This window comes from Saccharothrix sp. ALI-22-I (assembly GCF_001984175.1).
Taxonomy (GTDB): domain Bacteria; phylum Actinomycetota; class Actinomycetes; order Mycobacteriales; family Pseudonocardiaceae; genus Actinosynnema.
This window is the reverse complement of record NZ_MTQP01000068.1, coordinates 227197-339878: the sequence shown is the minus strand read 5'-3', so window position 1 is coordinate 339878 and position 112682 is coordinate 227197. Positions and strand designations below refer to the sequence as shown.

At 69.4% G+C, this 112682-nt stretch carries 114 protein-coding genes, 5 tRNA genes, 1 other RNA gene and 1 pseudogene (2 of these 121 only partly in view); 74 read left to right on the top strand and 47 right to left on the bottom strand.

What is annotated here, in order from left to right; all coding sequences use genetic code 11:
* A protein-coding gene (gene wzm / locus ALI22I_RS38285; RefSeq protein ID WP_077010476.1) for a galactan export ABC transporter permease subunit Wzm/RfbD crosses the window boundary here: on the bottom strand, window positions 1-498 show its 5' portion. The gene continues 414 nt to the left of window position 1, outside the view; the window shows 498 of its 912 coding nt (coding positions 1-498); its start codon is at window positions 496-498; its stop codon lies beyond the left edge, outside the window.
* A gap of 296 nt (window positions 499-794) precedes the next feature.
* Window positions 795-1346, bottom strand: coding sequence for a bacterial proteasome activator family protein (locus ALI22I_RS38280; protein ID WP_077010475.1), 552 nt, complete (start codon window positions 1344-1346; stop codon window positions 795-797).
* A gap of 111 nt (window positions 1347-1457) precedes the next feature.
* Between ALI22I_RS38280 and ALI22I_RS38275 the strand changes: the two genes are divergently transcribed.
* Both ALI22I_RS38275 and ALI22I_RS38270 read left to right on the top strand, forming a co-directional pair.
* Window positions 1458-2657, top strand: coding sequence for a cysteine desulfurase-like protein (locus ALI22I_RS38275; protein ID WP_077010474.1), 1200 nt, complete (start codon window positions 1458-1460; stop codon window positions 2655-2657).
* 12 nt (window positions 2658-2669) lie between these two features.
* Window positions 2670-3311 carry a class I SAM-dependent methyltransferase gene (locus ALI22I_RS38270; RefSeq protein ID WP_077010473.1) on the top strand — a complete coding sequence of 214 codons (642 nt, stop codon included), beginning with the start codon at window positions 2670-2672 and terminating at the stop codon, window positions 3309-3311.
* Window positions 3312-3396: 85 nt separating this feature from the next.
* On the opposite strand, the gene ALI22I_RS38265 is transcribed toward ALI22I_RS38270, so the two are convergent.
* On the bottom strand, window positions 3397-4365 hold the full coding sequence (locus ALI22I_RS38265) for an NAD(P)H-quinone oxidoreductase (protein ID WP_077011137.1): 969 nt from the start codon (window positions 4363-4365) through the stop codon (window positions 3397-3399).
* Window positions 4366-4421: 56 nt separating this feature from the next.
* Between ALI22I_RS38265 and ALI22I_RS38260 the strand changes: the two genes are divergently transcribed.
* The 3 genes and pseudogenes from ALI22I_RS38260 to ALI22I_RS38250 all read left to right on the top strand — a co-directional run bounded on the left by ALI22I_RS38260 (window position 4422) and on the right by ALI22I_RS38250 (window position 6306).
* Window positions 4422-5069, top strand: a complete 648-nt coding sequence (locus ALI22I_RS38260; RefSeq protein ID WP_077010472.1) for a GNAT family N-acetyltransferase — start codon at window positions 4422-4424, stop codon at window positions 5067-5069.
* A 165-nt stretch (window positions 5070-5234) separates the two neighbouring features.
* Window positions 5235-5849 (top strand): annotated as a pseudogene (locus tag ALI22I_RS38255) (M28 family peptidase); the annotation flags it as partial.
* Window positions 5850-6027: 178 nt separating this feature from the next.
* A complete protein-coding gene (locus ALI22I_RS38250; protein WP_238598767.1) occupies window positions 6028-6306 on the top strand; it encodes a tyrosine-type recombinase/integrase in 279 nt (92 codons plus the stop codon).
* A gap of 76 nt (window positions 6307-6382) precedes the next feature.
* On the opposite strand, the gene ALI22I_RS38245 is transcribed toward ALI22I_RS38250, so the two are convergent.
* Together ALI22I_RS38245 and ALI22I_RS38240 are read right to left on the bottom strand one after the other, a co-directional pair.
* Window positions 6383-6467: transfer RNA gene (locus ALI22I_RS38245), tRNA-Ser, on the bottom strand.
* 17 nt (window positions 6468-6484) lie between these two features.
* On the bottom strand, window positions 6485-6955 hold the full coding sequence (locus tag ALI22I_RS38240; RefSeq protein WP_238598766.1) for a MarR family winged helix-turn-helix transcriptional regulator: 471 nt from the start codon (window positions 6953-6955) through the stop codon (window positions 6485-6487).
* Between the two features lie 129 nt (window positions 6956-7084).
* Here ALI22I_RS38240 and ALI22I_RS38235 point away from each other — a divergent pair, with 129 nt between their 5' ends.
* The 3 genes from ALI22I_RS38235 (at window position 7085) to ALI22I_RS38225 (ending at window position 10729) form a co-directional block, all read left to right on the top strand.
* Window positions 7085-8812 carry a bifunctional metallophosphatase/5'-nucleotidase gene (locus tag ALI22I_RS38235; protein WP_077010470.1) on the top strand — a complete coding sequence of 576 codons (1728 nt, stop codon included), beginning with the start codon at window positions 7085-7087 and terminating at the stop codon, window positions 8810-8812.
* A gap of 557 nt (window positions 8813-9369) precedes the next feature.
* Window positions 9370-10272 carry a KPN_02809 family neutral zinc metallopeptidase gene (gene ypfJ, locus ALI22I_RS38230; RefSeq protein WP_077010469.1) on the top strand — a complete coding sequence of 301 codons (903 nt, stop codon included), beginning with the start codon at window positions 9370-9372 and terminating at the stop codon, window positions 10270-10272.
* Between the two features lie 55 nt (window positions 10273-10327).
* Window positions 10328-10729, top strand: coding sequence for an HIT family protein (locus tag ALI22I_RS38225; RefSeq protein ID WP_077010468.1), 402 nt, complete (start codon window positions 10328-10330; stop codon window positions 10727-10729).
* On the opposite strand, the gene ALI22I_RS38220 is transcribed toward ALI22I_RS38225, so the two are convergent.
* A complete protein-coding gene (locus tag ALI22I_RS38220; RefSeq protein WP_077010467.1) occupies window positions 10656-11030 on the bottom strand; it encodes a MarR family winged helix-turn-helix transcriptional regulator in 375 nt (124 codons plus the stop codon). The genes ALI22I_RS38225 and ALI22I_RS38220 overlap by 74 nt on opposite strands.
* Before the next feature lie 6 nt (window positions 11031-11036).
* Between ALI22I_RS38220 and ALI22I_RS38215 the strand changes: the two genes are divergently transcribed.
* Window positions 11037-11414 carry a hypothetical protein gene (locus tag ALI22I_RS38215; RefSeq protein WP_077010466.1) on the top strand — a complete coding sequence of 126 codons (378 nt, stop codon included), beginning with the start codon at window positions 11037-11039 and terminating at the stop codon, window positions 11412-11414.
* 267 nt (window positions 11415-11681) lie between these two features.
* Window positions 11682-12431 (top strand): sulfite exporter TauE/SafE family protein, encoded by a 750-nt coding sequence (locus ALI22I_RS38210; RefSeq protein ID WP_077011135.1) that lies wholly within the window; start codon window positions 11682-11684, stop codon window positions 12429-12431.
* Window positions 12432-12452: 21 nt separating this feature from the next.
* Here ALI22I_RS38210 and hisC read toward each other — a convergent pair whose 3' ends face one another.
* Window positions 12453-13520, bottom strand: coding sequence for a histidinol-phosphate transaminase (gene hisC / locus ALI22I_RS38205; protein WP_077010465.1), 1068 nt, complete (start codon window positions 13518-13520; stop codon window positions 12453-12455).
* 121 nt (window positions 13521-13641) lie between these two features.
* Between hisC and ALI22I_RS38200 the strand changes: the two genes are divergently transcribed.
* The 7 genes from ALI22I_RS38200 (at window position 13642) to ALI22I_RS38170 (ending at window position 19673) form a co-directional block, all read left to right on the top strand.
* Entirely contained in the window at window positions 13642-14319 is a 678-nt protein-coding gene (locus ALI22I_RS38200; RefSeq protein ID WP_077010464.1) for a dienelactone hydrolase family protein, read from the top strand.
* A 177-nt stretch (window positions 14320-14496) separates the two neighbouring features.
* Window positions 14497-15087, top strand: coding sequence for a hypothetical protein (locus tag ALI22I_RS38195; RefSeq protein ID WP_077010463.1), 591 nt, complete (start codon window positions 14497-14499; stop codon window positions 15085-15087).
* Entirely contained in the window at window positions 15087-16523 is a 1437-nt protein-coding gene (locus ALI22I_RS51490; protein WP_077010462.1) for a PPE domain-containing protein, read from the top strand. Before ALI22I_RS38195 ends, ALI22I_RS51490 begins: the two co-directional genes overlap by 1 nt.
* The gene (locus ALI22I_RS38185; RefSeq protein WP_077010461.1) at window positions 16520-17284 is read left to right on the top strand and encodes an ESX secretion-associated protein EspG; all 765 of its coding nucleotides are present in this window, start codon (window positions 16520-16522) and stop codon (window positions 17282-17284) included. Before ALI22I_RS51490 ends, ALI22I_RS38185 begins: the two co-directional genes overlap by 4 nt.
* A gap of 59 nt (window positions 17285-17343) precedes the next feature.
* Window positions 17344-19341 (top strand): acetoacetate--CoA ligase, encoded by a 1998-nt coding sequence (locus tag ALI22I_RS38180; RefSeq protein ID WP_077010460.1) that lies wholly within the window; start codon window positions 17344-17346, stop codon window positions 19339-19341.
* 127 nt (window positions 19342-19468) lie between these two features.
* Window positions 19469-19558, top strand: a tRNA-Ser gene (locus ALI22I_RS38175).
* A 39-nt stretch (window positions 19559-19597) separates the two neighbouring features.
* A tRNA-Arg gene (locus tag ALI22I_RS38170) sits at window positions 19598-19673 on the top strand.
* Window positions 19674-19779: 106 nt separating this feature from the next.
* Here ALI22I_RS38170 and ALI22I_RS38165 read toward each other — a convergent pair.
* A complete protein-coding gene (locus ALI22I_RS38165) occupies window positions 19780-20994 on the bottom strand; it encodes a site-specific integrase (RefSeq protein WP_077010459.1) in 1215 nt (404 codons plus the stop codon).
* On the bottom strand, window positions 20991-21668 hold the full coding sequence (locus ALI22I_RS38160; RefSeq protein ID WP_077010458.1) for a helix-turn-helix transcriptional regulator: 678 nt from the start codon (window positions 21666-21668) through the stop codon (window positions 20991-20993). The genes ALI22I_RS38165 and ALI22I_RS38160 overlap by 4 nt, the downstream gene beginning before the upstream one ends.
* Before the next feature lie 103 nt (window positions 21669-21771).
* Here ALI22I_RS38160 and ALI22I_RS38155 point away from each other — a divergent pair, with 103 nt between their 5' ends.
* Window positions 21772-21999 (top strand): AlpA family phage regulatory protein, encoded by a 228-nt coding sequence (locus tag ALI22I_RS38155; RefSeq protein WP_077010457.1) that lies wholly within the window; start codon window positions 21772-21774, stop codon window positions 21997-21999.
* Between the two features lie 72 nt (window positions 22000-22071).
* On the opposite strand, the gene ALI22I_RS38150 is transcribed toward ALI22I_RS38155, so the two are convergent.
* The 3 genes from ALI22I_RS38150 to ALI22I_RS38140 form a co-directional block, all read right to left on the bottom strand.
* Window positions 22072-23019, bottom strand: coding sequence for an HNH endonuclease (locus ALI22I_RS38150; RefSeq protein ID WP_083752310.1), 948 nt, complete (start codon window positions 23017-23019; stop codon window positions 22072-22074).
* A 386-nt stretch (window positions 23020-23405) separates the two neighbouring features.
* Entirely contained in the window at window positions 23406-23663 is a 258-nt protein-coding gene (locus ALI22I_RS38145) for a zinc finger protein (RefSeq protein ID WP_077011133.1), read from the bottom strand.
* Entirely contained in the window at window positions 23663-24517 is an 855-nt protein-coding gene (locus ALI22I_RS38140) for a helix-turn-helix domain-containing protein (protein WP_077010456.1), read from the bottom strand. Before ALI22I_RS38140 ends, ALI22I_RS38145 begins: the two co-directional genes overlap by 1 nt.
* A 102-nt stretch (window positions 24518-24619) precedes the next feature.
* On the opposite strand from ALI22I_RS38140, the gene ALI22I_RS38135 reads away from it, so the two are divergent.
* Entirely contained in the window at window positions 24620-25075 is a 456-nt protein-coding gene (locus tag ALI22I_RS38135; protein WP_202971158.1) for a DNA-processing protein DprA, read from the top strand.
* 29 nt (window positions 25076-25104) lie between these two features.
* Window positions 25105-26382: a hypothetical protein gene (locus tag ALI22I_RS38130; protein WP_083752309.1), complete on the top strand. Its 1278-nt coding sequence runs from the start codon at window positions 25105-25107 to the stop codon at window positions 26380-26382.
* Window positions 26383-26393: 11 nt separating this feature from the next.
* On the opposite strand, the gene ALI22I_RS38125 is transcribed toward ALI22I_RS38130, so the two are convergent.
* The 7 genes from ALI22I_RS38125 to ALI22I_RS38100 all read right to left on the bottom strand — a co-directional run bounded on the left by ALI22I_RS38125 (window position 26394) and on the right by ALI22I_RS38100 (window position 34204).
* Window positions 26394-28022 carry a relaxase/mobilization nuclease domain-containing protein gene (locus tag ALI22I_RS38125; RefSeq protein ID WP_143532650.1) on the bottom strand — a complete coding sequence of 543 codons (1629 nt, stop codon included), beginning with the start codon at window positions 28020-28022 and terminating at the stop codon, window positions 26394-26396.
* Window positions 28023-28674: 652 nt separating this feature from the next.
* A complete protein-coding gene (locus tag ALI22I_RS49950) occupies window positions 28675-30156 on the bottom strand; it encodes a hypothetical protein (RefSeq protein ID WP_143532649.1) in 1482 nt (493 codons plus the stop codon).
* Window positions 30157-30677: 521 nt separating this feature from the next.
* Window positions 30678-31259, bottom strand: a complete 582-nt coding sequence (locus ALI22I_RS49945) for a hypothetical protein (RefSeq protein WP_143532648.1) — start codon at window positions 31257-31259, stop codon at window positions 30678-30680.
* The gene (locus ALI22I_RS38115; protein WP_083752308.1) at window positions 31249-32355 is read right to left on the bottom strand and encodes a dsDNA nuclease domain-containing protein; all 1107 of its coding nucleotides are present in this window, start codon (window positions 32353-32355) and stop codon (window positions 31249-31251) included. Before ALI22I_RS38115 ends, ALI22I_RS49945 begins: the two co-directional genes overlap by 11 nt.
* Window positions 32356-32481: 126 nt before the next feature.
* A complete protein-coding gene (locus tag ALI22I_RS38110) occupies window positions 32482-33057 on the bottom strand; it encodes a DUF2637 domain-containing protein (RefSeq protein WP_238598765.1) in 576 nt (191 codons plus the stop codon).
* 92 nt (window positions 33058-33149) lie between these two features.
* On the bottom strand, window positions 33150-33791 hold the full coding sequence (locus ALI22I_RS38105; protein ID WP_077010450.1) for a helix-turn-helix domain-containing protein: 642 nt from the start codon (window positions 33789-33791) through the stop codon (window positions 33150-33152).
* Window positions 33788-34204 (bottom strand): hypothetical protein, encoded by a 417-nt coding sequence (locus ALI22I_RS38100; RefSeq protein ID WP_077010449.1) that lies wholly within the window; start codon window positions 34202-34204, stop codon window positions 33788-33790. Before ALI22I_RS38100 ends, ALI22I_RS38105 begins: the two co-directional genes overlap by 4 nt.
* Before the next feature lie 420 nt (window positions 34205-34624).
* Between ALI22I_RS38100 and ALI22I_RS38095 the strand changes: the two genes are divergently transcribed.
* From ALI22I_RS38095 to ALI22I_RS38080, 4 genes are all read left to right on the top strand, one after another.
* Window positions 34625-34936 carry an HIT family protein gene (locus ALI22I_RS38095; protein WP_238598764.1) on the top strand — a complete coding sequence of 104 codons (312 nt, stop codon included), beginning with the start codon at window positions 34625-34627 and terminating at the stop codon, window positions 34934-34936.
* 107 nt (window positions 34937-35043) lie between these two features.
* Window positions 35044-35463, top strand: a complete 420-nt coding sequence (locus ALI22I_RS38090; protein ID WP_077010448.1) for a hypothetical protein — start codon at window positions 35044-35046, stop codon at window positions 35461-35463.
* Window positions 35463-35687, top strand: a complete 225-nt coding sequence (locus ALI22I_RS38085; protein WP_077010447.1) for a helix-turn-helix transcriptional regulator — start codon at window positions 35463-35465, stop codon at window positions 35685-35687. The genes ALI22I_RS38090 and ALI22I_RS38085 overlap by 1 nt, the downstream gene beginning before the upstream one ends.
* Entirely contained in the window at window positions 35684-36646 is a 963-nt protein-coding gene (locus ALI22I_RS38080) for an NAD(P)-dependent alcohol dehydrogenase (protein WP_077010446.1), read from the top strand. Before ALI22I_RS38085 ends, ALI22I_RS38080 begins: the two co-directional genes overlap by 4 nt.
* A 57-nt stretch (window positions 36647-36703) precedes the next feature.
* On the opposite strand, the gene ALI22I_RS38075 is transcribed toward ALI22I_RS38080, so the two are convergent.
* Window positions 36704-37528: a serine hydrolase domain-containing protein gene (locus tag ALI22I_RS38075; RefSeq protein WP_077010445.1), complete on the bottom strand. Its 825-nt coding sequence runs from the start codon at window positions 37526-37528 to the stop codon at window positions 36704-36706.
* Window positions 37529-37545: 17 nt separating this feature from the next.
* Between ALI22I_RS38075 and ALI22I_RS38070 the strand changes: the two genes are divergently transcribed.
* Window positions 37546-38433 carry a ribonuclease Z gene (locus ALI22I_RS38070; protein WP_077010444.1) on the top strand — a complete coding sequence of 296 codons (888 nt, stop codon included), beginning with the start codon at window positions 37546-37548 and terminating at the stop codon, window positions 38431-38433.
* Between the two features lie 31 nt (window positions 38434-38464).
* On the opposite strand, the gene ALI22I_RS38065 is transcribed toward ALI22I_RS38070, so the two are convergent.
* Entirely contained in the window at window positions 38465-39412 is a 948-nt protein-coding gene (locus ALI22I_RS38065; RefSeq protein ID WP_238598763.1) for an NAD-dependent epimerase/dehydratase family protein, read from the bottom strand.
* A 76-nt stretch (window positions 39413-39488) separates the two neighbouring features.
* On the opposite strand from ALI22I_RS38065, the gene ALI22I_RS38060 reads away from it, so the two are divergent.
* On the top strand, window positions 39489-39701 hold the full coding sequence (locus tag ALI22I_RS38060; protein ID WP_077010442.1) for a hypothetical protein: 213 nt from the start codon (window positions 39489-39491) through the stop codon (window positions 39699-39701).
* 150 nt (window positions 39702-39851) lie between these two features.
* Window positions 39852-41282 (top strand): hypothetical protein, encoded by a 1431-nt coding sequence (locus tag ALI22I_RS38055; protein WP_077010441.1) that lies wholly within the window; start codon window positions 39852-39854, stop codon window positions 41280-41282.
* Between the two features lie 6 nt (window positions 41283-41288).
* Here ALI22I_RS38055 and ALI22I_RS38050 read toward each other — a convergent pair whose 3' ends face one another.
* Window positions 41289-42068 carry a hypothetical protein gene (locus ALI22I_RS38050; protein WP_077010440.1) on the bottom strand — a complete coding sequence of 260 codons (780 nt, stop codon included), beginning with the start codon at window positions 42066-42068 and terminating at the stop codon, window positions 41289-41291.
* A 77-nt stretch (window positions 42069-42145) separates the two neighbouring features.
* Here ALI22I_RS38050 and ALI22I_RS38045 point away from each other — a divergent pair, with 77 nt between their 5' ends.
* From ALI22I_RS38045 to ALI22I_RS38030, 4 genes are all read left to right on the top strand, one after another.
* On the top strand, window positions 42146-43357 hold the full coding sequence (locus ALI22I_RS38045) for a DNA cytosine methyltransferase (RefSeq protein ID WP_077010439.1): 1212 nt from the start codon (window positions 42146-42148) through the stop codon (window positions 43355-43357).
* Between the two features lie 393 nt (window positions 43358-43750).
* The gene (locus ALI22I_RS38040) at window positions 43751-44998 is read left to right on the top strand and encodes a thioester domain-containing protein (RefSeq protein ID WP_077010438.1); all 1248 of its coding nucleotides are present in this window, start codon (window positions 43751-43753) and stop codon (window positions 44996-44998) included.
* A gap of 183 nt (window positions 44999-45181) precedes the next feature.
* Complete coding sequence (locus ALI22I_RS38035) at window positions 45182-45355, top strand: antitoxin (protein ID WP_077010437.1); 174 nt, start codon at window positions 45182-45184, stop codon at window positions 45353-45355.
* Window positions 45352-45975: a putative glycolipid-binding domain-containing protein gene (locus ALI22I_RS38030; RefSeq protein ID WP_083752307.1), complete on the top strand. Its 624-nt coding sequence runs from the start codon at window positions 45352-45354 to the stop codon at window positions 45973-45975. Before ALI22I_RS38035 ends, ALI22I_RS38030 begins: the two co-directional genes overlap by 4 nt.
* Window positions 45976-46123: 148 nt before the next feature.
* On the opposite strand, the gene ALI22I_RS38025 is transcribed toward ALI22I_RS38030, so the two are convergent.
* The 5 genes from ALI22I_RS38025 to ALI22I_RS38005 form a co-directional block, all read right to left on the bottom strand.
* Window positions 46124-47308, bottom strand: coding sequence for a thiolase family protein (locus tag ALI22I_RS38025; RefSeq protein WP_077010436.1), 1185 nt, complete (start codon window positions 47306-47308; stop codon window positions 46124-46126).
* 12 nt (window positions 47309-47320) lie between these two features.
* Window positions 47321-49126, bottom strand: coding sequence for a fibronectin type III domain-containing protein (locus ALI22I_RS38020; RefSeq protein ID WP_077010435.1), 1806 nt, complete (start codon window positions 49124-49126; stop codon window positions 47321-47323).
* Between the two features lie 66 nt (window positions 49127-49192).
* Entirely contained in the window at window positions 49193-50953 is a 1761-nt protein-coding gene (locus ALI22I_RS38015) for a fibronectin type III domain-containing protein (RefSeq protein ID WP_077010434.1), read from the bottom strand.
* Window positions 50954-50962: 9 nt separating this feature from the next.
* Entirely contained in the window at window positions 50963-51913 is a 951-nt protein-coding gene (locus ALI22I_RS38010) for a prephenate dehydrogenase (protein WP_077011129.1), read from the bottom strand.
* Window positions 51914-52076: 163 nt separating this feature from the next.
* Complete coding sequence (locus ALI22I_RS38005; protein ID WP_077010433.1) at window positions 52077-53312, bottom strand: M20 metallopeptidase family protein; 1236 nt, start codon at window positions 53310-53312, stop codon at window positions 52077-52079.
* A gap of 89 nt (window positions 53313-53401) precedes the next feature.
* Between ALI22I_RS38005 and ALI22I_RS38000 the strand changes: the two genes are divergently transcribed.
* From ALI22I_RS38000 to ALI22I_RS37990, 3 genes are all read left to right on the top strand, one after another.
* Entirely contained in the window at window positions 53402-53890 is a 489-nt protein-coding gene (locus ALI22I_RS38000) for a tRNA adenosine deaminase-associated protein (RefSeq protein WP_077011128.1), read from the top strand.
* Window positions 53890-54348, top strand: a complete 459-nt coding sequence (locus ALI22I_RS37995; RefSeq protein ID WP_077010432.1) for a nucleoside deaminase — start codon at window positions 53890-53892, stop codon at window positions 54346-54348. The genes ALI22I_RS38000 and ALI22I_RS37995 overlap by 1 nt, the downstream gene beginning before the upstream one ends.
* Before the next feature lie 83 nt (window positions 54349-54431).
* Window positions 54432-54516: transfer RNA gene (locus ALI22I_RS37990), tRNA-Ser, on the top strand.
* A 77-nt stretch (window positions 54517-54593) separates the two neighbouring features.
* On the opposite strand, the gene ALI22I_RS37985 is transcribed toward ALI22I_RS37990, so the two are convergent.
* Both ALI22I_RS37985 and ALI22I_RS37980 read right to left on the bottom strand, forming a co-directional pair.
* Window positions 54594-55094 carry a tyrosine-type recombinase/integrase gene (locus ALI22I_RS37985; RefSeq protein ID WP_077010431.1) on the bottom strand — a complete coding sequence of 167 codons (501 nt, stop codon included), beginning with the start codon at window positions 55092-55094 and terminating at the stop codon, window positions 54594-54596.
* 2323 nt (window positions 55095-57417) lie between these two features.
* Window positions 57418-58443, bottom strand: coding sequence for a hypothetical protein (locus tag ALI22I_RS37980; protein ID WP_077010430.1), 1026 nt, complete (start codon window positions 58441-58443; stop codon window positions 57418-57420).
* Window positions 58444-58849: 406 nt separating this feature from the next.
* Here ALI22I_RS37980 and ALI22I_RS37975 point away from each other — a divergent pair, with 406 nt between their 5' ends.
* Both ALI22I_RS37975 and ALI22I_RS37970 read left to right on the top strand, forming a co-directional pair.
* Complete coding sequence (locus ALI22I_RS37975) at window positions 58850-59470, top strand: DUF4304 domain-containing protein (protein ID WP_077010429.1); 621 nt, start codon at window positions 58850-58852, stop codon at window positions 59468-59470.
* A 235-nt stretch (window positions 59471-59705) separates the two neighbouring features.
* Complete coding sequence (locus ALI22I_RS37970) at window positions 59706-62156, top strand: endonuclease/exonuclease/phosphatase family protein (RefSeq protein ID WP_083752306.1); 2451 nt, start codon at window positions 59706-59708, stop codon at window positions 62154-62156.
* Window positions 62157-62214: 58 nt separating this feature from the next.
* Here the strand turns inward: ALI22I_RS37970 and ALI22I_RS37965 are convergent.
* Window positions 62215-62302: transfer RNA gene (locus ALI22I_RS37965), tRNA-Ser, on the bottom strand.
* Between the two features lie 99 nt (window positions 62303-62401).
* Between ALI22I_RS37965 and ALI22I_RS37960 the strand changes: the two genes are divergently transcribed.
* The 6 genes from ALI22I_RS37960 to ALI22I_RS37935 all read left to right on the top strand — a co-directional run bounded on the left by ALI22I_RS37960 (window position 62402) and on the right by ALI22I_RS37935 (window position 66538).
* Complete coding sequence (locus ALI22I_RS37960; RefSeq protein WP_143532647.1) at window positions 62402-62608, top strand: hypothetical protein; 207 nt, start codon at window positions 62402-62404, stop codon at window positions 62606-62608.
* 51 nt (window positions 62609-62659) lie between these two features.
* Window positions 62660-62754: signal recognition particle sRNA small type (ffs, locus tag ALI22I_RS37955), an RNA gene on the top strand.
* Window positions 62755-62785: 31 nt separating this feature from the next.
* Window positions 62786-65062, top strand: coding sequence for a DNA polymerase III subunit gamma and tau (locus tag ALI22I_RS37950; protein WP_077010426.1), 2277 nt, complete (start codon window positions 62786-62788; stop codon window positions 65060-65062).
* A 53-nt stretch (window positions 65063-65115) separates the two neighbouring features.
* Entirely contained in the window at window positions 65116-65463 is a 348-nt protein-coding gene (locus ALI22I_RS37945; protein WP_077010425.1) for a YbaB/EbfC family nucleoid-associated protein, read from the top strand.
* Window positions 65463-66056, top strand: coding sequence for a recombination mediator RecR (gene recR / locus ALI22I_RS37940; RefSeq protein WP_077010424.1), 594 nt, complete (start codon window positions 65463-65465; stop codon window positions 66054-66056). The genes ALI22I_RS37945 and recR overlap by 1 nt, the downstream gene beginning before the upstream one ends.
* Window positions 66053-66538, top strand: a complete 486-nt coding sequence (locus tag ALI22I_RS37935) for a uridine kinase family protein (protein ID WP_077010423.1) — start codon at window positions 66053-66055, stop codon at window positions 66536-66538. Before recR ends, ALI22I_RS37935 begins: the two co-directional genes overlap by 4 nt.
* Before the next feature lie 45 nt (window positions 66539-66583).
* Here the strand turns inward: ALI22I_RS37935 and ALI22I_RS37930 are convergent, their stop codons facing one another.
* Complete coding sequence (locus tag ALI22I_RS37930) at window positions 66584-69865, bottom strand: AfsR/SARP family transcriptional regulator (RefSeq protein ID WP_077010422.1); 3282 nt, start codon at window positions 69863-69865, stop codon at window positions 66584-66586.
* Between the two features lie 242 nt (window positions 69866-70107).
* On the opposite strand from ALI22I_RS37930, the gene ALI22I_RS37925 reads away from it, so the two are divergent.
* From ALI22I_RS37925 to ALI22I_RS37905, 5 genes are all read left to right on the top strand, one after another.
* Window positions 70108-71787, top strand: coding sequence for an ABC transporter substrate-binding protein (locus ALI22I_RS37925; RefSeq protein ID WP_077010421.1), 1680 nt, complete (start codon window positions 70108-70110; stop codon window positions 71785-71787).
* 75 nt (window positions 71788-71862) lie between these two features.
* Window positions 71863-72867, top strand: coding sequence for an ABC transporter permease (locus tag ALI22I_RS37920; RefSeq protein ID WP_077010420.1), 1005 nt, complete (start codon window positions 71863-71865; stop codon window positions 72865-72867).
* Window positions 72864-73790, top strand: coding sequence for an ABC transporter permease (locus ALI22I_RS37915; RefSeq protein ID WP_077010419.1), 927 nt, complete (start codon window positions 72864-72866; stop codon window positions 73788-73790). Before ALI22I_RS37920 ends, ALI22I_RS37915 begins: the two co-directional genes overlap by 4 nt.
* A 5-nt stretch (window positions 73791-73795) precedes the next feature.
* Complete coding sequence (locus ALI22I_RS37910) at window positions 73796-74791, top strand: ABC transporter ATP-binding protein (RefSeq protein ID WP_077010418.1); 996 nt, start codon at window positions 73796-73798, stop codon at window positions 74789-74791.
* 56 nt (window positions 74792-74847) lie between these two features.
* On the top strand, window positions 74848-75939 hold the full coding sequence (locus ALI22I_RS37905; protein ID WP_143532710.1) for an ABC transporter ATP-binding protein: 1092 nt from the start codon (window positions 74848-74850) through the stop codon (window positions 75937-75939).
* A gap of 49 nt (window positions 75940-75988) precedes the next feature.
* On the opposite strand, the gene ALI22I_RS37900 is transcribed toward ALI22I_RS37905, so the two are convergent.
* A complete protein-coding gene (locus ALI22I_RS37900; RefSeq protein ID WP_077010416.1) occupies window positions 75989-76690 on the bottom strand; it encodes an SDR family oxidoreductase in 702 nt (233 codons plus the stop codon).
* 80 nt (window positions 76691-76770) lie between these two features.
* Here ALI22I_RS37900 and ALI22I_RS37895 point away from each other — a divergent pair, with 80 nt between their 5' ends.
* Window positions 76771-77208, top strand: coding sequence for a winged helix-turn-helix transcriptional regulator (locus ALI22I_RS37895; RefSeq protein ID WP_238598762.1), 438 nt, complete (start codon window positions 76771-76773; stop codon window positions 77206-77208).
* 57 nt (window positions 77209-77265) lie between these two features.
* Here the strand turns inward: ALI22I_RS37895 and ALI22I_RS37890 are convergent, their stop codons facing one another.
* On the bottom strand, window positions 77266-77841 hold the full coding sequence (locus tag ALI22I_RS37890; protein WP_083752304.1) for a TIGR03086 family metal-binding protein: 576 nt from the start codon (window positions 77839-77841) through the stop codon (window positions 77266-77268).
* 82 nt (window positions 77842-77923) lie between these two features.
* Here ALI22I_RS37890 and ALI22I_RS37885 point away from each other — a divergent pair, with 82 nt between their 5' ends.
* A complete protein-coding gene (locus ALI22I_RS37885; RefSeq protein ID WP_202971172.1) occupies window positions 77924-78544 on the top strand; it encodes a TetR/AcrR family transcriptional regulator in 621 nt (206 codons plus the stop codon).
* Here ALI22I_RS37885 and ALI22I_RS37880 read toward each other — a convergent pair.
* Together ALI22I_RS37880 and leuA are read right to left on the bottom strand one after the other, a co-directional pair.
* On the bottom strand, window positions 78499-79068 hold the full coding sequence (locus tag ALI22I_RS37880) for a DedA family protein (protein WP_077010413.1): 570 nt from the start codon (window positions 79066-79068) through the stop codon (window positions 78499-78501). The two genes, ALI22I_RS37885 and ALI22I_RS37880, sit on opposite strands and share 46 nt — an antisense overlap.
* A 291-nt stretch (window positions 79069-79359) precedes the next feature.
* Window positions 79360-81150: a 2-isopropylmalate synthase gene (gene leuA / locus ALI22I_RS37875; RefSeq protein ID WP_077010412.1), complete on the bottom strand. Its 1791-nt coding sequence runs from the start codon at window positions 81148-81150 to the stop codon at window positions 79360-79362.
* Window positions 81151-81397: 247 nt separating this feature from the next.
* Between leuA and ALI22I_RS37870 the strand changes: the two genes are divergently transcribed.
* Window positions 81398-81697 (top strand): hypothetical protein, encoded by a 300-nt coding sequence (locus tag ALI22I_RS37870; RefSeq protein ID WP_077010411.1) that lies wholly within the window; start codon window positions 81398-81400, stop codon window positions 81695-81697.
* Here the strand turns inward: ALI22I_RS37870 and ALI22I_RS37865 are convergent.
* Together ALI22I_RS37865 and ALI22I_RS37860 are read right to left on the bottom strand one after the other, a co-directional pair.
* A complete protein-coding gene (locus ALI22I_RS37865) occupies window positions 81694-82335 on the bottom strand; it encodes a nitroreductase family protein (protein WP_338013533.1) in 642 nt (213 codons plus the stop codon). The genes ALI22I_RS37870 and ALI22I_RS37865 overlap by 4 nt on opposite strands.
* A complete protein-coding gene (locus ALI22I_RS37860; protein WP_077010409.1) occupies window positions 82317-83540 on the bottom strand; it encodes a hypothetical protein in 1224 nt (407 codons plus the stop codon). The genes ALI22I_RS37865 and ALI22I_RS37860 overlap by 19 nt, the downstream gene beginning before the upstream one ends.
* 79 nt (window positions 83541-83619) lie before the next feature.
* On the opposite strand from ALI22I_RS37860, the gene ALI22I_RS37855 reads away from it, so the two are divergent.
* The 6 genes from ALI22I_RS37855 (at window position 83620) to ALI22I_RS37830 (ending at window position 89857) form a co-directional block, all read left to right on the top strand.
* Window positions 83620-84885, top strand: a complete 1266-nt coding sequence (locus tag ALI22I_RS37855) for an aspartate kinase (RefSeq protein WP_077010408.1) — start codon at window positions 83620-83622, stop codon at window positions 84883-84885.
* A complete protein-coding gene (locus tag ALI22I_RS37850) occupies window positions 84882-85943 on the top strand; it encodes an aspartate-semialdehyde dehydrogenase (RefSeq protein WP_077010407.1) in 1062 nt (353 codons plus the stop codon). The genes ALI22I_RS37855 and ALI22I_RS37850 overlap by 4 nt, the downstream gene beginning before the upstream one ends.
* Window positions 85944-86394: 451 nt before the next feature.
* Window positions 86395-86811 (top strand): helix-turn-helix domain-containing protein, encoded by a 417-nt coding sequence (locus ALI22I_RS37845; RefSeq protein WP_077010406.1) that lies wholly within the window; start codon window positions 86395-86397, stop codon window positions 86809-86811.
* A gap of 28 nt (window positions 86812-86839) precedes the next feature.
* Entirely contained in the window at window positions 86840-87334 is a 495-nt protein-coding gene (locus tag ALI22I_RS37840; protein WP_143532645.1) for a hypothetical protein, read from the top strand.
* Window positions 87331-88419: an MAB_1171c family putative transporter gene (locus tag ALI22I_RS37835; protein ID WP_077010405.1), complete on the top strand. Its 1089-nt coding sequence runs from the start codon at window positions 87331-87333 to the stop codon at window positions 88417-88419. Before ALI22I_RS37840 ends, ALI22I_RS37835 begins: the two co-directional genes overlap by 4 nt.
* 10 nt (window positions 88420-88429) lie before the next feature.
* Window positions 88430-89857: a gluconokinase gene (locus ALI22I_RS37830; protein ID WP_077011125.1), complete on the top strand. Its 1428-nt coding sequence runs from the start codon at window positions 88430-88432 to the stop codon at window positions 89855-89857.
* On the opposite strand, the gene ALI22I_RS37825 is transcribed toward ALI22I_RS37830, so the two are convergent.
* Complete coding sequence (locus tag ALI22I_RS37825) at window positions 89840-91021, bottom strand: MFS transporter (RefSeq protein ID WP_077010404.1); 1182 nt, start codon at window positions 91019-91021, stop codon at window positions 89840-89842. The genes ALI22I_RS37830 and ALI22I_RS37825 overlap by 18 nt on opposite strands.
* 85 nt (window positions 91022-91106) lie before the next feature.
* Here ALI22I_RS37825 and ALI22I_RS37820 point away from each other — a divergent pair, with 85 nt between their 5' ends.
* From ALI22I_RS37820 to ALI22I_RS37790, 8 genes are all read left to right on the top strand, one after another.
* On the top strand, window positions 91107-91523 hold the full coding sequence (locus tag ALI22I_RS37820; protein ID WP_077010403.1) for a Fur family transcriptional regulator: 417 nt from the start codon (window positions 91107-91109) through the stop codon (window positions 91521-91523).
* A gap of 136 nt (window positions 91524-91659) precedes the next feature.
* On the top strand, window positions 91660-91833 hold the full coding sequence (locus ALI22I_RS49935; RefSeq protein ID WP_179118494.1) for a hypothetical protein: 174 nt from the start codon (window positions 91660-91662) through the stop codon (window positions 91831-91833).
* Between the two features lie 258 nt (window positions 91834-92091).
* Window positions 92092-93249, top strand: a complete 1158-nt coding sequence (locus ALI22I_RS37815) for an inositol-3-phosphate synthase (RefSeq protein ID WP_077010402.1) — start codon at window positions 92092-92094, stop codon at window positions 93247-93249.
* Window positions 93246-94100 (top strand): SCO3242 family prenyltransferase, encoded by an 855-nt coding sequence (locus tag ALI22I_RS37810; RefSeq protein WP_077010401.1) that lies wholly within the window; start codon window positions 93246-93248, stop codon window positions 94098-94100. The genes ALI22I_RS37815 and ALI22I_RS37810 overlap by 4 nt, the downstream gene beginning before the upstream one ends.
* Window positions 94097-95512 (top strand): EboA domain-containing protein, encoded by a 1416-nt coding sequence (locus tag ALI22I_RS37805; RefSeq protein ID WP_077010400.1) that lies wholly within the window; start codon window positions 94097-94099, stop codon window positions 95510-95512. The genes ALI22I_RS37810 and ALI22I_RS37805 overlap by 4 nt, the downstream gene beginning before the upstream one ends.
* Window positions 95512-96366 carry a TatD family hydrolase gene (locus ALI22I_RS37800; protein ID WP_077010399.1) on the top strand — a complete coding sequence of 285 codons (855 nt, stop codon included), beginning with the start codon at window positions 95512-95514 and terminating at the stop codon, window positions 96364-96366. Before ALI22I_RS37805 ends, ALI22I_RS37800 begins: the two co-directional genes overlap by 1 nt.
* Window positions 96363-97487, top strand: coding sequence for a metabolite traffic protein EboE (gene eboE / locus ALI22I_RS37795; protein ID WP_077010398.1), 1125 nt, complete (start codon window positions 96363-96365; stop codon window positions 97485-97487). The genes ALI22I_RS37800 and eboE overlap by 4 nt, the downstream gene beginning before the upstream one ends.
* Window positions 97484-98887 (top strand): alkaline phosphatase family protein, encoded by a 1404-nt coding sequence (locus ALI22I_RS37790; protein WP_077010397.1) that lies wholly within the window; start codon window positions 97484-97486, stop codon window positions 98885-98887. Before eboE ends, ALI22I_RS37790 begins: the two co-directional genes overlap by 4 nt.
* A gap of 132 nt (window positions 98888-99019) precedes the next feature.
* Here ALI22I_RS37790 and ALI22I_RS37785 read toward each other — a convergent pair whose 3' ends face one another.
* Both ALI22I_RS37785 and ALI22I_RS37780 read right to left on the bottom strand, forming a co-directional pair.
* On the bottom strand, window positions 99020-100219 hold the full coding sequence (locus ALI22I_RS37785) for a methyltransferase domain-containing protein (protein WP_077010396.1): 1200 nt from the start codon (window positions 100217-100219) through the stop codon (window positions 99020-99022).
* A 229-nt stretch (window positions 100220-100448) separates the two neighbouring features.
* On the bottom strand, window positions 100449-100718 hold the full coding sequence (locus ALI22I_RS37780; RefSeq protein WP_143532644.1) for a hypothetical protein: 270 nt from the start codon (window positions 100716-100718) through the stop codon (window positions 100449-100451).
* Between the two features lie 91 nt (window positions 100719-100809).
* Here ALI22I_RS37780 and ALI22I_RS37775 point away from each other — a divergent pair, with 91 nt between their 5' ends.
* From ALI22I_RS37775 to ALI22I_RS37765, 3 genes are read left to right on the top strand one after another with little or no spacing between them, the layout of a single operon-like run.
* A complete protein-coding gene (locus ALI22I_RS37775) occupies window positions 100810-101112 on the top strand; it encodes a YbaB/EbfC family nucleoid-associated protein (RefSeq protein ID WP_077010394.1) in 303 nt (100 codons plus the stop codon).
* A gap of 36 nt (window positions 101113-101148) precedes the next feature.
* Window positions 101149-101469: a DUF2563 family protein gene (locus ALI22I_RS37770; RefSeq protein WP_077010393.1), complete on the top strand. Its 321-nt coding sequence runs from the start codon at window positions 101149-101151 to the stop codon at window positions 101467-101469.
* Entirely contained in the window at window positions 101466-102137 is a 672-nt protein-coding gene (locus ALI22I_RS37765; RefSeq protein ID WP_077010392.1) for a hypothetical protein, read from the top strand. The genes ALI22I_RS37770 and ALI22I_RS37765 overlap by 4 nt, the downstream gene beginning before the upstream one ends.
* 73 nt (window positions 102138-102210) lie before the next feature.
* On the opposite strand, the gene ALI22I_RS37760 is transcribed toward ALI22I_RS37765, so the two are convergent.
* Window positions 102211-103278, bottom strand: coding sequence for an alpha/beta hydrolase (locus ALI22I_RS37760; protein WP_077010391.1), 1068 nt, complete (start codon window positions 103276-103278; stop codon window positions 102211-102213).
* An 80-nt stretch (window positions 103279-103358) separates the two neighbouring features.
* Between ALI22I_RS37760 and ALI22I_RS37755 the strand changes: the two genes are divergently transcribed.
* From ALI22I_RS37755 to ALI22I_RS37745, 3 genes are all read left to right on the top strand, one after another.
* Window positions 103359-103919: an NADPH-dependent FMN reductase gene (locus tag ALI22I_RS37755; RefSeq protein ID WP_077010390.1), complete on the top strand. Its 561-nt coding sequence runs from the start codon at window positions 103359-103361 to the stop codon at window positions 103917-103919.
* 114 nt (window positions 103920-104033) lie between these two features.
* Window positions 104034-104456 carry an organic hydroperoxide resistance protein gene (locus tag ALI22I_RS37750; RefSeq protein ID WP_077010389.1) on the top strand — a complete coding sequence of 141 codons (423 nt, stop codon included), beginning with the start codon at window positions 104034-104036 and terminating at the stop codon, window positions 104454-104456.
* A gap of 15 nt (window positions 104457-104471) precedes the next feature.
* Window positions 104472-104960 carry a Dps family protein gene (locus ALI22I_RS37745; protein ID WP_077010388.1) on the top strand — a complete coding sequence of 163 codons (489 nt, stop codon included), beginning with the start codon at window positions 104472-104474 and terminating at the stop codon, window positions 104958-104960.
* A 142-nt stretch (window positions 104961-105102) separates the two neighbouring features.
* Here the strand turns inward: ALI22I_RS37745 and ALI22I_RS37740 are convergent, their stop codons facing one another.
* Window positions 105103-106911 (bottom strand): prolyl oligopeptidase family serine peptidase, encoded by a 1809-nt coding sequence (locus ALI22I_RS37740; RefSeq protein WP_077010387.1) that lies wholly within the window; start codon window positions 106909-106911, stop codon window positions 105103-105105.
* On the bottom strand, window positions 106908-107702 hold the full coding sequence (locus ALI22I_RS37735) for a class I SAM-dependent methyltransferase (protein ID WP_077010386.1): 795 nt from the start codon (window positions 107700-107702) through the stop codon (window positions 106908-106910). Before ALI22I_RS37735 ends, ALI22I_RS37740 begins: the two co-directional genes overlap by 4 nt.
* Before the next feature lie 30 nt (window positions 107703-107732).
* On the opposite strand from ALI22I_RS37735, the gene ALI22I_RS37730 reads away from it, so the two are divergent.
* Window positions 107733-108239 carry a DUF3291 domain-containing protein gene (locus ALI22I_RS37730; RefSeq protein WP_077010385.1) on the top strand — a complete coding sequence of 169 codons (507 nt, stop codon included), beginning with the start codon at window positions 107733-107735 and terminating at the stop codon, window positions 108237-108239.
* Here ALI22I_RS37730 and ALI22I_RS37725 read toward each other — a convergent pair.
* Entirely contained in the window at window positions 108236-108448 is a 213-nt protein-coding gene (locus ALI22I_RS37725) for a hypothetical protein (RefSeq protein ID WP_077010384.1), read from the bottom strand. The two genes, ALI22I_RS37730 and ALI22I_RS37725, sit on opposite strands and share 4 nt — an antisense overlap.
* A gap of 254 nt (window positions 108449-108702) precedes the next feature.
* On the opposite strand from ALI22I_RS37725, the gene ALI22I_RS37720 reads away from it, so the two are divergent.
* Window positions 108703-108903: a hypothetical protein gene (locus tag ALI22I_RS37720; RefSeq protein ID WP_077010383.1), complete on the top strand. Its 201-nt coding sequence runs from the start codon at window positions 108703-108705 to the stop codon at window positions 108901-108903.
* Between the two features lie 26 nt (window positions 108904-108929).
* Here ALI22I_RS37720 and ALI22I_RS37715 read toward each other — a convergent pair whose 3' ends face one another.
* On the bottom strand, window positions 108930-109532 hold the full coding sequence (locus ALI22I_RS37715) for a TetR/AcrR family transcriptional regulator (RefSeq protein WP_077010382.1): 603 nt from the start codon (window positions 109530-109532) through the stop codon (window positions 108930-108932).
* A 103-nt stretch (window positions 109533-109635) separates the two neighbouring features.
* Between ALI22I_RS37715 and ALI22I_RS37710 the strand changes: the two genes are divergently transcribed.
* A complete protein-coding gene (locus ALI22I_RS37710; RefSeq protein WP_077010381.1) occupies window positions 109636-110628 on the top strand; it encodes a hypothetical protein in 993 nt (330 codons plus the stop codon).
* 639 nt (window positions 110629-111267) lie between these two features.
* On the top strand, window positions 111268-111621 hold the full coding sequence (locus tag ALI22I_RS37705; RefSeq protein ID WP_077010380.1) for a helix-turn-helix domain-containing protein: 354 nt from the start codon (window positions 111268-111270) through the stop codon (window positions 111619-111621).
* A 105-nt stretch (window positions 111622-111726) separates the two neighbouring features.
* Here ALI22I_RS37705 and ALI22I_RS37700 read toward each other — a convergent pair whose 3' ends face one another.
* Both ALI22I_RS37700 and ALI22I_RS37695 read right to left on the bottom strand, forming a co-directional pair.
* Window positions 111727-112035, bottom strand: a complete 309-nt coding sequence (locus ALI22I_RS37700; RefSeq protein ID WP_143532643.1) for a hypothetical protein — start codon at window positions 112033-112035, stop codon at window positions 111727-111729.
* A 323-nt stretch (window positions 112036-112358) separates the two neighbouring features.
* On the bottom strand, window positions 112359-112682 hold the final stretch of the coding sequence (locus ALI22I_RS37695) for a hypothetical protein (protein ID WP_077010378.1). Its footprint extends 681 nt past the window's final position; only the last 324 of its 1005 coding nucleotides appear in the window; the start codon falls outside the window, past its right edge — the gene reads right to left on this strand; its stop codon occupies window positions 112359-112361.

The following is a 112682-nucleotide window of genomic DNA, read 5'->3' as shown; positions in this document are numbered from 1 at the left end:
GCCTTCCATCTTGTAAGGCTGCGTGAGCGCCGGGAAGTAGATGATGAGGACGACGAAGTAGACGACGAGGTTGTGCGCGAAGAACAGCACTTGGCGCCACACCATGCGCAGCACGTGCACGGTGATCGGCGACGGCAGGTGCTTGATCAGCCCCTCGTTGTCGATGAACACCCCGGTGCCCTCGGTGACCACGCCGAGGATGAAGTTCCAGATGATGAACCCGGCCGTCACGTACGGCAGGAACGTGCCCAGCTTCTGGTCGAACAGCTGCGAGTACAGCAGACCGAGCGCGAGCGCCGTGGTGCCCATGGAGATCGTGATCCAGAGCGGGCCGATCACCGAACGGCGGTAGCGCTGCTTGATGTCCTGCCAGCCCAGGTGCGCCCAGAGCTCACGCTGGCGCCACGCGCCGCGCACGTCGGCGAACGCGCGCGCGAACGTGCGCGAGTTGGGTGCGAGGGGAGCCGCTGGTCGGTCGACCGTACTCGTGGGTTGCACGAGGGTTGAGACTACCGGCGTCGGGGTGGTGCGGCTGTCGCCGGGCTGTCACGGTGAGGTCAACGCCTTCCCGGCGGGCTGCGGCCCTGGTCACCGCTGTGATCACCCGTTGGTTGTCGGGTGTCCACGCACCGTAGTCGAGCCTGGTCGGCAGGGGTCCGCGGTTGTCCACAGGCCGGATCCGCCGGCCCCGGATTGTCGGTCCGTTCTGGCAGGATCAAATCAAGGGTTCCCCTTGTCGAGGACCCCTGCGAAGCGCACCCGGGACGCCTGGTCACCGTTCAGCGGCTACCCGTTCACAGGTACTGGCCGGTGCCCCGGATGTGCGGCGTCTCCGAACCGTCACCCGAGCCGGTGCCGGCGGGCAGGGCGCGGCCGCGCATCTGCTCCAGCTGCACCCGCGCCGCCATCTGCTGGGCGAACAGCGCGGTCTGGATGCCGTGGAACAGGCCCTCCAGCCAGCCGACGAGCTGGGCCTGGGCGATGCGCAGCTCCGCGTCCGAGGGGGTGCCCTCCTCGGTGAACGGCAGCGACAGCCGCTCCAGCTCGTCGCGCAGCTCCGGCGCCAACCCGTCCTCCAGCTCGTCGATGGACCGCTTGTGGATCTCCTTGAGCCGGTTCCGGCTGGCCTCGTCCAGAGGTGCCGCGCGCACCTCCTCCAGCAGCTGCTTGATCATCGTGCCGATGCGCATGACCTTCGCCGGCTGCTCGACCAGGTCCGTCACGTCCTGGCCGCCCGCGTCGTCACCGGACGGCACCCGTGCCGACCCCACCGGCGTGCCGTCCGGGCCTACCACCACCACGTGCCGCTCGTTCTCCACCTGATCACCTCGGGCTGCCTCACTCATACCCCCATCCTGGCCCGATCGGGTGGTGCACGCCTCACCGGGTCACGGATCGGGTGGAAACCCCCGGCCCCTGCTGTCGCCGGTGTCGGCGTCCTCCGTACGGTGTGAGGCATGGCGTTCGACGTCGCCCGGGTCCGTGGGCTGTTCCCCGCGCTCGGCGACGGCTGGGTTCATCTGGACGCTCCTGCGGGGATGCAAGTACCCGAACAGGTGGCCACGGCCGTCTCCACCGCGCTGCGCGCACCCGTCTCCGGACCGGGTGGCATATTCCCGGCTTCGCAACGCGCCGAGGCCATCGTCGACGCGGCCCGGCGGGCCGTGGCGGACCTGGTCGGCGCCGATCCGGCCGGTGTCGTGCTCGGACCCAGCTCGGCGGTGCTGCTGCAACGGCTGGCCGACGCGCTGTCCGAGGGCTGGTTCCTGGGTGATGAGATCGTGGTGTCGCGGCTGGACCACCCGGCGAACATCGCGCCGTGGCAGCGGGCGGCGCAGCGCACCGGCAGCGTGGTGCGGTGGGCCGAAGTCGACATCGAGACCTGCGAGCTGCCCGCGTGGCAGTACGACGACCTGGTCACGTCCAAGTGCAAGCTGGTGGCCGTGACGGCCGCGTCCGGCTCCGTGGGCACCCGCCCCGACCTGCGCAAGATCGCCGAAGCCGCGCGCCGCACGGACGCGCTGGTCGTGGTGGACGCCTCCTCCGCCGCGCCGTTCGTGCCGCTCGACATCACGTCGATGGACGCCGACGTGGTGGCGGTGTCGGCGAACAACTGGGGCGGGCCGCCGGTCGGCGCGCTGGTGTTCCGGGACCCGTCGATGCTGGACCTGATGCCGTCGGTGGCCGTCGAGCCCGGCGCGCGCGGCCCGGAGCGGCTGGAACTGGGCCCGCACGCCTACCCGCTGCTGGCCGGTCTGGTGGCGTCGGTGGAGTACCTGGCCGGGTTGGACGACGCCGCGGTCGGCCCGCGCCGTGAGCGGGTGCTCACATCGTTGAGTTCGGTGAAGGCCTATCAGGCCGGACTTCTGGCTAATCTCATCAACGAACTGCGATCGCTCCGTCACGTCATGGTGATCGGCGACGCCATGCGGCGGGTCCCGGCGCTGGCGTTCACGGTGGCCGGCGTGAAGTCCACCGACGGCGTCGAGCACCTGTCCGAGCGCGGCGTGTGCGCGTTCGCCGACTCTGGGCAACACGGCGTGTTCTCGGTGCTCGGGGTGGGCGAGGTCGGCGGAGCGATCCGCGTCGGCCTGGCGCACTACACGAACGCGGTGGAAGTGGACGAGCTCGTGCGGGCGGTCGCCGAGCTGGGGTGAACTGGGGGTTGGGTGGACGACCTGCTGTCGCGGGAGCTCGCCGACCTCGCCGCCCTGCACCGCCTCGCGCCCCTGATGTCGGAGTACCTGCCCAACACAGCGCACGAACTGCGCCCCGCCGCGCTCGCGGCCGTGATCGACGAGATCCTGCTCGGCTCGCGGACCGTGCTGGTGGAGTGCGGGTGCGGCGCGTCGTCCGTCGTGCTGGCGCGGCTGCTGGCCCGACGCGGGTTCGGCCACCTGCTGTCCGTCGAGCACGACGAGCGCACGGCGGCGTTCGTGGCCAGCCAGCTGCGCCGGGAGGGCCTGGGCCACGTCGCACGCGTCGTCCACGCACCCCTGACCCCGCACCCGGCGGCCCTCGGCAACGCCCACTGGTACCACCCGCAACTCGTGCACGACGAGGTGTCGGCGTACGTCGAGCGGTACGGCCTGGTGGACCTGCTGCTGATCGACGGCCCCCTGCTCGGCGACGCCCGCTACCCGGCGCTCCCGGTCTTCCGCGGCGTGCTCGCACCGGGCGCGGCGGTCCTGGTGGACGACGCCGAACGCCCGGGCGAGCAGACCGTGCTGGTCCGGTGGGCCGAGGAGTTCGCACTGCGCTTCCGCACCACACCCCGAACCTTCCTGGCCACCGCGACCGCATTGGACTAAGACACCCGGTGAGGTCACGAACGACCGACTTCCCGGCGACCTCACCCGCCGTCTGCGAAGCAGCGGCAATCAAACACAGCGGCCATCAAACACTGAGCACGACCTTGCCGAACACGCCGCCGCCCTCCAACGCGCGGTGGGCGTCGGCGGCCTGTTCGATCGGCAGCACGTCGTGCACGACGGGCTTGACCTGGCCGGACGCGATCAGCGGCCACAGGTGTTCGCGCACCTCGGCGACGATGCGGCCCTTGCCGTTCGGCCCGTCCACCGGCCGGAACCGCAGACCCGTCCCGGTCACGCTGGCGCGCTTCGACAGCAGCTTGCCGAGGTTCAGCTCGCCCTTCACCCCGCCCTGCATGCCGATGATCACCAGCCGGCCGTCCGGCGCGAGGACGTCCACGTTGCGGCCCAGGTAGGCGGCGCCCATGTTGTCCAGCACCACGTCCGCCCGGCCGACCTCGGCCACGAAGTCCTGCTCCCGGTAGTTCACCAGCACGTCCGCGCCCAGTTTGGCGCACCGCTCCAGCCGATCCGCCGAACCCGCGGTGACCGCGACGCGCGCGCCGAGCGCCTTGGCGACCTGGATGGCGTGCGTGCCGATGCCACCCGCGCCACCGTGGACGAGGAACGTCTCACCGCTTTTGAGGCCCGCCAGCATCACCACGTTCGACCACACCGTGCACGCGACCTCGGGCAGCGACGCGGCGGTCACCAGATCGACGCCCTCGGGCAGTGGCAGGAGTTGCGCGGCCGGGACGACGACCTGCTCCGCGTACCCGCCGCCGGCCAGCAGCGCGCACACCTCGTCACCCACCTGCCAACCCGTCACGTCGTCGCCGAGCGCGGCGATCGTGCCGGAGCACTCCAGGCCCAGCACGTCGGACGTGCCCTTCGGCGGCGGGTAGTGGCCCTGCCGTTGGAGCAGGTCGGCCCGGTTGACGGCGGTCGCGGCCACGTCGAGCAGCACCTCGCCCGGTCCCGGTTCGGGGTGCCGAACTTCCGTCCACGCCAACACGTCCGGCCCGCCGGGTTCACGAATGGTGATCGCACGCATGAGCCCGACGGTAATCCGGTCGCGTGGGAGGCACACGATCGCCACCATCGACGGGCATGGACCCCTGGCCGTTCCGAAACCTGGTGCTCCGCACCCCGCGCCTCGAACTGCGTCCCGACGACGACGAGGGCCTGGCCGAACTGGTGGACGTGACGCTCGACGGCATCCACCCGCCCGACTCGATGCCGTTCGGCGTGGAATGGACCGACGCGCCGCGCGACAAGCTCGGGATCAACACGTTGCAGCACTACTGGCGGGTGCGCGCGTCCCTGGTCCCGGAGCGGTGGACGTTGAACTTCCTGGTGCGCCTGGACGGTCGCGTGGTCGGCACCCAGGGCCTCGGCGCCGACGACTTCCCGATCCTCCGCGAGGTCACCAGCGGGTCGTGGCTCGGTTTGCGGTATCAGGGGCAGGGGATCGGCACCGAGATGCGGGCGGCGGTGCTGATGTTCGCGTTCGACCACCTCGGCGCGGTGGCGGCGCGGTCGAGCGCGTTCAACGACAACTCCGCGTCGCACGGCGTGAGCCGCAAACTCGGCTACCGGCCGGACGGCACGTTCACCCAGATCCGCCGTGGCGAACCGGCCGAGCAGACGCGGTTGCTGCTGACCCCGGCGGCGTTCCGCCGGCCCGACTGGACGCTGGAGTGCGGTGGTGTCGAGCCGTGTCTGGCCCTGCTCACCGGGCAGGAAGCCACCGACTGACGGATTGCCTTACCCGGGCCCGATTTGTGAGGGTTCGACATCCGAGTGGAATGGGGAACTCGATCATGTCAGGTAGAACCGGGATCAGACGCGCGGCGATGCTCGCGCGGCGATGCTCGCGGCGCCAGCGTCCCTCGCATTAGTCACGGTGCCGGCCGTCAACGTCGCCTCGGCGGTTCGCCGAAGGTCAACAACGCGGTGCGGTTCGGCTGGTGGGGCGCCGAAGAGCTCGGATTGATCGGGTCGACGAAGTACGTGCAGTCGTTGACGTTCGAGCAGCAGTTGGACATCGCGCTGTACCTGGACTTCGACATGATCGGCTCCCCGAACGTCGGGTACTTCGTCTACGACGGTGACGACTCCGACGGCGTGGGCGCGGGCGCCGGCCCGTACGGCTCGGCGCAGATCGAGAAGGCGTTCGTGGACCACCTGACGGTCGAGAAGGCCGTGCCCACCGAGGGCACCGACTTCACCGGCCGTTCGGACTACGGCGAGTTCATCAACCAGGGCATCCCCGCCGGCGGCCTGTTCACCGGTGCGGAGGTCCTCAAGACCGAGGCCCAGGCAGCCAAGTGGGGCGGCACCGCCGGCATCGCCTACGAGCCCAACTACCACGGCGCCGGCGACAACCTCGGCAACGTCGACCGCACCGCCCTGGACCGCAACTCCGACGCCATCGCCTGGGTGACCGCGTCCTACGCCATCAGCACCGAGGACGTGAACGGCGTCCCAGCGCGTTCTGAACGCGCCCAGGCCCGCGCGGCAACGTCCGCGCCCTCCACCTGGAAGACGACCACCACTCACACGCCGACGTGGCGTAACCACTTCTCCACCGGGGCCGGTCTCCTTGTGCAGGGGACGGCTGCCCGATCAGCGCTTCGAGTTGCTCGTGAGCCACAAGGAGGCACAAGACAAGGAGCGGGAAGCCGCAGGGGACCTGTGGCAGGGAGGCGACTGGATGTTCACCCAGCCCAACGGCAAACCGCTTGACCCTCGGGCGGACCACGACGAATGGAAGCGGCTACTCACGGACGCTGGCGTCCGGGACGCTCGGCTGCACGACGCTCGGCACACCGCCGCGACAGTCCTGCTGCTGCTGGGCGTGCGCGAACGGGCGGTGATGGACTTCATGGGCTGGTCGAACACCAAGGTCGCTGAGCGGTACATGCACGTCACCGCAGCCATGCGGGACGACATCGCCGGACGGCTGAGCGGGTTCCTGTGGACCCGCGAATGAGACTGTGAATGAGACTGGACAGGACAAGGGCGGCTCACCGACTGGTGAGCCGCCCTTGTTTTTGCTGGTCAGACTGCGGAAGCGGAGGGATTTGAACCCCCGGACGGTTGCCCGTCTCCCGCTTTCAAGGCGGGTGCATTCGGCCGCTCTGCCACGCTTCCCGGTGTGCGGCAGCAGGTTACCCGTCCAGGGACCGCAGGTGTGTGATGACCCGGTCGAAGACCTTGGCCACTACCTCCTGCTCGTCGCGGGTCAGCAAGTCGATCATGTGCTCCCGCACGCCCTGGACGTGTGTCGGGGCGGAGCCTTCCAGCAGGGTCATGCCCTTGTCCGTCAGCTGCGCGAACACCCCGCGTCCGTCCTCGGGGCACTCGCGCCTGAGCAGCAGGCCTTCCCGTTCCATCCGGGCCACCTGGTGCGAGACGCGGCTCTTGGAGGACGCCACCTCGTCCGCCAGTTGCGACATCCGCATCCGTCGCCCCGGCTGCTCCGACAGCCGCACGAGCACCTCGTAGTCGGACAGCGACACCCCGTGCCCGTCCTGCAGTTCACGGTGCAGCCGGTCGGCGAGCATCGCTGCCCCGACCACGTAGTTGCGCCAGGCGCGCATCTCCCCATCGTCGAGCCAGCGCGGCTCCTGCTCAGTCACATCAACAGGCTATGCCGGAGATCTCCGTTAACGGACGATCCATGAACATGTCTGGTGTAGGTCATCTTCGAGAGGCAAACTCCTGCGCCGTACCGCGCCCTCCTACCGGGGCGCCGCAGGGAGGAACGCATGACCTCGTTCAGACGCACCGCGCAGCGCTCCGCCGCGCTCGCGGTGACCGCGGCGGCCGCGCTGGCGGTCACGCTCGTGCAGAACCCCGCACTGGCCGACAACAAGCCGCCGCGCACCGTTGACGTCCGGCTGATCGGCATCAACGACCTGCACGGCAACATCGAGCCCCCGACCGGCTCCTCGGGCCGCGTCACGTTGTCCGACGGCACGCAGGTCGAAGCGGGCGGCGCGGCGTTCAACGCCACCCACATCAAGAACCTCCAGGCCGAGGTGCGCAACTCGGTGATCGTCGGCCAGGGCGACCTGATCGGCGCCTCGCCGATCGTCTCCGCCCTGTTCCACGACGAGCCGACCATCGAGGTCCTCAACCAGGTCGGCATGGACACCACGGCGGCCGGCAACCACGAGTTCGACGAGGGCTACCAGGAACTGCTGCGCATGCAGCGCGGCGGCTGCCACCCGACCGACGGCTGCCAGTTCCGCGAGACCTACGACGGCGCGAAGTTCCCGATCCTCGGCGCGAACGTCACGCTGGCCAAGAACGACCGGCCCGCGCTGCCCCCGTTCTGGGTGGAGTTCCGCGACGGCGTCCCGATCGGCTTCATCGGCATGCCGCTGAAGGACGTGCCGATCCTGGTCGACCCGAACGGCATCAAGGAACTGGAGTTCGGCGACGAGATCGCCGCCGCCAACCGGTACGCGGACCTGCTGAACTGGCTCGGCGTGAAGTCGATCGTGCTGCTGATCCACCAGGGTGACAACACCGCGGGCGGCGGACCGGACGAGTGCCGCACGGTCGTGGGCGGCCCCGGCCGCAAGATCGCCGAGCAGGTCAGCCCGAAGATCGACGCGGTGTTCTCCGGCCACAGCCACCAGCACTACAACTGCACGGTCACCGACCCGGCGGGCAACCCGCGCCCGTTCATCGAGGGCCTGGCGTTCGGCCGTGAGCTGTCCGTGGTCGACATCAAGATCGACAAGCGCACCCGCGAGGTCATCCGCTCCGCCACGGTCGCCCGCAACCACGTGGTGACCAAGAACGTCACCGCGGACCCGGAGATCCAGGCGATCATCGACCTGGCCAAGTCGAAGTCCGGCCCGATCGCCAACCGCCCGGTCGGCACCATCGCGCAGGACATCCTGCGGGCGCAGAACCCGGCGGGCGAGTCCGCGCTCGGCAACCTGATCGCCGACTCGCAGCTGGCCGCCACCCGGGGCAACGGCGCGGTCCTCGCGTTGATGAACCCGGGCGGCGTGCGCGCCGACCTGCTCTACGCCTCCTCGCCCGCGGGTGAGGGCAACGGTGTGGTGACCTACGGCGAGACGTTCACCGTGCAGCCGTTCGGCAACATCCTGCAGACGGTGACGTTGACCGGCGCGCAGATCAAGGCGGCGCTGGAGCAGCAGTGGCAGGTCGTAAACGGCGCGACGCGGCAGATCATCCTGCAACCGTCGAACGGCCTGACCTACTCGTGGTCGGCGTCCGCGCCGATCGGTTCGAAGGTGTCGAACGTCGTGCTGAACGGAACGCCGTTGGACCCGGCCGCGAGTTACCGGGTCACGATCAACAGCTTCCTCCAGGGCGGCGGTGACGGCTTCAGCGCCTTCACCGGCGGCACCGCGATCACCGGTGGCGGCATCGACCTGGACGGCTTCAGCGCCTACCTGGCCGCCAACCCGAACACCACTCCGCCGGCGCTCGGTCGCATCACCGCCACGCCGTGAAACACGCCCTGTGAGCGGACGTGCGCACGTCCGCTCACAGGGCGCTCACGGTGCGCGACGACTGCCCACTGAGCCGGATGAATCTCATTTCACCAGTTCAGGGGCTTCGCCAGAGGTTGCGCGCTAGGCCGAACAGGCGCATCCTCGTAACAGGACCTGCCACCGGTGGAACCCGAGCTGAACCGCCGGCGGCACGCCCGGAAGGGGTAGGTGGTGCGGTGCAGGTAAGTCCTCGCGGTGACGAACCAAGTTCGAACCGCAACCCCGCGGGCGGAGCGGTTATGAGACCGGCCCGGTCGCGAACGTGAGCGGTTCCGACGAGGTTTTCGAGCGCACGACGCCACCGGCGCCATCGCCGCGCTTGACGTGTTGACCCCGGAAGTCTGAGGGCGTCGTCTCCACCGTCGACGCCGACCGTGGTCCACGCCGACCTCGTCACGAACGGGTTTAGTCACTTCCACATGGGAAAACCCCGGGTGCGGTGCCCCGACGTCGGGTCCCGTACCCGGGGCTTATCGTTGTGCGGCTTCTGTGGCCCCCTGGTTGGAGGACGCGCGGTGCAGTTCAACGAGAACGCCGAACTCGACACGTCACAAGTCACCGACCAGCGAGGCGTCGGCGGACGAGTCGCCCTCGGCGGCGGTGGTCTGGGCATTGTCGGCCTGATCCTCTACTTCGTGTTGTCGCAGCTCGGCGTGCCCGCGCAGCTGCCGTCCGGCTCCGGGTTCGGCGACGTCGGCCAGAACGAGCAGGTGGGCTCCGAGGCCATCGGGCAGAAGTGCCGCACCGGCGCGGACGCCAATCGGGAGGCCGACTGCCGCGCGGTGGCGTTCATCAACTCGATCCAGGCCTACTGGACCGACCAGTTCGCCCGTTCGGGGCGCACCTACCAGGCCGCGCAGACGAACTTCTTCTCCGGTGGCGTGCAGACCAGGTGCGGCAACGCGACGTCCGCGGTGGGCCCGTTCTACTGCCCGGCGGACGGTCAGGTGTACATCGACCTGGGGTTCTTCCAGGAGATGCAGCAGAAGTTCGGCGCGACCGGCGGCCCGTTCGTCGAGGCCTACATCCTGGCGCACGAGTACGGGCACCACATCCAGAACCAGCTGGGCACCTCCGACCGGGTCAGCTCGCGGTCCGGGCCGACGTCGGACTCGGTGCGGCTGGAGTTGCAGGCGGACTGCTACGCGGGCGCCTGGGCCAACCACGCGCAGAGCGTGCCGACGGCGTCCGGGCAGCCCCTGATCACCAACGTGACGCAGGACGACGTGAACGCGGCGCTCGACGCGGCGGCCCGGATCGGCGACGACTTCATCCAGGGCGAGCTGGGCGGCGGCCGGATCGACACCACCCAGTTCACCCACGGCACGTCGGCGCAGCGCCAGAAGTGGTACACGCTGGGCTTCGAGACCGGCGACCCGGCGCGCTGCAACACCTTCGACACCAACGACCTGGGCTGACACCGACGACCTGCGCTGGCACCGACGACCGGCGGTAACGGCTACCTTCGGACGGGTGCGCCAAGACTGGTACTGCGACGAGGTCATCCCCGGCCGGGTCGAGGTCGACGTGGTGGCCGAGACCGCGACGGTCCTGGCGTTCCGGCCGCCGCGGCCGGGGTTCGGGCGGGAGCACGTGATCGTGGTGCCCAAGGCCCACGTCTCGTCGCTGCTCGACCTCACGCCCGCGTTGGCGGCCGAGATGCTGGCCGTGCTCCAACAAGCGTCGGCCCAGGTCGTCGCCCGGCACGGCGGGTGCCAGGTGCTCACCACGCTCGGCGACGAGCAGCACAACAAGCACCTGCACTGGCACATCGCGGCCGGTGACGGGGTGGCGCGGTTCGTCACGCCTGCTCGGTCAGCACCTTCGAACACCGCGCCAGCAGCGCCCTCAGCGTCTCCCGCTCCTCCGCGCTGAACTCGTCGGCCAGCCGTCGCTCGACGGCGGAGGCCCGCTCGTCGGCCACCTCGAACGCCGCCCGCCCCGCCTCGGTCAGCCGGGTCTCCAGGACGTTGCGGTGCACCTCGTGCGGCACGCGGACGATCAGGTCGGCCGCCTCCAGGTTGCGCAGGATCGTGGTCATCGTCTGCGGCGTCACCCGGCAGCGGCGGGCCAGTTCGGCGGCCGACACGCCGGGATGGTCGTTCAGCACCAGCAGCGCCGCGTACTGGGCCACGGTCAGCCCGGCCGGCCGTACGGCCTGCTGTTTCACCAGCATCAGCTCGTGCTCGCCGTCCGCTACGACACCGGCGCGCTGTTCAAGGTCACCCACGACGGCCGGGTCTCCGAGGTCGCCCTGGACCGACCGCTGGTCGGCGGCGACGGCATGGACCTGCGCCCGGACGGCACGCTCGCCGTGGTCACCAACGCACTCGGCGCGCCGGGCGAGCCCGCCGTCAACGTGCTCCGGTCGGACGACGACTGGCGCACCGCCCGCACCGCACACCGCACCGCGCCGTGGGCCGACGACGAACCGACGACGATCGTCCGATCACCCCACGGCAGTTACGTGGTGGACGGCAACATCGGTGCGCTGGTCACGGGCGCCGGACTGTCCGATGTGTACACATTGCGCCAGTTTCGGGAAACCGCTGTCCGCTGACGTCGGCGACCGGTAGCTCCCCGCTGTGAAGGCCCTGGCCCGGCGGCGACTACCGGGACAAGGCCACCGGCAACGGCTTGTTCACCGTGGACGTGGTCGCGGACGGCACGGCGCGGGCCACGTTCGTCGTCGCGCCCGGCGCAGTACGGCGTAGTAGAGCTCGAAACTCCCGTTCAGGTGGGCGCGGTGTCGTGGGTGCCACACCGCGTCCCACCTGACGTGGTGTTAGCGTCGCTAACCAACCGCGATAACCAGGGGAGAGTGGCCGTGACGACGCTGGAGGCGATCGTCGTCGTCCTGGCCGGTGTGTTCGCCGGCGGGATCAACACGGTGGTGGGCTCCGGCACGCTGGTGACGTTCCCGGTGCTGCTGGCCGTCGGCTACCCGCCGGTGGTGGCCAACGTCTCCAACAGCCTCGGCCTGGTGCCCGGCTCGCTCAGCGGCGCGTTCGGCTACCGGCGCGAGCTGACCGGCCAGGCGGGCCGGATAAAACGGCTGCTGCCCGCCTCGGTCCTCGGCGCCGTGGTCGGCGCGATCCTGCTCGTCACGCTGCCGGAGACGGCGTTCTCCGCGATCGTCCCGGTGCTGATCGCCATCGCGCTGGTGCTGGTGGTCGCCCAGCCGTGGCTCAACCGCAAGCTCGCCGAACGGGAGCGGCACGAGCACGGCGGGGTGGGGCTGTGGATCGGCGTGTTCCTCGCGGGCATCTACGGCGGCTACTTCGGCGCGGCCCAGGGCGTGCTGGTGATGGGGCTCATGGGGGTGCTGATGAGCGAGCACATCCAGCGGATGAACGCCCTGAAGAACCTGCTCACCGGGATCGTGAACCTGGTCGCGGGCGTGCTGTTCATCTTCATCGCCGACCTGGCGTGGCTGGCCGTGCTGCTGCTGGCGGTCGGCTCGGTCATCGGCGGTCAGCTCGGCGCGAAGATCGGCCGCCGACTCCCACCCGCCGCGTTGCGCGCGGTGATCGTGGTGGTGGGAGTCGTGGCCATCACGCAGATCCTCACCCGCTGAAACACCCAGCCCGGCGAATGCTCAGCCGGCGAACGACTTGGCGGCGGCGAGGAACGCGTTGTTCTCCTCCGGCTCGCCGATCGTGACGCGCGCGCCGTCACCGACGAACGCCCTCACGATCACCTTCTGCGCCAGGCAGTGCTCGTTGAACGCGGCGGTCCGCTCACCCAGCGGCAACCACACGAAGTTCGCCTGCGACTCCGGCACCTCGAACCCGGCCTCCAGCAGCTCGCCGCGCACCCGCGCCCGCTCGGCCACGATCGCGCGGCACCGTGCCATCAGCTCGGCCTCGGCGTCCAACGACGCCATCGCCGCGACCTGGGCCAGCGCGTTCACGCCGAACGGCACGTAGACCTTGCGCAGCGCCTCGGCGACGGCGGGGGAGGCCACCGCGTACCCGACGCGCAGCCCGGCCAGCCCGTACGCCTTGGAGAACGTGCGCAGCACGGCCACGTTGTCCCGACCCGCCGCCCACTGCTCCTTCGCCGATTCCACGCCGTCCGGCACGTCCGGGTCGTCCACGAACTCGCGGTAGGCCTCGTCGATCACGACGAGCACGTCCGACGGCACCCGCTCGATGAACCGCTCGATGTCGGCCCGGCGCAACGCCGTCCCGGTCGGGTTGTTCGGGGTGCACACGAACACCAGCCGGGTCCGCGGGGTGATGGCGTCGGCCATCGCGTCCAGGTCGAGCTCGTGGCCCGAGGTCAGCGGCACCCGGGTCTGCTGCGCGCCGACGACCGCGGTGATGATCGGGTACGCCTCGAACGAGCGCCACGCGAACACCACCTCGTCCGCTTCGGTGCACGTCGCCTGCACCAGCTGCTGGCACAACGTCACCGAGCCGCAGCCGACGACCACCTGCTCGGTGGGCACGCCCAACTTGTCGCTCAACCGCGCCACCAGCTCCGTGGCGGCGGTGTCCGGGTAGCGGTTCACGGCGGTCGCCGCGTCCGCGATCGCCCGCACCACGCTGGGCAGCGGTCCGGCCGACACCTCGTTGCTGGCCAGCTTGATCGCACCGGGAATGGTTTTGCCGGGCACGTATGCGGGCAATGCAACGAGATCGGCGCGGGTTCGCACGGTCATCCAAGGACTCCCTTCGGGGTTCTGAGCTGGACGTTAGCCCGTGGAAGACCCGGATGGGGCATACCAGCCGTACCGATGCTCACGTTGACTTCCGTTCACCCCCACGTGGAAGGGTTGCCTCATGACTCCTACCCGCACCGAGACGCTCTCCCTCACCGACGGCCGCGAGCTGCGGCTCACCGTCGCCGAGCCGGAGAACGCCGTCCGCGGCGGCCTGGTCGTGCTCCACGAGGCGCGCGGCGTGACCGACACCGTCCGCGGTCTGGTGAGCGGACTCGCCGCCGAGGGGTGGTTGGCGGTGGCGCCGCACCTCTACGACGAGGTGTCCGGCGACGAGGCGCCGGCCATGGTCAGCACGCTGTCCGGTGAGGCCGTGCTGGCCGACACCGACGTCGCGTTCGTCTGGCTCGGGCAGCAGGGCGTGAGCCAGGACCGGATGGGCGTCATGGGCTTCGACCTGGGCGGATCGGTCGCGATGGTGGTTGCGGGAAGCCGAACCATCGGTGCCGCGGTGACCGTCGGCGGTGGTGGGATCCTCGAACCGCTGTCCGAGGGGCTGCCGTCGCTGGTGGAGGTGGCGGAGGAGCTGACGTGCCCGTGGCTGGGCCTGTACGGCGACGACGACGCCGAGATCCCGTTCAGCGACGTGGAGAAGTTGCGCGACGCCGCGGCGGCGGCGGCGGTGGCGACCGACGTGGTCCGGTTCTCCCACACCAGCCACCGGTTCGACACCACGCCGGAGGTCAGCGCGGAGGCCTGGCAGCGGGCGTTGAACTGGTTCGATTCGCATCTCCGTTAAGCCTCTGGACGGCGGCTTGGAACCGAACGGGCTTCCCGGTACATCTAAGGGAGGCGTCCGGAACGCCTGATTCGGTCGACGCACGGCTAACGCGCGGTGGGCCTGCGGCGAATCGCAGTGCAGGGGGTAGTGATGAGCGACGGGAACACGGTCTCACTCGGAGCGGGAGCACCAACGGTGCAGATCCCGCCAGGCTTCACGCCGTCCGCGGCGGCGCAGCCCGCGGCCGCGCCACCTGCCGCGGCCGATGCGCAGGCTGTCGCCGCGCCGGTCGCGACGCCGGTGGCCGACGCGGGCGCCACGACCGTCACCCTGCCCGGCGCGGCCACCACCGAACCCGTCGCGGCCGCGCCGGTCGTCGGGGAGAGCTTCGCGAAGGCCGCCCAGACCGACCTGGACAAGGCCACCACCGCGCTGGACGCGGTGGACAAGGACGCCGTCCAGCTCGACCTGGACAAGCAGGGTGTCGCCGACCTGCTCAAGCTCGTGTCCCAGGCCCGCAGCCTGGTCGACGAGGTGCACAGCAAGGCGGTCAACAACCTCGACGTAGAGCTGAAGTTCGGCAACAACTGGGTGAGCGAGGCGATCAGCAGGCGGCTGCGCGAGGTCGCGGTGGGCAACGAGGAGTCGGCGGTCAACGTGATCGGCGACTTCATGCAGGTGCTCTTCGAAGTCGAGGAGACCATCCGCGAAGCGGCGCGGAACCTGGAACGGGCCGACGACGATGCGGCGGACGCCTTCGGATCCGCGGGGGAGGCCAAGGGCTGATGGGCGACAACAAGCACGGCGGCAACCACGGTGGACAGGGCCACGGCGGTGGCGGTCACCAGGGCGTCCAAGGGCAGGGCGGCGGCCAGTACAACACCGGCCAGGGACAGAGCGGCGGTCAAGGGTACGGCGGTGGTCAGGGCTACAACGGTGGTCAGGGCGGCGGCCAGGGCAATGGCGGCGGCTACGGCTACGGCGGCGGTCAGGGCGGCCACCAAGAAAAGCCCGACCTCGGCCAGAAGGTCGACTGGATGACCTACAGCCACCAGCGGCTGTGGGAGATGCTCAACACCGGCGTCGACCTCAAGGCGGCCGGCAGCGCACAGGCCGACTGGGCGGCCGTGAGCAAGGTGCTCGGCGACGTGCAGGAGCTGCTGGCCAAGGCGATCGGCCAGTCCACCCAGGCCTGGGAGGGCCGGTCGGCCGAACGCGCCCGCGAGGCCCTGGAGTCGGTCGAGAAGTGGGCGCTCAACACCAGCGAGCACGCCGACAACGTGGCCAAGTGCATCGCCACCGAGATCGAGCACGTGCAGACGGCGCGCGAGATGATGCCGCCGCCCGCGCCCGCGCCGCCGGTGGTCACGCCGGTCGCCGACGTGCCCGCGACGTCCACCCCGACCCCGGTCGCCCCGCCCCGGTCGCCGCTGGTCGGGAACCGGTTGGCGGACTACGGCACGCTGACCCCGGTGGCCGACGAGAGCCTCGCCGCGAGCCCGCGGCTGACGAGGGTGCCCAGCGCGTTCACCGGTATCGACACCGTCGCCGCGCCCGCGGTCGACTCGGTCGTCACCGCCGACGCCACCCACCGCCAGGCCGCCGAGGTCATGGCGATGTTCCAGCTCAACTCCTACGAGGTCGACCGGACCGTGCCGTCGTTCAGCCCGCCGACCAACCCGGTCGCACCGCCCCCGCCGCCCTCCGTGGTCGTCCCGACGACCCCGTCCGGTCCCGACGGCGGCGGTACCAGCGGCGCCGGCGGCCCGGTCGTGGTGAACAACAACAGCAACACCCCCGGCGGACCCGCCACCAACCAGCGTCCCGGCACGGCCCCGCAGTTCGGCCGCGGCGGCTTCGCCGGTGGTCGGGGCGGTGGCTACGGCGGCGGTCGCGGAGCCATGCCCATGCCCACACCCGTCGGCGCGGCCGGCGGTGGCGGTGCCCCGATGAGCAGCCCCGGCGGCACCACGGGTGCGCTCGGCTCCGACCGCGGCGGCTCCGGTGCCAACCCGGGCAGCGTGACCAGCAGTTTCCAGGCGCCCAAGTCGGTGACGCCGCAGTCCGGCATGATCGGCGCCGCGCCGATCGCCGCACCGCCGCCCGTCGCCGGTGGCGGCGCCAACGACGACCGGGACCGCAACCGTCCCGGTTACCTGGAGGACGACGACAACGTCTTCGGCGTCGACCGCAAGGCCGCACCCCCGGTGATCGGGCTGTGACCGAACGCGTCTTCCGGCTCAGTGAAGTGGAGTTCTTCCTGCTCTGGCAGGCGGTCCACCGCGACGCCCACCCGGTGCCGTTGGGCACCAGGCACTTCGGGCACACCCAGGGTGAGCGGGCCAGGCTGATCGAGACCGCGTCCCGCGACCTCGCCGGACGCGGTCTCGGCACCGTCGAGCGGCCGGACGAGGAGCTGTACGGGCTGCTGCGCGGCCTGGCCGAGTTCGAGATCGGCCTGGAGGTCTTCTTCACCCTGCGCGGCGAACAGGCGCGCGGCCTGGCCACCGCCGCGTGGCACGGCGCGTTCGCCGGACGGCTCGGCGGCCAGGTGCAGGTCACCGGGTTCCGGCCGACCGCGCTGGCCGCCACCACGGTCAACACCCTGCCGCCCGCGCCGCCCGGCGCCGGCCGGTCGGTGAACGTGAGGTGGGACGACTACCTGGCCGCGGGCAAGGCGGGGGAGAGCGACGGCACCACGGGCTTCCTGGACCGGCTGCGCGACGTCGGCCTGCGCGAGCCGGAGGCCAACACCCTGATGCGCGCCGTGACCACCCGCAACGGCGGCGGCCAGGTCGGCGTGATCGCCCGCAACCGGGCCGGGTACCTGCATCCCACCGGCGCCGTCGTGTCGTGGCTGGACACCGCCGAGGGCCGGTACCTGGTGCGGCGGGACGACGGGTGGCTCGTCGTGGCGCCCACGGACGCGCAGCGGTTGATCTCCGCGGTCGAGGGACTGGTGGCGGGCGCCGGCCGGAACTGACCCGGTGTGTGGGTGGTGACTGTGGTTCCGGGCCGTCCGATCGGCTAGGAACTTCAGGTATGACCGAGATGCGTGCCGGCACCGCCGCCGGCGAGCCAGAACTCCTGTGGCGCCCGGACCCCGATCGGGTCGAGGACAGCCGGATGACCGCGTTCCGCTCGTGGCTGGCCACGTCCAAGGGCCTGGACTTCCCCGACTACCCGTCGCTGTGGGAGTGGTCCACCTCCGACCTGGAGGGGTTCTGGGGCGCGATCGCGGAGTTCTTCGAGGTGGTGTTCCACAGCGCTCCCACGCGCGTGCTGGACGCCCCGGTGATGCCCGGGGCGTCCTGGTTCCCCGGTGCCACCCTGAACTACGCCGAGCACGCCCTGAGGGGCCCGGAAACCGACTTGGCGGTGGTGTTCCACCGTGAGGACGGGCTGTCGTCGCAGCTGACTTACGGCGAGCTGCGTCGTCGGGTGGCCGCCGTGCGGGCCGGGTTCGTCGCTTTGGGCGTGCGTGCCGGTGATCGGGTGGTGGCGTTGGTGCCGAACTCGCCGGAGGCGCTGATCGCGTTCCTGGCGGCGGCGTCCCTGGGCGCGACCTGGTCGTCGTGCTCGCCGGACTTCGGGGCACGGGCGATCGCGGACCGGTTCACCCAGATCTCGCCGACGGTGCTGGTGGCGGTCGACGGGTACCGGTACAACGGGCGGGCGTTCGACGTGCGGCCGACCGTGGAGAAGCTGCGCGCGGAGATCCCGTCCCTGCGGGCGACGGTGATGATCGACTACGTCGGCGGCACCCCGTTGCCCGGCGTCGTCACCTGGGATTCCCTGCTGTCCGAGCACGACGGCGCACCACTGGCCTTCGAACCGGTGCCGTTCGACCACCCATTGTGGATCTTGTACTCATCAGGGACCACCGGACTCCCCAAGGGCATCGTCCAGGGTCACGGCGGCATCGTCCTGGAACACCTGAAGATGCTCGCCCTCCACAGCGATCTCGGCCCCGGCGACCGGTTCTTCTGGTTCACCACGACCGGCTGGATGATGTGGAACTTCCTGGTCTCCGGCCTACTGGTCGGGTCCACGATCGTGCTGTTCGACGGCAGCCCGGCGCACCCGGACCTCAACGTCCTCTGGCACCTGGCCGAACAGCACCGCGTGACGTACTTCGGCACGTCGGCGCCGTACATCCAGTCGTGCCTGAAGGAAGACCTCCACCCCGCCAACCGCTACGACCTGACTGCGCTGCGCGTAGTCGGCTCCACCGGCGCACCCCTCACCCCCGAAGGCTTCCGCTGGATCGCGTCGGCAGTCGGTTCCGACATCCAGATCGCATCGGTCTCCGGCGGCACCGACCTGTGCACCGCCTTCGTGGCCGCAGCCCCCGACCTGCCCGTCTGGCTGGGCGAACTCTCCTGCCGCGCCCTCGGAGCCGCAGTCGAGTCCTACTCCGAATCCGGCACCCCGGTCGTCGAGGCGGTGGGCGAGTTGGTGATCACCAAGCCCATGCCGTCGATGCCCGTGTTCTTCTGGGGTGACGAGGACGGCTCGAAACTCCACGAGGCGTACTTCTCCACGTTCGCCGGAGTCTGGCGGCACGGCGACTGGATCAAGATCACCCGGCGCGGCTCGGCGGTCATCTACGGCCGCAGCGACTCCACCCTGAACCGAGGCGGCGTCCGCATGGGCACCAGCGAGTTCTACCGCGTCGTCGAAGGCCTCCCCGGTGTAGCCGACTCCCTCGTCATCGACACCTCCGGCGCAGGCCAGACCGACGGCGAACTCCTGTGCTTCCTGGTCCTGGCCCCCGGTACGACCCTGGCCGCCCTGGAACCCAAACTCCGAGCCGAACTCCGCACCAACCTCTCCCCCCGCCACGTCCCGAACAGGTTCGTCGCCGTAGACGAGATCCCCAGGACCCTGAACGGCAAGAAGTGCGAGGTCCCCGTCAAGAAGATCCTCGCCGGCACCCCACCCGAGCGCGCCGTCAGCCTCGACGCCCTACGCAACCCCGCGTCCCTGCGCCCATTTCTCGACTTGGCACGAGATCTACCTCACTCCACCGCCCCCTGACCCCCTCACAAGCGCCTCCCGACGCCCCCCTCCACCCCTCTGACCAGCCCAGACACCGCAAGGAGGGGGGCGTTTTGCTTGACCACCGGGGGCATGTGTAATCTATGCGTCGTAGCCGAGGGCTCCGGGAGGCTTCGCCTAGTCTGGTCTATGGCGCCGCACTGCTAATGCGGTTTGGGTTTATCGCCCATCCCGGGTTCAAATCCCGGAGCCTCCGCAACACCCGGCTTCGGCCGGGTGACAACTGAAGAACGATGCGCTCGTAGCTCAACGGATAGAGCATCTGACTACGGATCAGAAGGTTGCAGGTTCGAATCCTGCCGAGCGCACCAGAGTAAGTCCAGGTCAGGGCCTTGTTTCGGTTAACGGAACGGGGTCCTGATTTGTGTTGTGGGGGGCTGCTGTCTCACATCTTCACACGAACGCTCGTACTGCTGCTCAGCCGTAGAGCTTGCCGAGCGCCTCGGTGCCCGTGTGGAGATCTTCATCACTCGCGTGGACGTAGGTCGAGTAGGTGAAGGCCGTGTCGTAGTGCCCGGCCCACTTGCTGACGATCGAGATCGGCACGCCGGCCTTCTCCATCAGGCTCAGCGCCGTGTGCCGCCCTTCGTGCAGGACGATCCGCTTCACCCCCGCCCGCTTGGAGAGCCTGCCGAACTCGTCCGAGTACCACTCGGGGTGCACCGGCTCGCCAACCTCGTCCACGACCACGTAGCCGCTGCTGACGTAGCCCTCGCCGACCGCCAGCTTCTCCTCGGCCTGCTTGACCTTGAGCGTGTGCAGGGCTGATGCCGCCGCGACGTCGAGCGGGAGCTTGCGGAACCCGTTCTCCGACTTGGGCGGGACGATCAGCACCTTGCCCTCGACCAACACGCAGGCCTGCTGGACGTGCACGGTCGCCGTTCCTTCGACGTAGCAGTCGACGCACCACTTCACCTCGTGCTTGCCGCACTGCGTGGCGAACGTGCCGAAGTCGACGTCCTCGTCCCACCGCAGCCCGAGCACCTCACCGCGGCGAAGCCCGTACAGCGTCAGCCGCCAGGCCGCGTCCAACCGGTCGTCCTTGGCCTTGAGGAGGAACAGCCGCACCTCGTCCTTCGACCAGGTGTCAGGCTTCGCCGGCTTGTACTTCGGTGGCTTCACCAGCTTGGCGACGTTGCGCGCCACCAGCCCTTCCAGGGTCGCCATCTCGAACGCGGCCGTGAGCCTGCCCAACGTCAACCGCACACTGCGCGGCCCCAACCCTGTTCCCGGCTTGCCACCCCGCCGCCTCCCGGCCGTCTCCATCCAGGTGACCATCCGCTCGATGTCGGCTTTGGTGACCCGCTGGATCGGCGTGGCGCCGAGCTGCTCGCGAACGGGCCGGAGCGCGTCCCGGTAGCTGCGCTTGCTGGACACCCGGAGGTTCCGCGTAGCGCCCTCCAACCACCCATCCAGGTACTCGCCGACCGTGGTGTTGCTGGGCCGGATGTAGGTGCCCTCGTTGACCTTGTGGCGGGTCTTGTCGTACTCGGCGCGGGCCTCGCGCTTGGTGTCGAACGTGAACGTCTTCTGCTGCCGCTTACCCGTCTCCGGGTCGCGGCCGATGTCCACGACGAACCGGTATCTCACCGTCCCGTCCTTCAACGTGATCTTCTTGATCGGATCGCTCACTCGTCCTCTTCCGTTGGTTCGATGGGTTCCACGATCAGTCCACGCCGATCAAGCTCGGCCTGGACCTGCTGTGACAGCAGTCGGGTGATGTGCCCGCGGTGGGCCTGGCGCTCGTTGATGTCGAGGTCGCCAAGGTCGGCCAACTGGGCATCCCGCTCGTCGGTGAGCGTCCGCCTCCAGAGCTTCTGGGCGACGTCGACCACCGCCTTGGGCGAGACCCCGAGCCGCTGGGCAAGGGTGTTGTCCGCCTCGGTCCCCTGAACCTTGGCCGCGAACCACGCCTCACCCTTGGCCCGGATCGCCGACAGCCCGAACAGCTCGTCCCGGCGCGTCTTCGGATCCCACTCCTCCGACCGGCCACCGCTCGCGATCCCTCGGATGAAGTCCCGGATCAGCGGCCTGCTCAGGGTGAAGTGCTCGGCGACAGCCACCGGCCCATCACCCTCGAACAGCTCCGACAGCTCCACGTTGAACGTATGAGCGATCAACAGCACGTCGGCGAAGTTGGGGTTGGGTCGCTCCCCAGCCTCCAGCGCCGCAATCTTGCTGCGGCTGAACGGGATACCCCGCCGCGAGAACAACCGGGCCGTCTCGTGCTGGGTAAGCCGCGCCAGCTTCCGCAGGCGCTCCAGGTTCTCCCCGACGACGGCACCGACCGACTGCGGCTCTGTCACCTCGCCGAGTATGCCAGCTCGTTAGTTCGCTTGACAGACAGGCGAAGGTCGACGCACACTCGAATGGAGTAATGGCGGGTTCAACGATCGGGGGGATCGTTCGATGACCAGGCAAAACAACGACACATGGCGCCCGACGCTCGATGAGGTCAGGCGCTGGCCCGCGACAGTGAACGTGGCGAAGGCGGCGAGCGCGTTCGGCATCTCACGCAGCCACGCCTACGAACTGATCGCCACCGGTGACTTCCCAGCCAGGGTGATCAGGTTGCGCCGTAGCTATCGCGTAGTAACGGCATCGATCATCCGCAAGCTGTCGGACGACGCAGCCTAGGGACCAATAGCTGTGGCGTAGCCAGGCGTTGCTGGCGGACGCCCCGCCGGGAACGGGCACACAATTGTCAGCTCAGCTTCGGTGCATGGCCCAGTGCTTCGCGATCCAGCCCTCTTGGCGCGTGGTGAGTTCTACGTGCAGCTTCTCGCCTTGGAGCTGGCGGTACTCGGGGTAGCAGCCGATGGCCTCGGAGACGTCGATGGTGTGGTCCCGCGGATCCACGGCGAGATGGCCGAGGTCGAAAAGGCGGTGCACGTCGCGCCGAAGCAGGAGACCGCCCTGGTCGTGATGCCGACCGTCGGCGGCGAAGCTGTTCAAGTGGGCTGCTTCGAGCGCGGCGTGCGGGGTGGGGCCGGTGAACGCACACTTGTCGCCGTATTCCTTCAGCAGGTGGCTGCGGAAGGCGCCCTGCCCTCGCCGTACGCGCACGACCGCCGTGGTGTGACCGCCCCTCAGCGTGGTTGCCAAAGCGGCCTCGACCGGTGACAGGGACGGTCGGCCCGGTGCCGCCCGCACGGCCTCCTGGAACCTCGCGTAGTCGAGTTGGCGGATGCTGAGCTGTGACTTCGGCCGCGTGCACAGCCCGCGCAACCGATCACTGGTCAGCTCCCCGGTGAGATCCACCCAGGCGACCTCGTGGTGTGACCGATAGGTGGTGACGTCTTTTCGGATGGTGACCACCTCCGCCACCTCGAACGTGTGGGTGCACTTGTAGCACCGGTAGGGCGGGTGCTCGGTCTTGCGCAGCTTGATGCTCGCCTTGCCGCAGCGCGGGCAGCGGTGGAGGGCCTTCTCCTCCTTGCCGGTGACGACCTTCTCGATCACCGAGGCGCCGAGCAGGACCTTCTTGTCCCACAAGACGATCACGTCGCCCGCCTGCGGTAGCTGGTGGTTCGGGACCGAGCTGTCCCAGCTGTAATGGGCGGCTGGCGCGTCGTCGTAGCCGTCGTTGCTGCGGCGCGGCCGGTCGTCCCCGACGGCGAGCATCAGCCACGCGCCCCGCTGTTCGTCCGTCTGCACGTTTCCCCCCACGATGACGGAACTGCTCCGTGGAGGTCATCGCCACACACTCGTGTTGCGTTAGGCGGGTCTAGCACTTCGCCGGTGGCGGGGCGTCCCAGACATTCACCCTCTCGGTGAGCCGTGCGCTGCCGGTCAGCGCCATGAGCTGCCAGGACGTGTAGACGACATGCGTCCGCTGTTCTGCGGTGTCGGGTTATGGGAGCGGTAACGGCTGGCCGAACGGCAACACTGACTCGGCGAGCGGCAGAAGTTGCAGCGTCCAGTAGGTCAGCCACACGCCGCCGTAGTCGGAGTGGAGGCGCGCGGAGCGCGCGGCCTTGGATGAAGCAACCTTGCGGAGTCTGACGGTACGACATCGGCGTCCTACAGCGCTCGTCGCGGCGTCATCGAACGGGCTCCTTGCTTACGTGCCGCCCGGAGCTGGTGGGGCGAGGGAACGGCAGGATGCCCTCCGCGGCTCGCCATGCCGCGTCGCAGTCCGTACAGGTGGGCCAGCACCATTGACCCTTGGTGGGGCGGTTGTCGGGGACGACGAGCGCTTCGCCGCACAGGGTGGTGGCGTCGTCATGGGCGACCAGATCCGCTTGGATCGCGTGACGCCCGCCGTTGTGCGGGAGCCAACGAAACGGCCGCAAAGCCATCACCGAGCCTCCCGGTCGTAGGCGTCGGCCCAGCGGGCGAAGATGTCGCGCGACTGCTCGGCGGTGAAGGCGAGGCTGGCGAGGCGGCGCACCTTCGCTTCGTAGGTGGCAACGGCATGAGGAGCGTCGTGGAACACGGTCGCTGCGTCGGTCTCCACGTAGGCCAGTGGCTTGGTCGGATCGGCGAAGATCAACACTGTGGCCGGGTGTCGCAGAGCGACGTGGGAACGGGCGGACATTGGGATGACACGGGGACTCGTCCTCGCCCAGCCGCACATCAAGGTCAGGCGCAGCATCTGGTCCCGCATGACCTTGGGACTGCCCACGACCTGGCGTAGGGCAGCTTCGTGGATATAGAGGACTGTCTGTGGGCCGTTGGGACGACGGAGGATGTCCTGACGTGCCATGCGGGCCTCGGTGACCGCCTTGTCGTCGGTCAAGGCGTGGGCGTAGTCCTCGGTCTGGGCGAGGCTCGGAACCATGAGCGGTTCGTAGGCCGTGACCGTCCGGGCCGCTTGTTCGTGCAGGGACAACACCAGCAGCGAGTCGGGGGACCGGTCGTGCAGACGCAGGAAGCTGCCTGTCTCCGGCTCGCTCGCGATGGCCAGGATGCGGTCGCGGGTCGGCTTGTCCGCACCGCACCGCCCCAGCAACGTGCCGATCTCACACGGGCTCGTGCCGCGACTGCCGGTCTCCAGCTTGCTGAGCTTGCCCAGCGACCACCCCAGAGCCTCGGCGACGAAAGTGGACGACATCCGGGCACGATGGCGGACACGGCGCAGCTCCTCACCCAGCTCCCTGCTGCGAGCCGTGCTGAGCCGAGCGGGCTGCTTCTCCTCGGTCGCGGTCTCCATGACTTCCCTTCGGCGCGCGAACGGCTTGCCGAGTCATGAGATCGTTCTGGTGCACGTCGGCAGCAGATGACATTCGATGACATCGCGGAAAGGACGGCCCGAGTGGTTCGCACCATCACCATCACGGGAACGCGTTCGATATCGGCGGAAGACGACGACCGCCTCGACGTGCTCTTCGATGACTACCTGCTGCCGTTCGGCAACGCCCACTTCTACATCGGAGGCGCGGCCGGGATCGACACCGCCACCCTCGACTGGCTGGCCGAGAACACCTCGGCAACCCTGACCGTGGTCGTCCCCTGCACGGTCATTGACCAGCCGCAATCCGCCTCCTCAGCGATCGCGTCGTGGCAGGGACACAATCGACTGGCCGAAGTCATCGAGCTGGCCGCGCCCGATCTCGACACGTCGGCCTATCACGCCCGCAACCGGTACATGGTCGATCGGAGCGACTTCGTGATCGGCTTTCCGCGAGGCACCGACCAGACGTCCGGCACTTGGTACACGTTGAACTATGCCGCCGATCGGGGAAAGCCTCGGCTGGTCGTACCGGTCTGACGTGGAATGGGTGCTCTAATGAATCGGTGATGGCCGTCGAAGGTGAACTCGGAGCCGCCGGCCTGCGCAGGCTGCGCGAGTCGCGCGGCTGGTCCTGGGCAGACCTGGCCAGAGCACTCCGCGACACCGCCCGCGAACTCGGCATGGCCTCCCAGTCCACGCTCCCGGTGACCAGCATCCAGCGCACCGTCGCCCGCTGGGAAAGCCCGACCGACCGCACCAAGCCAGGCGACCGCTACCAGTACCTCCTGGCCCGGATCTACGCGAAGACCCCGACCGGCAACTGGGACCTCGGCACCGGTTCCGACTTCGCCAAGCTCCTCGACGCGCTCCGCGACTTCGGCACCTCACCGCAGCGCATCGACCGGCTCATCGACTCGATCACGCACGCTCGACCCAGCCCGCCCAATCCGGCACGCGTAGCTGATGACCTCGTTGACCACTTGGCCGTCACGGTCGCCGACCTCAATCAACAGGTCGGCTCAACGCCATTCGTTCGCCTCCAACTCCAACTGGCACCAGTCCTCGATGCCTGCCGCTCGCTGCTCACTGGGTCGAAGCCGGCCACCGACTTGCTGATCTTGGCTACCGACGCCTACGCGTTGGCCGCCCGCCTCGCGTTCGAGACGCGCGACGACGACGTCGCGATGGCGCTCTACCGCGACGCCGAAGCCACCGCCGCCCGCCTACCCGACCGCAGCCGCCTGGCGGCCGTGCGCACCAGCCACACGATGGTCACCCTGCATGCCACCGACGATCTCAACGCTTCACTCCAACTCGCCCGCACTGCCACCGTCGATGCCCACCGCGGCTCCAGCCATGCCATCCGAGCCCGTGCTCACGCCATCCACGCCGAAGTCCAAGCCCGCGCCGGCAATCCCAACGCCGCAGCCATCGCCCTCGACCGTGCGTGGAAGACCGTCGACCAGCTCTCCCTGGACGACCCGTTCGCCGCCTTCAACGCCCACAGGGTCAGCGGCTTCGAGGGCCTGTGTGCCCTCTACAGCGGCCAAGCCGACCACGCCAATGAGCTGCTCACCCGATCGCTGTCCAGCCTCGCCGGCCCACGTGACGCGGTCCAACGGGGCATCGGCGCCACCGACCTCGCCCTGGCTCGCCTCGCTCTTGGCGACGCCGCAGCGTGCGTCACCCTCCTCCACGAAGCCGTGGACATCACCGCCACCACTGGCGGCCGAGTGCCAGCCCAACGCATCGGCCGTGCACGCAGGCACCTGCGCTCGTGGCGCGAGGAGTCCTTCGTCGCCGAGTTGGACGACCACATCCACGACACGCTGCTAGGTCGGTAAGACAGCCACCTTCAATGGCCTGGTCCACGGGGCCGCTGAAGTTTCGGTACCACCGGCTTCCCTCCCACCAGCGGCCGCTGAAGCCGTGTCCTGCTCACCGGGGTGGTGGTCGAACGCCTGACAACAACGTGCACCCTTGCGTGCTCCGCATCTCTGAACTCATTCAGCGCGGGAGCCACTCGACCGGCCGCAGCAGCCTGATGGATTCGATTGCGAGCCTGAAGCCAGATCGCGATCCGTGCGATCAGCAGCACCAATGCCGCGAGCAGGGCAAGCGCAGCCAGCGCTTCATTGCCGCGCGCAGTCAGAACCCCGACTGCGGCGATTACCCTCGCCGCCTGGCGCAGCTTGCGGGCCAGCGGTCCGATCTGTTCCGGTAGAACCCGATGTGGTGTTCGTGCCGCCCGGTCGTACTGCGTGACCAGTTCAGTCAGCACACCGCCCGAGCGCCCTTCCCGTCCCCGGGCCAAGGCCGCCAGCACCTCGCCAGTGGCATGCGCGATCCCGCCCAGATCCTCGTGCGGGGTGCCGGTCCGCAGTACCTCGGCAACGTGCTCGACGACCTTGGTGCTCGCCTCCATAGCCGTCTGGCGCTGCTCAGGCGTGGCCCACGCGCCGTTGATCCGTTCCAACGCATCGGGCGGCGGTATAGAAGCCCAACGCTCGGTGAGCTTCGGCCAACTCAGGTCAGCGGCGAGCTTCGACCCCGAGTACCTGATCGGTTTCGACTTCCTGGTGCGATCCTTGTGCAAGAAAACCGTGTAGCCGAGCACTCGGCCGCCATCACCAGCCACGGCCTGCGGGTTCAACCCTTCCCGCTTCAGCTCACGCAGGAACTGCTCACCACTCCTCGTCGTGGCAGCGACCTGCGAAACGACAAGCCGCAACTCCTCCCGAGCCGTCACCTCCCACCCCAGCCGCTCAGCCTTGCCCTTCTCCTGCCGAGTAGGCGCCACCGGGGCGGTCTTGTCGATGCTGGCCGTGGGCGTCAGGCCAAGCTCACGTTCCAGCGCCTGGCACTCCTTCCGCAGGGCCAGGAAATCCCGGTAGGGCGTGAACTGCTTGCCGGTGACCTCGGAGACGAGCGTGGCCATGAGGTGAATGTGGTCGTCAGCGTGCCGCACAGCGATCCACCGACACCCGGCCTGATGAATCCCAGTGGCCTTCATCAACCGCTCAGCGATGCCCTCCCACTCCTCATCGCTCAACATCCGATCCCCAGGATGAAGCCGAACCGGCGTGTGCCACACGTACCCAGGCCGCAGCACCACAGCCTTCTTCCGAGCGTCCCACTTGTAATACCGAACCCAAGCGGGCGCATCCGGAGGCACATCCCCAAGCCGAACGCGCTCAGCCCACTCGTCAGTGATTGCCCGCGGAGTGCTCAACGGCAACCCAGCCACATTCGGCCATTCCTGCATGGTGGTAATGAGCGGCCCGAGCACGAAGTCGAACTCGCCCGGCTCTTTCAGCTCACCGTCCACCGGCACCGCAGGTGCCTTCTCAGGCTGGTGCAACCACAACGCACCATCCCAAGCCGCAACAACCCGAGGGTTCCTGTGCTCCTCAGCCTTGCCCGGCCCGAACAGATATCGAATCAACCCGGCAGGCCGATACCCCCGCACAACCTTGGCGATCACCGCCGCAGTTCCGACCAAACCCGAGCGGCAAGCGCGCTGTATGACCGCACCGCCCTGTCCACGACCCGAAGCATGGTGCCGATCGCGGCAACGCTGGGAACCTGTCCAGTCGAGTTAGCGACCTTGGCCACCTGGTTGAGGCTGCCACCCACATTGGCGAGCACCCGCCGACCCTCACGAAGCTCCACGACCAGTTCACGTACCTGGTCGTCCCCAAACGACGACTCACCACGAAGCTTCCGCACGGCAGCCTCATACGCAGCCTGCTGAGCCCAAGCCCCTGGCTTCATCCCCTCAGCAGCGGCGACCTTGCACAGATCCGCCCACTCAGCATCGGTGTACCGCAAAGCCCCACGCCGAGACCGCCGCTCACCAACAGCACGCTCTCGGTAGCCAAATCGCTCCTGCTCATGCCCACCCATGACCGTGTCCCCCCGACACTGGCTAGGACGACGCCGCTCCTGGCGTCGTCACCACCAGCTAGGTGGGCCACCTGGTGGTCTTCATCTGCTCTTGTCTAGTGCTCTACCCCAGGTGTCAAGCTTGCCATGCTGTGTCGATGTCCAGGAGGAAGAGGCACTCTTCCTCCTATCTTGCTCTTCGGCGAAATCGTCTGACACCATTCACTTGATTTCCGGATTTCCCGCTTGAATCACTCGTCTTCTTGGTCAAAGGTATACTCGTTTTGCATAATAATCTCGGCATGTGGAGACCTAATGTCCGACGCGGATCGGGATTGGGTTGTTATCAACTGTGTGCCGTTGCTCGCCGCCAGATTCCCGATCAGTTCAAGACTTTCGCGTACTACGTCATCGTTCAAGTCATGCTGATACGGGTTGTCCATGATAAGCAGTCCGGGGGCGTTACCCTCCTCTCCGAGGTCTTGCGTCAGCGCTAGCAGTGCATAACTGTAGGCCAGGAAAAATAGAACTCGCGCCTCCGCGCCTAGTTGCTCTTCCCAAGTACGCGTGCCGACGTAAAAAGTCAACTCCTGTGCAGATACTGTTACTTCGCTGCCTACCCAACCTCTTCCTCTGAAGTTGGATAGGAACTCATTCATTCTATCGGCCAAGTTTGCGCAACGTCGTCGAGACTCCCGAATATAAGTCGCCTCGTCTACCTGGATGCTTGCCGTCTCGTCAACAGTTCTTGCTGCTTCGTCTACCCTGATTTGGGCATGGTGCTGCCTTGTCAAAACTTGCTCGATTGCTGGAAGTGCGGCAAGTTGCTGATTGATCTTTGCAGATTGAGACGCTACATCTTCCAGTGCGGCCATAAATGGGGCGAGCTGTGCTGCTCTCGTATTGTTTAGTTCATTAGCGAGATCCGTTTGTTTCTGACGTAGACGCTCTTCGCTTGCTGTAGCATTTGCGAGATCGCGCTCTGCACGTGCCTGCGCCTCATTAATTTCTCGCACTTCTGAGTCGAGGGCTCGCATCTCCATTTCGGCTCTGCGTCGCCGCCGATCCTCAATAACTGGCTGAAAGCAAAGATAACAAGAACCCGAATCGTGGTCTCGATTTGGCGAAACGTCTTGCTCGCAAGCTGGACACATACGCACTGGAAGATCATCGAATACTTCAACGGCACCTAGAAGGCGATTGAGCCGCCCTCTATCTGCTTCGACGAGTCTAAGAGACTGCTCGTGCTCTCGTACGACAATACGCAGATCAGCTACAACTTCGACCGCACGTTGCAAATCAACGCTTACGGCTTCGTAGCGCTCGGTCAACGTTGAATCATAACCTACAGGAGAGACTGCTGAAGAGAAATCTGGTCCGACTTCATACTGGCCTTCAATGATGTTATTACGTTGCTGGCTCAGGTTTGCTAGCTCGTTTTGTAGTGCGGTCCTCAGCGTTACCAGGTCGGCAGGGCGTGAGACCAAAGGCAACCCGAGTTGCTCACATATAGTGGTGACTGTTTCTTCTGTAGTGGTATTTACGTCCCGAAGTATAGCTTCTACGCCTAGTAGTTCTCGATCGGCTTCCGCTATTGCGAAAGAGCGCGACTCGCGATCGTAGCGCATCGATGCCAGCCCAAGGAAGTAACTTGTGACAGCTACTCGATTGTAGTCATATTCTTTGCTGGCAAAGTCAAGCCATGATGATTCTTTGCGGTATATGTGCCGCATTAGAGTACGCAACGTAAGTGGGACCATCCTCGGTGCAGTTGACCCGCTGCGTCCGAGAGGAATCTGCAATCTAGGCCATCCCAACATGCGTAGTATCCAGTCAGAGAACTCTTGAGGCGAGAACTCTTCCTCATCGTCTACGTACAGTCGGGAAAAATCTCCACGTGTGAAACTACGGCGAACACTATGTGCTGCGCCATTCAAAGTGAAATAGAGAGTTACATCGGCATACTTGTCTGCTATTACGCGTCCAACGGCTTGGTGAGGGCTGTCCCGATCGCCTAGGCAGTAGTCAATCAGCTTAAGCGTTGTCGACTTCGAACTGTTTCTAGGGCCGCTGATAACCGTGAAATTGGCCTGGTCGAACCGATATTCTTCAATCTCGCCAGTACGTAGGACTAGTTGCAGTGCCACGATCCGGATACCGCGCGGAGATCGAATCCTAACGACGCTCGATCCAGACTTTGCAATCTTGGATAGACCCGAGCCGGGTGCAAATAGTTCGATCTGATTCGACTCTGTCACGGAGTAATCTCCTGTTGCAGCGGTATGTTGCCGACCTCGTCCGGAAACACTGAATACACTAGCTCTTTAAGAGCGGTTCCTGGCATGTCGGCGAGGTTGCCGCGCATAGCTGAACAACGCTCCACGATGGGAGTAAATTCAGCTCGGTTAGCTATCTTTCCTGCTGCTTTTCGGCCCGAAGCGGTCAATCTCACCCGCTCCGGCTTATGGCTTCGCGTAACAGACACAAGATTACGCGCTTCCAGAAAAGCTAGGAACTGCCTGTATCTGTGATCCCAGGGGCCGTAGCGATACCTGATCATGGGTGCTTCGACTTCACTCCGCCCGGAAGCGTTGTAAATTTCTATAATGGCCGCAGTGTCGCTGAGGCTTTCTTGTGCCCGCTGGAGGAAGGTGGGGTAACGCACAAAAAAGTCTAGTTTTGCCAACTTCGTCCGGCCGTCGATGTAAGGGCCTGGGTCCTTACCGCATAGGCCAATAAGCAGCAGAAGTCGTGCGGCATGGAAGTCAATGCTGCTATCAGGATCCCACGGCCGATATAGTGGTGGAACTACACGCTCACCAATCTCACGAGGCATCGGCGTACCGATTCTGGCATCGGGCGGTGATATCTGATAGCACAGCATAAGCAGTTGCAGGCGAGACAGCCCCATTAGCGACTGCCGATATTTCCCTTACGCGTGCAAGGGTAGTGTTATATGCCTCAGCACCAGGAGCCACAAGCCCGATCCTGCGCTGTGCAGATACTTCGGTGCAGATAGCATATATCTCGTCGGCGAGTGTGTCATAGTCTTCATGCGTTTGGCCGACTGATGACCTGTACTTTCTTCTATATCGAGTCATCATGTCAGCCATGCGGCTGGCTTCTTCAGCGGTTACGCCAGTCGGACGTAGCTTGCTCGATAGTGATTCCAGTGGTTCGAGTTCACCGGTCTCGCTTACGCGCGATACCTTGCGAACGCAACTCTTCAAAACCTCGGCGAAGTCGTTTTCGGACCAAACTGTGACAACAGGTTTGCGAGCGTCTCTTTCAATCCTTCCGAGGAGTGCAATGAGGATGTCTTCCAGTTCGGTCGTAAGTGGTGTTTGTTTCAATACCTCTTTTACGTAGGGTTCAAGTGCGCTTTTCGCTACCGCCTCGATGTCATCTATCGATCGAGGTCTTACTTCCACCTCGAATCGGTCGATACACCAATCTATGCCCCTGCCGTCCGGCAATTTAAGGCCGGAGAGCTTACTTGCTATTTCTTTTTTCTCGGCTGGTCGATTCTCGCAGGGGGGTGAGTCTTTCGTGAAGCACAGAAGATTCTTCTGTGGCACTTCATTCATTACCAAGCTAAACCGGGTTCCCTCAGTCAGTGGCTTCCCGGTAAATAACTTCCCGAGAATGCTGGAATGAGGGTTCCCTACTTTTTCCGCCTTGCATACTTTTGCGATGCTGTATCTTTCTTGTCCGCCCTCTTGTGTTTTGACCTGCTTGTAGAGTGGGCCAGTCGGGGTTTCGCACTGTACGTCTTCAAGATTTTCCCAGGAGACCTGAATATATTTGCCTTCGTGCATGTCGAGACAAGCGAGCAGGGAAACAGCGTCCTGGTAGGCGAAGCCTCGGCGACTGCGGCGACCTCCGTCTCCGGGTATCACAGCGGCTGACCTCCAAACCCTTGTCGCGTTCATAGCGACCTGTGTGTGCGTATCCGACCAGGCTTACTCTCAGGTTGATCGTGTTTGGGTGACGTACGTTACATGTCGCCATAGCCTTGGTTGGATCGTCGGGCCAATCCACGATGCCGTGAAGGCCCGTCACGGTTCGGCCCTCGAACAGCTTGTTGGGGCGGCGTCCTGGTGATGTCCTGGTGTGCGACTCATCGCCAGTAGTGCGAAGCCGGAGATGACCATGAGGCCGTCCAGCACAAGCGGGCCGACGGCAGCTGCTAGTGGGCCGTAGTGCCAGGCCAGTAGGAGGTCTCGCAGGTGGCCGTAGGAGATGACGGCTGAGCCGAGGGCAACAGTGCCCGTGCCGCCGAAGCGGGCGAGGGTCCATTGCCAGCCCTTGGGCCAGTGGATGCGGGAGAGGACTTCTACGGAGAGCAGGAGGCCGATGGGCCAGACTGCGGCTCCGATTTGGGGTGCCAGTCCTGGTGACCAGCCAGCGGGGTGGTGTTCGGCTGGTAGCCAGGTGTGGAGGACGTTGGCGGCGATCGACATGACCGAGCCGAAGACGAAGCCTGCCCAGGCGACCAGGCGGCCGTCCGTGGTTCGGGCTGGTGGAGTGGCTGGCGAGGGTGGTGTGGAGGTGTCACCAGGGCTGGTGTCCTCCGTCGCCAGCTCCGCCAGGGCCTTGCGGATCGCGTGATCGGTGGCGCCGGTCAGGCGCACCAGAGTGGGGCGGCCTGGTGGTGGTTCACCTGCGGCTCGCGCCGTTTCGATGGCCTGTTGAATCTGGGTAACGAGTTCTGGGTTGAGCGGGGTCACTGGGCCGCCTCCCCGGCTCCGGTGGCTCGTGGGTGGCAGCGGGCGCAAAGGACCGACCGGGTTCGGTCTTCGTCCAGCCAGATGACCCGGGCCGAGATCGGGTCGGAGTCGCGGGCGTCGCATTCGCCGCAGGGCGGCCTGGGCGAGCGCGCCTCGGGCGCGGGCTCGCGTGAAGGACGGTTCTCTGGAGGGTTAAGGACGGTTCGGGGGCGAGTGCTGCCCCTCGTGAAGCTGTTCCTTGCCGGTCGTAGCGGCGTTATCTGCCCCTCGTGCTGGTCAACGGGCGGCAGTGCTCGCAGGCCGTGGTGGTGGTTGTCCGCAGGCTCGGTGAAGGGGCGGAGGGCCAGGTCGTAGCCGTTCGGCCTACGGTCGGCCCTCTTGATGTGCGCGGCGATCACGGCCGGATCGGAGGGGCGGATCAGCTTGAGGGCTTGGAGGCTGCGCAGCGCCGAGCGGACGGTGCGCTCGGACAGGCGCGTGTAGTGGATCAGCTTCTCGATGCTGGGGAAGGCGTGGCGGCCGTTCGGGTCAGCGTGGTTCGCCAGGCCGATCAGGACGGCCGCCAGGCTGGCGGCGTCTCCGCGGTCGCGGGGGATCGGTGCATCGTTCAGAGCCCAGTTGATCGCTTCGATGCTCACCAGGACACCTCCTCTGCGAGGAGGTGGAGGGCGGTTGCCTCGGCGTTGGTGAGGCCGAGGATGCCGGTGGTGGTGCGCAGGCGCGTCTGGCGAACGACCCACTCGTGAAAGCCGGCTTTGGCTTCGAGCCCGGTCATTGCCATCGCGGCACCGATCTCGGGCCATGAGGTGGCGTTGCGTGTGCGCAACAGATCGGCGACTACGCACCAGCGACCGGAAGTCGTTTCTTGGGCGATGCGGGTGCCGTAGGCCAGCTCGGCGAACAGGTCGTCGGCGGTCGGAGTGCTGGCTTCGATGTGGGTGGCCACGAAGGTGCGGAGTCGGGCTGACGACCAGTGCTCGACCAGTTCGCTCAGCGGCTGGTGCGGGATGTCGTCGGGTGTGCGGATAGAGGAGTGGATGGGTGTCGACATCGGTGGGCCTCCGTCGCACCCGTCTCACAGTCGTCTCACGGACTGCTCGGACGGGGCGGGATTGGAGGCCCTGACCTGGACTGTGAAAGGACGCTCACCTGCGTGGACGGACCACGTGGACCGTGGAGGTTGATCTTCTCGCCTCTACGGATCAGAAGGTTGCAGGTTCGAATCCTGCCGAGCGCACCAGAGTAAGTCCAGGTCAGGGCCTGGTTCCGGTTAACGGAACCGGGCTCTGATTTGCTTTGTGGAGACCTGTCGGCGAAGGCGTGCCAGTCTTGGCGGGTGGCGGAAGCGTGTTTGATCTGCGCCAAGCATCGGGGCGAAGGGTCGCTGGTCGGACCGGTGGTGTGGCGGAACGACCTGCTTGTGGTGTCGCACCGTCCCGTTGACGGCACCGGCATCGGTTTTCCTGGATATGTGTTCGTCGAGACTCGGCGTCACGTCCCGTCGCTCGACGAGCTTGAGCCGGGCGAAGTGGGAGCGATCGCGCAGGCGGTGTGGTGGGTGGCCCGGGCCTTGCGGGCCGAAATCGATCCGCAGTACGTCTTCTCCCTGGTCGCCGGGCGCAGCGTGGCGCACTTCCACCAGCACGTTTTCGTCCGCCACGTCGGCACTCCCGACGACGTCGGCTGGACGGACGGACACCTGTGGGCGGGCGCGCCACGCGTGACGTCCGACGACATCCAGCAACTCTGCGGCCGCCTGCAGCGCCACTTCCCCGGGCCCTGACGACCTTCGTGCGGTGCGGCGCGGTCATGTCAAAGATGCTTGACATTGTGTCAAGCGGAGCTTACCTTTGGGGTGTCAAGTTTGCTTTACGTCGGGTAGGGGGTCGGGTGTCGTACGAGGAGAAGGGGACCTTGGTGTACCTGGTGGTCAGCGCGCTGACCTACCTCGGGTACGTCGTGGTCGTTCTGGGTCGGGCCGGTGGTGGGGCGGTGGCCGAGGTGTCGTACGTGGCGCCGATGTTGTGGTCCATCGGGATCTCCATGGGGCTGGCCATGGTGGGACGGATCGTGTTCGAGATGGCGAAGCCGAGCGAGAGCCACAAACCCGACGCGCGTGACCGTGACATCGACAAGTTCGGGGAGCACGTGGCGGGGATCGTGCTGGGTGCGGGGATGTTGTTGCCCTTTGGGTTGACGTTGGCGGAGGCGCCGCACTTCTGGATTGCCAACGCGATCTACGCGGTGTTCACGCTGTGGGCGGTGTTCGGGGCGGCGGTCAAGTTGGTCGCCTACCGCAGGGGGTTCTAGTGGGGAAGCCGACCAGGATCACCAACTCGATCCGTGCCCTCCGCTTCGCGCACGGGGAGATGACGCAGGCCGAGTTGGCCAAGCGGATCGACGTCACGCGCCAGACCGTCATCGCCATCGAGCAGGGCCGGTACTCGCCCTCGCTGGAGATGGCGTTCCAGATCGCCCGGGTGTTCGAAGTCCCGCTCGGCGACGTGTTCCAGTACCCGGAGGAAGATCGATGAGAGCTGTGATCCAGGACGCGTACGGCGTCCTCGAAGAAGTGCTGAGGCTCGGCGAGGTCGAGAAGCCGACTGTCGGCGACGGCGAGGTGCTGGTGCACGTCCAGGCCGCCGCGGTCTCCGGCAGCGACTGGCACCTGCTCCGCGGCCTGCCCTATGCGGCACGGCCCGTGGTCGGTGTGCGGCGGCCGCGTAACCGGGTGCCGGGCTTGGAACTGGCCGGCACGGTCGAAGCGGTCGGCAAGGGTGTGACGACCATCCAGATCGGTGACGAGGTGTTCGGGTGGTGTGACGGCGCGTTCTGCGAGTACGTCTCGGTGTCCGAGGCCCACGTGACGGTGAAGCCCGCCAACCTCTCGCCGGAACAAGCGGCGGCCGTGCCGATCGCCGGGTTCACCGCGTTGCAAGCGGTTCGGGACCGGGGACGGGTCCGGGCCGGGCAGAAGGTGCTGGTCATCGGCGCTTCCGGGTGCGTCGGCACGTACGCCGTGCAGCTGGCCAAGCACTACGGCGCCGAGGTGACGGCAGTGTGCAGCGCGGGGAAGGCGGCGATGGTCCGGGAACTCGGCGCGGACCACGTGCTCGACTACGCGGCCGGCCCGTTGACCGCGAGCGGTTTCGACGTCGTGCTCGACATCTACGGCAACTCCTCACTGCGCACGATCAAACGCCTGCTCAAGCCGGGCGGCACGGTCGTGCTGGTCGGCGGAACGGGTGGGTCGTGGCTCATGGGCACGGACAAGTGGATCCGCGGGATGCTCGCGGCACCGTTCCTCGGCATCAAGGTGCGGCCGCTCGTGCACAAGGACCGACTCGACGACCTGGTGCTGCTCCGCGAACTCATCGAGGCCGGGAAGCTCACCCCCGTGCTGGACCGGACCTACCCGCTCACCGAGGCCGCCACAGCGATCGAGGACGTCCGACAGGGCCGCGTGCGCGGGCACGCCGTCGTCACGCCGTAGCAACCCGGCCACACCGGCGGTGGTCGACCACCGCCGGCAGGCCATGCGCCAACAGGGTCAACCGCGCGCCCGACCCAGCTCCGCCAGCACCCCGTCCGTGAACGAAGGCCACGCCGCCACCGCCCACTCGCCGAACTGACGGTCGGTCAACGTCACGCACGCGACCCCCGCGTCCGGATCGACCCACAGGAACGTGCCGCTCTGCCCGAAGTGCCCGAACGTCCGCGGCGAGCTCGAAGCCCCCGTCCAGTGCGGCGACTTCTCCGCCCGGATCTCGAACCCCAGCCCCCAGTCGTTGTTCTTCTGCACCCCGTAACCCGGCAGCACCCCGCGCAACCCCGGGAACGCCACCGACGTCGCCTCCGCCACCAGCTCCCCGGACACCAGCTTCGGCGCCTGCACCTCGGCCGCGAACCGGACCAGGTCCGACACGGTCGACGTGGCACCGGCCCCGGCCGAGCCGTCCAACGTGGACGACGCCATGCCCAGTGGCCCGAACACCGCCTCCGCCAGGTACTCCGCGAACGGGATCTCGGTCGCCGCCTCCACGAAGTCCGCCAGCACCTGGAACCCGGTGTTGGAGTAGATCCGCTTGGCGCCCGGCGCGGCCTGCACGTCGGCCGAGTCGAACGCCAACCCGGACGTGTGCGCGATCAGGTGTCGCACCGTCGAACCCTCGGGCCCGGCGGGCTGGTCCCACTCGACCGCGCCCTCCTCCACGGCCACCAGCACCGCGTACGACGTCAGCAGCTTGGTCACCGAGGCCAGCGGGAAACGGCGGTCGACCGGCCCGTACGTCCCCAGCACCTCGCCCCGCACGTCGACCACGGCCGTCGCCGCGGTCTCCACCGGCCACGATGACACCGCCTGCAAGCTCTCCATGCCGCAGACTCTGCCACGTGTCACCACGAGAGCTGGTCGTGCTCGGCACCTCGAGCCAGGTGCCCACCCGCGCCCGCAACCACAACGGCTACCTGCTGCGCTGGGACGCCGAGGGCTTCCTGTTCGACCCGGGCGACGGCACCCAGCGGCAGATGGCGCGCGCCGGCGTCGCGGCGAACGACATCACCAGGCTGTTCGTCACGCACTTCCACGGCGACCACTGCCTCGGCGTGCCCGGCATCGTGCAACGCCTGTCCCTCGACCGCGCCCCGCACACCGTGCACGCGCACTTCCCGGCCGAAGGCGCGGAGTTCTTCGAGCGGCTGCGGCACGCCAGTTCGTTCCACGACGTGGCGGAGATCCACGAGCACCCGATCGCCGAACCGGGGGTGATCGCGGAGGGTGCGTTCGGTCGGCTGGAAGCCCGGCGGCTCGACCACACGCTGCCCGCCTACGGCTATCGCCTGGTCGAGCCGGACGGCCGCACGATGGTCCCCGAACTGCTGGCCGCGCGCGGCATCCACGGCCGCGCGATCCGTGAGCTCCGACCACCGCTGTTGGACGAGGTGAGCGTGCCGCGCCGTGGGCAGCGGTTCGCGTTCGTCATGGACACCCGGCTGTGCGACGGGGTGTTCGAGCTGGCGGACGGCGCCGACATGCTGGTCATCGAGTCGACATATCTGCACGTCGACGAATCGCTGGCGGTGGAGTACGGCCACCTCACCGCCCGTCAGGCGGCGAAGGCCGCGGCCGAGTGCGGTGTGCGCACGCTCGTCCTCACGCACTTCTCGCAGCGCTACACCGACCCGCGCGCGTTCCACGACGAGGCCGCCGAGGTGTTCGACGGCGAGATCGTCGTGGCCGCCGACCTGAACCGGGTGCGGCTGCCCCGACGGCGGGCGTGATCGCCGAAATTGTCGGACCCCGTCGGTAGAATCACTGCAAGGGTTCCCCTTGGCGGGGACCCTTGCGAAGCCGTTCGGAGCCGGCCGAAGGGCCGGAATCCCCGGCTTCGGCGGCCCACTGGTCGCGGACCAGGGTGTCGAGGTCCGAGCAGGTCGGCCGCCAGCCCAACGCGCGCAGCCGGGTCGTGTCCGCACGCTGTTCGCGCACCTCACCGGGATGCGCGGGCCGCCGCACGACCGATACCGGTCGGCCGGTCACCCGCTCCACCGAGGCCAGCACATCAGCCACGCCGGCGGGCGTCGCGCCGACGTTGAGCGCCTGGTACCCCTCACCGCCGCACTCCACCGCCGTCACGAACGCCCGCGCCACGTCCCGCACGTGGACGAAGTCGCGCACCGCGGACCCGTCACCGAACACCTCCATCGGTGGCAGCCGCCCGGCCGCCACCCCGCACGCCCGCGTGATCACCCGCGTGTCGTCCCGATCACCGCCACCGGCGACGTTGAACAGCCGCAGCGCCACCGCGCTCACCCGGCCCGCGGCGGCGGCCCACGCCAGCACGTCCTCGGCGGCGGCTTTGGAGGCCGCATAAGGGTTGGACGGCGCACGCGGGCAGTCCTCGTCGATCACGCCGCCCCCGGAGACGGCGCCGTACATGCCGGCCGTGGACGCCAGCACGAACCGGGGCGGCGGCGAGCGCAGCAGGTTCACCGTGCCGCCGACGTTCACGTCGTAGTACCGCACCGGGTCGTCGAACGACTCGCGCACGCGGGCGAGGGCCGCCAGGTGCACGACCGCGTCGACGTCGCCCAGGCCGTCAAGCCCGTCTGGCGACCGGACATCACCCGAAAAGGGGATAGGGGTGTGGCCGGCGACCGACAGCTCCGCCAAGACCACCCGTCCGACGTACCCGGTGGTCCCGGTGACCAGAACGCGCATGGCGCCATCCCAACACGCGACCACCCTGCCGATGGTCATCAATCCGATGGAATTGACCCTAAAGGTGTGGACCGGTGGGGCCGATACAACCCAAGTGAGTTACCCGCACCCAGCTATGCACTCGCGCATCGACGGCGTTCTCGCTGAGTACGCCGTGCACGAGGCCAAGCGGCAGCGCTTCCTGGAGACCGCGGCGGCGATCGTGGCCGCCGCTCCGCAGTCGGTCGACGACACCCTGTTCGGCCTGACCCTCCCGTTCCCCAAGGCCAATGGGCCGCGCGCCTTCCTGAACCGGGTTGACCTGGTACTTCGCGACGCCGCTCGATGATCTCGCAAGAGCGTCCCTGAGCCCATCGGCAAGTTTCATCCGGTCGTTGCCGGACCGTGCTAGGCCGATCCCGTCGCCTGCCTCTACAGTGCGTGACACCCGGCGCTCGCCGGTTGTCTCGTCTGCTTCTCATAAAGCGAGTTCTCGGCGATGGATCACGTCATCTCCGCGCTTCAAGCGCGCCTCGGCACCCTGTTCGGCGACCGGTTGGTCGTGCTCGCGGGCGGCACTCGGTTGAGTAGTCGCGCCGGTGAGCTGCACCAGCTCGGCGCCCGCCATACGCTCGTGCTCTCGACGGACGACCACGCGCCGCTGTACGACTCCGAAGTGGCCCGCTGGGTACCGCTCGGCATCGCCGGCGGGTTCGTCGCGGTCGAGCAGAACCGGCTCACCCGGCTGCTCACCTCGCCCAACCGCAAGGTCCGCGCGGTGCTGGAGGACTTCGACCCGTCCGGCGAGGCGCTGGTGATCAGCACTCCGTACGTGCACACGCCGGAGTTCGCGGGTCGGCCGGTGCTCAACGCCCGCCGTCCCGAATGGGTGGAGTTGGAGAACAAGACCACCATCGACGGGCTGTGGGACGAGCTGTCCGCGCCGCGCGCGCCGGCCGTCGTGCTCGACCTCGACTTCGAGGGGCTGTGGGCGGCGACCCAGCGCCTGGACCGCGGCGCGGGCGTGGTCTGGTCCGGTGACGGGCCCGCGATCAACGGCGGCGCGAACTTCGTCCGCCGCGTCCGCGACCGGCAGGAGGCGCTGGACGCCTTCGACGTGCTCGCGCCCAAGTGCGATTTCGTCCGGGTGATGCCGTTCCTGGAAGGCATCCCGGTGAGCGTGCACGGGATCGTGTTCCCGGACGGCACCGCGGTGCTGCGGCCGATCGAGATGGTCGTGCCGCGCCGCGCCGGCCAGGCCCGGTTCCTGTACGCGGGCTGCGCGTCCTACTACGACCCGCCCGCCCGGATTCGCGAGGAGATGCGGAACCTGGCCCGCCGGGTCGGCGAACGGCTGCGCGAGACGGTCGACTACCGCGGCACGTTCACCCTGGACGGCATCGCCACCGCGGACGGCTTCCTGCCCACCGAGATCAACACCCGGTACGGCGGCGCGATGGTGTGCTTCGAGGACGCCCTCCCGCAGCTGCCGCTGGCCCTGGTGCAGGTCGCCTTGGTCGCCGGGCACGACCTCGGGGTGTCGTCCATCGAGTTCGAGGAGCTGCTGGTCTCGGCCGCGGACGACTACCGGCACGGTTCGGTCGGCGCGAACGTGCGCGCGGTGAACCCGACCGAGGTGGTGGAGCGGTCGATCGTGTTCGCCGAGTGGTCGTGCCGGTTCGCGCACCCGGAGGAGACACCGCACGGCGTGCTGCGGCTGCGCCCGTCGCCGCTGGGCGCGCGGCTGGAGCTGGACTTCTACGCCGACCAGCTGCCGCTGGGCCGTCCGGTGGTGGCGCTGACCGTGGCCGCGTTCGCGCTGGCCGACCAGGAGTGGGGCACCGCGCTGGGTCCGCTGGAACCGGCCGTGCCGATCGCCGACGAGGAGGCCGCCGCCGCGGTCGTGGAGCCGACCGCCGTCACGGCGTGATCGTCGTCACGGCGTGATCGCCGCGTCGCTTTCCCTGCCGTCGCCATAGGCGGCCAGGAAGGCGTACCGGTAGCCCATGAGCTGCACGGTCACCCCCGGCGGCTGGTTGGGCGGGTACTCGCCGCCCTCGTACGCGCGCAACACCTCCGGGTGACCTTGCGCGGTCACGTACGCCCACACGTCGTCGGACTCCTCGCCGTGCAGCAGGTGCAGCGCCACCGACGCGGCCTCCTCCAGCAGCTGGGGGAACGTGCCGGCGAACGCGATGCCGTGCGCGACGTCCGCGACGTGCTTCGGCGCCACCTCGGGCACCGCGATGGCCAGCGCCATCGAGCAGGCCACCTCCGCGCCGCCCAGCGCCTCGAACACCTTCGGCGCGTCCTTCTCCACCGCGTACCGGGTCTGCGTGATCCAGTCCGGCGCGAGTCGGGGCAGTTCACGGCGCAGCGAGTTCCAGCGGCGGCGGGTCCGCTTGCCGTCCGCGGTGAACCCGGCGCCCGCCAGGGCCATCGCGGCCAGCAGGAAGATCACCCGATCGCGTACGTCGCCGGGCACTTGATAGGACGCGCCGAGCTCCACCAGGAACGGCACGGCGTAAGCGCTGGCCTCGGACACCGTGTCGTCGTCCAGCAGGCGCTGTTCGAGGGCCGCGCACGCGCTGAGATCGCCGTCCGCCGCGCCGCGCAGCAGTTCGTCCACGTCGCGCCCGCGGCACAAGTCGGTCCACGGCACCTTGTCCAGACCGCGCAACGGATGCGGTCGTCGCCAGGCGGGTGGCAGATCCATGCCGGGCAAGCTACGTGATCCGGACGTGGAGCGGCATCACTCGCCAGAGGGTCGCGCGGCCACCGTACGATCACGCGGTGCGCGGACCCACCTTCAAAGTCGTCGACCTGTTCTCCGGCGCCGGTGGCATGAGCCTGGGCTTCCAAGCGCACCGGGACTTCACCATCGTCGGCGCGGCCGACGCCCAGATCGGCAAGCCGTCGTCCCGGCTGGGGTCGTTGCGCTGCAACGGGATCTACCGGGACAACATCGGCGTCGACCCGTTGCAGGTGGACCTGGGCCGGTTGGACCCGGCGGTGCTGCGGCAGGTGTGGGGCCTCCAGCGGGGTGAGCTGGACGTGCTGGTGGCGTGCCCGCCGTGCTCGGGCTTCACCCGGATCGCCCCGGCCAACCACCTGCGTGACGACCCGCGCAACTCGCTGGTGGGTCGGGTCGCCGCGTACGTGGCCGAGTTCCGGCCGCGCGTGCTGCTGCTGGAGAACGCGCGCGAGCTGGTCAAGGGCAAGCAGCGGCACCACTTGGACGGGCTGGCCGAGCAGTTGCTCGCCATCGGGTACGAAGTGGACGCGAGCACGCACATGCTGTCCCGCTTCGGTTTGCCGCAGCTGCGCGAGCGGGCGATGGTCGTGGCGGTGGACGCCGGCGTGCCGCTGCGCACGTTGGAGGACCTGTGGCAGGGCTGGGAGGTCCGGCCGGGTGCGGTGACCGTGCGGCGGGCCATCGGCAAGCTGCCGTCGGTGGCGGCCGGTGAGGCGCACCCGGAGGACGGGATGCACGTGTCGCCGTCGTTCCGGCGGGACCGCTCGCTGGACCGGATGCGGGCCATCCCGGCCGACGGCGGGTCGTGGGGTGATCTGGTCGGTTCGCCGTCGGAGCTGCTGCTCAACCCGGCGCAGCGCAAGATCATCGAAGAGGGCAAGTGGGGCTCGCACCCGGACGTGTACGGCCGGATGTGGTGGGATGAGCCGGCGCGCACGATCAAGCGGGAGTGCGGGCACGTCGGCAACGGGCGTTACGCGCACCCCGAGCAGCACCGGCTGTGCACGGTGCGGGAGATGGCGTTGCTCCAGGGGTTCCCGCGCAAGTTCCGGTTCGACGTGTCGGTGATCGGCAACGCCTACCGGCACCTGGGCGACGCCGTGCCGCCGTTGATCTCGTTCCAGCTGGCGTCGTTGGTGAAGTGGATGCTGACCGGTCAGCTGCCGACGGCACGCGAACTGTGCCTGCCGGGCACGTCCTTGCGGGTCGGTGACATCCGACCGGTCACACCGTCCGCTTTGGTGGCTTAGATCACCGTTTAGCAACGGTGTGGCCTCGAAACCGGGTCGGCACCTATTACGTGCGTTCCACTGTGGACCCGCTGATCAGCGCAAATGTAGGGGTCTCGGCGATGTGGGTCCGATTCGGCCGGTGTCGAAACGGGTGTCCGAATTGGTCTCGCGTTGGCGTGGCGAACCCTGTTGATCATCCACTGTAGACTGTTGACCTGCGTTTAAGCAGGTAGTACTCGGTTCGACACAATGCGTCACCCGATCCCTGATCGGGGTAACTCAATCGGATAGTGTTCGGTCGATTCCTGCCGTTTCGGTGATGGGGCACTCAGCCGAGTAGCTCCCCGAACGGCACGGACCGCCGCCTCGAATCACACCAACGGGCTACCCTCGCGAGCCTCAAGGAGACAAATGGCTTTCCGGTCGACTCTCAAGCGCCTCGGCGCTGTGATCCTCGGCGCCGGCCTCGTCTTGGTCACGGCTCTCCCTGCCGCTGCCGACAAGCCGAAGGTCGAGCCGTACGAAGGCGCCGACGAGCGCGGCATGGGCATCTACCTCCAGCGTGGGGAAGAGCTCCTCGACGGCAACGATCGCGAGGACGGCAAGCAGGCGTTCTACGCCGGGCTGCTCGGTCTGCGCCTCACCAACGGCAGCGAGCGGGAGACCGCCAAGGCGTACTGCGTCGAGCTGCCGACGCCTCTGGAGGACGGCGCGCCGCTCGAAGAGGTGCCGTGGGGCGAGCACCCCAACCCGGACACCCAGTTCAAGGAGAAGGCCGCCAAGGTCAACTGGGTGCTCCAGAACAGCTACCCGGCGCTGCCCGCGGACAAGGCGCTTGAGCTGTACGGCATCGACGAGGCCAAGAACAGCATCCTGATCGCCGCCACGCAGGCCGCCGTGTGGCACTTCAGCGATGGCGTCACCCTGCGCAAGGACGACTCCACCGCCGAGGACGAGAACATCGGCGACAGCAACGTCGACGAGCTCGTCTACAAGATCTACGAGTACCTCACCACCAAGGCCGAGGACCTGGCCGAGCCCAAGCCGACCCTGTCCATCGAGCCGGGCGAGCTGACCGGCGAGGTGGGCGGGAAGATCGGCCCGTTCACCATCGCCACCACGGCCACGGAGGCCGTGCTGACCGCCGACCTGCCCGCCGGCGTCACGCTGGTGGACAAGGACGGCCAGCCGCTCGCGGTCGCCGACGAGGGCGCGTTGGGCGCTGCCGCCACGGTGAACGTCGCCGAGGTGTGGGTGAAGGTCGACGAGGGCGTCGAGCCCGGCGAGGTCGAGTTCACCGTCAACGCCAGCGCCAAGCTGCGCAGCGGTCGCCTGTTCGTGTCGGTCGACAAGAACAAGAAGACCCAGTCGCTGATCATCGCCACGTCCGAGAACTTCCCGGTCGCGGCGAAGGCGAAGGCGAAGTGGGTCGAGGGCACCGTCGTGACCACCACGACCGAGGCCACCCCCACGACCACGACGACCACCACCACGACCACGGCGCCGGTCACCACCACCACGGCCCCGGCCGCCGGTGGCGGTAACGACGACCTGGCCAACACCGGTGCGTCCATCTTCGTGCCGCTGCTGATCGGCCTGGGCCTGCTGGGCGCGGGTGCCGGGGCGCTGCTGTTCCTGCGTCGCAAGCGCGCTGCCTGATCTGATCGATCGACCGGAACGGCCCCCTGGGATTCCCAGGGGGCCGTTCCGGCGTTCCAGCGTTGCGGCCCGTGGCGGTCCGTGATGTGGCGGCGAGCCGTCAACGGACCCCGGCGGTACCGTTTGGCGCTGGGGTCGTGAGGTCGATTCGGGTAGCCTGCGTCAGGAGTGCGAAGGAGCACGATGAACTTCGACGAGATCAGGAACAAGGCGTCCGAATTGCTCGAGGACAACCACGAGACGGTCGATGCTGGCATCGACCGGGCCGCCGAGTTCGTCGCAGGCAGGTTCGGCCACGAAGACCAGGTCAAATCGGTGGCCGAGCAGGCCAAGGACTTCCTTCCGGGTGGAGCGTGAACTCGTTCAACACGGCTGAGCAGGTCACCCCGACCGGGGAGACCCGTTCCGCCGCCGCGCAGATGGTGACCTGGCAGGGTTACGACGTGCCCAGGCTGGAGCAGGTGCGGTTCCTGCTCTCGGAGCGCAAGCTCCGGGCCTCGGGCCGGTTGGTGACCGCCGGTCCGGCCGAGCAGTTCAGCGGGTCGTTCGAGGTGTCGGTGGGTGAGACCGGTGCGGTCACCCGCCTGCTGCTGCGGACGTCCACGGTGTCGGAGGAGCGGCAGATCTCGGTCAGCCGCTCGTCGGAGGGCATCTGGCTGGTCGACTCCGGTCAGGGGGCGGAACGCGCGGACTTCGACGGCGCGGTGGACGTGGACGTGCAGTTCGCGGTCCTGTTCAACGCCATCCCGATCCGCAGGCTGAACCTCCAAAAGGAGGAAGGCGACCACGAGATCCCGGTCGTCTACGTGACCCTCCCCGACCTGTCGGTCCAACTGGTCCGCCAGCGCTACCGCACGGTGTCCCTGGGTGAGGACCGCTCGGTCGTCTCCTTCACCCACGGCGAGTTCGAACAGGACATCACCGTCGACCGCACCGGCCTGGTAGTCGACTACCCCCGCATCGCCTACCGGATCTGACCCCTGGCGAAGGCCCCCGAACAGCGCGAAGCCCTGGCTCCCGCCGTCCGACGGATCTACCAGGGCTCACTTCCTCGGCCTGGCGGCCTCGGCTGACCCCGGTTTGTCGAGCACGGCCGCGCCCGCGGCGTCGCTCGATCGGGCGATCTCAGACCCGAACGGCGATCGCCATCCCCTGGCCGACCCCCACGCACGCCGCCGCCACGCCGAGTCCGCCGTCACGGGCACGCAAGTGCCGGCACAGGTCGACCACCACACGGGGCAGGGAGGCGCCCAGCGGGTGCCCGTACGCGATCGCGCCGCCGTGCACGTTCACCTTGTCCCGCTCCACCTCCGGCAGGTGGTGCAGGACCGACAGGGCCATCGCCGCGAACGCCTCGTTGATCTCCCACAGGCAGATCTCGGCCATGTCGATCTTCAGCCGTGCCAGCAGCTTCCGGATCGCCGACACCGGGGCCAGGGTGAACCGCTGCGGCTCCTCTGCCGTCACCGCCGAGCCGAGGAATTCACCCAACGGTGTGATCCCCAACGAGGACGCCATCTCCTCCGTCCCCATCAACACCGCCGCCGCACCGTCGTTCAACGGCGACGAGTTGCCCGCAGTCACCGGCCCGTTCTCCGAGAACGCCGACTTCAGCTTCCCCAGCCGCTCCGCCGACGTCTCCGGCCGCACGGACTCGTCCCGCCGCACCGGCGCACCGTCCGGCAGCTGCACCGGAAAGGCGAACCCGTCGTGCACCCCCGCGTCCCACGCCGCCGACGCCCGCCGATGCGACCGCAGCGCGAACCTGTCCATCTGCTCCCGCGTGATCCCCAGACCCACCGCGACGTCCTCCGCCGCACGCCCCAGCGGCGCGACCCAGTCGGCCTTCATCCGCGGGTTCACCAGCCGCCAGCCCAGGGCCGTCGACACGGGCTCCAGCCGGTCGGCGAACGGCCGGTCCGGCCGAGGCACCACGAACGGCGCCCGTGTCATCCCCTCCACACCACCCGCCACCAGCAGCGAAGCGTCCCCGAGCGCCAACGCCCGCGCCGCCTGCACGAGCGCCTCACCCCCCGACGCGCACAGCCGGTTGACCGCCACCCCCGGCACCGACGTCGGCAGCCCGGCCAGCAGCGCCGCCATCCGCCCGACGTTCCGGTTCTCCTCGCCCGCGCCGTTGGTGTTGCCCAACATCACGTCGTCGATCGACGCGGGGTCGAGCGACGGGTGCCGGCGCAGCAGTTCCACGATCGGCAGCGCGGCCAGGTCGTCCACGCGTACGCCGGAAAGCCCACCGCGATAGCGGCCGAACGGCGTACGTGCGGCGTCGAGGATGAGTGGGCGCGACATGGCCCCATCCTCTCACCGGCCGACCAAGAACGGGATGTAAGCCGAGGTGGGGCGGGTTTCGCCGGATGTCCCGAACATCCGGACCTCGATCATGTGCGGCCCGGCCGACATCCCGCCGGTGTTCAGCGCGAACCGGTACCGCCCGGCGATCCCCGGCCCACCGGACGCGGTCGGCACCACGGCCACCCGGTCGTCGTCCACCCGCACGCTGAACCCGGCCAACCCGGCCAGCGCCACCCCCGGCCGCCCCTCCAGCACCAGGTCGAACACCATCCGCCCGCGCTGCACCGCCGCACCGTTGGGCACGGCCTGGCCGCTCGCGTCGAGCACCGTCCCGTTCGCCCGCGCCAGTTCCCGCTCCAGCCCGTTCAACGGCGCGTTGTCCGGGTTCCGCGGCGGCGGGCCCGGGAACGACCCGGTCAGCTCCAGGTCCGCGTGCGTCGCCTGCACCCGCAGCCCGGTCATCAACGTGACGTCCAGGTGCCCCGAGTTCCCGACCCGCAACGCCTCCACCGGCAGGTCCGCCACCACCGGGTACGCCACCCCCGACCGCCACGGCACGCCGGGCAACGCGGGCCGCAACGGCACTGTGACCCCGGCCACCGACACGCTGAACGACGGCGCTTCCGGTGACGGGTCGGTGTGCAGCAACGCCATCCGCAACTGCCCACCCGTCACACCGGGCAACGCCTCCAGCGCCCAGGCCGAAGTGGCCTCGACCGACACCGCGACGTCGACCTTCGGCGCCGGCACCCACGGCGGAGCCGCCGCCTCCGCCGCGTCGAACGCGATCAGGCTGACCGCCGCCCGCTGCCCGGCCGGCCCGGCGACGGACACCAGCGCCGTCGCCTCCCGCCACCCCGGCACCACCGGACTGGTCGCGACCACGTCACCGTCGAACACGACCCGGGCGCCGTCACGCCGCAGCACCAGTTCCCACCGGTGGCTGATCCCCGGCTCCAACGCGGGCACCTCGCGCACCACCGTGGTCGGCGTCCCGGCGGGCACGACCACCTGCACGGACGTCTTCCCGGCACCCGTCTCCACCCGCAGCCGCACCGCGTCCGTCGGCAACGGGTCACCGCTGACCAGCGACACCGGTCCCGGCACGAGGTCCAGCATCAGCTCGCCGTCACCGCCGGGCGCGTCGGTCTCCACCACGAACCGGCCGAGGTCGTCGGCGTCGCGCAGCACGAACGGCGTCCGCGACCGCAGCGTGGGCAGAGACGCCGCGCAATTGCTGCTGAGCACCAGCCGTCGCCCGTCCTCGTCCTGACCGGGCGTGGCGCGGGCGCAGTTGCCCCGCGACGCCAGCCGCCACCGCGTCGGATCGGGCGCGTCGGGCTGGTCGAACCGGTCCTGCGACGTGTAGTCGGCGGAGGGGAACCCGTGCGGCGTCCCGGACGACTTCGCGGGCGCGGACCGCTGCCCGAACGCGTCTACGGCGTAAACCTCGATCACGTAGGTCCGCTCGTTCTCCAGCCCGTCGATCTGCGTCACCGGCTGCGTGATCAACCGGCTGCGGTCGAGCTGGTCCGTGCCCCACCGCACTTCGTAGCCGGGCGCGTCACCGGCCCACCGCAGCTGCAACCGCCGAGGTCCGGACGACACGGTCAACCCGCGAGGCTGCTCCGGCGGCGTGCCGGGCGTGGGCACCAGCACGCCCTCGGCCGCGTACGGCTCCAGTGACGTCGGAGGCGGCACGGACACGCTCGTCGCGGTGACCGGATCGCCGGTCCCGGTGGTCCGCAGCACCGTGATCACCCCGCCGAACAGCACCACACCCGCGGCGATGAGCGCGATCCGACGACGGTCCATGGCGCCAAGCTAGGTGGCCGGGTGATCAGCGTCACCAGGTCGTTGCGGACCCGAGACCAACAGCGCCTACAAGGGCCTGATCTCGAACGTCTGCTCCTGCGACCGCACGTCCCGCCGTTGGTCCACTGGGAGTACCCGCACCTCCACCTCATGACGTCCCGAGGACATCTCGTCCAGGTCCACCAGGAACTCGTGCCGACCGCCCGCCGCCCCGTTCGTGGGCAGCACGGCGATCCGCACGCCGTCGAGGTCCACCTCCAGCCCTTTGATCGCGGCGATCTCGCGTGTCGGCGGGCCCGGCAGCTCGACCGCCACGCGCACCCTGCCGCTGCGCGGGATCGTCCCGTCCTCCACGGACTCGTGCGCCACGGAGAACGCCGGCGTGGGCACCTGCGGGTCGGGGTGTCCGCGGTCGGTGAGCCGGGGCAGCGGACGGCGGGCGTCCTGCCCGTCTGCGATGACGAGGTGCGATTCGTACACCGTGACGTTGCCGTCGGAACGCAGCCGCACCTTGGGGTTCGAGTCCGGTGCGGGCAGCGGGAAATCGGCGTAGACGACGGACGCGCGCGACGGGTCGAGCCCCCGCTCCGGTGGCATGAACACCGCGGGCGCGGACCGCGTGCCCAGCTCCACGGTGATCGGCGCGGTCCGTTCGGCCACCACGGACGCGACCACGCGCACCGAGGACGCGCCGTCGAGCCGCGAGTTCGCCACGTTGCCCAGGGACGCCGCGCCGTCCTCCGCGATGCTCGGCCCGAGCGGTACGACGGACGCGGGCACCAGGCTGTCCGGCGCGCCGCCCACACCGAAGGTGTCCACCAGGGTGTGCTGCGCCTGCCGGAACGCCAGCCGCGGCCGGGCCGCCGTCCACGGCGCCGTCCAGGGCACGATCGCCATCTCGACCCCGTCGCGCAACGCCACCACGGCGCCGGGCATCACGCGCAGCTCCCAGCGGTGCCGGACACCCGGCGTCGGCGGCGGGAACGAGTCGGTGAACCCGCCGGTCAGGTCGGTGGACGGCGTGGCGCCGTCCAGGTGGAGGCGCACGCCGAACGACGTGACGAGCAGGACGACGGACCCCGGCGGGAACGGTTCGGCCAGGTGGCCCAGGTCGTGGAACGGTTCGGGCAGCAGGGCGATCATCATCTCGCCGTCCTCGGTCCGGTGGCCCACCGGACCGTCGGTGGCGAGCACGACCCGGCCGATGGCGCCGTCCGGGGCGGGCATGCCCAACCGCATCGGCACGTTCGACTGCATGTCCACGCGGTCGCAGCCGATCTCCAGGCGCTTGCCGTTGAGCGGGCGCAGGCCGAGGCAGTCGGCGCCGCCGTCGAAGATCCGCCACCGGCGCGGGGTGAGCGCTTCCGGGCTGTCGAACACGTCGAGCGGCATCACCAGCCCGGTGAGCCACGTGTCGTCGAACAGGAGTCGGGGCACGGCCCGTGCGGTGAGGGGCCCCGACCGGTTGCCGAACCCGTCGAGCGCGCGCACCTCGACCAAGACCTCGGCGTTCGCGTCCAGGTCGGTCAGCTCGGTCTCGGTGCTCTGCACCAGGCGCGTCCGGTCACCCCAGCGCACCTCGAAGCCGGCGTAACCGATGCCGGCGGTGGCCCTCCAGCTCGCGCGCAGGCTGGTGCGGTCCAGCGCGGCCAGCCTCAGGTCTTGCGGTCTGGCGAACTGCTGGGGGTCGGGGACGTACTCGACGTTGTCGGCGAGGAACCGTTCGTACGCCTGCGGCGGGGGAGCGGATTCGTTGCGCAGCACCACGATCGCGCCGCCGAGGAGCGCGAGGCCCCCGACCACGGCGATGAGTTTGCGACGTTGCACCGCTGCACCCTATGGGGTGCGCGCGTGTGCGGTTGTGCCGTTCAGACCCACGATCCGGCCGCCGCGGGTACCGAGGTCGCGCAGGGTTTCCAGGGCGTCGGGCGCGGTCAGGTCGATGGTCAGGTCGGTGTGGGCGGGTTGGTTCTGGAGGGCCAGGCGGGCGGCGTGACCCGCCTCGATGGTCTTGGCCAGGCCGCCGGTCGAGGCGAGCGAGCCGCGGGCCGCGCCGAGCCTGCCCAGCGCGTCGTCCACCGCGTCGAGGAGTGCGCCGCGGTTGCCCTCGCACATCGCGCGGACCAACTCCGGTCGGCTGCCCGCGACGCGCGTCCCGTCGCCGAACGAGCCCGCGGCCAGCGACAGGGCCAGCGGGCCGCCGTCCGCGCCGACGCTGGCCAGCACGGCGGCGAGCAGGTGCGGCAGGTGGGAGATGCGGGCCACCGCGGCGTCGTGCTCCTGGTCGGTGGTGGGGACGACGTGCGCTTTCGCGGCCAGGGCGAGTTCGATGACGTCGGTGAGGACGTCCAGGTCGACGTCGTCCTCGACGGTGACGACCCAGGCGGCGTTCTCGAACAGGCCGGCGCGGCCGACGGACCAGCCGGAGGCGGAGGTGCCCGCCATGGGGTGGCCGCCGACGTACCGGGCGTGCGGCGCGACCCGGTCGACCAGGTCGGCGACCGGGCCTTTGACGCTGACGACGTCGGTGAGCCGGATGCCTTCGGGGAGGGCGCGCAGCACTTCTTCCACAGCCGGCAGCGGAACTGCCACGACGACGAGCGCGTCGTGCACACGCGCGCGTTCGAGGGCTTCGGCGAGGTCGACCACGTCGTAGCCGTCCTGCCGGGCGGCCTCCGCGTCCTTTGTGGAAGCGGTCGCGCCCCAGGTCACGCGCCCCGCGGCGGCTGCCGCCCGCAACACCGAACCACCGATCAACCCGAGCCCGACCACGCAGACGCTTCGCACGGCGCCCATCCTGCCGGCGCGAAACCCCTACCCCCTATTTGTCCACAGGACAGGAGTTATCCACAGATCGACGAACGCCCATCGCACTCCCTCGACGACGTCGGCAAGGTCGAGGCCATGAACACCACCACAGCCCCGACCCGGCACCATCCTCCGACGCCTCCTACCTCAAGGCGTCCAACGCGAACGCGGTGTAGACGACGACTCCGTGCTCCATGGCGGCTTCGTCGAAGAGCACCCGGCTGGAGTGGTTCGGCTCGGCATGGGCCAGTTCCACTCCGCGCGGGCAGGCACCCAGGAAGGCGATCGCGCCCGGCACCTTTTGCAGCACGTAGGAGAAGTCCTCGGCGCCCATCAACGGGTCCTCCATGGGGGCTGCCCAACGCGCGCCGAGGGCCGCCGTCGTGACGTCGATGACGTGCGGGCCGACGACGTCGTCGTTCACCGTGACCGGGTAACCGGGCACGATCTCCACCTCGGCCGTGCAGCCGTGCGCGGCGGCCACGTGCGTGACGACCTGCCGTAGTTCGCGGTGCACCAGGGTCCTGGTGTCCTCCGACAACGTCCGGATGGTGCCCTCGACCAGGGCGGTCTCCGGGATGATGTTGGTGGTCGTGCCCGTGACGATCCGGGTCACGGAGATGACGGCCGGCTGGTGCACGCTGACCCGCCGGGCGATCATGGTCTGGAGCGCGCCCACCATGGCGGCGGCGGACGGCACCGGGTCGATCGTGTCGTGCGGGATGCCGCCGTGACCACCGCGGCCCTTCACGGTGACGTGGAAGGTGTCCGCCGAGGCCATCGTCGGGCCGGAGCGGGAGACGACGACGCCGGACTGCAGCGTCGAGGTGATGTGCAGGGCGAACGCCTTCTCCGCCGGCGTGCCCGCCGCGTCCAGCACGCCCTCGTCGATCATGTGCCGCGCGCCGTGCTGGCCCTCCTCGCCGGGTTGGAACATGAACACGACCTGGCCGGTCAGCGCTTCCCGGCGGGAGGACAGCAGGCGTGCCGAGGAGGCGAGCATCGCGACGTGCGTGTCGTGGCCGCAGGCGTGCATGGAGCCGTCGATCTCGGAGGAGTAGGCCAGGCCCGTCTCCTCCTGGAGCGGCAGCGCGTCCATGTCGCCGCGCAGCAGCACGGTCGGTCCGGGCCTGCCGCCGCGCAGCACCGCGGTGACCGAGCTGCTGGACTCGCCGGTGGTCACCTCGACCGGCAGGCCGGACAGCGCGTGCCGGATCGCGGCCTGGGTCGCGGGCAGGTCCAAGCCCTGCTCCGGGTGCCGGTGCACTTGCCGCCGCAACGCCACTGTCCTGGGCTGAAGGGCGCGGGCGGCCTCCACCAGCCCCGTGAAACGGGGCTCGGGGGCGGTCGTCTGGGCGTTCGGCAGAGTTGTGCTCATCCCTCGATAGTGGCATCGCACAGCCCCGCGTGCCCGTGGCCGAGGCCCCCGTGCTACCAGGTACGTGGGTGTGGCCCTACGGTGTGCACATGGCACACCAGGAGCCGGTCAACGGCTTCGCTGTCGCGGTGGTTCGTGAGGACGGCCGCTGGCGGTGCAGCAGGATGGACAGCTCAGCGCTGTCGGAGCTCGACGCCGCGATCACAGAACTGCGCCAACTGCGCTCGACAGGTGCGGTCTTCGGGTTGCTGGCGGTGGACGACGAGTTCTTCATCGTCCTGCGCCCGGTGCCCGGTGGGGTCGCACTGCTGCTGTCCGACGCGGCCGCCGCACTCGACTACGACATCGCCGCCGACGTCCTCGACCTCCTCCGGGTGGACCCGCCGGACGAGGAGGACGACGAGCTGTGGCCGGAGGGTGATCTCGCCGTGCTGGCCGACCTCGGGATGCCGGAGCACGAGATGCAGGTGATCGTGGACGAGGTCGACCTGTACCCGGACGAGCAGTTGCAGATGATCGCGCAGCGCTGCGGCTTCGGCGACGAGTTCACCAAGCTGCTGGACAGCATCCAGGCGTGATGCGTCACGTGCCGGACGAGGCCCTGGTCGAAGCCGCCCTCGAAGTCGCCACCCTGGCGCCGAGAACCGGCGACATCCCGATCGGCGCCGTCGTCTACGCACCCGACGGCACCGAACTGGCCAGAGCCTGCAACGCCCGGGAAGCCCTGGGCGACCCGACCGCGCACGCCGAAGTCCTGGCCCTCCGCGCCGCCGCGGCGGCCTTCGGCGACGGCTGGCGCCTGACCGGCTGCACCCTCGCCGTGACGGTCGAACCCTGCACCATGTGCGCCGGCGCCCTCGTCCTGGCCCGGGTGTCCCGCGTCGTCTTCGGAGCCTGGGAACCCCGCACCGGCGCCGTCGGCTCCCTCTGGGACGTAGTCCGAGACCGCCGCCTCAACCACCGACCCGAAGTGGTCGGCGGCGTCCTGGAAGAGCGCTGTGCCGCCCTGATGGAGTCCTTCTTCGCCGACATGTGATCCCACTCACGATCTTGCGTCACCTCTCCAGGTAGGCCCACCCCCGTTAGGTCCGAGGACGACGGTCTTGTATTGTTCTCGGCGGTGGCGTGTCCGAGCGGCCGAAGGAGCACGCCTCGAAAGCGTGTGAGGTGAAAGCCTCCGTGGGTTCAAATCCCACCGCCACCGCAGGTCAAAGCCCCGGTTGCCGATCATGGCAACCGGGGCTTTGACGTCTGGTGGCATTCCTGGTGGCAATTGCCCTGCTAGGCGGCCGGTACGGGCTCCCCGGTGGCGTCTCCCTCGTCACCGTCGCCCTTGGTCTCTGTGGGCTCCTCAGCGGGCTTCCAGAGCAACCCTCCGACTCGATCGGCCACGTCGCGGCGGATCGCTGCGGTGATGTGCTGGTACCGAGCGGCCATCGCCGTGTTCGACCAGCCCATGATGCCCATCACTGTCCGCTCGGCGACTCGGAGCAGCAGGAGCACCGTCGCTGTGGTGTGCCGAGCGTCGTGCAGACGGCCGTCCGGCACCTTCGCGACTTCGACCAGCCGTTTCCACTCGTCGTCGGAACGCGGGTTGAGCGGTGCCCCAGTCGGCGTGGTGAACACGTAGCCGGTTTCGGTCCACAGGTCGGCAGCCTTGTCCCGTTCCCGGTTCTGTTCGGCCTGGTGCAGCTTGAGCAGCCTCGCCAACTCGTCCGGCAGTCCGATCCCGCGCTTACCTGCGGCGGACTTCGTCCCGGCCGTCTCGGCGCGTACCGGCACCTGTCGGGGCAGTACCCGCCGTACTTCTTGCCGCACGGCTTGGCGCACCCGTGCTGCCAAATACGGGCCAAAGTTCCTTACAAGAAGAAGATCATTTCAACATTTACGCTGGTAGACGGTTCGCCAGCATCGATGATCGCACCGCCCTCCGGAGGCGAGTGCCGTCCCATCCGGCGCGTCGCCACCGCAGCGCTCCCGAAGCAGCATGGGAGAGACGAGTGCTTACGGAAAGTATTCTGTCATGCCACTTGGCGGACTAAACTGAGCCGATCAAGTGAATTGAATGAAGTTTCATGCTGCCGAAACGTACCGTGTGAGCGCAGATCTACGAGAACTACGCGCGCAACCGGACCATGATTGCTCTTATTGAGTGACTTCCGAGACCATGTGACAGAAATTAGCGCACAACGCACGCAGTTATGTATATTGTCCACCGACTCGATCGGCCATTAAGTGAAAGAGGAGATAATGAGGCGATCTACATTGAGGTCCTTATTTCAGGTTCTCGCAGTTGCCACCTTGGCTGTAATAGCACCTATAGGTGGCACCGCGCAGGCGGGAGCAACAACAGTCTTCACAGATGACTGTAGCCGCTACAACCATGTAAACCGTAGTGAGCAGAGAATCCGCATCGTCCAGGATGCGCCCGTGAGGTCCGGAGCTTTCGAGACCTGCGCCGTTCGCTTTCGTGGGCCGGTACCCTCCGCCGACCTTCACTGCTATGTGAAAAACGAGCCGTACGGCAACTATTGGTGGTTCGTGTCGACCGACCAGGGTCGGCAGGGGTGGGTGTACGAGAAGAACTTTGCGTTCATTCCCGCCCGGGATTACCCGTGCCCCTTCTAAGCAGCTGCTTCCGAGCTGCGGATGTTGGGTGAGTTAGCGGCCAGCAAGTCGGATCATGGGCCCAGCGGACCATGGAGCATTATTCAGGACCTCTGAGCTGGGCTGACAGTACATCAGCCCTGTCCGGGCAGAGTCGGTTTCTCCCACTCAGAAACGATCCGCCACGAGGCGGGACTATTGCGCTACCAGCCTACGACTGGGCTCGACCAAGACCAGATCCGGGAGCTGACCCGCCGCGTCGACCAAGTCCTGCCATCACCGGATCGGCCGTTCGGACGCCCGGCAGCGCGTTTCCAACCCACCGTCTCCCGCGTCTTCCACCGCTACTCCAGCGGCGTACGTGACACGGATGGCGCCGGTACCGGCAAGGATGCACGGGCGGCGGGCTTGTCGTTGGGTCCGGGGTGGGGCAACGGCGGGGAAGCGGGACGGTCGTCGGGCATGCCTGCGTCGTCGGCGGTGGCTGGCGCTGTGTTTCGTGTGAGTGCGCCACCCGGACCAGTCGGCTTGGTGTTGCGCGGGCCTGCGGCGGACGCTGTACCGGATGCGTACACCGGGCCGACCCCCAGTGGATACGGCCCTACTACCCCCGCGCGGGGGGTGGTAGGGCCGTCCTGTGGGGTGTGCGGGTTTGGGTGCGGGTTTCAAACCCGCCGCCTCTGCCAAACCCGCACCCAAAGCCGCAACCCATCAGCACAGGTCAGGGCCCACCTCATCCACCTCTTGCGGGTTTGCGGGTTTGTTTTCTGATCCTGAGAAGGTGGAAGAGGTAGTAGTACATGGCCACGCCGGGCCCAGGGGGTGTGCTCGCCGACGCTGGCTGACCCCGCAGAGAGCCGTACAGCGCGCCCTGAGAGCCCCGCAGAGGCGACAGTTGGTCCAAGGAAAGCGCCGGCGGAAGCGGATGCAGAGCGCTGCCCGGATCATCGAGGCGATCTTGTCGCCGGGGGCACGATGTGTCGCGCTGGCCGGGTGGCGTGCGCAGGGAGCGCTCGGGTCCACTTGGGGACGATGCAGGCGGATCGGCGGGCGGGGCGCGATTTGCCCAATGGCTGCCCAAGTTGGCTCTGCCCGAGTTGGACAACAGCACGTCTGTGCAGGTCAGCGGCGGTTTCGAACATGCGGGCGAGCGTGGTTTCCTAAACCGTGTGTCGCAGGTTCGAATCCTGCCTGGGGCACCACCTTTCGCCGTATCAAGCTCTGACAAGCGGCAACGCGGTCAGGGCTTGATGTTTTTGGTCAGTCACCGTCAGCGGGAATCTGCCCCTGTTTGCCGCCGTCTGCGAAACCACCGCGAAACAGCCTCACTTGATCGACGGGTCCGAGCGGCGCGCCGTCTCTGCGCAGCCTCAAAGAGGCGGAGCGCCACCATGCGGCTCGTGGATGCCGTGCCTGCTATCCCAAGTGAGACCAGCAGCATCCGCTGGCGTGCCGTCAATTGATGGCCAGAGATGCTGAACTGCCCCCTTCGGGCGAGTCAGAAGGCGCAGTCCTTGTCCATCAGGTTTGTCGGGGCGCCGTCGGCCGGGTAAGTCTGAAGCTCGTAATTGCTACCCATGCCGTAACGGGAATCGTATGGATACCTGCCGTTGGCAATGCACAGTCGGCCCGAAACCCGGAACGGCTGACCGCCGTCGTTGACCAGCATCTCCTTGATCTGGTCACCGACCTGGTAGGCGACAAGCAGGTCGTACTCGTAAGCGTGCTTGTAGGCACGTGCGGTGATGACGACCTCGCTGGTCTCGCCGTTGGCCAGGTTGATGGTGTGATCGGGGAAGTAGGGACCACCCGGCTGCGTCCCCGCGGGGAGTTTCACCGACTCCCGCATGACTGGGAACGGCTCGTCCAGGAGCAGCAACACCTCGACCGAATCCTCGACACCCTGGGTGCCGGCGGCCACACGCGTCCCCCGCGGCACATCCCGTTGGCTGCGGATGACCGGTCGGATGTCGACCACCCGGACGGCATGATCGACGGGGCCCTCCAGATGGAGGCGGATGAGATGCTCCCGGTCCGGAAACGCGCCGGGAGTGGTACGTACCCGTTTGATCAGCGCGGGTTGGGTGAGGCCCTTCGGCTTCGACAGTTCGGCGCGCAGTTCCGGGTCAGGGAAGTCGGGCGAGTCACTGACGTAAGCCCAAGGCCCCCGGTCGTTGACGGAGAGATCGGCGGTCACACGAAACTCCTGCGGCGGAGTCCCGACCGTCGTGGTGGTGGTGGTCGACTGTGTCGACCCTGATTGCCCGGCCGCTGCGTGGGTCGGCTCCACAGGACCTGACCGACTCAGACCATGCTTGTCGGGTACCCACATGATCAGAGCGAGCAACAGCGCGAACACCGCCATCACCCCACCGCTGTACGCCCACATCGCCGCGCGGTTGTCGTTGATCGTGACCGTCGCGTCCCGACCCGCCTGCACCGCCGTCCCGCGCCTCGACACGTCCGCGTCCTGTCGCACCCCCGGCACGACACGGTCATCCCCGGTGTCCCCGCCCGTCGCCACACACACCTCATCTCGGTCCGCCGGATCGACGGGCCACCTAGGAACACCATCACGTCCCGACACCGACGCACACCGCACAACTGCGGCCAGACACTCACCACCCGACACCACGACCCCTTGAGCTCTAGCCTGGGTGCGGTGCACCGCGGTTGCATTCGTGGTGGCGTTCACTGACGGTCGGGTGCGTTCATGGGGGACCGCTGTACCTCGTTGAACTGCGCGAATGGGCGTTGCGGCCGGTGCTGGTCGGTGGTTCGCAGACCTCGAAAGCGTGTGAGGTGAAAGCCTCCGTGGGTTCAAATCCCACCGCCACCGCTGCTCAGAGCCCCGGTTGCCGATCACGGCAACCGGGGCTCTGACGTTCGGCGGCAGTCCTGGATAGGTCCCGGAATCGACGGGAGGGCCTATGGCGTCACAGGTGGCCGACAACGCGTACAAGGTCATGCTCCGCGATCACCTCCGCCCGGTGCTCAAAGCCGGGGGCTTCCGCGGCTCCACGACCACGTGGCGACGGGAGTCCGAGCGGGGCGACTGGGCGATCGTGAACCTGCAACGGTCCCGGCTGGCCGGCCGGGACGGCGTCTGGTTCACCATCAACCTCGCGGTGGTCGCCCGTCCGTGGTGGGAATGGATCAACGAGTACTACCGGCAGCGGCCGGCGTTGCCGAGTGCGGCCTCGGGGTACTGGCGGACCAGGCTCGACGCGCCCGACGACCTGTCGGCCGGCTACCGGGACTGGTGGGCCGTGCACGACACCGACTCCGCCCACGCCTGCGGCCGGGACGCCGCCGAACAGCTCGCGCGGATCGGAATCCCGCAGGTGCTGAGCCGCCTGCCGCGCGGCGCCCAACTCGCGTCGGCACGCGCCGGTCGGTTCCAGGGCGTGCCCCGCCTGTGGGACCAACGCGTCCCGCTCGCGATCCTGCTGGCCGACGACGGGCCCAACCCCGAACTCGATCGACTGGTCGCCGCGCTGGAGCACGAAGGCGGCCACGAACAGCTCGTCGCACGGCTCGCGAACCGTTGAGCGGCACGCACAGGGGCGCCGATCCGAACCTCGTCAGGTCGGGGCGGCGCCCCTGTTGTGCGTGCTGTGCCCGTGCCGGCGCTGGGAGGGCCACCGTCGGGGCACGGCGACGACCCTACCTTACGGTCGAACACACGTTCGAGTGAGTCTAAAGGTCAACAGTTAGTGATGGCGTCTACCGCCGTTCACTCGATCCGGGGAGGATGCGCGCACCCGCCAATTACCGGAGGAACCGTTGAGACCTACCCCGTTCCGCGTCGGATTGGCGGTCACCGCCGCCTCGGCCGTGACGTTCGCCCTGGCCACGCCGATCCACGCGGCTCCCAGCCCGGACGCGCTCATCGCCGAGGTCTACGGCGGCGGCGGCAACTCCGGTGCGACGCTCACCCAGGACTTCGTCGAACTGGCCAACGCCGGCGCAACGGCGGTGTCCGTCGACGGCTGGAGCGTGCAGTACCTGCCCGCCAGTGCGAGCGCGACCAGCCAGTGGCAGGTCACCCCGCTGACCGGCTCGCTCGCCCCCAACGGGCGGTTCCTGATCGCGGAGTCGAAGGGCGCCGGCGGCACCGTCGAACTGCCCGCCCCGGACGTCACCGGCACGATCGCCATGGGCGGCACCGGCGGCACGATCGCCCTGGTCAACCAGACCACGCCGTTGACGTGCAAGACCGTCGTGGACTGCGCCGCCGACCCGCGCATCCGCGACCTGGTCGGCTACGGCCCGTCCACCGTCGTGCGGGAGACCACGCCGACCGCGGCACCGAGCAACACGACCTCCGTCGCCCGCTCTGCGCTGACCGACACCGACAACAACGCGACCGACTTCGCCGTCGGCGCGCCGACCCCGGTCAACAGCAAGGGCCAGGGCCCCGGCGACCCCGATCCGGACCCCGAACCCGAGCCGGGTGACAAGCGCATCCGCGACGTCCAGGGCACCACCCGCGTCTCCCCGCTGCTGGGCCAGAAGGTCAGCGGCGTGCCCGGCGTCGTCACCGCGACCCGTGCGATCGGCGACCGCGGCTTCTGGATCCAGGACACCACCCCGGACACCGACCCGCGCACCAGCGAGGGCGTGTTCGTCTACACCGCGGGCCTGGCCCCGACCGTGGAGCCGGGCGACGAGGTGCTGGTCTCCGGCACCGTCGCCGAGTACCGGCCGGGCGGTGACGCGGCGAGCAACTCCAACCAGACGCTCACCGAGCTGACCGCCGCCACGGTCACCGTGAAGTCCAAGGGCAACGCCCTGCCGACCCCGGAGATCCTGAACCCCCCGACGGGCTACCTGCCCACCGCGGCCGGCGGCAGCATCGAATCGCTCGCGCTCGACCCGGCGACGTTCGGCCAGGACTACTACGAGTCCCGCGAGGGCATGTACGTCCAGGTGAACGACGCCCGCGTGGTCGGACCCACGAACGGCTTCGGCGAGTCGTGGATCACCACCAACCCGACCCAGAACCCGACCGCCCGCGGCGGCACCATCTACCTCGGCTACGACCAGCCCAACAGCGGCCGGATCAAGGTCAAGCCGGGCGCCGCCGCACCGCAGACCAGCAACGTCGGCGACGTGTGGCGCGGCGCGACGGTCGGCAACGTCGAGTACACCAACTTCGGCGGCTACACCCTGGCCACGAAGACGGTCGGCGAGCACGTCTCGGGCGGCATCACGCCGGAGTCGACGGACGCGCAGCGCACGTACGAGATGTCGGTGGCCACGTACAACGTGGAGAACCTGGCCGCGACCAACCCGCAGGCCAAGTTCGACCGCCTCGCCGCGGCCGTGGTGAACAACCTCAAGAGCCCGGACGTCGTGGTGCTGGAGGAGATCCAGGACAACAACGGCGCGACCGACGACGGCACGGTGGCCGCGGACGCGACGTACACCAAGTTCACCGACGCCATCGTTGCCGCGGGCGGTCCGCGCTACCAGTGGCGCCAGATCGACCCGGTGAACAAGTCCGACGGCGGTGAGCCGGGCGGCAACATCCGGGTGGCGTTCCTGTTCAACCCGGCGCGAGTGTCCTTCGTGGACCGCGCGGGCGGCGACGCCACCACGCCGGTGTCGGTCGTGAAGCAGTACGGCCGCGCCGCGCTGTCGGTGTCGCCGGGCCGCATCGCACCCGCCGACCCGGCCTGGAACAGCAGCCGCAAGCCGCTGGCGGGCGAGTTCAAGTTCCGCGGCCGCACGGTGTTCGTGGTCGCGAACCACTTCAACTCCAAGGGCGGCGACCAGGCCATGCACGGCCGCTACCAGGAGCCGGTGCGCAGTTCCGAGGTGCAGCGCGCCCAGCAGGCCGCTCTGCTGCGCGGTTTCGTGGACCAGGTGAAGGCGGTCGACAAGGGCGCCAACGTGGTCCTCGCGGGTGACATCAACGACTACCAGTTCGCCCCGGCTGTCCGCACCCTGACCGGCGCCGGCGACGTCGTGGCCCTGATGGACACCCTGCCCGCGAACGAGCGGTACAGCTACGTGTTCGAGGGCAACTCGCAGACCCTCGACCACATCCTGATCAGCGCCAACATCACCCGGTACCGCTACGACGTGGTGCACATCAACGCCGAGTTCGCCGACCAGGCCAGCGACCACGACCCGCAGGTCGTGAAGCTGCGCCCGAGCACCGGCAACGCCAACGTCGACCAGCTGCTGTTCAAGCTGGAGGACATCGTGGAGTGCATGCCCAGGACGTAGTCCCGAACAGCGAAAAGGCCCCCTCGGACGCGAAGTCCGAGGGGGCCTTTCGTGGTGCTGGCGGAGGATACGGGATTTGAACCCGTGAGGGGGTTAACCCAACACGATTTCCAGTCGTGCGCACTAGGCCACTATGCGAATCCTCCGTGGAGGAGTCTAACGGAGGGCCTGCGCGCCACCCAAAACGGGTGGTCGTCGGCCTCGGTCCACGCGAGATCGACGGCAAGTTCGGTTAGGCTTGCCTAATGAAGCGTGGTCTTGTGGTCGACCTGACCGTCCTGTTCCCCATCGGCGGTGACGCGTCCGCGTTGAAGGCCAACCCCCTGGTGAGCGACAAGGCGTTGATCCTGGAGGACGCGAACCTGGTCAACGCCTTCTCCAGCGGCTCGGCCCTCGGCACGTCCTACGCCCTCGACCACGCCGTTCCGCTGTTCACCACCGCGGTGGGCTAGCGCGGGAATCGGGGGTGCCGGTGGCACTCGGGGCGAGGCGGCTACACTTGACTCGGACCTCGTGCGGCACATATCTCGCGAACCTCCCCAGGGCCGGAAGGCAGCAAGGATAAGCGGGCTCTGGTGGGTGCACGGGGTCCCCTTCTTTTGTCGGACCCTCCCGGTAAGGTCCCCGACGTGGCGCTCGCCCTCTACCGCAAGTACCGTCCGGCGACCTTTGGCGAGGTGGTCGGGCAGGAGCACGTGACCGACCCGCTGCGCATCGCGTTGGCGGCCGGTCGGGTCAACCACGCCTACCTGTTCTCCGGGCCCCGTGGCTGTGGCAAGACCTCCAGTGCCCGCATCCTGGCGCGTTCGCTGAACTGCGTGCAGGGGCCGACACCGGAGCCGTGCGGCGTGTGCAACTCGTGCATCGGCCTGGCGCCCAACGGTCCGGGCACCGTGGACGTGGTGGAGCTCGACGCGGCCAGCCACGGCGGCGTGGACGATGCCCGTGAGCTGCGGGACAAGGCGTTCTACGCGCCGGCCGAGTCGCGGTACCGGGTGTTCATCATCGACGAGGCGCACATGGTCACCACGCAGGGCTTCAACGCCCTGCTGAAGATCGTGGAAGAGCCGCCCGAGCACCTGATCTTCATCTTCGCCACCACCGAGCCGGACAAGGTGCTGCCCACCATCCGCTCGCGCACGCACCACTACCCGTTCCGGCTGATCCCGCCGAGCGCGATGCGGGCGTTGCTGGAGCGCAACTGCGCGGCCGAGGGCGTGGCGGTCGACCCGTCGGTGTTCCCGCTGGTGATCCGCGCGGGCGGTGGGTCGGCCCGGGACACCCAGTCGGTGATGGACCAGCTGCTGTCCGGCGCGGGCCCCGAAGGGGTGCGCTACGACCGGGCGATCTCGCTGCTCGGCGTGACGGACGTGGCGCTGATCGACGACGTGGTGGACGGCTTGGCGGCCGGCGACGGCTCGGCGGTGTTCGGCACCATCGACCGGCTGGTCGAGGCCGGGCACGACCCGCGCCGGTTCGCCTCCGACCTGCTCGACCGGCTGCGCGACCTGGTGCTGCTGCACGCCGTGCCGGACGCGGCGGAGCGCGGTCTGGTGTCCGCGCCGGACGACGAGCTGGCCAAGATGGCCGGACAGCGTGCGGCGACCAGGCCGGGGATGGTCACCCGGTGGGCGGAAATCCTGCACCAGGGGCTGACCGAGATGCGCGGCTCCACCGCGCCCCGCCTGCTGCTCGAACTCGTGACCGCGCGGATGCTCCTGCCGTCCGTGGGCGATGTCGAGTCGGGCCTGGTGCAACGCGTCGAACAGCTGGAACGCCACGGCCCACCCGCCAGTGGCGCACCGGCGGGGCCGGCAACGGCAGCCGGCGCGGCCCCGGAGACGAAGTTCCAGCGTCCCTCGCAGCGTCCCGCCGAACCCGCGCCCGTCCCGCCGCAGCCGTCCCGGCCGCAGGCCGCCGCGCCGGTCGGCCCGACCGCGCAGAGCGCCTCCGCCGACGCCCCGCCGCCCGGGCCTCCGGTACTGCGGTCTGCGGCGATGCAGCCGGGCAGCGCGACCAACGCCGAGGCGAGCGGTAGCCCGATCGCCCAGCCTCCCGCTCCTCCCGTGCTGCGGTCTGCGGCGATGCAGCCGGGCAGCGCGACCAACGCCGAGGCGAGCGGTGGCCCGGCCGTCCAGCCGCCTGCCCCTCCCGTGCTCCGGTCGGCGGCGATGCAGCCCGGAGGCGCACCGGCTGCCGCTGACACGCGTGCGGCCGAAAGCCCTGCCGGTTCCCCGGCCGACGTGCGGCCGCACGTCGCCGCTCCGCAGGCCGCGGGTGAGCCGGACGAGGCGGTCCAAGCGGTTCCGGCGAGTCCGGTGGCGTCCTCGGGCGGTGTCGACGCGGCCGAGGTGCGGCGGCGCTGGTCGGAGCTGTTGGGCGTGGTCCGCGGGGCCAGCCGGAGCACCGAGGCGATGCTCACCAACGCCACGGTCGCCGACGTCGACGGCAACACGATCACCCTCGCCCACACCTCCGCGCCGCTGGCCCGCCGCCTCGCCGAGCCGCGCAACGCCGACGCCATCGCGGCCGCGTTCGCGCAGGTCCTGGGCGGCACGTGGCAGGTGAAGTGCGTGCACGGCGACGCGAGCGCCGCACCGGCCCGCCAGGCGGCGGCCCGTCCGCAGCGCCCCCCGGTGACCAGGCCGAGCCAGGCCCAGTCGCCGACCCGTCAGCCGGAGCCCCGCCAGGCGCCGCCCGGCCGATCGGCCCCGGCCGACGACGTGCCGCCGCCGCCCGAGCCGCCGGAGCCCGATGAGCCCCTCCCGCCGGAACCGGTGGACGAGGAGGAGATGTTCGCCGAGGCAGCCCTGCCGGGCGACGCGGACGGTCAGCGGCTCGACCCGGAGGCGGTCGTGCTCAAGCTCCTCGCCGACGAGCTGGGTGCTCGGCCGTTGAAGGGCTGATCGACGCGACTACGCTGGTGAACGGCGGAAGACCCCGAAGAGAGGAACCCGCGGTGCAACCCGGTGGGCCCAACATGCAGCAGATCCTCCAGCAGGCGCAGATGATGCAGCAGCAGCTCGCCGCTGCGCAGCAAGAGCTGGCCGAGGCCGAGGTCACCGGCACTGCCGGCGGCGGTCTGGTCACCGCCGTGGTGTCCGGCGGCGGCGAACTCAAGAGCCTGACCATCGACCCGAAGGCGGTCGACCCGGACGACGTCGAGACGCTGTCCGACCTGGTCGTCGCGGCCGTGCGGGACGCGAACCGCGCGGCCCAGGAGCTGGCCGCCCAGAAGATGGGCCCGCTGGCCGGCGGCCTGGGCGGGATGGACGACCTGGGTGGTCTCGGGAAGCTGTTCGGCTGATGTACGAAGGGCCCGTCCAGGACTTGATCGACGAACTCGGCCGGTTGCCGGGCGTCGGTCCCAAGAGCGCGCAGCGCATCGCCTTCCACCTGCTCGCCGCGGACCCGGCCGACATCGGCCGGCTCCAGGACGCGTTGCAGAAGGTCAAGGAAGGCGTGGTGTTCTGCGACGTGTGCGGCAACGTCTCGGCCGAGGCGACCTGCCGCATCTGTCGCGACCCGCGCCGTGACCTGACCCTGATCTGCGTGGTGGAGGAGCCGAAGGACGTGCTCGCGGTCGAGCGGACCCGTGAGTTCAAGGGCCGCTACCACGTCCTGGGCGGGGCACTGGACCCGTTGTCCGGGGTCGGGCCGGACCAGCTGCGGATCAGGCAGCTGCTCACCCGGATCGGCACGGACGTGTCCGAGATCATCATCGCCACGGACCCGAACACCGAGGGTGAGGCGACCGCGACCTACCTGGTCCGGATGCTGCGCGACTTCCCGGGCCTCACCGTCACCAGGCTCGCGTCGGGCCTGCCGATGGGCGGCGACCTGGAGTTCGCCGACGAGCTCACCCTGGGGCGGGCCCTGTCCGGCCGGCGCAGCATGTGAGGCTGGTCGCGGTCGACGGGCCGTCGGGTTCGGGCAAGTCGACCTACGCGGCGCGCCTGGCCGAGGAGCTGGGCGCGACCGTGGTGCCGACCGACCACTTCGCCACCTGGACCGACCCGGTGTCCTGGTGGCCGCGTCTGCTCGCCGACGTCCTGGAACCGCTGTGGCACGGCCGCGAGGCCCGCTACCAGCGCATGGACTGGACCGACGGCTGGCCGAAGCTCGGCGACCGGGTCACCGTGCCGGTGCCGGACGTCCTGATCATCGAGGGCGTCTCGGCCGCGCGTCGCTCCATCGCCGCACGCCTGGACGAAGCGATCTGGGTGGAGCTGCCGGACCCGGAGGAACGCCTGCGCCGCGCCGTCGAGCGAGACGGCGAGCAGAACCGCCGACACCTCGAACGCTGGCAGGCCTTCGAACGCGGCTGGTTCGCCGTCGACGACACCCGATCCCGCGCCGACCGGATCGTCACGGTCACCTGAACGGACAACTGAACGGACAACTGAACGCCAAGCCGAGCCTGGCGGCTACGCCGACCCGTCCTCTGCCGAGCACTTCGGGACAGCCCGCACGATGTCCGCCTCCGGTGACCCGATGGCGGTGAACCACTCCAACGCGGTCCGCCAGTGGCTGCGCGCGGCGGAGAGATCGCCGGTGGCGGCCAGGGCGTCGCCCGCCAGGTGCGCGGCCCGTGCGTGCACGAACCGCTGTCCCGTGGTCCGGCTCGACTCCAGGCACCGCAGCGCCAGGTCCAAGGCCTGCGACACGTCACCCTGGTCGAGCCTGATCCGCCCGAGCACGGCCAGCACGTCCACCTCGGCGATCCGCAGCCGGTAGCGGACCGCGCTGTCCAGCGCCTGGCCGGCCGAGTACCGGGCCTCGTCCAGCCGGCCCGCCGCACGGTGGGTCAAAGCGAGGCTCCGCCGTGCCGCGCAGATCCCCAACGGGTAGCCGGTCTCCTCGGCGATCCGCAGCGCCTCCGTGGTGCGCTCCACCGCCTCGTCCAGCCGCCCCAACCCGCACAGCGCCTCACCCAGGGCGTTCTTCGCGTCGCACAACCCCTTCAGGTTGCCCAACTCCTGCGCGATGCCCACCGCGCGACCGGCCTCACGCGCGGCGTCGGCCCAACGGCCCCGCATCACGTAAGCCAACGCCAGGCCCTCGTGCGAGAAGTGCGCGAACCCGCGTGCCCCGGCGCGTTCGTACAGCTCACCGCACCTCTCGTAGAGCTGCGCCGCCCGTTCCGGCTGTCCCAGGAACAGGTGCACCTCGGCCAACGCCCGGTGGCTGTCGGCCTGCGTCATCCACGCCCCGAGCCGGTTGCCGACGTCCAACGCGCCCTCGAACGACGACACCGCCCGGTCCAGCTGCCCGAGCTGCATGTACACGCCGCCGAGGTTGAGCTGGGCGATGCCCTCCTGCTGCAACGCCCCGATGGACCGCGTGATCACCAAAGCGCGCTCAAGGTGGTCCGCGGCCTGCTCCAGATCGCCCACATCGATGTACACCGCGCCGAGGTTCGCCAGCACGGCCGCCTCGACGGCGGGCGCGGCGCCGGTGCGCTGCTGGATCGGGATGGCCCGGCGGAAGTAGTCGACGGCCACCCGGTGCTGCCCGATCGCCCAGTACAGCGTGCCCAACGAGGACAGCATCGCCACCTCGCCGACCGGGTCCTGGACGGCCTGCGCCACCGCCAGCCCGGCCTTCGCCGTCGCCAGCCACTCCACCGGCAACCCGATCGTGTAGAAGTACCGCCGCAACGCGTCGGCCAGCTGCCACACGTCCCGGTCGGGTTGGCGGTCGGCCGCGTGCAGGACCAGCCCGACCAGGTTGCCCCGCTCGGCATCCAGCCAGGCCAGCGCCTCCGCCGAGGTCGAGAACAGGCGCGGGGTCACGCCCGGCACGACGTCCGTGCGCGGCAACCGCAACAGCGTGCTCTTGAACGCGTCGGTGGCGTTGTCCACCGACCGGATCGACCAGTCCAACAGCCGCCGCCCGGCCTGGGCGCTCTCCGCCGCGTCGTCCTCGATCGACCGCCGCTCGGCCGCGTAGTCCCGCAGCAGGTCGTGGAACTGGTACCGGCCGGGCGCGTGGTTGTCCACGAGGTTCGCGGTGGCCAGCCGGTCGAGCCGGCGTCGGGCGTCCTGCGTGGTCAGACCGCCCAACGCGGCGGCCACGTCCGGCGTGATGTCGCCCGGCGCCAGCGACAGCAGCCGGAACAGTGACGCCAGATCCGGCTTCAACGCCGTGTACGACAGGCCGAACGCCGCGTGCACCGCAGCGCGCTCGTCACCCTCCACGGCCAACGCCGCCAGCCGGTTGCCCGCCCGCAGCTCCTCCACGTACGACGCGATGGTGATCTCCGGCCGGGACAGCAGGTTGGCCGCCGCGATCCGCAACGCCAGCGGCAGGTGCGCGCACAGCTCGGCCAGCTCGTCGGCCGCCTCCGACTGCGACGCCACCACCTCGTCGCCGAGCATCCCGGCCAGCAGCGCCCGCGTCTCGGCCAGGTCCATCACGTCCAGCCGCACGTTGGACGCGGCGTGGCTCACCGCCAGCCCGCGCAAGGTGTCCCGGCTGGTCACCAGCACCGCGCAGCCGGGCGAGCCGGGCAGCAGCGGCCGGATCTGCTCGGCGTTGGCCGCGTTGTCCAGCACCAGCAGCACCTGCTGGTCGGTCAACCGGGACCGGAACATCGCCTCCTGCTCGTCCTGGTCGAGCGGCACCGACTCGGGCGGCACGCCCTGCGCCCGCAGGAACCGCGGCAGCACGTCCACCGCGCTCAACGGCGGCCCCTGGGCGTACCCGCGCAGGTTCACGTACAGCTGCCCGTCGGGGAAGAAGCGCCGCATCTTGTGCGCCGTGTGCACGGCCAGCGCCGTCTTGCCCACGCCGGGCGGCCCGGCCAACGTCACCACCGGCACGCCCTGCGCCGTCCGCAGCAACGCCTCGATCAACTGAACGGCCTGCTCACGGCCCACGAAATCGCCGATGTCGGCGGGCAGCTGCGACGGCACCACCCGGTCGCGCCGAGCAGCCGCCGCACTCTGCCCCAGGGCCGGCGACGGCGACCCGCCGAGCACCTGCTGGTGCACGCGCCGCAGCTCGTCACCGGGGTCGATGCCCAGCTGCTCGGCCAGCAGCCCGCTGACCCGCCGGTACGCACCCAGCGCGTCGGCCTGCCGCCCGGACCGGTACAGCGCGATCATCAGCTGCGACCACAGCCGTTCCCGCAGCGGGTGTTCGCTGGTCAGCCGGGACAGCTCGGGGATCAGCTCGGCGTGCCGGCCCAGTTCCAGGTCCACCTCGACCCGGCGTTCCTCCACGTGCAGCCGCCGTTCGCCCAGCCGCGGCACCTCGTCGCGGTGCAGCACCTCCGACGGCACGTCCACCATCGCCGGCCCCCGCCACAGCGCCAGCGCCGCGGTGAAGATGGCCGCCGCGGACTCCAGTCGGCCCGCGGCCCGTTCCCGCTCGCCCTCCTCTACCAGCTGTTCGAACCGCATCACGTCGATGGTGCGTTCATCGACGTCGATCAGGTAGCCGTCGGGAACGGTCCGGATCGGCACGGCCGGGCCCAGCACCTGCCGCAACCGCATCACGTAGGTCTGCAACGTGCCGCGTGCCCGCGCGGGTGGCTCGGTGCCCCAGATGTGTTCCGCCAACTCGTCGACCGAGACGCCGGCGCCGGCGCGCATGAGCAGCGACACCAGCAGCGAACGCTGCCGTCCCGCCCGCACCGCGACCTGTTCGCCGTCGACCAGTACCTGCAACGGGCCGAGGACGCGGAACTCGACCACAGGGCTCACCGGCGACCTCCCTCCGCACACGTGCAGGTTTCTGTTGTCCGTTGTACAGCGTAGGAGGGCGTATGCCGGCTCGTCGGTGATCACGTTGGGTCAGCGCAGTGGTGCCGGCGGTGTTTGAAGTGAAATGTGAACGGTCATTCACGGTGGCCGGATCGTGACCTGAGCTGCTTCGGAGGGTCACGGTGAACGGTTAGGGTCCGTGACCACACCGTGAGATCCCAGATTTCCACTAGGGGTGTTTGATGGCTCATTCCCGAACGGCACGGCGCCGATGGACGGCCGCGATCGGCCTGACCGGCGTCGCCGTCCTCGCACTGTCCGCCTGCGCCGAATCCGAGCGGGGAACAGACGACGCGTCCGGCAAGACGGGTGGCACGCTGATCTTCGGCGCGGCGGGCAAGCCGAAGAACTTCGACCCGATCTTCAACGACGACGGTGAGAGCTTCCGCCCGATCCGGCAGATGTACGACACGCTGATCACGTACAAGAGGGGCACCGCCGACCTGGCGCCCGGCCTGGCCGAGAAGTGGGATCTCTCCGACGGCGGCAAGACGATCACGTTCAGCCTGGTCCAGGGCGCGAAGTTCCACGACGGCACGGCGTTCGACGCGGCCGCGGTCTGCTTCAACTTCGAGCGCTGGTTCAACATGAAGGGCGCCGCCGCCCAGAGCCAGATGATCTACTACGCGGACATCTTCAAGGGCTTCGCCCAGAACGAGGGTGACGCGTCCGGCACGCCGCTGTACAAGTCGTGCGAGGCCAAGGACGCGAACACCGCGGTGCTGAACCTCAACGCCTACAGCAGCGCGCTGCCGGCCGCGTTCGGCCTGACCTCGTTCTCGATCTCCAGCCCCGAGGCGCTGAAGAAGTACGACGCGGACGCGGTCACGCAGTCCGGCGAGTCCTTCGCCTACCCGGCCTACGCCACCGAGCACCCGACGGGCACCGGCCCGTTCAAGTTCGAGAGCTACGACAAGACGAACAACACCATCACCCTGGTCCGCAACGAGGACTACCACGGTGAGAAGGCCAAGCTCGACAAGATCATCTTCAAGATCATCGAGGATGAGAACGCCCGCAAGCAGGAGCTGAAGGCGGGCACGATCGACGGGTACGACTACCCGAGCCCGGCGGACTTCAAGTCCCTCAAGGACGACGGCTTCGACGTGCTGATCCGCCCCGCGTTCAACATCATGTACCTGGGCATCAACCAGGCCAACACGCCTGCCCTCAAGGACATCCGGGTCCGCCAGGCGATCGCCTACGCGGTCAACCGCGAGCAGCTGGTCAAGACCAAGCTGCCCGAGGGTGCCGAGGTCGCGACGCAGTTCCAGCCCAAGACGGTCGCGGGCTACGCCGACGACGTGACGAAGTACCCCTACGACCCGGCCAAGGCCAAGGACCTGCTCAAGCAGGCCGGCGTGGAGAACCTGACGCTGAAGTTCTACGTGCCCACCGAGGTCAGCCGGCCGTACATGCCCAACCCGGTGGACTACGCCGCGGCGATGACCGAGGACCTGAAGGCCGTCGGCATCAACGTCGAGACGGTGCCCCGCCCGTGGAACGGCGGCTACAAGGACGACGTGCAGAAGTTCGGCAAGCACGACCTGCACCTGCTCGGCTGGACCGGTGACTACAACGACGCCGGCAACTTCCCCGGCACGTTCTTCGGCCGGTCGAAGCCGGAGTTCGGCTTCGACGACAAGGCGCTGTTCGACGAGATCGCGGCGGCCGACGCCGTGGTCGACGCGACCGCGCACGCCGACGCGTGGAAGCAGGTCAACCGCAACCTGCTGAGCAAGTACCTGCCCGCCGTCCCGATCTCGCACTCGCCGCCCGGCATCGTGGTGAACAAGAAGATCAAGGGTCTGACCCCCAGCCCCCTGACCGACGAGCGCTTCGACACGGTGACCAAGGACTGACCCGTCCAAGCCCATGAGTGGTGGCGTTCGAACCTGAGCGCCACCACTCGTGCATTTTCCGAGGATTCCACCACCATGCTGCGATTCACCATTCGCCGCTTGCTGCAAGCGATACCCACGCTCTTCGTCCTGTCGGTGTTGGTGTTCGCCTGGCTGCGCTCGCTGCCGGGTGGTCCGGCCACCGCGCTGCTGGGCGACAAGGCCACCCCGGAGTCGATCGCCTCGCTGGAGAAGATCATGGGGCTCGACCAGCCCCTCTACCTCCAGTACTTCAACTTCCTGGGCCGCATGCTGAGCGGCGACATGGGCAACTCGATCATCTCCGCCGACCCCGTGCTGGAGGAGATCGGCCGCGCGCTGCCGGCCACCATCGAGCTGTCCGTCGTCGCGCTGCTCATCGCCGTGCTGCTCGGCATCCCGCTGGGGTACCTGTCCGCGAGTTACCGGGGCCGGTTCTTCGACAACGCCACGATCATGGGCACCCTGGCCGGCGTCGCCGTGCCGGTGTTCTTCCTGGGCATCGTGTTGAAGTACGTCTTCGCCCAGGAGTTGGGCCTCCTGCCGCCGTCCAGTCGGCAGGACGCGGACATCGACGCCACGAGAGTCACCGGCTTCGCGACGCTCGACGGCATGCTCACCGGCGAGTGGGACGCGACGGGGAACGCGCTGTGGCACCTGGTGCTCCCCGCGATCGCGTTGAGCAGCATCCCGCTCGCGGTGATCGTCCGGATCACCCGCGCGTCGGTGTTGGACGTCCTCAACGAGGACTTCATCCGCACCGCCAACGCCAAGGGCCTGCAGGCCACCGTCGTGCGCACCCGGCACGTGCTGCGCAACGCGCTGCTGCCGGTGTCGACCACCGTCGGCCTGCAGACCGGGTTGCTGCTCGGCGGCGCGGTGCTGACCGAGAAGGTGTTCGTGTGGGGTGGCCTCGGCTCGTTGCTCAGCGAGGGCATCCAACGCCGTGATTACCCCAGACTCCAGGCGCTGATCCTGCTGGCCGCGGGGGTGTACGTCCTGGTCAACCTCCTGGTCGACATCTCCTACGCCATCATCGACCCGAGGGTGCGGACGTCATGACCTCCTTGCTGGACCGCAAGAAGAAGAGGGTCGACGACCTCGCGGAGTCCGCGGGCACCAGCCTCGCCGCGGACGCGTTCCGGCGGATGGCGCGCAACCCGGTCGCGGTCACCGGTGCGGTCATCGTGCTGGCGTTCGTGCTGCTGTCGATCTTCGCGCCGTGGCTGGCGCCCAAGGACCCGTTCCTGCGCTACCCGGAACTGCTGGAGAACCTGCGGGCCGACTCGATCCCCGGCCCGCAGCCGGGCTTCCTGCTCGGCAGCGACGAGTTCGGGCGCGACTTCTTCAGCCGCCTGCTGGTCGCCTCGCAGCAGTCGCTGGTCGTCGGCGTCGTGGCGACGCTGTTCGGCGGCGCGATCGGGATGCTGATCGGCGGCCTGGCCGGCGCGCTGGGCGGCTGGGTGGACACGCTGCTGATGCGGCTGACCGACATCCTGCTGTCCGTGCCGAGCCTGCTGCTGGCGATCTCGATCGCGGCACTGGCCAGCCGGGGCAGCCAGACCACGGTGATCATCGCGGTGGCCGTGGTCAGCGTGCCGATCTTCGCCCGCCTGCTGCGCGGCTCCATGCTCGCCCAGCGGCACAGCGACCACGTGCTGGCCGCCACCGCCCTGGGCGTGAAGCGCCGGACCATCGTGTTCCGGCACATGCTGCCCAACTCGCTGGGCCCGGTGATCGTGCAGGCCACGCTGACCCTGGCGACGTCGATCATCGAAGCCGCGTCGCTGTCGTTCCTCGGCCTCGGCGACCCCGACCCCAACCGGGCCGAGTGGGGTCTGATGCTGAGCAAGTCGCAGTCCTACATCGACGTCAAGTTCGAGCTCGCGCTGTACCCGGCCCTCGCCATCATCGTCGTCGCGCTGGGCTTCACGCTGCTCGGCGAGTCGCTGCGCGAGGCCCTCGATCCGAAGAACCGGAGGTAGCCGCGGTGGCGCTACTGGAAGTGCGTGACCTCACCGTGGTCTTCGAACGCAAGGGCACCAAGCCCTTCACCGCCGTGGACCACGTGAGCTTCGACGTGGAGCCGGGGCAGACCGTCGGCCTGGTCGGCGAGTCCGGCTGCGGCAAGTCGGTGACCTCCCTGGCGATCATGGGCCTGCTGCCCGCGCGCGGCGCCCGGGTGACCGGCTCGGTGCTGTTCGAGGGCGTGGACCTGCTCACGTTGCCGGACAAGCAGTTCCGCGACCGGCGCGGCCGTGACCTGGCCATGGTGTTCCAGGACCCGCTGTCCTCGCTGAACCCGGTGATCCCGATCGGCATCCAGGTGACCGAGGTGCTGGAACGGCACCGGGACATGCCGCGCAAGAAGGCGATGGTGGAGGCGGCCGGGCTGCTGGACAAGGTCGGCATCCCCGACCCGACCCGGCGGCTCAGCGAGTACCCGCACCAGCTGTCCGGCGGTATGCGGCAGCGCGCGTTGATCGCGATCGCGTTGGCCTGCCGACCGCGGTTGCTGATCGCGGACGAGCCGACGACGGCGCTGGACGTGACGATCCAGGCGCAGATCCTGGCGTTGCTGAAGGAACTCGTGCACGACATGGGCACCGCGCTGGTCATGATCACACACGACCTGGGCGTGGTCGCCGGTCTGTGCGACGAGGTGAACGTGCTCTACGGCGGGCGTGTGGTGGAGAAGGCGGAGCGGCACGAGCTGTTCGCCGCGCCGCGCCACCCGTACACGCACGGCCTGCTGGCGTCGATCCCGCGGCTGGACGCGCCGCGCGGGGAGAAGCTGAACCCGATCCGGGGTTCGGTGTCGGACAACATCCCGTGGACCGAGGGGTGCGCGTTCGCGCCCCGGTGCCCGAACAAGCTGGACGTGTGCGTGCGGGTGACGCCCGAGCAGGAGGACATCGGCGGCGGCCGGTTGCTGCGCTGCCACAACCCGGTGAAGCCGCCGGTGGTCGAGGAGGTGTCGGTGTGAGCACGGCTGTCACTCCCGGGTCGGAGACGCCCCAGTCGGACACGTCGGCCGACACCCTGGTGTCCGTCGAGGGCATCAAGGTGCACTTCCCGATCAAGCGGGGCGTGATCCTCGACCGCACGGTCGGCCACGTGTACGCCGTGGACGGGGTGGATCTGTCGGTCCGGCGCGGCGAGACGTACGGCCTGGTCGGCGAGTCCGGCTGCGGCAAGTCCACCCTCGGGCGGGCGGTGCTGCGGCTGACCGAGCCGACGGCCGGGCGGGTGGTGTTCGACGGCACGGACCTCTCGTCGCTCCGCGGTGAAGAGCTGCGCAAGATGCGCCGCCGGATGCAGATGGTGTTCCAGGACCCGATGTCGTCCCTGGACCCCCGGCAGTCGGTGGAGTCGATCCTGGTCGAGGGCCTGCGGGCGCACGGCCTGGACAAGGGGCGCGAGGCGACCGGCAAGCGTTTGCGCACGTTGCTGTCGGCGGTCGGGCTGCCGATCACGTCGCTGCGCAAGTACCCGCACGAGTTCTCCGGCGGTCAGCGGCAGCGCATCGGCATCGCGCGGGCGTTGGCGGTCGAGCCGGACCTGATCATCGCCGACGAGCCGGTGTCCGCGCTGGACGTGTCGGTGCAGGCGCAGGTCGTCAACCTGCTGGAGGAGTTGCAGGACGAGTTCGGGCTCACCTACCTGGTGATCGCGCACGACCTCGCGGTGGTGCGGCACATCTCCGACCGGGTCGGCGTGATGTACCTGGGCGGTCTGGTGGAGGAAGCGACCTCGGACGACCTCTACGCCGAGCCGCTGCACCCGTACACCAGGGCCCTGCTGTCCGCGATCCCGGTGCCGGACCCGCTGGTCGAGGACCGGCGGGAGCGCATCCTGCTGACCGGTGACCTGCCCTCGCCCGCGAACCCGCCCACGGGCTGCCGCTTCCACACCCGCTGCCCGTGGAAGCAGGCGACCCGCTGCGACACCGAGCGCCCCGAACTGCGCGAGGTCCTGCCGGGCCACAAGGTGGCCTGCCACTGGGCGGAGGACATCCGCGCGGGCGCCATCCGGCCGCACGAGGTCGAGGCCGTGCTGGTGGAGGAGGACGGCATCTCGCCGGACGTCCCCCTGGTCGGTCCGGCCTCGATGACGGAGGCCTTGAACCCGTGATCCCCGCGTCCGGGGGCCGCTGTTCAGCGCCCCCGGACCGGGTTCCCGGTCAGACCACCTGTGGGTAGAGAGCGGTCGGGTCGGCGGACAGGGCGGCCTTCAAGTCGATGACGCCCTGGTCGGCCAGCACCTCCAGCCGGTCGGCCTCGATACCGTCCAGGGCGGCGCGCACGACGTCGGCCGGGTCGTTCTTCGGCACGTCGAGGCTCGCCGTCATGTCCGTGTCCGTCGGACCCAGGTGCAGACCCGTGACCAGCGTGCCCTGGGCCGCGAGTTCCACGCGGACGCCGTTGGTGAGGCTCCACTGCGCCGCCTTGGCCGCGCTGTACGCGGTGGCGCGGTCGTAGGACACCCACGACATCGACGACAGCACGTTGAGGATCGCGCCGCCGCCGTTGGCGGCGAGGACCGGTGCGAACGCGCGGATCACGTCCAGCGTGCCGTAGAAGTGCGTGTCCATCTCCAGCTTGATCGCGGCCGGGTCGCCGGTGACGAGGTTCTCGCCGGTGATCAGACCCGCGTTGTTGACCAGCAGCGTGACGTCGCGGGCGGCGGTGGCCGCGGCGGCGACGGTGGCCGGGTCGGTGATGTCCAGCCGCAGCACCTCGACGCCCGGCACGTCGACCAGGTCGGGGTTGCGCGCGGTCGCGTAGACCTTGGCCGCGCCCCGTTCCAGCAACTGCCGTGCGAAGTGCCTGCCGATACCGCGGTTCGCACCGGTGATCAGGGCAATCGAGTTGGCGATCTTCAAGGATGTCTCCCCAGGCGTGGGTTGGTTTTGCCAACCTAGCCTGGCTGGATTGGATTGCACAACCGAGCCATACTGTGTCCGTGACGGCACCCGACGACGCCCCGTGCTCCATGGCCAAGGCGGTGGAGATCGTCGGAGAGCGCTGGACCTTCTTCGTCCTGCGCGAGGCGCTGGCGGGCGCGACCCGCTTCTCGGAGTTCCGCTCCCGGCTCGGCATCGCGTCCGACGTGCTCGCCGTCCGGCTCGCCAAGCTGGTGGACACCGGGCTCATGGCCAGGCGAACCTACCGGGAACCCGGGCAGCGCCCCCGCGACGGCTACCACCTCACGGACGCGGGGCAGCGGCTGGGCGTGGTGCTGTGCGCGTTGCAGGAGTGGGGCAACGAGCACATCCCGTGCACCGTTCCCACGGTCGCCTACCGCGCGCCCGACGGCCGGCCCGTGTGCGTGCAGTTCGTGGACCCCGACGGCGTCGTGGTGCCCCGCAATGAGGTCCGTGTGGAGCGGGTCGCGGACTAGGCGTGCCCGCACCGGGGGCGCCTCCCCCTGTGGTGGCGTCCCCGGTGCGGTGATCGGTTACGCGGGCCAGTTCGGTGAGCGGCCGAGCAGGCCCACCAGCCGGTCCGCGATCGGCGCGTCCTCCGGCACGTCGACCGGCATCGCGAACGCCCCTCCCGGTCCTCGAACGTTCGGCGTGGTCGGATAGTGCCGCGCCATCCGGTACGCGGCCGTGGCCAGTCCGGTGTCGAGGGTGCTGTCGATGCCGATCGCGCGGCACAGGTCCCAGGCGTGCACCAGGTTGTCCACGAAGTGCGCGGCCACCGCGTCCTTGCCCGGCAGTCGGCCGAAGCCCGTGAAGTCGACCCGCCGCTCCAGCGCGCCGTTCGCGCGGAACACCTCGGTGGCCGCGTCGGTCGCCGCCCGGTAGGCGATGAGCATGTCGTCGCTCGCCGCCGTCCCGACGGCCGTGCCGCCGACCATCGCGGCGAACGACAGCGTGGACTCGACCTGGTGGCGCAGCAGTTCGTAGACGGTCCACCCGCCGCACGGCGTGGCCATGTCCAGGTGTGCCTCTTCGAGGTCCGCCATCAGCTTCAGGTTGAGGTCGAGCGCAGACCGGTTCAGGTCCAGTAGATCCATGTGTTCCCCCATCCCTCTAATTGTACGAACGATCGTACAATTAGTCTGCCGGTGGTCAAGAGGGGGCAGTGGTCAAGGGGCTAGCGTGGAGACCGTGAAGGTCGACGGACGGGTGGAGCGCGGCGAGCAGACGCGGCGGCAGATCCTGCGGCGGGCCGCGGAGATCGCGTCGGTCGAAGGGCTGGAGGGCCTGTCCATCGGGCGGTTGGCCACCGAGCTGGAGGTCAGCAAGAGCGGCGTGTTCGCGCACTTCGGGTCGAAGGAGGAACTGCAACTCGCGACCGTGCGCGCAGCGGCCGCGATCTTCGCCACGCAGGTCGTGGAGCCCGCGCTCGTCGTGCCGGTGGGTCGGGAACGGCTGGAACTGCTGCTGAACGGGTGGCTGGCGTACTCGGAGAACCGGACGTTCCCCGGCGGGTGCTTCTTCTACGCCGTGCAGGCCGAGTTCGACGCCCGGCCCGGACGGGTGCGTGACGCGATCGCCGGGTACGGGCGCGAGTGGAACGAGTACGTCCGGGACACCGCCGCCGTCGTCCCCGGCGTGGACGACCCGGACCAGTTGGCGTTCGAGCTGATCGCGTTCCTGGAGATGGCCAACGCCCAGTCAGTGCTGCACGACGACCCGCACGCCTACGACCGGGCGCGCAAGGCCGTGCGGGCGCGGCTGGCTCAGGCGGGCACGGCCTCGGCCGCCGCGTCCACGACCCGGCGCTGAGCCGCCTTGACGGCCATCCCGATCGGCACGCTGATCAGAGTGGCGACGCCGAACGAGATCAGCACGGCCACCAGCGGGTCGGTGAAGACCTGGCCGCCGAAGTAGCCGAGCGTGGCCGTGTAGGCGCTCCACAGCGCGGACCCGACCACCGCGATCGGCGCGAACCGCCGGACCGGCCACCGCAGCGACCCGGCCAGGATCGCCCCGACCAGCCCGCCGCCCGGCACGAACCGCACCGCGACCAGGATCGACTCACCACGCGTGGCCAGCTTGGACGCCGTCCACGCCACCACGGCCCGCGGCCCCGGTCGTTGACCGAACCTGGTGAGCGCCCGCATCCCGGCACTCCGCCCGATGGCGAAGTTGACCAGGTCGGACAGGGCGCAGCCGACAGCGGCCACGCCGATCACGGCGGCCAGCGGCAAGTCACCGGACGCGGCCAGCACGCCGCAGCCGATCAGCACGGCCTCCGTCGGCGCCAACGGCACGAGGGCGACCACGAACAGCACCACGAGGGCGGTCATGTCCGGGGAACGTCGAGGGGTTCCGGATCATCTCCAACCTGTCGGTCTCTTCAGGATTTCATCCGGTCCCGTTCACGAACCCGCTGGTAGAGCGTCGATGATGTTACGCGCGGCACAAGTCTCGCTGAGATCTTCGGTGAAGAAGGCGATGGCCAGGTGGGCGTGGAAGACGACGTCCGGACCGTCGGGCACCTACACCATCCGGTCCATCAAGTTCGATTGATCGCCGAGCTGCGCTGAGAGCGGGGCCGCCTCGCCGACCGGATGGCGGCGAGGCGACCCCGAAAACTCTTACCGGTTGGCCCGGTTCACGGCCGACACCAGGGCGCGGAGTGACGCGGACACCGTGGAGCTGTCGATCCCGACGCCCCACAGCACCCGGTCGGCCACGGCGCACTCCAGGTACGCCGCCGCACGCGCGTCGTCACCCGACGACATGGCGTGCTCGAAGTAGTCCAGCACCCGCACGTCGTAGCCGACGCTGGCCAGGGCGTCCACGAACGCGGCGATCGGGCCGTTCCCGCTGCCGCTGATCTCCTGCGTCTCGCCGTCCACCACCACGACGGCCTTGATCTTCTCGTGGCCGCTGCCGTCGCCGGACACCTTCTGGCGCAGGAGCCGCAGCGGCACGACGCCGTCCAGGTACTCGTCGGAGAACGAGTCCCACATGTCCTTGGGGCTGATCTCGCCGCCCTGGGTGTCGGTGACCTCCTGGATGACCCGGGAGAACTCGACCTGCAACCGCCGCGGCAGGTCGAGGTGGTGCTCGGTCTTCATCAGGTACGCCACGCCGCCCTTGCCGGACTGCGAGTTGACCCGGATCACGGCCTCGTAGTTGCGGCCGACGTCCTTCGGGTCGATCGGCAGGTACGGGACCTCCCACGGGAACTCGTCCACGTGCTGCCCGGCCGCCTTGGCGTCGTCCTCCAGGGCCTCGAAGCCCTTCTTGATCGCGTCCTGGTGCGAGCCGGAGAACGCGGTGAAGACCAGGTCACCACCGTACGGGTGGCGCTCGGCCACCGGCAGCTGGTTGCAGTACTCGACCGTGCGGCGGATCTCGTCGATGTCGGAGAAGTCGATCTGCGGGTCGATGCCCTGGCTGAACATGTTCATGCCCAGCGTCACCAGGCACACGTTGCCGGTGCGCTCGCCGTTGCCGAACAGGCAGCCCTCGATCCGGTCCGCGCCGGCCAGGTAGCCCAGCTCGGCCGCCGCCACGCCGGTGCCGCGGTCGTTGTGCGGGTGCAGCGACAGCAGGATCGACTCGCGCCGCGCCAGGTTGCGCGACATCCACTCGATCGAGTCGGCGTACACGTTCGGCGTGGCCATCTCCACCGTCGCCGGCAGGTTGATGATCAGCGGCTTCTCCGGCGTCGGCTGGATGATCGCCGACACCGCGTCGCAGACCTCCAGCGCGTACGACAGCTCGGTCCCGGTGTAGGACTCGGGCGAGTACTCGTAGCGGAACTCGGTCTCCGGGTAGTCCTTCTCCTGCTCCAACGCGAACGCGGCGGCGTCGGTGGCGATCTTCTTGATGCCCTCGCGGTCGGACTTGAACACGACCCGGCGCTGCAGGATCGACGTGGAGTTGTAGAAGTGCACGATCGCCTTGGTCGCGCCGCGCAGCGACTCGAACGTCCGCTTGATCAGCTCGGGCCGGCACTGGGTCAGCACCTGGATGGTCACGTCGGGCGGGATGGCGCCGTCCTCGATGATCTCGCGGACGAAGTCGAAATCGGTCTGCGACGCGGCCGGGAAGCCGACCTCGATCTCCTTGTAGCCCATCCGCACGAGCAGGTCGAACATCTTGCGCTTGCGCGCCGGCGACATGGGGTCGATCAGCGCCTGGTTGCCGTCACGCAGGTCGACGGCGCACCACAGCGGCGCCTTGGTGATCCGCTTGGACGGCCACGTGCGGTCCGGTACGTCGACCGCCTCGACCAGCTCCTGGAACGGCCGGTAGCGGTGGACGGGCATGGACGTGCCGCGCTGCGGGTTCCAGACGGGCTGCTCGGGAACGGGACGCGCCGGGGGCCGGATGCGGCTGGTGCCGGTGCTGTAGGCGTCCGGGCTGGTGGTCATGATCGGGGTGCTCCTGCTGCCGGTGGAACAGACGACCGGCGGCACGCTCGAACCCGCGACGGGGGGCCGGTCTGGTCAGACCCCGTCACGGCGGCGAAGCAGGAGGGCACGTGCCATGACGCCTAGGTTAACCAGATTCCGCGCCGAGGTGGAACTCGCACGCCCAGATGGTGGAACTTCCCCGGCCGATGGTGGAACTTGCACCCGCCGGAGTTTCACCTGATCGTGGGACGGGCACCTTCTTGACATGTCTAGATGGCGAACCTCAACGCGCAGCGGGAGCTACACCGCTGCCCGAGTGATCCGCGGTGTTGGCGCCGTGTTCGCGCTCATCGAGGTCCTCTACATCCTGATGATCCTCTTCGGGGCGAACCCCGCCAACGCGTTCTTCCTGTTCGTCCAACAGCTGGCAGTGCCGCTGGCGTTGTTCTTCCCAGGCCTGTTCCAGCTGGGCAACGCGAATCTCGACCTGATCGTCAACTACGGCTTGGCCGCGGTGTTCTGGCTCGTCGTGACCAACCTGCTGGCGCGCCTCGTCGCCCGCTAGCGCGGCCCGTCCGCGCCCTCGTCGTTCCCCCCGCGGCGAGGGCGCGGACCATCGTCCGGGAACGCCGGCTGCCCCCACTGGCCTGTGAAAACGGTCTCGGTCAGCGGTTTGCGCTCGCGTGGCCGGCGCTCTCGGGCCTGGAGGTCCTCGGGCAGTTGCGCCACATCACCGAGCACCCCCACCGCGATCACGACGACCGACCGCACGTGGTCCGGCAGCCCGAACGCCTCGCGCACCGCGTCCGGCGAGAACCCGCCCACTTGGTGTGTGACCAAGCCCATATCCACGGCCTGCAACACCAGGTTCTGCACCGCCAGCCCCAGCCCGTACTCGGTGTTCGGCATGGGCCCGCGCTCGTCCGACTCGGCCACCGCGCCCACCAGCAGCACCGACGCCCGCGCCGCCCACGTCCGGTTCTTCGGCCGCAAGGCCGCCAGGATTCGCGCGAACGTGTCGTCGCCCCGGTACCCGAGCAGGAACCGGGCGGGCTGCGTGTTGCCGTGTGAGGCCGCCCACCGGGCCGCCTCCAGCAGCACGCGCATCGTGGCCGGCGCCACCTCGGCCGTGCCGTCGAACGCGCGTGGACTCCAGCGCCGCACGATCAAGGGGTTCGGCTCCATCAGATCGCGTACTGCCAAGCCGTGATGGCGTACGCGCCGAACCAGGCGCTGAACACCGCCACCCCCACCAGCACCGCCACCACCGTGCTGGTCCGCCGCCGCGCCAACGCCAACGCGACCGGCACCAGCAGCGTGAACGCCGGCAGCAGCAGCCGCGCCTTCGAGTTCATCAGCCCGTTCGACCCGAGGTCCATGGCCAGCACGCCGATGCCGTAGACGATCAGCGGCCACTCCAGCCCGCGCCGGAAGCTCAGCACCACCAGGGCCAGCGCCACGACCAGCAGCCACACCGTGGCCAACTCCAGCACCGAGCGCGGCTCACCCAGGATGAGCAGCGCGAACCTCCACGTCGCCGCCCCGCCGTCGAACCGGGAGTCCCACCCGATCTGCTGCACGGCGAACCAGCCGTCCCACCGCCCGGTGCGCAGCGCGACGTACGCCAGGTACCCGACCAGCCCCAGCGGCGCGACCAGCCCGCCGACCCACGGCCGCCACCCGTCCCGCCGCTGCCAGATCGCCACGGCCGCCGCCGCGCACACCGCCAGGATCAGCGCCCCCGCCGTCGGCCGCACCAACCCCGCCGCCGCGCAGCACACCCCGGCCAACACCCAACGCCCCTCGACCACACCCACCAGGGACCACACGGCCAGAGCGCAGAACGTCGCCTCGGAGTACGTCATCGACAGCACCACGGCCATCGGCGACGCCGCGAACAGCACCACCAGCACGAGCCCGGCCCGCCGCGACCCGCCGAACACCCGGTCGCCGAGCCGGGCCAGCCCGTAGGCGCAGAACACCCCGCTGACCAGGCTCACCGCGAACGCCGCACCCACGGTCGGCACGCCGGGCAGCCCGTCCAGCCACCGCACCAGCGTCGGGTAGCCGGGGAAGAACGCCAACGGCGTCTCCGCCGACCGCCGCCCGAACGCGTCCACCAGCCAGTCCGGCACGTTCGCGTAACCGCCCTCGGCGATACCGAGGAACCACTGCCCGTCCCACGACGTGAGCGCCCTGGTCACGTCCTTGTCCCACCGGGCCGCCATCAGTTGGAGCACCAGCAGCCCCAGCTCCCGGACGGCCAGGTAGAGCACCGCCGGCGCGAGCGCGATCGTCACCCGGTGTCTGGCCGCGCGCGCCAGCCGGTCACGCGCGCTCGGCGCGTTCTCGGGGTCCACGCGAACGGCCTCCAGGGTCGACACGGGGTTGAGGGTAGTGGGCGTCACCGCTGGCCACCGCTGTCCACTCCTTGGGCCAGGTAGTCTCCCGGTGAGCTGGGCTTAAAGCACCGGGAGGAGTGGATCAGTGGCGCTCGTCGTCCAGAAATACGGCGGTTCCTCGGTCGGGAGCGCCGAGCGGATCAAACGGGTGGCCGAGCGCATCGTCGCGACCCGCAAAGCGGGCAACGACGTCGTCGTCGCCGTCTCCGCGATGGGCGATACGACCGACGAGCTGCTCGACCTCGCGCGCCAGGTGTCCCCGGTGCCGCCCGCCCGCGAGATGGACATGCTGCTCACGTCCGGTGAGCGCATCTCCATGTCGCTGCTGGCGATGGCGATCAGTTCGCTGGGTGCCGAGGCGCGCTCGTACACCGGCTCGCAGGCCGGCGTGATCACCACGGCCGTGCACGGCAAGGCGCGCATCATCGACGTGACGCCCAGCCGCATCCAGGACGCGCTGTCGGAGGGGGCCATCGCGATCGTCGCGGGCTTCCAGGGCGTGAGCCAGGACAGCAAGGAGATCACCACGCTCGGCCGGGGCGGCACCGACACCACCGCGGTGGCGTTGGCGGCCGCGCTGAAAGCCGACGTCTGCGAGATCTACACCGATGTGGACGGCGTGTTCACCGCCGACCCCCGCATCGTGCCGAACGCCAAGCGGCTGGAGACCATCACCTACGAGGAGATGCTCGAAATGGCGGCGTGCGGGGCCAAGGTGCTCATGCTGCGCTGCGTCGAGTACGCCCGTCGGTACGGCGTTCCGGTGCACGTCCGATCTTCGTTCAGCAACAAGCCCGGGACCATCGTGTCCGGGTCAGTGGAGGACCTTCCCGTGGAACAGGCGATGATCACCGGCGTCGCGCACGACCGGTCCGAGGCCAAGGTCACCGTGACGGCGGTGCCCGACCTGCCCGGCATGGCGGCGCGCATCTTCCGCGTCGTGGCCCAGGCGGAACTCGATATCGACATGGTCGTGCAGAACGTCTCGCAGGCCGTGTCCGGCCGCACCGACGTGACGTTCACCCTGCCGAAGGACGACGGGCCGCGCGCCGTGGCCGTGCTGGAGAAGGCGCGCGACGAGATCGGCTTCGACCAAGTGCTCTACGACGACCACGTGGGCAAGGTGTCCCTGGTCGGCGCGGGTATGCGTTCGCACCCCGGCGTGACCGCGCAGTTCTGCGAGGCGCTGGCGTCGGCGGGCGTGAACATCGAGATCATCTCCACCTCGGAGATCCGGATCTCGGTCATCTGCCGCGACACGCAGCTCGACGACGCGGTCCGTGCGCTGCACGACGCGTTCGAGCTGGGCGGCGACGAAGAGGCTGTGGTTTACGCGGGGAGTGGACGATGAGCCCGGTTCTGGCTCTTGTTGGGGCTACCGGTGCCGTGGGCACCGTCATGATCGACATCATCAACGGTAGGGAGTCCGTGCCGTGGGGTGAGATCCGGCTGATCGCGTCACCGCGTTCGGCGGGCAAGAAGATCACCGTGCGCGGCGAAGAGCTGACCGTGATCGCGCTGTCGCCGGAGGCGTTCGACGGCGTGGACATCGCGATGTTCGACGTGCCGGACGAGGTGTCGGCCGAGTGGGCGCCGATCGCCGCGTCGAAGGGCGCGGTCGCGGTGGACAACTCCGGCGCGTTCCGGATGGACCCCGAGGTGCCGCTGGTGGTGCCCGAGGTCAACGCCGACCAGATCGGCGTGCGGCCCAAGGGGATCATCTCCAACCCGAACTGCACGACGCTGTCGATGATGGCCTCGCTCGGCGCGCTGCACCGCGAGTACGAGCTGCGCGAGCTGGTCGTGGCGTCCTACCAGGCGGCGTCCGGTGGCGGGCAGGCGGCGATCGACCGGCTGTACGCGGAGATCTCGGCGCTGGCGGGTCAGGAAGTCGGCGTGCGTGCGGGCGACGTGCGGGAGACGCTGGAGGCCGCCGGTCTGCCGGTGTCCGACTCGCCGTTCCCCGCGCCGCTGGCGTTGAACGTCGTGCCGTGGGCGGGGTCGTTGAAGGACGACGGGTGGACCAGCGAGGAGCTGAAGGTCCGCAACGAGGCCCGCAAGATCCTGGGCATCCCGGAGCTGAAGGTGTCGGCGACCTGCGTGCGCGTGCCCGTGGTGACGACGCACTCGCTGGCGGTGCACGCGACGTTCGCCCGTGAGGTGACCGTCGAGCAGGCGCACAAGATCTTCGAGGAGCAGCCGTCCATCGTGCTGGTGGACGACCCGGCGGCCAAGCGCTTCCCGACGCCGGCGGACGTCGTGGGCGGCGACCCGACCTACGTCGGCCGGGTGCGGCAGGCGCTGGACTTCCCGAACACGCTGGACTTCTTCGTGTGCGGTGACAACCTGCGCAAGGGCGCGGCCCTGAACACCTACGAGATCGCCGAGGAACTGGCGACCCGCCTGTAGCAGCGGTCCGACGGTGAAGGGGCACGGCCTGACCAGGCCGTGCCCCTTCACCGCGTTCGGCTAGTAGATGTACCACCACTGGCTGGTGTAGCCGGCCGGGCAGGCCGCGAGCACCAGCTTCGTGCCGACCGCGTTGGACCCGAGGTCCATGCAGTACCCGTTGTCGTTGTGGATCAATACCAACTCGCCTCGGCCCGCGGCTGTGCCTCGGGTGCCGCACTCGCGCTCGCCGTCATCGCGCCCCCCAGTGCGATGACGGCGAGCACGAACGCCCCCAGTGCGGTCGACAGTCTGCGAATCACTACTCCCCCTAGCTTAAGTTTACGATCCCCTCCGGCTTGCTTAAACCTCAGTTGCAACCACGAGCAGCCTCCCGCGTCACGGCCGGTGCTGTCAACCTCGGTTTAAGATCGCGGTTACGGGTGGTGTCAACGCAAGCCGAGGAGCGGTCGTGCCGGACGAACAGGCGGGCGGCTCCCTCGCCGACAAGCTGAACCGGCTGTTCAGCACCGTGCGCAAGCACGGCGACGCGGAGCACAGCAACTCCGCGGTGGCCGCGGCGATCACCGAGCAGGGCGTGCCGATCTCGCACACCTACATCTGGCAGCTGCGCACCGGCCGCCGCGACAACCCGTCCATCCAGCACCTGACCGCGCTGGCGAAGTTCTTCGGCGTCCCGGTCGCCTACTTCCTGGACGAGGAGGAGAGCGCGAAGGTCGACCGCGACCTCGAACTCCTGGCGACGCTGCGGGACGCGGGCGTCACCGAGATCGCCCTGCGCGCCGCCGACCTCTCGGCGGGCAGCCGTGAAGCGGTGAACGACCTGGTCGCCCAGCTGTGGAAACTGGAGCACCCCAAGGATTCCTGATCTCTGCCAGGATGGCCGAGGGGGTTTGGTGGGCATCGAGGGGCTGGACCGCGTCGTGGCGCTGCTGGACATCCCGCGACCGTTCGACATCGACGAGCTGGTGGCGCGGGTGTCCCGTCGGCGCGGCAGACCCATCGAGCTGCGACCGGTGCGCACACCGGCGTCCGGGCCGAGCGGACTGTGGGTGGCCACCCGCGAGGCCGACCACATCTTCTACGAGTCCGAGACCAGCGCCCTGCACAGCGAGCACATCATCCTGCACGAACTGGGGCACCTGCTGTGCGGGCACGAGTCGGGTGTGACGCCGGACGTCGTGCTGCGACTGCTCATGCCGACGTTGGACCCCGCCGTCGTGCGCGGCGCGTTGAGCCGCACCGGCTACCGGGACCGGGACGAACGCCAGGCGGAGCTGTTCGCGATGCTCGTGCTCGAACGCGCCGGACGCCTGCCGCCCGCCTCCGGCCTGCCCGCCGAGGCACACGAACTGCTGATCCGGGTCGAGGAGGCGATGACACCCCGATGACCCAGTTCGTCTGGATCGTCATCCTCGGACTGTGCGTGGCGGCACTCGTGGTCCGGCTGTCGGACCTGCGAGTCAAGCGCGACAACCATGCGGTGCGCTGGTTCAGCGCGGGCATGGCCCTGCTGGTGCTGTCGATGGTCTTGCAGATCACCGCGGTCCACCTCGCGGTGGACCGGCACACCGCCCTCGGCTTCGCGGGCATGGTGTCGAACTGCCTCACCGTCGGTGCGCTGGTGTCGGCCCGGTGCGCGTTCCAGCACCTGCTGCACCCGCCGGGGACCGCGCGCGGCCGTGCCCGGTCGCAGCTGCACCTGGCCGGGGCGGTGTGCGCGGTGATCGTCCTGCTGTTCTGGACGACCGGTTCGAACTACGCCGAGTTCCTGGCCAAGAGCGGCACGGCGGACGCGGTCCCCGTCATGGCCGCGCACAGTTACGTGTACGTCTGCTACGTCATCCCGGTGACGATCGTCATCACCCGGGAGGCGCTCGCCTGTGCCCGCGGCGTCGACCGGTTCACCGCGCGGATCTCGTTGCGGCTGCTGGCCGTGAGCGGTGTGCTGGGCACCGCGTACTCCGTGCTGCGCCTGGCGGCGATGCTCGCCGACCGGTTCGGGTTGCCCGCGGGCCCGTTGAACGGGCAGCTGATCGGCGTGCTGTTCCGGACGGCCATCGTGACGGTGGTGCTCGCCGTGGTCCTGCCCGCCGTCGGCCGCCACCTCGGCATCGACCGGTTCGCCCGGTGGCTCGGCCTGGACCACACCTACCGGGCGTTGTTCCCGCTGTGGCGGGCGCTGCACGAGCAGTTCCCCGACATCGCCCTGGAAACCCCGGCGCGGCACGTCCCGTTCGACGCTCCCGAGCGCGCGCTCTACCGGCGGGTGATCGAGATCTGGGACGGCCTGCTCCGGTTGCGGCCGTACCTGGTCGGCGGCACCGGTGCCGCAGAGGTCGCCGCCGCCCTGCGAGCGCTCCGGCGCGGGGAGCCGCCACCCGGTGGTGGCGCGTCGATCGCCTCGACCGGGGACGACGTGGCGCGGCTGGTGGAGCTGTCGAAGGCGTACCACGCGATCACGGCCGCCGAGTAGGTTCGTGACCATGGCGGAGGTAGTGCTCGCGATCGACATGGGGACCACGTCGACCAAGGTCATCGCGGTGGACCGGGACGCGGTCGTGGTGGGGTCGGCGGAGCACGGCTACCGGATGCGCACCACGCCCTCCGGTGAGGCGACGCACGATCCGGTCGAGGTGTGGGGCGCGGTTGTGCGGGCGTTGCGCGAGGTCGCCGCGCAGGGGCATTCGGTGCGGGCGTTGTCGTTGACCGGCGCGATGCACACCTTGGTGGGGTTGGACGCTGCCGGCACGCCCGTCACGCCTTCGTTGTCGTGGGCGGACAACCGTGCGGTCGAGCAGGCGGCCCGGCTGCGGGGTACTGCGGACGGGATCGCGTTGCACCGGGCCACCGGCACGCCGATCCACACCATGTCGCCGTTGGTGAAGCTGGCCTGGTTCCACGACCAGGGGTTTTCGGCTGTGCGGTGGTGTGGGCTGAAGGATTTCGTGGGTTTCAAGCTGACCGGTGTGTTGGCGACCGAGCACTCGTCCGGTTCGGCGACCGGGTTGATGGACCTCGTGACGTTGGACTGGCATCCGGAGGCGTTGGCGTTCGCCGGTGTTCGCGCTGATCAACTGCCCGAGCTGCACGCTCCGGTGGACTCGTTCCCGTTGACCCTGGACGTTCCCGGGTTGCCCGCCGGTGTGCCGGTGGTGCTGGGCGGCGGTGACGGGCCGATGGCGAACCTCGGTGTGGGCGCGGTCGTGCCGGGTGTGGCGGCGGTGTCGTTGGGGACGAGCGGTGCGCTGCGCGTGGTGCGTTCCGAGCCCGCGGTGGACGAGCAGGGGCGGGTGTTCTGCTACGCCATCGCCGAGGGGCTGTGGGTGCTCGGCGGGGCGGTGAGCAACGGCGGTGTGGTCGCGCAGTGGGCCGCCGAGACGTTCGGCGTCGACGTGGGCGCGCTGCTGGAGGAGGCCGCCGCGGTGCCGGTGGGCGCGGCCGGCGTGACCGCGCTGCCGTACCTGCTGGGCGAGCGCGCGCCGTGGTGGGACGCGGACGCGACGTCGGCGTTGATCGGGCTGCGGCGCGAGCACGGACGGGCCGAGATCACCCGGGCGCTGGTGGAGGGCGTGGCGCAGCAGTTGGCGCTGGTGCTCGACGCGGTGCGTTCGGTGGCGGACGTGCACGCGGTGCGCGTGACCGGTGGGGCGTTCCGGAGCGACCTGTGGGCAACCGTCCTGGCCTCCGCGTTGGGCCTGGAGCTGGAACTGGCCGACGACAGCGAGGGCTCAGGCGTCGGCGCGGCCCTGGTGGCCTGGCGGGCCCTGAACGAGATCCCGTCCCTCACCATCGCCGCCGACCTGGTCAAACCGGTGAAGACGATCGCCCCGAACCCCGCCGCCGTCCTCCACTACGCCCGAGCACGCCCGACCGTGGACCGCCTCTACCAGGCCCTACGCGATCTGTTCTGAACCTGCCCGGGTCGGGGCCTTGCGGCTCAGCAGCACGGTCCCGGCCGCGATCGCCATCGCGCCCACGCCCGCCACGGCGAAACCCCACGCCGGTGACGAGTGGTCGATCACGAAGCCGGTCGTCGGCGCGCCGGCCGCCACGCCCAGCGTGAACGCCGACCCCTGGAGGCCCATCGCCACACCACGTGCGGACGCCGGGGCGTACTTCGTGATCGCCTCACCGGTCGCCGTGATCGTCGGCGCGCACAGGAAGTTCGTCGGCACCAACGCCAGCGCCAGCCACCACGGCGACCAGTCGAACAGGCCGATCGGGATGGCCAGCAGCCCCATCGTGCCCATCAGCACCCACAGCGGCGGCACGCGGTTCAGTCCGCCGTAGACGAACCCGCCCACCAGCGACGCCACGCACATCACCACGATCAGCGCGCCCGTCCACGCCGTCAGCCCGAGACCGCGCATCGACGCCACCACCGCCACCTCGACGCCCGACAGCACGAACGTGGCACCGCCCGCGCTGATCAACACGCCCAGCAGCCGACCGTCCAGCCACTCCCGGCGCGGCACCCGTTCACCGCTGTCGCCCTCGCTGCGCACCGGCGGGTTCACGACCCACATGACCCCGCCGAGCACCACCATCGCCACACCGATCGACCACATCGCGGTCCGGCTGGACGCCTGCGTGGTGAGCGCGACACCCAGCGCCGGGCCGGCCATGAACGCGATCTCCACCGCCATCGAGTCCATCGCCAGCGCGGTGCGCCTGCGGTCGTCCGGCACGAGCGCGGTGAGGATCTGCCTGCCCATCGACATGACCGGCATCGTCGTGATGCCGGCGACGAAGGCCGTGATCAGCAGCACCTCGTACGACAGCAGCGGCGCGACGAACCAGAAGACGCCCTCCGTGACCATCGACAAGGTCAACATCGCACGCAGACCACGCCGGTCGACCAAGTGGCCCATCAGCGGTGAGCCCAACGCGATGCCGATCGTGCTGACCGCCCCGACCAGGCCCGCAGCGCCGTAACCTCGATCCAGGCCGAGCAGGACGTGCATGGTGACCGTCATGCCCGCGGCCGTCGCCGGCACCCGTGCCACCAGCATCAGCAGCATGAAGCCGGGCACGCGCGGTAGTCGCAGGACGGCCAGGTAGGGGGAGACGTTCACCTGCTCATCTTCACTCGGACGGGCAACAGGTTTAACCGTTCGTTTTCTTGATTAGTTCCAGAAAGCGTGATGGAGTGGTGGAGCCATGACCCCAGGACCACGTGAGCTGCTCAAGGACGCCGGGCTGCGCATCACCGCACCCCGGGTCGCGGTGCTCGACTGGCTCGCCGAACACCCCCACGCCACGGCCGACCAGGTCGCCGACGGCGTGCGGGCCAGGTTGGGGTCCGTGTCCACGCAGGGCGTCTACGACGTGCTCAACGCGTGCGCGCGGACCGGGTTGTTGCGCCGGATCGAACCCGCCGGGCACCCGGCCCGCTACGAGACGCGGACCGGCGACAACCACCACCACCTCGTGTGCCGGGACTGCGGGCGGACCGAGGACGTCGACTGCGTCCACGGCACCGCGCCCTGCCTGGAACCGCCGAACACGGCCGGCTTCACCGTGGACGAGGCGGAAGTCCTGTTCTGGGGTCTGTGTCCCGACTGTTCGGGCACCTGACTGCCCCGGAACGCAGAAGGAGTCACCAGCGTGACCGAAGCGCGTCACACCACCAACAACGCAGGCATCCCGGTCGGCAAGTGAGCCCGCTCGACTGACAGGGCCGCCCGGTCACGCGCCGGGCGGCCCTTCTTGGTTGCCCGCCCGGGAGTTCTGCGGTCCCTTCGGCACGAACCTCCAGGCCCTGGTCGCCCAGTACGAGCCCGCACAGTTGGACCAGTTCGAGGACTTCCTCCACCGACTGCGCGCCACCATGAACGACTTGCTCGCCGACCAAGGCCCCGACCCCACCACCCGCTCACGCCCCTGAACCGGTGCGGTGCCGGTGCCGCGAACGTCGGCGCGCGCATCACTCGGCTGGGTGGCATCGGTGACTGGCGGTCGTACCCGCGCCGAGGACCGCGTCGTCCACTGGTGGGTCGTGCGTCCCCGTGGGAGGCCATCGGTCCGGTGGTGCGTGACCTGTTCGTCAACGACACGAACGTAGGCATCGCCCGCGTTGCGGGGCCTGCCCCGCGGTGGCTGACTGATGCGGTGCGGTGCGGTGCGGTCGGATGAGGAGGGCGTCATGGCGGACGAACCCACTGGGCTCTGGCTGATCGGTGCGCGCGGATCGGTGGCGACGACGGCGATCAGCGGACTGCTCGCGCTGCGTGCGGGCCTCGTGCCACCGACCGGATGCGTCAGCGGGCAGCCCGAGCTGGCCGACGTGCCGTTGCCGGGCTGGGACCACCTGGTCGTCGGCGGACACGACATCGTCCAGACGCCGTTGTCGAAACAGGCCGAGGAACTGGCCGACGGCGGGGTGCTGCCGCACCGCCTGCTCGGCCCGATCACGGCCGGTCTGCGCGCGGTCGACGCCGAGATCCGCGACGGCTACCACCCCGAAACCCATCAGGGCAGCCAGGCGGAGGCCGCCCGGCGCCTGGCCGCGGACATCGCCGGGTTCCGCGAACGGCACCACCTGGCGCGGGTCGTCGTGGTCAACGTGGCCTCGACCGAGCCACCCGTCCAGGCGGCGCCGGAGCACGGTGATCTCACCGCGTTGGAGACGGCGCTGGCCGACCCGCGGCGCTCGGTGCTGCCGCCCAGTTCGCTGGCCGCGTACGCGGCGCTGCACGCGGACTGCCCGTTCGTCGACTTCACCCCGTCCACCGGCGTGACCCTGCCCGCCCTCGACGAACTCGCCCGCCGCCGGCGACTGCCCTACGCCGGCCGGGACGGCAAGACCGGGGACACGCTGGTGCGGACGGTGCTGGCGCCCTTGTTCACCGCGCGGGCGCTGCACGTGCGGTCGTGGGCGGGCACCAACCTGCTCGGCGGCGGCGACGGCGCCACGTTGGACGACCCGGGCCGCGCGGTCAGCAAGCTGGAGTCGAAGGCACGCGGCCTCACCGCACTGCTCGGCGGTGACGTCACCGCTCCGCTGCACATCGATCACGTGCCCGATCTGCGTGAGCAGAAGACAGCCTGGGACCACGTGTCGTTCGAGGGTTTCCTCGGTGCCCGGATGACCTTCCAGTTCACCTGGACCGGACTCGACTCGTCACTGGCCGCGCCGCTCGTGCTCGACCTGGCCCGGCTCGTCGCCGCCGCACATGCGAACGGGCAGTCGGGCGCACTCGGTTCGCTGGCGTTCTTCTTCAAGGACCCCCTCGGCAGCGACGAACACCGCTTCGCCGAGCAGACCCGCGAGCTCTACCTCTGGGCGCGGGAGTTGGCGTGAGGGCGTTTGCGGAGCTGGTTCGGGCGCCGGCCGGGTTGACGGTTCTCGGTGACACCGTCGCCGGAGCCGCCGCGTCCGGCAGGCCGTTGAGCGGCAGGCGTTGGTGGCTGCCGCTGTCCTCGGTCGCGTTGTACTGGTCCGGGATGGCGCTCAACGACTGGGCCGATCGGGATCTGGACGCGGCGGAGCGCCCCGAGCGCCCGATCCCGTCCGGCCGGATCGGCCCGCGCGCGGCGCTGACCACCGCCGTCGTGCTCAGCGCGGCCGGGCTCGGTATCGCGGCGGCTGCCGGCGGTCGGGACGCGCTGGGGGTCGCGGTGCCGCTCGCCGCCGCCATCTGGTCCTACGACACGCTGCTGAAATCCACCGCCGCCGGACCGTTCGGCATGGCGGCGTGCCGTGCGCTCGACGTCCTCCTCGGCGCGGGCGGCACGCGTGCGGGCGTGGCACTGCCGGCGGCGGTGGTCATGGCCGGTCACACCCTCGGTGTGACGGCGTTGTCGCTCGGCGAGGTCCACGGCACGTCATCCCGCACGGCGAAGGCGGTGCTCGTCGGCACCGCGCTGACCGCGTTCACCTCGGTCATCGGTCCGGCGCCCACCCGGCCGCACCGGCTGGTCTCGCTCGCCGCGGGCGCCGGGTACGCCGCGACGGTGGGCCGCGCCCAACTCGCGGCCGTCCGCGCGCCGGGGGCGGCGACGGTCCGTGCCGCCACGAAGACGGGCATCCACGGCATGGTGCTGTTGCAGTCCGCGCTCACCGCGAGGGGTGGGTCGCTGCTCGGCGCGGTCGCGGTCGCGGCCGCCCTGCCACTGGCCCGCCGGCTCGGCCGGAAGGTGAGCCCGACATGACGTTCCACCTCGGTTACGGCACCAACGGGTTCGCCGACCACCGGCTCGACGACGCGCTCGCGGTGATAGCCGACCTCGGCTACACCGGGGTGGCGCTCACGCTCGACCACGCCCACCTCGACCCGTTCGCCGCCGACGTCGTCCGGCGGACCGGGCGGATCGCCGCACGCCTCGGCGAACTGGGCTTGGTGGCCGTGGTGGAGACCGGGGCCCGGTACCTGCTCGACCCGCGTCGCAAGCACCACCCGACGCTGGTCAGCGAGGACCAGGAGGTCCGGGTGGACTTCCTGCTGCGGGCCGTGCGGATCGCGGCCGACCTCGGCGCCGACTGCGTCTCCTTCTGGTCCGGCGTCGCGCCGCCCGGCGTCGGGCCGGATGAGGCGTGGCGGCGGTTGCGCGCCGGCGTCGAGGCGGTGCTGGACGGCGCGGCCGTGGACGGGGTGCCACTCGCGCTGGAGCCCGAGCCCGGCATGGTCGTCGAGCACGTGGAGCAGGCGTTGCGGCTGCACGCCGAATTCGGGTCGCCGGAGCCACTGGGGATCACCCTCGACGTCGGCCACTGCGTCGCGGTGGAGCCGGAGGACGCCGCGGCGTGCATCCGCCGGGTGGGAGGACTGCTGCTGAACGTGCAGCTCGACGACATGCGGCCAGGCGTCCACGAGCACTTGGAGTTCGGCGAAGGCGCGCTGGACCTGCCTGCCACCCTCGCCGCGCTGGAGGAGATCGGCTACACCGGACTGGCCGCGGTCGAACTGCCCCGGCACAGTCACGCCGCGCCCGAGGTCGCGCGCAGGGCCATCGAGGCGCTCCGCGCGGCCCTGCCCCCAGTGGACCACCCCTGGCTGGTGGAGGCGGAGCGGTCCGTGCGCACCGACCCAGCCTCGATCCGGACGCTCTTCCCCGCAGTCGGCCGCACGGTGGGCAGAACACCATTGCGCGCACCCACCGACCCGCTCGGCGTGGTGCACGGCACCGTCGACGACCTGGCCCGCACCCGTCTGCTGGTCGCCCTGGCCAAGGTGAGCCAGGACCTGGGCGCCGAACTGGTGTCCCTCTACCGCTACGGCGACGACGCCGAACGGCGCGGCGTGCTGCGCGCCCTCGCCGACGTCGGGGACAAGGCGCCCGCACAGGGCGTCGAACTCGTCAAAGATGCACTGCGCACCAACGACACCAGACTGGTCGCCGCCGCGCTCGGACCGTTCGCCGCCGACCACCTCGATCAACACACGTGGCGCCACGGCGTGCTGAAGTGCCTGTTCCTGGGCATCCCGCTCGCCGCCGTGGCCGGACTCGACCGGCGCGCGGACGCGGAACTGCTGCGCATGGTCGGCGCGTACGCCGACGAACGCCGGGCCGCCGGACGCGACGTGCCCGCGGAGGCCGCCGAGCTGCTGAGGAGCCAGACCTGATGCGCATCTTCGACCCACACATCCACATGACCTCGCGCACGACGGACGACTACGAGGCGATGAGCCGAGCCGGGGTGCGCGCGCTCGTGGAGCCCGCGTTCTGGCTCGGTCAGCCGCGCACGAGCGTCGCGTCGTTCACCGACTACTTCGACGGACTGATCGGCTGGGAGAGGTTCCGGGCGGCGCAGTTCGGCATCCGGCACCACTGCGCGCTCGCGCTCAACCCCAAGGAAGCCAACGACCCCAGGTGCACGGGAGTGCTCGACGTGCTGCCGCGCTACCTCGCCAAGGACGGGGTCGTCGCGGTCGGCGAGGTCGGCTACGACTCCATGACCCCGGAGGAGGACGAGGCTTTCGCACGGCAGTTGGCGCTCGCCGTCGAGCACGACCTCCCGGCGCTGGTGCACACCCCGCACCGGGACAAGGCGGCGGGGACGGCGCGCACGCTCGACGTGGTCCGCGAGTCGGGCCTGCCGCCCGAGCGGGTTCTGGTGGACCACCTCAACGAGGTGACCGTGCGCGCCGTGGCCGATTCCGGCTGCTGGATGGGGTTCTCCATCTACCCGGACACCAAGATGGACGAGACCCGGATGGTGGCGATCCTGCGCGAGTACGGCACGGAACGCGTCCTGGTGAACTCCGCCGCCGACTGGGGCCGATCCGATCCGCTCAAGACCTACAAGACGGCGTTGGCGATGCTCGACGCGGGGTTCGGTGAAGCCGACGTGGACCGGGTGCTGTGGCGCAACCCGGTCGAGTTCTACGGCCAGAGCGGTCGCCTCAACCTGGACGACCCGTCCGGGACGTCCGACACGTTCGCCGGGAACTCGGTCCTGAGAGGAGCACGACCGTGACCCCGCCGGCGTACTGCACCAACGTTCACCCGGCTGAGGACCTGCCCGGTGTCCTCGCCCAGCTGGACCGCTACGCCGTGCCCGTGCGGGAGGAGCTGGGGGTGGACACGCTCGCGCTCGGCCTGTGGCTGGCCGATCCGGTGGCGCACGGTCTCGCCAAGGACGAGACGGCCAGGCGTGGTCTCGCGGCGGAACTGCGGGCCAGGGGACTGGAAGTGAGCACCCTCAACGCCTTTCCGTACGGCGGATTCCACCAGGACGTGGTCAAGCACTCCGTCTACCTGCCACCGTGGACCGATCCGCGACGCCTGACGTACACGGCGGACTGCGCCGTCGTGCTGGCCGACCTGCTGCCCGATTCCGCCTCCTACGGCAGCATCTCGACGTTGCCGCTGGCCTGGCGGGAGCCGTGGACGAGCATCGACGACGACCGTGCCAGGGGCGCTCTCGACGCGTTCGCGCGCTTCCTGCGGGCCGAGGCGGCCCGGAACGGCAGGCCGATCAGGCTCGCGATCGAGCCGGAGCCGGGTTGTGTGCTCGACACCGTCGCCGACGCCGTCGAGTGGATGGCCGGCCGCGTCGACCACGACCACATCGGCATCTGCCTGGACACCTGCCACCTCGCCGTGTCCTTCGCCGACCCGGCGCAGGACGTCGCGGCGATCGACCGCGCCGGGCTGTCGGTGGTCAAGGTGCAGGCGTCGGCGGCGCTGGAGGTCGCCGAGCCGGGCACGGAGGAGGGACGGCGGGCCATCGCCGCGTTCGCCGAGCCCCGCTACCTGCACCAGGTCCGGGAGAACGACCCGGCCGGCGTGCTCGCGGCCGACGACCTGCCGGACGCGTTGGCGCGACTGCCGGCCAGGCACCCGTGGCGGGTGCACTTCCACGTCCCGCTGCACGAGGCCCCGCCCCCGCCGCTCACCTCGACGACCGGCGTCCTGCTGGCCGCGACCGAAGCCCTGAGGAACACGGTGGACAACCTGCCGCACTTCGAGGTCGAGACCTACACGTGGACCGTCCTGCCCGGATCCGCGCACGCCTCCGAGGCCGGACTGGCGGCGGGCATCGCGGCGGAACTGCGTTGGGCGACGGAGCACCTCGGCGAAGGGGTGTCGGCGTGAAACCGCTGGTAGTTGTCGATGTCGTCGGCATGACACCGGCCCTGCTGCCGCACATGCCCAACCTCGCCGCCCTGGGCCGCCGCGGCTGGCAGGCCACACTGGGGACCGTGCTGCCCGCCGTCACGTGCAGCGTCCAGTCCACCCTGCTCACCGGCCTCACCCCGGCACGGCACGGCATCGTCGGCAACGGCTGGTACTTCCGCGACCTCGGCGAGATCCACCTGTGGCGCCAGCACAACCGACTGGTCGGCGGCGAGAAGGTGTGGGAAACCGCGCGTCGCGCGCACCCCGACTACACGGCCGCGAACATCTGCTGGTGGTACGCCATGGGCGCGTCGACCGACGTCACCGTGACCCCGCGTCCGGTCTACCACGCGGACGGGCGCAAATCGCCGGACTGCTACGTCCGCCCACCCGAACTGCACGACCGGCTCATCAAGACCCTCGGTGAGTTCCCGTTGTTCCAGTACTGGGGCCCCACCGCGTCGCTGGCGTCGAGCAAGTGGATCGTGGCCGCGGCCCGGCAGGTGCTCGCGGAGCAACGCCCCGACCTGCTGCTCGTCTACCTCCCACACCTCGACTACGACCTCCAGCGGTTCGGCCCAGACACTCCGCAGGCCGCCACCGCGGCATCCCAGGCCGATGCCGCGCTAGCCCCGCTGCTAGCCGACGCCGAAGGGGCCGGCGCGACCGTCGTGGCGCTGTCGGAGTACGGGATCACGACGGCACGCAGACCGGTCGACATCAACCGCCGACTCCGCGCCGAAGGCCTGCTGGAGGTCTACACGCAGGCGGGCATGGAGCTGCTGGACCCCTGGGCGTCCCGCGCCTTCGCGGTGGCGGATCACCAGATCGCGCACGTCTACGTCGCCGATCCAGCCGACATCCCGAGGACCAGGGCGGTGCTGGGCGAGTTGCCCGGCGTCGACCGCGTCCTAGACCGGGACGCCCAGGCCCTGTCGAACCTCGACCACGAGCGGTCCGGCGAGCTGGTCGCCGTCGCCGAGCCGGACGCCTGGTTCACCTACTACTACTGGACCGAGGACAGCCGCGCACCGGACTTCGCCCGCGGTGTCGAGATCCACCGCAAGCCCGGGTACGACCCAGCCGAACTGTTCTTCAACCCGGCGGACCCGTTCGCGAAGGCACGAGCCGGCCTCACCCTGGCCCGCAAGAAGCTCGGCCTCCGCTACACGATGAACGTGGTGCCACTCGACCCGTCGTGCGTGCGGGGCACCCACGGCCGGCTGCCGGACCGCGTCGAGGACGGTCCGGTGCTGCTGTGCTCGAACCCCGTCGTACCGGCGGCGGTCGAGCGCGACGGCCTGATCGCCGCCACCGACGTCCGCGACCTCCTGCTGGACCTCCAGGGGATTCCCGCGACGGAATCCGTTCGGTGACGGCCTCCCGACGGCCTCCCGACGGATCGCCACGGATCGCCGACGCGCACATCGCCGAGGGATCGCCGACCGCCTGCCGACCGCCTGCCGATGGACCGCCGACAGGCACATCGCAGAGGGATCGCCGACGGATCAACGACTTCGGCCAAGGGGTGCCAGTTCCACGATCTCCGGGTGCAGCCCGGACAGGCTCACGGGTCGGCGGCTCGTGACGGTCAGTCCGGCTCGTGCCGCGTCGGCGATGTGCTCGTCGGCGTCGGGCAGGAGCAGTAGGGCGCGTCCGTCCGGGCGGAGCACTCTGCGTAGCTCTTGCCAGAACCGTCCCGGGTCCTGGGCCAGGGTGCCGGTCGGGGGCACTTGGCGGGCCCACGGTGGGTTGGTCACCACCAGGTCGATCGTGTCGTTGGTCAGTGGGAGGTGGCCGGCGTCTGCGGTCGTCCAGGTGATTCGCAGGGTGCCGGGGTGGTTCGGGGCGCCTCGTTTTAACCGAGGATCGGGAACAGTGTTTCCGTACATATTCTGGTGATGATCACCCAATCGTGTTGCGTTAGCGCCGGTTCGGACAGCCTGTTCGATATTGGTCATGGCTGACGCTAGTGCGATCGGGTCCCGGTCGCCGGCCACGATGCGCAGGCTGTGGATAACTCGTGAGGCAGCCAGCGCCGCCTCGATCGGGATGGTGCCGGTGCCGCAGAACGGGTCCAGGATGGTCGCGGTGGGGGACGGGGCGGCGAGGCTCAGCATTGCCGCCGCTAGTGGCGGGTGCAGGCTGCCCGGTCGGGATCGCACCCGGTAGGAGCGGCGGTGTAGTGGGCGGTCGGCGATGCGCAGGGCTAGTAGGGCGCGGTCGTCGGTGATGGTCACTCGCCAGGACAGGCCTCCGGGCGGTGGGATTTGGTTGGCGCGTCTTGTCCGGTAAGGGATTGCCAGGGCGGCGGACAGTGGTGTGCCTATGGCGTCTTCCACGTCGTAGCGGGTGTAGTTGCGGCGGCCCAGGAATGACGCCGAGACGTCTACGCCCACGCTTGTCGGGCTGCCGCCGCAGCGTTCGCGCAGGCGCAGTAGGCGGGGTAGGGGGACGGATTCGGCGGCCTTGGCCAGTCGGCGGAGATCGGCCTTGGTGTGGCCGACTCCGGTGACCTCGGCGGCCACCAGGAACACGTCGTCGGCGGTGCGGAGGGTGAGGACGTCGGGGCTCGGGTCGGCGCATCGGAACCACACCTCGCGGTGTCCGATGTGGTCGACCCGGCCCAGTTCCCGGTGGCGGATTTCGGCTGCCACCACGTCCTCGATGCCCCGCACCGTCCTCGCCACCAGGCGCGCGGCCGTCACGTCGTGACGACGGCGCCGGGACGCGGTGGAACTCCGGCGCGCACGCGCGCCGGTACTCGAGAGATCACTTGATCTTCTCCCACGTCGCGACCCGGAGCGGTGTGATCACCGCCCCGCATCGCCGGCGAGGGGATTGTCCGCGCAACCCGCCGGCGGGCGCGTCAGACGAGGAAGAAGAACGTCTTCATGACCCGATCCTAGCCAGGCGGCAGGAGCACGCGCTCAGGCATTACGGGCCGGTCTCCCCGTCCTTCTGCCACGGATAACGCGGCACGACCAGCTCGAACGAGTCCACCAGCCAGGTCTCCCGCGTCTCCGACTCGGACTCGGCGGAACGCGACGGCGGGGCCACAGCGGGCTTCGCGGTACGGGTGGTGGCCCGGACCCAGCGGGACTTGCCCTCGGGAAGCGGCACGGCGGGCGGCGGCACGTCACCGACTCCGACCCGCACCCAATACCCCGCGTACCCCACGTACCCCACGTACCCCACGTACCCCACGATCTTCAGATTACCGTAGCCACAAGGGAACCCCAGGCGGACGATCTTCGTCCGAACGGGGACACCGTGCCGCCGATCGGGGGACGCGCGTATGACGGATCAGCCTTCACTGGGCGAGCTCGCGGCCCGCGCCGAACGACTCGACCAGGCGCGCCTCGCGCTCAAACGCGACCTCGCCGAACGGGTCGTGCTCGGCCGCGACGACAGCGGCCTGGTCGAGATCGGCGTGGACCACACGGGCAAGGTCGTGGAAGTCGCGGTGAACGCGGCACTGGTGGGCCGGGTAGACCCGAAAGTGCTGGCCAACGCGATCCTCCGGGCCGCGGACGAGGCGCAGCGCAAGGCCCGCGAGCTGGTGGCGGAACGGCGTTCGTACTACCTCGGCACCCAGTAGCCGCAGTAACGCAGCAGCAGTCGCAAGGGGGAGGACATGGCAGGTTTCAAGGTCGACACCGGCCGGATGCGCGAGTCCGCCAAGGGCTTCGAGCGCGCCGGCGATCACGCGGGCACGGCGGCGGGTTCGCTCGCCGCGACCACCGTCCCGAGCGGCGCGTTCGGCATCTCCGGCCCGGGACAGGGACTGGCGGCGGACCTGGACGCGATCGTCGGACGTCGTCGTGACCGGGTCGCCGAGCACCGCGACCGGCTGATCGACATCGCCGACCGGGTCCGTCGGGACGCCGACGAGTACGACCGCTCGGACTCGGACGGCACGGAAGACGTCAATCGAGCCGGTGAGGGCCTGCGATGACACACCCCGCACTCCAAGCCGCGGCGGACGGCTGCGCCCGGCTCGCGCAGGCCGCGAGCACGGTCGGCTCGCCCGACCCGATCGCGGCGATCAAGCAGATCGACTACGACCCGCAGGCGGTCGACGGCTACGTCCAGCAGCTCCGCGCCGCCGCCACCGACCTCGACAAGGCGATCGAGGAGCACGAGAAGGCGCTGGCCGAGCACGAGGCGAGCGGCGACGGCTCCGCGTCGGACTCCGCGAACGCGGCCCTGACCGAGGAACTGGCCGCGCTGCGCGACGAGCGCAAGCAGCTGGAGACGCTGGTCACCGAGGTCGAGCAGGTCGCCAAGCGGATGGACGAGCTGGCGCGTGCCGCGTCCGACCAGATCCTGAAGATCGCCGCGCAGGCCGACCCCGCCGTCTCCATGGTGCTGGACGGTTCCTGGCTGGACGACGTGACCGGCGAGGGCGCCCAGGCCGAGGAGACCGTGCACCGCGCGGTGGCCGACATCATCAAGGTCTGCCAGGCGACCCAGGACCAGGTCTCCGAGCTCCGGTCGGAGCTCAACGCCGCCTTGGACGCCGCCGAGAGCGGCGGCGGTGGCACCTCCGGGGAGGCCGGCACGTCCGACGGCGGCACGTCACAACAAGGCCCGTCCGACGGTGGTGCCGCGCAAGGCGGCTGAGCCGAGACCGGCACGTCCGACTGAACACGGCGCCTCCGGGCCGGCCGCCACGACGGCGGCCGGCCCGGAGGCGTCAAGCCGTCTCGGGGATGTCCTGCCGCGTGTTGGCCAGTGCCAACCCGGTGCGCAGCGACCCGACCGCCTCCGCCACCGCCTCCCGGAACACGCCACCCACACCGAGGACGTTCGCGTACCCGTGGAACAGCCCGGAGTACCGCCGCAGCACCACCGGCACGCCCTGCCGCGCCAGCTTCTCCGCGAACGCCTCGCCCTCGTCCCGCAACGGGTCGAACCCCGCCGTAGCCAGGTACGTCGGCGGCAGCCCGCTCAAGTCCTCCGCCAGCAGCACGGACAGCCTGGGGTCGGTGTGCGCCTCGCGGGACGGCGCGTAGTGGTCCAGGAACCAGTCCATCTTCTCGTCGGTGAGGAAGAACCCGTTGCCGAACAGCTCCCGCGACCGCCGCCGCACCGACGCGTCCACCGCCGGGTAGAACAGCAGCAGGAACACCGGCTTCACCTCGCCCGCGTGCAACGCCGTCACGGCCGCCAGGTTCCCGCCCGCGCTGTCACCGCCCAACGCGATCCGACGCGGGTCGATGTTCAGCTCGTCGGCGTGCGCGACGGCGTACTCGAACGCGGTCTGCGCGTCCTCCGCCGCGGCCGGGAACGGGTGCTCGGGCGCGAGCCGGTAGTCCGCCGACAGCACCCGCACCCCACCCTCGACGGCCAGGAACCGGCACAGGTTGTCGTGGCTGTCCAGGTCACCGCTGACCCACCCGCCACCGTGGTAGAAGACCAGCAGCGGCGACCCGGGAGCCAGCCCGATCGGCTCGTAGAACCGCGCGCCGACGCCGTCCAGCGACAGCGGACGCACCGCCACGCCGCCGATCACCGGACCGCAGACCAGCGCGTTGCTGCGGGTCAGCGCGTCGCGGTTGGCCGCGGGCGTGGTCGTGCGCCAGTCTTCGCCGGTGAGCTGCCCCAGCCTCAGCAGCAGCTGGGCTTCGGGGTGCAGCCGCTGGCCGTCCAACGTGATCGGCGGGCCGGCGATCAGCCTGCGCAGCGGCGCGGGCAGACCGAACACGAAGCGCAGGGCGCCGGCGAGGACACCGGGAGGGATCGAGTCGGCGAGCTTCGACATGAGACGCACGTTACTCGTCGGTAAGGACCGAAGCGAGCGACTGGACCTCCAGCTAGGTCGAAGTGGCAGGATCGGAAACCATGACGGTCACCGTGGTGGGCATCGGCGGGTCCCTCCGCCCCAACTCGCAGTCCGAGCGCGCGATGCGGATCGCGCTGGAGGGCGCGGTGGACGCCGGCGCGAAGGTCATCGAGGTCTCCGGACCCGAGCTGGTGCTGCCGTTCTACGACCCGTCCATCCCCGACCGCACCGACAACGCCCACCGGCTCGTCGAGGCGCTGCGCGTCGCCGACGGCGTGGTCCTGGTCTCACCCGGCTACCACGGCACGGTGTCCGGCCTGGTCAAGAACGCCCTGGACTACATCGAGGACCTGCGCGGCGACGAGCGCCCCTACCTGGACGGCCGGGCCGTCGGCTGCGTCGCGGCGGCCCAGGGCTGGCAGGCGTCGGTGACCACGCTGACCGCGTTGCGCTCGATCGTGCACGCGCTGCGCGGCTGGCCCACCCCGTTGGGCGCCGCGGTGAACTCGCAGGAGGTCGTTTTCGACCTCGAAGGCGGGTGCTCGGTGCCGGCCGTGGCCGACCAACTCCGCACGATCGGACGACAGGTGACGGAGTTCGCCGTGTCGAGGACCACCTGACCGGGTACCTGTGAGAAGGGCGTGAGCTGCCACACGACCGGGTGTGTTTCGGCTTCGGCCGGGTGTTGGGTTGATCGAGAGGCCCAACCACCAGCTCAAGGGAGAGCGTTCACCATGCAGGTGCTCTACACCGCGGAAGCCATCGCACTCGGAGACGGTCGCAACGGCGAGGTCCGTTCCTCCGACGGAGTGATCGACGAGCAGCTCTCCGTGCCCAAGGAGTTGGGCGGCGAGGGCGGCGACAAGACCAACCCGGAGCAGCTGTTCGCGGCCGGGTACGCAGCGTGCTTCCACAGCGCGCTGAAGGTCGCCGCACGGCAGGCCAAGGCCAAGATCGGTGAGACGACGGTGACCGCGAAGGTCGGTCTCGGCCCCAACGGCACCGGCGGCTTCCAGCTGACCGTGGCGCTCGCGACGCACATCCCGGGCGTCGAGCAGGCCGTGGCCGAGAAGCTGGTGGAAGCCGCCCACCAGATCTGCCCGTACTCCAACGCCACGCGAGGCAACATCGAGGTGGACCTCACGACCACCGTGTAAGGAGGGCGTCAGACCATGAGCAAGTCCGCGATCAAGTCCCCGATCACCAGCCCGCTGTCCGAGTCCGCGAAGGCCTTGGTCGGCGCGGTGCTCCAGGCCACCCTGGTCGACCTGATCGACCTGTCCCTGGTGGCCAAGCAGGCCCACTGGAACGTGGTCGGCAAGAACTTCCGCAGCGTGCACCTCCAGCTCGACGAGCTGGTGACGACCGCCCGCACGTACACCGACGAGGTCGCCGAACGCGCCGCCGCACTGGGCATCTCGCCCGACGGCAAGGCGCGGACCGTGGCCGACGGCTCGGGTGTGCCGGAGTTCCCCGGCGGCTGGTTGAAGGAGGACGAGGTCGTCGCGGCGGTCGTGACCGCCTTGGGCGAGCTGATCGGGCGGCTGCGCGGCCGGATCGACGAGACGGACAAATCCGACCTGGTCACCCAGGACCTGCTGATCGAGATCACCAAGAACTTCGAGCAGGCTCACTGGATGTGGCAGGCGCAGCAGGCGTGAGCGATCCCCTGGGCGTCCGAGCACTCGGACGCCCGGGGCGCGGTTCCCTCAGAGCAGTTCGACGGCGTTCTCCTCGATCTCGCGCGCCTGGTCCGCCACCCCTGCTTCCCGGTCGAACGCAGCTGGTCGGCCAGTCGGCACCTTAAAGCACGCGTTGCACGAACGCGACCTCGGCGGCGGTCTGCCGCATGGTCTCCGCGACCACCAGCGAGCCGTGCCCGGCGTCGTACCGGTACATCTCGTACGTCGCGCCCCGCGCGGCCAGCCGGTCCAGGTAGTTGTCGATCTGCCGGATCGGGCACCGCGGGTCGTTCTCGCCCGCCAGCACCAGCACGGGCGCGCGCACCGCGTCCACGTACGTCAACGGCGAGCACTCGCGGTACCGGTCGGGCAGCTCCTCCGGCGACCCGCCGAACAACGCCCGGTCGAACGCCCGCAGCGGCTCCATCTCGTCCTCGTAAGCGGCCAGGTAGTCGGCCACCGGCACACCCGCGACACCGGCCGCCCACCGCTCCGGTTGCGTGCCCAGCGCCAGCAGCGACAGGTACCCACCCCACGAAGCGCCGTTGACCACGCACTTCGCCGGATCGGCGAACCCCGACTGAACGGCCCAGTCGTGCACCGCGGCCACGTCCTCCAGCTCGGTCAGCCCCGGCCGTCCCTCGATCGCGTCACGCCACTTCGAGCCGTACCCGGTGGACCCGCGGTAGTTCACGTGCACCACCGCGAACCCCGCGTCCAGCCACACCGCGCGGTAGGCGGAGAACCGGTCCTCGTCCGACGAGTGCGGCCCGCCGTGCAGGTGGAACACCGTCGGCAGCGGACCGTCGGGCGCGCCTTCCGGACGTGCCACGAGTGCGTGCACGTCACCCACGAACACATCGGTCAGGTCGACGGACGCGGGCGCCTTGTGGCCCGGCGGCTCCAGCAGCACGCGCTCGTCACCGTCCACGTCGAGCACCCGCACCACGCCCGGCCGCGCGGCCGAGGACCACGAGTACTCCACCGCGCCGTCCGGCCGCACGTTCGCGTTTCCGACCGTCCCGTGCGGAGTGTCCAGCGCGGACAGCGTGCCGGTGGCGAGGTCGTAGCGGTGCAGCGTGTTCCGGGCCTGGAACGTGTGCACGACCAGCAGCGACCGCGCGTCCGGGTACCAGTCGGCGCTGATCTCGCCGGGCAGGTCGATCACGATCTCGGTCTCGGTGTCCGCCGTGACGTCCCAGATCAGCAGCTCGTCCTTGCCGCGCCGCTCGTGCCCGACCAGCAGCCGGTTGTCACCGCGCACCGGGCTGAACGCGATCGCGTCCAGGCCCTTGCCCGCGCCGTCCCACTTCTCGGCGACCTTCTCGCCGGACGGCGTCACCACGCGCAGCGCGGCGTGCCGGTTGTCGCCGTGCTCCGAGTGCGACAGCACGACCAGCGTCTCGTCCTTGGACAGCGCGGACACGCCGCCGTCGTTCTCGTGCTGGTAGATCACCTCGGCCGGACCGCCGCCGCGCGCGACGTACACCGTGGTGCCGTCGTCGGTGGACGTGCCGACCGCGACGACCTCGTGTCCGATCTCCAACCCTGCGGGATACCCGGCCTGCACGCCGTCCACGGCGGGCTTCGGGTCACTGCCCTGCGTGAACGGCTCGCTGACCCACGTGCCGAACTCGTCGCCGTCGGTGTCGGCGAACCACCAGATGGTCTCGCCGTCCGGGCTCAGCGCGGCGTGCGACGTGCCGTTCGGGCGGTCGGTGACCTTGCGGCGGGCGTCCGTGGCCCGGTCCCAGGCGTAGATCTCCCACACGCCGCTGGAGTTCGACAGGTACAGGCTGCGGTCCGGCGCGTCGTCCGCCCAACCGGGCAGGCTCACGCGCGGCGCCGTGAAGCGCGCCCGCCAACGGGCTTCGGTCTCGGCGTCGGCGAACAGCGGTTCGGGCACTTCGGCGGTCGGGTGCGTCGTCACCCACCCGATCCTGCCGGCTTCTGCCCGGTGAGCAGCCAGTAGTCCAGCAGACCCCGCTCGAACGCGTGCAACCAGTTGCGGTCCCACCGGTCCGGGCGCGGTCCCAGTTCGAGCCACCGGTCCAGGCCCCGCCAGACGTGTTCGCCGATGCTGTGCGCGGTCACCTGCTCGAACCCGGCTTCGTGGAGGTCGTCCAGCACGCGGTCGACCGGGTGGGCGAGGTCGAGGCCCGACGCGAACGTCTTCAGCAACTCGGCGAGCGTCGGCCCGGCCTGGTCGTGCCGGGCGAAGAAGGTGGTCAGCGCGAACCGGCCGCCGGGTGCCAGCACGCGTGCGCTCTCTCGCGCGAACCCGGGGACGTTGTGGAAGTGCTGGGCGGCCTCCACGGACAGCAGGGCGTCGAAGGACGCATCGGGGAACGGGAGGTCGTCGGACGAACCCTGGAGGAACACCACGCGCGGGTCGTCGTTGGCCTCCGTCGCCCGTGCCACCTGCTCCGGCATCAGGTCCACGCCGCGGACCAGGTCGGGACCGCGGCGGAGGATGCGGCGCGCGCCCAGCCCGCGTCCGGAGCCGACTTCGAGCACGCGGTCGCCCGTGCTGACCTCCAAGGCGTCCAGGACGACGTCGTAGAGGGCCTCCTGGGAGGCGATCCGCTGCTCGACGGTCAGACCGCCGTCCAGCGGGATGTCCGCCCAGTACCCGAAGTTGATGAAGCCGCCGGCGAACACCGGCAACGCCGCCAGGTCGCCCGTGCCGTAGATCCGCCGCAGTTCCGCCTGGTCTCCCATAGCCCGATCATGCCGGTTAACGTGCTAGGCATGACTGGGGAGAGATTCGACTTGGCGCAGGTGAACATCGGCCGGATGCTGGAGCCGTTGGACAGTCCGCGGATGGCGGGTTTCGTGGCGGCGTTGGAGCCGGTGAACGCGGTCGCCGACCAGGCGCCAGGCTTCCGGTGGCGGTTGCAGACCGAGGACGGCGACGCGACCGCGATGCGGATCTTCGACGACGAGTGGCTGCTGGTGAACATGTCGACGTGGGCGTCGCACCAGGCGCTGGTCGACTACGTGTACGGGCCCGCGCACGTGGCCGTGCTGCGGGAGCGCCGGCAGTACTTCGAACGGCCGGCCGAGGCGATGGCGGTGTTGTGGTGGGTGCCGGCGGGGCATCGGCCGACCGTGGCGGAGGCTCAGGAGCGGCTGGTGCACCTGCGGGAGCAGGGTCCGACGGCGTTCGCGTTCACGTTGCGTGAGACGTTCCCGGCGCCGGATGCGACGGAGGGTGACCTGGTCGTGCGCGATCTGACGGGCTGCGGGGTGGACTAGCGGTCGAGTTCCTCGGCCAGGATGCGGTCCAGCTTGTGGGTGGCCCCGGCCAGGGCGCGGCAGGTCAGGGCGACGAGCGCGGCGGCCGTTCCGACGATGACGGCCGCCGCGGGCGAGGTCAGGAGCGCGAGGAGACCGGCTAAGCCGACCGTGACCTGGGTCCAGGCGACGACGGGGACCCAGGTCTTGGCGGTGGTCGGGATGATCATGTGGGCTTCTCCCTGCTGGCGGCGGAGGGCGCTGGAGTGGATGCGTTGACTCGTCGTCGTCCGAAGCCTCAGGTTTGTTACGTACCGTGACTTGAGTCGGCAACTTTCACCTGGTTGGATTAACGGAACGTGATGATGTTCCGGCGCTCGGCGCAGTCCCGGAATTAAGCCACAGCGGGGAGTGACTCGTAACGTCCTCGTTGGTCCGAACGAATCACGAGTTACACGGTGGTGGCACAGGGGAGGTCTGACCGATGATCGAGAACACGGTTCGGCAGGGCGGTCGCGTCGGGTGTTCGGATGCCCTGGGTCGTCGGCGGACGCTGGAGGTGTCGCTCACCGAAGAGGGGAACGTCTGCATCCACACCCCGCCCGGCGAGTCCGCGAAGCTCGACTGGAACGAGGTCGGCGAACTCCTCCGACGGCTGGCCGAGCTGCGACCGCACGTGAAGTGACGTCCGATCGCCGGCGGCCGGGAGTGTCAGCGCGACCCTCCTGGCCGCTCGCGTCCCTTCAGGAGCGGCAGGAACACCTCGTCCACGATCTCCACGATCGTGGTGTCCGGCACGGTGGCCAGACCCCGTGTCATGTACTCGTTGCGCAGCAACGCCATCGCCACGGTGGCGACCCTGGGGTGCAGCGCTTCCGGCGACGTCTCGCCGCGCGCGACCGCACGACCCAGCAGCGTCAGCCACGCCCCGGCCCCGCCGTCGGTGAACTGGCTCTGCAACTGCGCCATCAACTCGGGCTCGTCGTTGACCGCCGCCAGCAGTCCGCGCAGGACGTCGCCGCGCGGTGAGGACTGGTCGCTGTTGATCCGGCGCAGCATCGTGAGCACGTCGGTGCGCAGGGCGCCGGTGTCCGGCGGGCGGAGTTCGACCTCGGCCAGTTGCCGGTAGGCGGCGACGCCGAGCGAGGCCCGGTTCGGCCAACGCCGGTAGATCGCGTTCTTGTTCGTGCCCGCCCGTCTGGCGACGCGGTCCATGGTGAGCCCGGCGTACCCGGACTCGGTCAGCTCGTCGGCCGCCGCACGCAGGATCGCCTGCTCCAGTGCCGCGCCACGCCGCCTGGTCGCACCTTCCACACACTCTCCTCTTCCTCGGTACCGACCGTACCTTAAGGCGCCTGGTAGCAGTGTTCAGCGGATTGTGCTTAAGGTACGTTCAGTACCTTACTGGGAGGCGGACATGCGAGCCAAAGGCATCACCTACGACACCGGGTTCCTCAACCAGGGCGTGAGCACGCGCCCGTCACTCGACCCCGTGACCGTGCGGGAGGACATGCGCGTCATCCGCGAGGAGCTGCACTGCACCGCGCTGCGCGTCACCGGCGGCGACCCCGACCGGCTGGAACTGGCCGCCACGATCGCGGCCGAGGCGGGCTTGGAGGTGTGGTTCGGCCCGTTCACCTGCGACCTGACGTGGGACGAGCTGCTGGACGTGCTGGCCGACTGCGCCACCCGCGCCGAACGGCTGCGCGCGACGGGAGCGGAGGTCGTGTTCGTCACCGGGGCCGAGCTCAGCATGTTCACGAAGGGCTTCCTGCCCGGCGACGACCTCGACGAACGACTCGCCCTGCTGTCCGACCGCGACCGGCTGATCGCGGCGTTGCCCACCGTGCCCGCGCGGATGAACGACTTCCTCGGCAAGGCCGTCGCCGTGGTGCGCGAGCGGTTCGGCGGCAAGGTCACCTACGCCTCCATCCAGTTCGAGGGCGTCGACTGGACGCCGTTCGACTTCCGGTCGATCGACCTCTACCGGACGGCCGAGATCGCCGACCGGTTCGAGCCGGCCGTGCGTGCGTTGGTGGCCTCCGGCAAACCGGTCGCGATCACCGAGTTCGGCAGCGCGACGTTCCGGGGCGCGGCGGCGCGTGGGGCGCGAGGCGCCGAGATCGTCGTCTACGAGGGCCTGGAGCCGATCGGGCTGGACGGCGACTACACGCGTGACGAGGCCGAGCAGGCCGCCGTCATCGGCGAACTGCTGGACATCTTCGAGGCCGCGGGCGTGGACAGCGCCTTCGTGAACACCTTCTCCAGCCACCACCTGCCGCACCGCCTGGACGACCCGCGCCGCGACCTCGACCTGGGCGGCTACGGCGTGGTGAAGGTGCTGGACGACGGCACGTGGCAGCGGAAAGCCGCGTTCGCCGGCGTGGCCGGGCACTACGGCGCCAGGTAGTCGGACTCACTCGACCGAGTAAACCTGTGATCGCTGGGGTAGACATTCGCACGTGGTTGTGTGTAGTGTTCTCCTCGTACGAGAGAGAACGTCCGATCGGCACGGGAGATGACGAACTACCCGTGCAGCAAGGGCAGTCGGCACGCGAAGTACCGGGAGCGCAACCGAAATACGCACGACAGCAATACCGCAGTACGCAGTACAGCAATGCGCGAGACCCGGAGCCGACAGCCACAGGGCAGTCGCAGGACGGTCAGGCGAGCTGGGGCCGATCAGTGGAAGGGGTTCCAGCCGGTGGCCGAGGACGGTCGGCGAGGTGAGCCGGAGTGGGCAAGAGGTCCGGTGCCGATCGTCGAGTGGTGACAGGAAAGTGATAGGAAAGTCGACAACCAGAGGAGAAGGGACGGGTTACACACCATCGGATCGCCTGCCTCGGGCTGAATCAGGCCGGGCGGGTACCGCAGTCCAAGAAGATTGGAAGGTGGTCTCCGGTTACGCGAATGCGATCCACGCAGTCTCCGCTGCTCGTGCGGATGACGCGGACACAGTGAGCCGGCCTCACGGCCGGTTGGTGGGAACCCATAACCCCGGGGCCCCGGTGCCGAACGGCACCGGGGCCCCTCGTGGCGCGGAGGTGCGATGACCCCAGCGACAAACGAGCCGCGACCGGCGGCTGAGAAGTTCGACGACGACCACTACCCCGCCTACACGATGGGCAGAGCGGCGGAGATGCTCGGCACCACGCCGGGATTCCTGCGCAGCCTGGACGAGGCGAAGCTGATCGAGCCGGAACGCTCGTCAGGCGGCCACCGCCGCTACTCCCGGTACCAACTGCGGTTGGCGTCCCGGGTCAGGGAACTGGTCGACCAGGGCATGGGCTTGGACGCCGCGTGCCGCATCGTCACCCTCGAGGACCAACTCGAAGAAGCCCGCAACATCAACAAGCAGACTCCGCCACCCGACCAGCCGTACCCGCCACTGCGGGGCGTCTGACCGTCGAGGACCGGGACGTCGACCCGCGGGATGGAAATGCAGGCGCAGGGCCTGCCCGAAACTTCTCGAACAGGCCCTGATCTGCGTCGAACGTATGTCAGTCGCTCACGCCTTCCGGCAGCCCGTGATCCGAACCTGATCCGTCTCGGCCAGGTGGCAGACCACGTGGTCACCCTTCTGCACCTCGGCCGCGAACTCCGCCTTGTCGACCTGCGAGCGGTGCCGGTTGTCCGCCTTCAGGTCGTCCGGCCTGCCGTCAGCCACGTTGAGGTCGTACGTGGTTTCTCCCACCTCGACAACCAAGAACGTCGGGTCGGCCTCGACCATGCCGCACGCGGTCAGGGCAAGGCAGGTGAGCAGTACCGTGGCGGTGATCTTGTAGACAGCACTCTGTGAGGGTGGCGTGCTTCTCAAAGTCTGTGCGAGGTTCGGACTTCAGCACACGGTTTAGGAAACGGGCGGCTGTCACCTGTTCTGACGTGCGCAAACAGGTTCCTGATGTACCGGCGTTGGCCGAAACTCGGCCAACTACCCGTGTTGCCGGTATGTCAACGTTGGTTGATGTACCCGTGCCGGGCCGTCGCGCGCGACGTGCACGCTTACCGACGCTGCCGCCCCCGCCCACGCCGAGTTGCTCGCCGCCGAGGCAGGCGCAACCTGGAAACGCTACGCAGCAGGCGATCACGCACGCCGCGGTTAGGCGACCCCGCCGCTACAGGCAAGTAGGTCACTGAGGGTCAGCCCACCATAGCCAGGCCCAGTTCGGCGAGTTGCGCTTCCGTCAGCGGCAGCGTCGGCCGGCCGGCGCCGACCCGGTGCGGGTGCGCGGGATCCTCCCGGTTGGTGGCGAAGTCCGGACTGCCGAAGTTCCGCACCGACAGCGAGTGCAGCTGTCCGTCGGGCAGGTAGATCCGCAGGGTCTGGGTCAGCGACGCGAACGGGTCGCTCGGCACCACGTCGTAGATCTGCAACACGGTCCCGTCCGCCAGCACGTGTCGTTTCGGTGGCTGACAGTTGCCCATGTCGTAGGCCTGGTCGTCCGCCGCGGTTAGTGGATCACC

Coding starts and splice junctions, on each gene's coding strand:
- ALI22I_RS37735 (WP_077010386.1), bottom strand. CDS start 107,702: ATGGGAGACCAGGCGGAACTGCGGCGGATCTACGGCACGGGCGACCTG.
- ALI22I_RS37745 (WP_077010388.1), top strand. CDS start 104,472: ATGAGCAAGTCCGCGATCAAGTCCCCGATCACCAGCCCGCTGTCCGAG.
- ALI22I_RS38035 (WP_077010437.1), top strand. CDS start 45,182: ATGAACTTCGACGAGATCAGGAACAAGGCGTCCGAATTGCTCGAGGAC.
- ALI22I_RS38025 (WP_077010436.1), bottom strand. CDS start 47,308: ATGTCGCGCCCACTCATCCTCGACGCCGCACGTACGCCGTTCGGCCGC.
- ALI22I_RS38155 (WP_077010457.1), top strand. CDS start 21,772: ATGACCAGGCAAAACAACGACACATGGCGCCCGACGCTCGATGAGGTC.
- ALI22I_RS49945 (WP_143532648.1), bottom strand. CDS start 31,259: ATGCCTCGTGAGATTGGTGAGCGTGTAGTTCCACCACTATATCGGCCG.
- ALI22I_RS38060 (WP_077010442.1), top strand. CDS start 39,489: ATGCACTCGCGCATCGACGGCGTTCTCGCTGAGTACGCCGTGCACGAG.
- recR (WP_077010424.1), top strand. CDS start 65,463: ATGTACGAAGGGCCCGTCCAGGACTTGATCGACGAACTCGGCCGGTTG.
- ALI22I_RS37975 (WP_077010429.1), top strand. CDS start 58,850: ATGGCGTCACAGGTGGCCGACAACGCGTACAAGGTCATGCTCCGCGAT.
- ALI22I_RS38130 (WP_083752309.1), top strand. CDS start 25,105: ATGGCCGTCGAAGGTGAACTCGGAGCCGCCGGCCTGCGCAGGCTGCGC.
- ALI22I_RS37815 (WP_077010402.1), top strand. CDS start 92,092: ATGGCGGACGAACCCACTGGGCTCTGGCTGATCGGTGCGCGCGGATCG.
- leuA (WP_077010412.1), bottom strand. CDS start 81,150: ATGACCACCAGCCCGGACGCCTACAGCACCGGCACCAGCCGCATCCGG.
- ALI22I_RS37915 (WP_077010419.1), top strand. CDS start 72,864: ATGACCTCCTTGCTGGACCGCAAGAAGAAGAGGGTCGACGACCTCGCG.
- ALI22I_RS38055 (WP_077010441.1), top strand. CDS start 39,852: ATGGATCACGTCATCTCCGCGCTTCAAGCGCGCCTCGGCACCCTGTTC.
- ALI22I_RS37960 (WP_143532647.1), top strand. CDS start 62,402: ATGAAGCGTGGTCTTGTGGTCGACCTGACCGTCCTGTTCCCCATCGGC.
- ALI22I_RS37805 (WP_077010400.1), top strand. CDS start 94,097: ATGACGTTCCACCTCGGTTACGGCACCAACGGGTTCGCCGACCACCGG.
- hisC (WP_077010465.1), bottom strand. CDS start 13,520: ATGACCGTGCGAACCCGCGCCGATCTCGTTGCATTGCCCGCATACGTG.
- ALI22I_RS37750 (WP_077010389.1), top strand. CDS start 104,034: ATGCAGGTGCTCTACACCGCGGAAGCCATCGCACTCGGAGACGGTCGC.
- ALI22I_RS37920 (WP_077010420.1), top strand. CDS start 71,863: ATGCTGCGATTCACCATTCGCCGCTTGCTGCAAGCGATACCCACGCTC.
- ALI22I_RS38040 (WP_077010438.1), top strand. CDS start 43,751: ATGGCTTTCCGGTCGACTCTCAAGCGCCTCGGCGCTGTGATCCTCGGC.
- ALI22I_RS37925 (WP_077010421.1), top strand. CDS start 70,108: ATGGCTCATTCCCGAACGGCACGGCGCCGATGGACGGCCGCGATCGGC.
- ALI22I_RS38140 (WP_077010456.1), bottom strand. CDS start 24,517: ATGGAGACCGCGACCGAGGAGAAGCAGCCCGCTCGGCTCAGCACGGCT.
- ALI22I_RS38100 (WP_077010449.1), bottom strand. CDS start 34,204: ATGTCGACACCCATCCACTCCTCTATCCGCACACCCGACGACATCCCG.
- ALI22I_RS37835 (WP_077010405.1), top strand. CDS start 87,331: ATGACCCAGTTCGTCTGGATCGTCATCCTCGGACTGTGCGTGGCGGCA.
- ALI22I_RS38050 (WP_077010440.1), bottom strand. CDS start 42,068: ATGGATCTGCCACCCGCCTGGCGACGACCGCATCCGTTGCGCGGTCTG.
- ALI22I_RS37995 (WP_077010432.1), top strand. CDS start 53,890: ATGCGTCACGTGCCGGACGAGGCCCTGGTCGAAGCCGCCCTCGAAGTC.
- ALI22I_RS51490 (WP_077010462.1), top strand. CDS start 15,087: ATGGGCGACAACAAGCACGGCGGCAACCACGGTGGACAGGGCCACGGC.
- ALI22I_RS38000 (WP_077011128.1), top strand. CDS start 53,402: ATGGCACACCAGGAGCCGGTCAACGGCTTCGCTGTCGCGGTGGTTCGT.
- ALI22I_RS37830 (WP_077011125.1), top strand. CDS start 88,430: ATGGCGGAGGTAGTGCTCGCGATCGACATGGGGACCACGTCGACCAAG.
- ALI22I_RS38020 (WP_077010435.1), bottom strand. CDS start 49,126: ATGGACCGTCGTCGGATCGCGCTCATCGCCGCGGGTGTGGTGCTGTTC.
- ALI22I_RS37770 (WP_077010393.1), top strand. CDS start 101,149: ATGGCAGGTTTCAAGGTCGACACCGGCCGGATGCGCGAGTCCGCCAAG.
- ALI22I_RS38235 (WP_077010470.1), top strand. CDS start 7,085: ATGACCTCGTTCAGACGCACCGCGCAGCGCTCCGCCGCGCTCGCGGTG.
- ALI22I_RS37725 (WP_077010384.1), bottom strand. CDS start 108,448: ATGATCATCCCGACCACCGCCAAGACCTGGGTCCCCGTCGTCGCCTGG.
- ALI22I_RS38280 (WP_077010475.1), bottom strand. CDS start 1,346: ATGAGTGAGGCAGCCCGAGGTGATCAGGTGGAGAACGAGCGGCACGTG.
- ALI22I_RS37800 (WP_077010399.1), top strand. CDS start 95,512: ATGCGCATCTTCGACCCACACATCCACATGACCTCGCGCACGACGGAC.
- ALI22I_RS38250 (WP_238598767.1), top strand. CDS start 6,028: ATGTTCACCCAGCCCAACGGCAAACCGCTTGACCCTCGGGCGGACCAC.
- ALI22I_RS37755 (WP_077010390.1), top strand. CDS start 103,359: ATGACGGTCACCGTGGTGGGCATCGGCGGGTCCCTCCGCCCCAACTCG.
- ALI22I_RS37760 (WP_077010391.1), bottom strand. CDS start 103,278: ATGTCGAAGCTCGCCGACTCGATCCCTCCCGGTGTCCTCGCCGGCGCC.
- ALI22I_RS38075 (WP_077010445.1), bottom strand. CDS start 37,528: ATGGAGAGCTTGCAGGCGGTGTCATCGTGGCCGGTGGAGACCGCGGCG.
- ALI22I_RS38080 (WP_077010446.1), top strand. CDS start 35,684: ATGAGAGCTGTGATCCAGGACGCGTACGGCGTCCTCGAAGAAGTGCTG.
- ALI22I_RS37880 (WP_077010413.1), bottom strand. CDS start 79,068: ATGACCGCCCTCGTGGTGCTGTTCGTGGTCGCCCTCGTGCCGTTGGCG.
- ALI22I_RS38275 (WP_077010474.1), top strand. CDS start 1,458: ATGGCGTTCGACGTCGCCCGGGTCCGTGGGCTGTTCCCCGCGCTCGGC.
- ALI22I_RS38220 (WP_077010467.1), bottom strand. CDS start 11,030: ATGCTGGTGAAACAGCAGGCCGTACGGCCGGCCGGGCTGACCGTGGCC.
- ALI22I_RS38005 (WP_077010433.1), bottom strand. CDS start 53,312: ATGAGCACAACTCTGCCGAACGCCCAGACGACCGCCCCCGAGCCCCGT.
- ALI22I_RS37765 (WP_077010392.1), top strand. CDS start 101,466: ATGACACACCCCGCACTCCAAGCCGCGGCGGACGGCTGCGCCCGGCTC.
- ALI22I_RS38065 (WP_238598763.1), bottom strand. CDS start 39,412: ATGACCATCGGCAGGGTGGTCGCGTGTTGGGATGGCGCCATGCGCGTT.
- ALI22I_RS38145 (WP_077011133.1), bottom strand. CDS start 23,663: ATGGCTTTGCGGCCGTTTCGTTGGCTCCCGCACAACGGCGGGCGTCAC.
- ALI22I_RS37890 (WP_083752304.1), bottom strand. CDS start 77,841: ATGGGGGAACACATGGATCTACTGGACCTGAACCGGTCTGCGCTCGAC.
- ALI22I_RS49950 (WP_143532649.1), bottom strand. CDS start 30,156: ATGCGGCACATATACCGCAAAGAATCATCATGGCTTGACTTTGCCAGC.
- ALI22I_RS38200 (WP_077010464.1), top strand. CDS start 13,642: ATGACTCCTACCCGCACCGAGACGCTCTCCCTCACCGACGGCCGCGAG.
- ALI22I_RS37850 (WP_077010407.1), top strand. CDS start 84,882: ATGAGCCCGGTTCTGGCTCTTGTTGGGGCTACCGGTGCCGTGGGCACC.
- ALI22I_RS37730 (WP_077010385.1), top strand. CDS start 107,733: ATGACTGGGGAGAGATTCGACTTGGCGCAGGTGAACATCGGCCGGATG.
- ALI22I_RS37720 (WP_077010383.1), top strand. CDS start 108,703: ATGATCGAGAACACGGTTCGGCAGGGCGGTCGCGTCGGGTGTTCGGAT.
- ALI22I_RS37710 (WP_077010381.1), top strand. CDS start 109,636: ATGCGAGCCAAAGGCATCACCTACGACACCGGGTTCCTCAACCAGGGC.
- ALI22I_RS38265 (WP_077011137.1), bottom strand. CDS start 4,365: ATGCGTGCGATCACCATTCGTGAACCCGGCGGGCCGGACGTGTTGGCG.
- ALI22I_RS38180 (WP_077010460.1), top strand. CDS start 17,344: ATGACCGAGATGCGTGCCGGCACCGCCGCCGGCGAGCCAGAACTCCTG.
- ALI22I_RS37775 (WP_077010394.1), top strand. CDS start 100,810: ATGACGGATCAGCCTTCACTGGGCGAGCTCGCGGCCCGCGCCGAACGA.
- ALI22I_RS38115 (WP_083752308.1), bottom strand. CDS start 32,355: ATGAACGCGACAAGGGTTTGGAGGTCAGCCGCTGTGATACCCGGAGAC.
- ALI22I_RS38260 (WP_077010472.1), top strand. CDS start 4,422: ATGGACCCCTGGCCGTTCCGAAACCTGGTGCTCCGCACCCCGCGCCTC.
- ALI22I_RS37705 (WP_077010380.1), top strand. CDS start 111,268: ATGACCCCAGCGACAAACGAGCCGCGACCGGCGGCTGAGAAGTTCGAC.
- ALI22I_RS37870 (WP_077010411.1), top strand. CDS start 81,398: ATGTCTAGATGGCGAACCTCAACGCGCAGCGGGAGCTACACCGCTGCC.
- ALI22I_RS37820 (WP_077010403.1), top strand. CDS start 91,107: ATGACCCCAGGACCACGTGAGCTGCTCAAGGACGCCGGGCTGCGCATC.